The organism is Streptomyces sp. NPDC059454 (assembly GCF_042749965.1).
Classification (GTDB): Bacteria; Actinomycetota; Actinomycetes; order Streptomycetales; family Streptomycetaceae; genus Streptomyces.
The window spans coordinates 1-107,487 of record NZ_JBHYVC010000024.1; the positions used below are offsets into that span (position 1 = coordinate 1).

The 107,487-nt window shown below is 72.6% G+C and carries 94 protein-coding genes, 3 tRNA genes and 4 pseudogenes; 51 read left to right on the forward strand and 50 right to left on the reverse strand.

Annotation, left to right across the window (positions count from 1 at the left end; genetic code table 11):
* Nucleotides 1–150 precede the first annotated feature (150 nt).
* The 5 genes from ACFXAE_RS18295 to ACFXAE_RS18315 all read left to right on the forward strand — a co-directional run bounded on the left by ACFXAE_RS18295 (nt 151) and on the right by ACFXAE_RS18315 (nt 6,336).
* A complete protein-coding gene (locus tag ACFXAE_RS18295; RefSeq protein WP_384715366.1) occupies nt 151–672 on the forward strand; it encodes a hypothetical protein in 522 nt (173 codons plus the stop codon).
* A gap of 45 nt (nt 673–717) precedes the next feature.
* Nucleotides 718–3,933, forward strand: a complete 3,216-nt coding sequence (locus ACFXAE_RS18300; protein WP_384715369.1) for a S41 family peptidase — start codon at nt 718–720, stop codon at nt 3,931–3,933.
* A gap of 124 nt (nt 3,934–4,057) precedes the next feature.
* Complete coding sequence (locus tag ACFXAE_RS18305; RefSeq protein ID WP_384715372.1) at nt 4,058–4,411, forward strand: histidine triad nucleotide-binding protein; 354 nt, start codon at nt 4,058–4,060, stop codon at nt 4,409–4,411.
* A gap of 6 nt (nt 4,412–4,417) precedes the next feature.
* A complete protein-coding gene (locus ACFXAE_RS18310) occupies nt 4,418–5,323 on the forward strand; it encodes a ribonuclease Z (RefSeq protein ID WP_384715375.1) in 906 nt (301 codons plus the stop codon).
* Between the two features lie 20 nt (nt 5,324–5,343).
* On the forward strand, nt 5,344–6,336 hold the full coding sequence (locus tag ACFXAE_RS18315) for an adenosine deaminase (RefSeq protein ID WP_384715378.1): 993 nt from the start codon (nt 5,344–5,346) through the stop codon (nt 6,334–6,336).
* A 155-nt stretch (nt 6,337–6,491) separates the two neighbouring features.
* On the opposite strand, the gene ACFXAE_RS18320 is transcribed toward ACFXAE_RS18315, so the two are convergent.
* A complete protein-coding gene (locus tag ACFXAE_RS18320; RefSeq protein ID WP_384715381.1) occupies nt 6,492–7,823 on the reverse strand; it encodes an MFS transporter in 1,332 nt (443 codons plus the stop codon).
* 187 nt (nt 7,824–8,010) lie between these two features.
* The gene (locus tag ACFXAE_RS18325) at nt 8,011–8,793 is read right to left on the reverse strand and encodes an IclR family transcriptional regulator (protein ID WP_384715384.1); all 783 of its coding nucleotides are present in this window, start codon (nt 8,791–8,793) and stop codon (nt 8,011–8,013) included.
* Nucleotides 8,794–8,903: 110 nt separating this feature from the next.
* Here ACFXAE_RS18325 and ACFXAE_RS18330 point away from each other — a divergent pair, with 110 nt between their 5' ends.
* The 10 genes from ACFXAE_RS18330 to era all read left to right on the forward strand — a co-directional run bounded on the left by ACFXAE_RS18330 (nt 8,904) and on the right by era (nt 18,005).
* A complete protein-coding gene (locus ACFXAE_RS18330; protein WP_384715387.1) occupies nt 8,904–9,866 on the forward strand; it encodes a 5-dehydro-4-deoxyglucarate dehydratase in 963 nt (320 codons plus the stop codon).
* Nucleotides 9,863–11,170, forward strand: a complete 1,308-nt coding sequence (locus ACFXAE_RS18335; protein ID WP_384715390.1) for a glucarate dehydratase family protein — start codon at nt 9,863–9,865, stop codon at nt 11,168–11,170. The genes ACFXAE_RS18330 and ACFXAE_RS18335 overlap by 4 nt, the downstream gene beginning before the upstream one ends.
* 92 nt (nt 11,171–11,262) lie before the next feature.
* On the forward strand, nt 11,263–12,435 hold the full coding sequence (locus ACFXAE_RS18340) for a carbohydrate kinase family protein (RefSeq protein ID WP_384715393.1): 1,173 nt from the start codon (nt 11,263–11,265) through the stop codon (nt 12,433–12,435).
* Between the two features lie 212 nt (nt 12,436–12,647).
* Nucleotides 12,648–13,718 (forward strand): PhoH family protein, encoded by a 1,071-nt coding sequence (locus ACFXAE_RS18345; protein ID WP_384715396.1) that lies wholly within the window; start codon nt 12,648–12,650, stop codon nt 13,716–13,718.
* 12 nt (nt 13,719–13,730) lie between these two features.
* Nucleotides 13,731–14,228: an rRNA maturation RNase YbeY gene (gene ybeY / locus ACFXAE_RS18350; protein WP_384715399.1), complete on the forward strand. Its 498-nt coding sequence runs from the start codon at nt 13,731–13,733 to the stop codon at nt 14,226–14,228.
* Entirely contained in the window at nt 14,225–15,526 is a 1,302-nt protein-coding gene (locus ACFXAE_RS18355) for a hemolysin family protein (RefSeq protein ID WP_384715402.1), read from the forward strand. The genes ybeY and ACFXAE_RS18355 overlap by 4 nt, the downstream gene beginning before the upstream one ends.
* Nucleotides 15,523–15,882 carry an MmcQ/YjbR family DNA-binding protein gene (locus tag ACFXAE_RS18360; RefSeq protein WP_384715405.1) on the forward strand — a complete coding sequence of 120 codons (360 nt, stop codon included), beginning with the start codon at nt 15,523–15,525 and terminating at the stop codon, nt 15,880–15,882. The genes ACFXAE_RS18355 and ACFXAE_RS18360 overlap by 4 nt, the downstream gene beginning before the upstream one ends.
* Before the next feature lie 20 nt (nt 15,883–15,902).
* Nucleotides 15,903–16,256: a cytidine deaminase gene (locus tag ACFXAE_RS18365; protein ID WP_384715408.1), complete on the forward strand. Its 354-nt coding sequence runs from the start codon at nt 15,903–15,905 to the stop codon at nt 16,254–16,256.
* Nucleotides 16,257–16,454: 198 nt separating this feature from the next.
* A complete protein-coding gene (locus ACFXAE_RS18370) occupies nt 16,455–16,934 on the forward strand; it encodes a hypothetical protein (RefSeq protein WP_384715411.1) in 480 nt (159 codons plus the stop codon).
* 117 nt (nt 16,935–17,051) lie between these two features.
* On the forward strand, nt 17,052–18,005 hold the full coding sequence (era, locus tag ACFXAE_RS18375; protein WP_384715414.1) for a GTPase Era: 954 nt from the start codon (nt 17,052–17,054) through the stop codon (nt 18,003–18,005).
* 161 nt (nt 18,006–18,166) lie between these two features.
* On the opposite strand, the gene ACFXAE_RS18380 is transcribed toward era, so the two are convergent.
* Genes ACFXAE_RS18380 through ACFXAE_RS18390 form a run of 3 tightly spaced genes read right to left on the reverse strand, consistent with a single transcriptional unit; the run spans nt 18,167 to nt 20,894 of the window.
* The gene (locus tag ACFXAE_RS18380; RefSeq protein ID WP_384715417.1) at nt 18,167–19,477 is read right to left on the reverse strand and encodes a GH1 family beta-glucosidase; all 1,311 of its coding nucleotides are present in this window, start codon (nt 19,475–19,477) and stop codon (nt 18,167–18,169) included.
* A gap of 58 nt (nt 19,478–19,535) precedes the next feature.
* A complete protein-coding gene (locus tag ACFXAE_RS18385) occupies nt 19,536–19,802 on the reverse strand; it encodes a protealysin inhibitor emfourin (RefSeq protein ID WP_384715420.1) in 267 nt (88 codons plus the stop codon).
* Nucleotides 19,803–19,823: 21 nt separating this feature from the next.
* Nucleotides 19,824–20,894, reverse strand: a complete 1,071-nt coding sequence (locus ACFXAE_RS18390) for a M4 family metallopeptidase (RefSeq protein ID WP_384715423.1) — start codon at nt 20,892–20,894, stop codon at nt 19,824–19,826.
* Nucleotides 20,895–21,214: 320 nt separating this feature from the next.
* Here ACFXAE_RS18390 and leuA point away from each other — a divergent pair, with 320 nt between their 5' ends.
* Together leuA and ACFXAE_RS18400 are read left to right on the forward strand one after the other, a co-directional pair.
* A complete protein-coding gene (gene leuA, locus ACFXAE_RS18395) occupies nt 21,215–22,936 on the forward strand; it encodes a 2-isopropylmalate synthase (RefSeq protein ID WP_384715426.1) in 1,722 nt (573 codons plus the stop codon).
* 185 nt (nt 22,937–23,121) lie between these two features.
* Nucleotides 23,122–23,823 carry a TerB family tellurite resistance protein gene (locus ACFXAE_RS18400; RefSeq protein ID WP_384715429.1) on the forward strand — a complete coding sequence of 234 codons (702 nt, stop codon included), beginning with the start codon at nt 23,122–23,124 and terminating at the stop codon, nt 23,821–23,823.
* Between the two features lie 38 nt (nt 23,824–23,861).
* Here the strand turns inward: ACFXAE_RS18400 and ACFXAE_RS18405 are convergent, their stop codons facing one another.
* Nucleotides 23,862–24,407, reverse strand: a complete 546-nt coding sequence (locus ACFXAE_RS18405) for a GNAT family N-acetyltransferase (protein WP_384715432.1) — start codon at nt 24,405–24,407, stop codon at nt 23,862–23,864.
* Nucleotides 24,408–24,749: 342 nt separating this feature from the next.
* Between ACFXAE_RS18405 and ACFXAE_RS18410 the strand changes: the two genes are divergently transcribed.
* The 7 genes and pseudogenes from ACFXAE_RS18410 to ACFXAE_RS18440 form a co-directional block, all read left to right on the forward strand.
* Nucleotides 24,750–25,502: an SCO2525 family SAM-dependent methyltransferase gene (locus ACFXAE_RS18410; protein WP_384715435.1), complete on the forward strand. Its 753-nt coding sequence runs from the start codon at nt 24,750–24,752 to the stop codon at nt 25,500–25,502.
* Nucleotides 25,503–25,557: 55 nt separating this feature from the next.
* Nucleotides 25,558–27,399 carry an SCO2524 family protein gene (locus tag ACFXAE_RS18415; protein ID WP_384715438.1) on the forward strand — a complete coding sequence of 614 codons (1,842 nt, stop codon included), beginning with the start codon at nt 25,558–25,560 and terminating at the stop codon, nt 27,397–27,399.
* 3 nt (nt 27,400–27,402) lie between these two features.
* Nucleotides 27,403–28,320, forward strand: coding sequence for an SCO2523 family variant P-loop protein (locus tag ACFXAE_RS18420; protein WP_384715441.1), 918 nt, complete (start codon nt 27,403–27,405; stop codon nt 28,318–28,320).
* Nucleotides 28,317–29,282: an SCO2522 family protein gene (locus ACFXAE_RS18425; RefSeq protein WP_384715444.1), complete on the forward strand. Its 966-nt coding sequence runs from the start codon at nt 28,317–28,319 to the stop codon at nt 29,280–29,282. The genes ACFXAE_RS18420 and ACFXAE_RS18425 overlap by 4 nt, the downstream gene beginning before the upstream one ends.
* A 1-nt stretch (nt 29,283) precedes the next feature.
* Nucleotides 29,284–30,291: an SCO2521 family protein gene (locus ACFXAE_RS18430; RefSeq protein ID WP_384715447.1), complete on the forward strand. Its 1,008-nt coding sequence runs from the start codon at nt 29,284–29,286 to the stop codon at nt 30,289–30,291.
* A gap of 82 nt (nt 30,292–30,373) precedes the next feature.
* Nucleotides 30,374–31,567, forward strand: coding sequence for a hypothetical protein (locus ACFXAE_RS18435; protein ID WP_384715450.1), 1,194 nt, complete (start codon nt 30,374–30,376; stop codon nt 31,565–31,567).
* Nucleotides 31,568–31,718: 151 nt separating this feature from the next.
* Nucleotides 31,719–31,961: pseudogene (locus ACFXAE_RS18440) on the forward strand (response regulator transcription factor); the annotation flags it as partial.
* Here ACFXAE_RS18440 and ACFXAE_RS18445 read toward each other — a convergent pair.
* The 14 genes from ACFXAE_RS18445 to ACFXAE_RS18510 all read right to left on the reverse strand — a co-directional run bounded on the left by ACFXAE_RS18445 (nt 31,921) and on the right by ACFXAE_RS18510 (nt 50,424).
* Nucleotides 31,921–32,202, reverse strand: a complete 282-nt coding sequence (locus ACFXAE_RS18445; protein WP_384715453.1) for a hypothetical protein — start codon at nt 32,200–32,202, stop codon at nt 31,921–31,923. The pseudogene ACFXAE_RS18440 and the gene ACFXAE_RS18445 overlap by 41 nt on opposite strands.
* Before the next feature lie 197 nt (nt 32,203–32,399).
* The gene (locus ACFXAE_RS18450; RefSeq protein ID WP_384715456.1) at nt 32,400–33,623 is read right to left on the reverse strand and encodes an FxsB family cyclophane-forming radical SAM/SPASM peptide maturase; all 1,224 of its coding nucleotides are present in this window, start codon (nt 33,621–33,623) and stop codon (nt 32,400–32,402) included.
* A gap of 26 nt (nt 33,624–33,649) precedes the next feature.
* Complete coding sequence (locus tag ACFXAE_RS18455) at nt 33,650–33,832, reverse strand: YxD-tail cyclophane-containing RiPP peptide (RefSeq protein ID WP_384715459.1); 183 nt, start codon at nt 33,830–33,832, stop codon at nt 33,650–33,652.
* 18 nt (nt 33,833–33,850) lie between these two features.
* Nucleotides 33,851–36,835 carry an FxSxx-COOH system tetratricopeptide repeat protein gene (gene fxsT, locus ACFXAE_RS18460; RefSeq protein WP_384715462.1) on the reverse strand — a complete coding sequence of 995 codons (2,985 nt, stop codon included), beginning with the start codon at nt 36,833–36,835 and terminating at the stop codon, nt 33,851–33,853.
* An 86-nt stretch (nt 36,836–36,921) separates the two neighbouring features.
* A complete protein-coding gene (locus ACFXAE_RS18465; protein WP_384715634.1) occupies nt 36,922–38,043 on the reverse strand; it encodes an FxsB family cyclophane-forming radical SAM/SPASM peptide maturase in 1,122 nt (373 codons plus the stop codon).
* Nucleotides 38,044–38,292: 249 nt separating this feature from the next.
* A complete protein-coding gene (locus tag ACFXAE_RS18470) occupies nt 38,293–38,559 on the reverse strand; it encodes a hypothetical protein (protein WP_384715465.1) in 267 nt (88 codons plus the stop codon).
* A 71-nt stretch (nt 38,560–38,630) separates the two neighbouring features.
* On the reverse strand, nt 38,631–41,771 hold the full coding sequence (locus ACFXAE_RS18475; protein WP_384715468.1) for an SAV_2336 N-terminal domain-related protein: 3,141 nt from the start codon (nt 41,769–41,771) through the stop codon (nt 38,631–38,633).
* 77 nt (nt 41,772–41,848) lie between these two features.
* Nucleotides 41,849–42,883, reverse strand: coding sequence for an AAA family ATPase (locus tag ACFXAE_RS18480; protein ID WP_384715471.1), 1,035 nt, complete (start codon nt 42,881–42,883; stop codon nt 41,849–41,851).
* Between the two features lie 172 nt (nt 42,884–43,055).
* A complete protein-coding gene (locus tag ACFXAE_RS18485) occupies nt 43,056–45,152 on the reverse strand; it encodes a trypsin-like peptidase domain-containing protein (RefSeq protein WP_384715474.1) in 2,097 nt (698 codons plus the stop codon).
* Nucleotides 45,149–45,490 carry a CU044_2847 family protein gene (locus ACFXAE_RS18490; protein WP_384715477.1) on the reverse strand — a complete coding sequence of 114 codons (342 nt, stop codon included), beginning with the start codon at nt 45,488–45,490 and terminating at the stop codon, nt 45,149–45,151. The genes ACFXAE_RS18485 and ACFXAE_RS18490 overlap by 4 nt, the downstream gene beginning before the upstream one ends.
* Before the next feature lie 67 nt (nt 45,491–45,557).
* Nucleotides 45,558–47,084, reverse strand: a complete 1,527-nt coding sequence (locus ACFXAE_RS18495) for an alpha/beta hydrolase (RefSeq protein WP_384715480.1) — start codon at nt 47,082–47,084, stop codon at nt 45,558–45,560.
* Nucleotides 47,085–48,512: 1,428 nt separating this feature from the next.
* Nucleotides 48,513–49,184 (reverse strand): DUF4328 domain-containing protein, encoded by a 672-nt coding sequence (locus ACFXAE_RS18500; RefSeq protein ID WP_384715483.1) that lies wholly within the window; start codon nt 49,182–49,184, stop codon nt 48,513–48,515.
* Between the two features lie 155 nt (nt 49,185–49,339).
* Nucleotides 49,340–49,609, reverse strand: coding sequence for a DUF397 domain-containing protein (locus tag ACFXAE_RS18505; RefSeq protein WP_384715485.1), 270 nt, complete (start codon nt 49,607–49,609; stop codon nt 49,340–49,342).
* Complete coding sequence (locus ACFXAE_RS18510) at nt 49,591–50,424, reverse strand: helix-turn-helix domain-containing protein (protein ID WP_384715488.1); 834 nt, start codon at nt 50,422–50,424, stop codon at nt 49,591–49,593. The genes ACFXAE_RS18505 and ACFXAE_RS18510 overlap by 19 nt, the downstream gene beginning before the upstream one ends.
* Before the next feature lie 115 nt (nt 50,425–50,539).
* Here ACFXAE_RS18510 and ACFXAE_RS18515 point away from each other — a divergent pair, with 115 nt between their 5' ends.
* Genes ACFXAE_RS18515 through ACFXAE_RS18530 form a run of 4 tightly spaced genes read left to right on the forward strand, consistent with a single transcriptional unit; the run spans nt 50,540 to nt 52,593 of the window.
* Nucleotides 50,540–50,749, forward strand: coding sequence for a hypothetical protein (locus ACFXAE_RS18515; protein ID WP_384715491.1), 210 nt, complete (start codon nt 50,540–50,542; stop codon nt 50,747–50,749).
* Entirely contained in the window at nt 50,746–50,961 is a 216-nt protein-coding gene (locus ACFXAE_RS18520) for a hypothetical protein (protein WP_361749344.1), read from the forward strand. The genes ACFXAE_RS18515 and ACFXAE_RS18520 overlap by 4 nt, the downstream gene beginning before the upstream one ends.
* Before the next feature lie 21 nt (nt 50,962–50,982).
* On the forward strand, nt 50,983–51,729 hold the full coding sequence (gene recO / locus ACFXAE_RS18525; protein WP_053635203.1) for a DNA repair protein RecO: 747 nt from the start codon (nt 50,983–50,985) through the stop codon (nt 51,727–51,729).
* A 21-nt stretch (nt 51,730–51,750) separates the two neighbouring features.
* Nucleotides 51,751–52,593 carry an isoprenyl transferase gene (locus ACFXAE_RS18530; protein ID WP_384715496.1) on the forward strand — a complete coding sequence of 281 codons (843 nt, stop codon included), beginning with the start codon at nt 51,751–51,753 and terminating at the stop codon, nt 52,591–52,593.
* 228 nt (nt 52,594–52,821) lie between these two features.
* On the opposite strand, the gene ACFXAE_RS18535 is transcribed toward ACFXAE_RS18530, so the two are convergent.
* The 4 genes from ACFXAE_RS18535 to ACFXAE_RS18550 all read right to left on the reverse strand — a co-directional run bounded on the left by ACFXAE_RS18535 (nt 52,822) and on the right by ACFXAE_RS18550 (nt 56,031).
* Nucleotides 52,822–53,235, reverse strand: a complete 414-nt coding sequence (locus ACFXAE_RS18535) for a Fur family transcriptional regulator (protein WP_384715499.1) — start codon at nt 53,233–53,235, stop codon at nt 52,822–52,824.
* A gap of 62 nt (nt 53,236–53,297) precedes the next feature.
* Nucleotides 53,298–54,200 carry a metal ABC transporter permease gene (locus ACFXAE_RS18540; RefSeq protein WP_384715502.1) on the reverse strand — a complete coding sequence of 301 codons (903 nt, stop codon included), beginning with the start codon at nt 54,198–54,200 and terminating at the stop codon, nt 53,298–53,300.
* On the reverse strand, nt 54,200–54,970 hold the full coding sequence (locus ACFXAE_RS18545) for a metal ABC transporter ATP-binding protein (RefSeq protein ID WP_384715637.1): 771 nt from the start codon (nt 54,968–54,970) through the stop codon (nt 54,200–54,202). The genes ACFXAE_RS18540 and ACFXAE_RS18545 overlap by 1 nt, the downstream gene beginning before the upstream one ends.
* A gap of 23 nt (nt 54,971–54,993) precedes the next feature.
* A complete protein-coding gene (locus ACFXAE_RS18550) occupies nt 54,994–56,031 on the reverse strand; it encodes a metal ABC transporter substrate-binding protein (protein ID WP_384715505.1) in 1,038 nt (345 codons plus the stop codon).
* 161 nt (nt 56,032–56,192) lie between these two features.
* On the opposite strand from ACFXAE_RS18550, the gene ACFXAE_RS18555 reads away from it, so the two are divergent.
* Entirely contained in the window at nt 56,193–57,575 is a 1,383-nt protein-coding gene (locus ACFXAE_RS18555; RefSeq protein ID WP_384715508.1) for a glycine--tRNA ligase, read from the forward strand.
* Nucleotides 57,576–57,615: 40 nt separating this feature from the next.
* Here ACFXAE_RS18555 and ACFXAE_RS18560 read toward each other — a convergent pair whose 3' ends face one another.
* Nucleotides 57,616–57,858, reverse strand: a complete 243-nt coding sequence (locus tag ACFXAE_RS18560; protein WP_384715511.1) for a hypothetical protein — start codon at nt 57,856–57,858, stop codon at nt 57,616–57,618.
* Between the two features lie 374 nt (nt 57,859–58,232).
* Between ACFXAE_RS18560 and dusB the strand changes: the two genes are divergently transcribed.
* From dusB to ACFXAE_RS18575, 3 genes are all read left to right on the forward strand, one after another.
* On the forward strand, nt 58,233–59,399 hold the full coding sequence (gene dusB / locus ACFXAE_RS18565; protein ID WP_384715514.1) for a tRNA dihydrouridine synthase DusB: 1,167 nt from the start codon (nt 58,233–58,235) through the stop codon (nt 59,397–59,399).
* Between the two features lie 825 nt (nt 59,400–60,224).
* The gene (ppdK, locus tag ACFXAE_RS18570; protein WP_384715517.1) at nt 60,225–62,945 is read left to right on the forward strand and encodes a pyruvate, phosphate dikinase; all 2,721 of its coding nucleotides are present in this window, start codon (nt 60,225–60,227) and stop codon (nt 62,943–62,945) included.
* A gap of 227 nt (nt 62,946–63,172) precedes the next feature.
* The gene (locus ACFXAE_RS18575; protein WP_384715640.1) at nt 63,173–63,796 is read left to right on the forward strand and encodes a hypothetical protein; all 624 of its coding nucleotides are present in this window, start codon (nt 63,173–63,175) and stop codon (nt 63,794–63,796) included.
* A gap of 32 nt (nt 63,797–63,828) precedes the next feature.
* On the opposite strand, the gene ACFXAE_RS18580 is transcribed toward ACFXAE_RS18575, so the two are convergent.
* From ACFXAE_RS18580 to ACFXAE_RS18605, 6 genes are all read right to left on the reverse strand, one after another.
* A complete protein-coding gene (locus ACFXAE_RS18580; protein WP_384715519.1) occupies nt 63,829–64,266 on the reverse strand; it encodes an LAETG motif-containing sortase-dependent surface protein in 438 nt (145 codons plus the stop codon).
* Nucleotides 64,267–64,514: 248 nt separating this feature from the next.
* Complete coding sequence (locus tag ACFXAE_RS18585) at nt 64,515–65,672, reverse strand: alkaline phosphatase PhoX (protein WP_384715522.1); 1,158 nt, start codon at nt 65,670–65,672, stop codon at nt 64,515–64,517.
* A 129-nt stretch (nt 65,673–65,801) separates the two neighbouring features.
* Nucleotides 65,802–66,749: an SMP-30/gluconolactonase/LRE family protein gene (locus ACFXAE_RS18590; protein ID WP_384715525.1), complete on the reverse strand. Its 948-nt coding sequence runs from the start codon at nt 66,747–66,749 to the stop codon at nt 65,802–65,804.
* 124 nt (nt 66,750–66,873) lie between these two features.
* Entirely contained in the window at nt 66,874–67,224 is a 351-nt protein-coding gene (gene nirD / locus ACFXAE_RS18595) for a nitrite reductase small subunit NirD (protein WP_384715528.1), read from the reverse strand.
* Entirely contained in the window at nt 67,221–69,827 is a 2,607-nt protein-coding gene (gene nirB / locus ACFXAE_RS18600) for a nitrite reductase large subunit NirB (RefSeq protein WP_384715531.1), read from the reverse strand. Before nirB ends, nirD begins: the two co-directional genes overlap by 4 nt.
* Nucleotides 69,827–71,044, reverse strand: a complete 1,218-nt coding sequence (locus tag ACFXAE_RS18605; RefSeq protein ID WP_384715534.1) for an NAD(P)/FAD-dependent oxidoreductase — start codon at nt 71,042–71,044, stop codon at nt 69,827–69,829. The genes nirB and ACFXAE_RS18605 overlap by 1 nt, the downstream gene beginning before the upstream one ends.
* 174 nt (nt 71,045–71,218) lie before the next feature.
* Here ACFXAE_RS18605 and ACFXAE_RS18610 point away from each other — a divergent pair, with 174 nt between their 5' ends.
* Both ACFXAE_RS18610 and ACFXAE_RS18615 read left to right on the forward strand, forming a co-directional pair.
* Complete coding sequence (locus tag ACFXAE_RS18610) at nt 71,219–72,001, forward strand: sulfite exporter TauE/SafE family protein (RefSeq protein ID WP_384715537.1); 783 nt, start codon at nt 71,219–71,221, stop codon at nt 71,999–72,001.
* 569 nt (nt 72,002–72,570) lie between these two features.
* The gene (locus ACFXAE_RS18615) at nt 72,571–72,984 is read left to right on the forward strand and encodes a winged helix-turn-helix transcriptional regulator (RefSeq protein WP_384715540.1); all 414 of its coding nucleotides are present in this window, start codon (nt 72,571–72,573) and stop codon (nt 72,982–72,984) included.
* Here the strand turns inward: ACFXAE_RS18615 and ACFXAE_RS18620 are convergent.
* The 3 genes from ACFXAE_RS18620 to ACFXAE_RS18630 form a co-directional block, all read right to left on the reverse strand.
* On the reverse strand, nt 72,922–73,572 hold the full coding sequence (locus ACFXAE_RS18620) for a class F sortase (protein WP_384715543.1): 651 nt from the start codon (nt 73,570–73,572) through the stop codon (nt 72,922–72,924). The genes ACFXAE_RS18615 and ACFXAE_RS18620 overlap by 63 nt on opposite strands.
* A gap of 116 nt (nt 73,573–73,688) precedes the next feature.
* Nucleotides 73,689–74,234: a hypothetical protein gene (locus ACFXAE_RS18625; RefSeq protein ID WP_384715546.1), complete on the reverse strand. Its 546-nt coding sequence runs from the start codon at nt 74,232–74,234 to the stop codon at nt 73,689–73,691.
* A 333-nt stretch (nt 74,235–74,567) separates the two neighbouring features.
* Complete coding sequence (locus ACFXAE_RS18630; RefSeq protein ID WP_384715549.1) at nt 74,568–74,894, reverse strand: gamma-glutamylcyclotransferase; 327 nt, start codon at nt 74,892–74,894, stop codon at nt 74,568–74,570.
* A 198-nt stretch (nt 74,895–75,092) separates the two neighbouring features.
* On the opposite strand from ACFXAE_RS18630, the gene ACFXAE_RS18635 reads away from it, so the two are divergent.
* Nucleotides 75,093–76,736, forward strand: coding sequence for a M4 family metallopeptidase (locus ACFXAE_RS18635; protein ID WP_384715552.1), 1,644 nt, complete (start codon nt 75,093–75,095; stop codon nt 76,734–76,736).
* Here ACFXAE_RS18635 and ACFXAE_RS18640 read toward each other — a convergent pair.
* The 4 genes from ACFXAE_RS18640 to ACFXAE_RS18655 form a co-directional block, all read right to left on the reverse strand.
* On the reverse strand, nt 76,670–78,898 hold the full coding sequence (locus ACFXAE_RS18640) for a molybdopterin oxidoreductase family protein (protein WP_384715555.1): 2,229 nt from the start codon (nt 78,896–78,898) through the stop codon (nt 76,670–76,672). The genes ACFXAE_RS18635 and ACFXAE_RS18640 overlap by 67 nt on opposite strands.
* Before the next feature lie 113 nt (nt 78,899–79,011).
* A complete protein-coding gene (locus ACFXAE_RS18645; protein WP_384715558.1) occupies nt 79,012–79,413 on the reverse strand; it encodes a PIN domain-containing protein in 402 nt (133 codons plus the stop codon).
* On the reverse strand, nt 79,410–79,658 hold the full coding sequence (locus tag ACFXAE_RS18650; protein ID WP_384715561.1) for a hypothetical protein: 249 nt from the start codon (nt 79,656–79,658) through the stop codon (nt 79,410–79,412). Before ACFXAE_RS18650 ends, ACFXAE_RS18645 begins: the two co-directional genes overlap by 4 nt.
* 32 nt (nt 79,659–79,690) lie before the next feature.
* A complete protein-coding gene (locus ACFXAE_RS18655; RefSeq protein WP_384715564.1) occupies nt 79,691–80,395 on the reverse strand; it encodes a vancomycin high temperature exclusion protein in 705 nt (234 codons plus the stop codon).
* A 212-nt stretch (nt 80,396–80,607) separates the two neighbouring features.
* Here ACFXAE_RS18655 and ACFXAE_RS18660 point away from each other — a divergent pair, with 212 nt between their 5' ends.
* The 6 genes from ACFXAE_RS18660 (at nt 80,608) to ACFXAE_RS18685 (ending at nt 88,472) form a co-directional block, all read left to right on the forward strand.
* Entirely contained in the window at nt 80,608–81,375 is a 768-nt protein-coding gene (locus ACFXAE_RS18660; RefSeq protein WP_384715567.1) for a sirohydrochlorin chelatase, read from the forward strand.
* Nucleotides 81,376–81,526: 151 nt separating this feature from the next.
* Nucleotides 81,527–82,801 carry a deoxyguanosinetriphosphate triphosphohydrolase gene (locus ACFXAE_RS18665; protein ID WP_384715570.1) on the forward strand — a complete coding sequence of 425 codons (1,275 nt, stop codon included), beginning with the start codon at nt 81,527–81,529 and terminating at the stop codon, nt 82,799–82,801.
* A gap of 93 nt (nt 82,802–82,894) precedes the next feature.
* The gene (locus ACFXAE_RS18670; protein ID WP_384715573.1) at nt 82,895–84,160 is read left to right on the forward strand and encodes an NAD(P)/FAD-dependent oxidoreductase; all 1,266 of its coding nucleotides are present in this window, start codon (nt 82,895–82,897) and stop codon (nt 84,158–84,160) included.
* A gap of 146 nt (nt 84,161–84,306) precedes the next feature.
* Nucleotides 84,307–86,229, forward strand: a complete 1,923-nt coding sequence (gene dnaG, locus ACFXAE_RS18675; RefSeq protein ID WP_384715576.1) for a DNA primase — start codon at nt 84,307–84,309, stop codon at nt 86,227–86,229.
* 106 nt (nt 86,230–86,335) lie between these two features.
* The gene (locus ACFXAE_RS18680; protein ID WP_384715579.1) at nt 86,336–87,562 is read left to right on the forward strand and encodes an RNA polymerase sigma factor; all 1,227 of its coding nucleotides are present in this window, start codon (nt 86,336–86,338) and stop codon (nt 87,560–87,562) included.
* A gap of 172 nt (nt 87,563–87,734) precedes the next feature.
* Complete coding sequence (locus ACFXAE_RS18685) at nt 87,735–88,472, forward strand: hypothetical protein (RefSeq protein ID WP_384715582.1); 738 nt, start codon at nt 87,735–87,737, stop codon at nt 88,470–88,472.
* Nucleotides 88,473–88,511: 39 nt separating this feature from the next.
* On the opposite strand, the gene ACFXAE_RS18690 is transcribed toward ACFXAE_RS18685, so the two are convergent.
* The 4 genes from ACFXAE_RS18690 to ACFXAE_RS18705 form a co-directional block, all read right to left on the reverse strand.
* On the reverse strand, nt 88,512–90,440 hold the full coding sequence (locus ACFXAE_RS18690) for an ABC transporter ATP-binding protein (protein WP_384715585.1): 1,929 nt from the start codon (nt 90,438–90,440) through the stop codon (nt 88,512–88,514).
* Nucleotides 90,440–92,173, reverse strand: a complete 1,734-nt coding sequence (locus ACFXAE_RS18695; protein WP_384715588.1) for an ABC transporter ATP-binding protein — start codon at nt 92,171–92,173, stop codon at nt 90,440–90,442. Before ACFXAE_RS18695 ends, ACFXAE_RS18690 begins: the two co-directional genes overlap by 1 nt.
* Before the next feature lie 104 nt (nt 92,174–92,277).
* Nucleotides 92,278–93,732, reverse strand: a complete 1,455-nt coding sequence (locus ACFXAE_RS18700; protein WP_384715591.1) for an FGGY family carbohydrate kinase — start codon at nt 93,730–93,732, stop codon at nt 92,278–92,280.
* Nucleotides 93,733–93,797: 65 nt separating this feature from the next.
* Complete coding sequence (locus ACFXAE_RS18705; protein ID WP_384715594.1) at nt 93,798–94,103, reverse strand: YtxH domain-containing protein; 306 nt, start codon at nt 94,101–94,103, stop codon at nt 93,798–93,800.
* Nucleotides 94,104–94,272: 169 nt separating this feature from the next.
* Between ACFXAE_RS18705 and ACFXAE_RS18710 the strand changes: the two genes are divergently transcribed.
* The 3 genes from ACFXAE_RS18710 to ACFXAE_RS18720 all read left to right on the forward strand — a co-directional run bounded on the left by ACFXAE_RS18710 (nt 94,273) and on the right by ACFXAE_RS18720 (nt 94,674).
* Nucleotides 94,273–94,345, forward strand: a tRNA-Asn gene (locus ACFXAE_RS18710).
* Nucleotides 94,346–94,350: 5 nt separating this feature from the next.
* Nucleotides 94,351–94,423, forward strand: a tRNA-Asn gene (locus ACFXAE_RS18715).
* Between the two features lie 177 nt (nt 94,424–94,600).
* Nucleotides 94,601–94,674 (forward strand) — tRNA-Ile (locus ACFXAE_RS18720).
* Between the two features lie 44 nt (nt 94,675–94,718).
* Here the strand turns inward: ACFXAE_RS18720 and ACFXAE_RS18725 are convergent.
* Both ACFXAE_RS18725 and ACFXAE_RS18730 read right to left on the reverse strand, forming a co-directional pair.
* Nucleotides 94,719–94,877, reverse strand: coding sequence for a hypothetical protein (locus ACFXAE_RS18725; protein ID WP_384715597.1), 159 nt, complete (start codon nt 94,875–94,877; stop codon nt 94,719–94,721).
* Between the two features lie 64 nt (nt 94,878–94,941).
* The gene (locus ACFXAE_RS18730; protein WP_384715600.1) at nt 94,942–95,622 is read right to left on the reverse strand and encodes an ANTAR domain-containing response regulator; all 681 of its coding nucleotides are present in this window, start codon (nt 95,620–95,622) and stop codon (nt 94,942–94,944) included.
* A gap of 197 nt (nt 95,623–95,819) precedes the next feature.
* Between ACFXAE_RS18730 and ACFXAE_RS18735 the strand changes: the two genes are divergently transcribed.
* Nucleotides 95,820–96,173 (forward strand): STAS domain-containing protein, encoded by a 354-nt coding sequence (locus tag ACFXAE_RS18735; protein ID WP_384715603.1) that lies wholly within the window; start codon nt 95,820–95,822, stop codon nt 96,171–96,173.
* A complete protein-coding gene (locus ACFXAE_RS18740; RefSeq protein ID WP_384715606.1) occupies nt 96,170–97,123 on the forward strand; it encodes an anti-sigma factor RsbA family regulatory protein in 954 nt (317 codons plus the stop codon). Before ACFXAE_RS18735 ends, ACFXAE_RS18740 begins: the two co-directional genes overlap by 4 nt.
* An 89-nt stretch (nt 97,124–97,212) precedes the next feature.
* Here ACFXAE_RS18740 and ACFXAE_RS18745 read toward each other — a convergent pair whose 3' ends face one another.
* The 4 genes from ACFXAE_RS18745 to ACFXAE_RS18760 all read right to left on the reverse strand — a co-directional run bounded on the left by ACFXAE_RS18745 (nt 97,213) and on the right by ACFXAE_RS18760 (nt 102,599).
* Entirely contained in the window at nt 97,213–98,250 is a 1,038-nt protein-coding gene (locus tag ACFXAE_RS18745; protein WP_384715609.1) for a rod shape-determining protein, read from the reverse strand.
* 126 nt (nt 98,251–98,376) lie between these two features.
* Complete coding sequence (locus tag ACFXAE_RS18750) at nt 98,377–99,729, reverse strand: carboxyl transferase domain-containing protein (protein WP_384715612.1); 1,353 nt, start codon at nt 99,727–99,729, stop codon at nt 98,377–98,379.
* The gene (locus ACFXAE_RS18755; RefSeq protein WP_384715615.1) at nt 99,722–101,170 is read right to left on the reverse strand and encodes an acyl-CoA synthetase; all 1,449 of its coding nucleotides are present in this window, start codon (nt 101,168–101,170) and stop codon (nt 99,722–99,724) included. Before ACFXAE_RS18755 ends, ACFXAE_RS18750 begins: the two co-directional genes overlap by 8 nt.
* A 67-nt stretch (nt 101,171–101,237) precedes the next feature.
* A complete protein-coding gene (locus ACFXAE_RS18760; RefSeq protein ID WP_384715617.1) occupies nt 101,238–102,599 on the reverse strand; it encodes an SLC13 family permease in 1,362 nt (453 codons plus the stop codon).
* Between the two features lie 178 nt (nt 102,600–102,777).
* On the opposite strand from ACFXAE_RS18760, the gene ACFXAE_RS18765 reads away from it, so the two are divergent.
* Together ACFXAE_RS18765 and ACFXAE_RS18770 are read left to right on the forward strand one after the other, a co-directional pair.
* Complete coding sequence (locus ACFXAE_RS18765; protein ID WP_384715620.1) at nt 102,778–103,485, forward strand: FadR/GntR family transcriptional regulator; 708 nt, start codon at nt 102,778–102,780, stop codon at nt 103,483–103,485.
* 92 nt (nt 103,486–103,577) lie between these two features.
* Nucleotides 103,578–104,450: a RimK family alpha-L-glutamate ligase gene (locus tag ACFXAE_RS18770; RefSeq protein WP_384715623.1), complete on the forward strand. Its 873-nt coding sequence runs from the start codon at nt 103,578–103,580 to the stop codon at nt 104,448–104,450.
* On the opposite strand, the pseudogene ACFXAE_RS18775 reads toward ACFXAE_RS18770, so the two are convergent.
* Together ACFXAE_RS18775 and ACFXAE_RS18780 are read right to left on the reverse strand one after the other, a co-directional pair.
* Nucleotides 104,431–104,634: pseudogene (locus ACFXAE_RS18775) on the reverse strand (hypothetical protein); the annotation flags it as partial. The gene ACFXAE_RS18770 and the pseudogene ACFXAE_RS18775 overlap by 20 nt on opposite strands.
* Nucleotides 104,635–104,701: 67 nt before the next feature.
* Nucleotides 104,702–104,980: pseudogene (locus tag ACFXAE_RS18780) on the reverse strand (FkbM family methyltransferase); the annotation flags it as partial.
* Here ACFXAE_RS18780 and ACFXAE_RS18785 point away from each other — a divergent pair.
* The 3 genes and pseudogenes from ACFXAE_RS18785 to ACFXAE_RS18795 all read left to right on the forward strand — a co-directional run.
* A pseudogene (locus tag ACFXAE_RS18785) lies at nt 104,966–105,649 on the forward strand (PucR family transcriptional regulator); the annotation flags it as partial. The pseudogenes ACFXAE_RS18780 and ACFXAE_RS18785 overlap by 15 nt on opposite strands.
* A 122-nt stretch (nt 105,650–105,771) precedes the next feature.
* Nucleotides 105,772–106,545, forward strand: a complete 774-nt coding sequence (locus tag ACFXAE_RS18790; protein WP_384715626.1) for an IclR family transcriptional regulator — start codon at nt 105,772–105,774, stop codon at nt 106,543–106,545.
* Nucleotides 106,542–107,396, forward strand: coding sequence for an SMP-30/gluconolactonase/LRE family protein (locus ACFXAE_RS18795; RefSeq protein WP_384715629.1), 855 nt, complete (start codon nt 106,542–106,544; stop codon nt 107,394–107,396). The genes ACFXAE_RS18790 and ACFXAE_RS18795 overlap by 4 nt, the downstream gene beginning before the upstream one ends.
* Nucleotides 107,397–107,487: the final 91 nt, after the last annotated feature.

Consider the following 107,487-nt stretch of genomic DNA (forward strand, 5'->3'; position numbering starts at 1 on the left):
GGCTGGAAGTCAGCCTCTCCGGCGTTTGAGGAGCGAGGGTCCGGGGGCAGCGCCCCCGGGGACGGGAAGGGGAAGGGGCGGCGGGGGCGGACAACCAAGTGGCCATATGCGCCCTACCGCCCCGCCGGTGACGGTGGCAGGCTGCCGCTCATGGGGGCGATGAAACGGATCCCGCGACCGGTGCTCGCCGTCGGCTTCGCCGTGGCCGCCGTGGCCGGGGTCACCGCGTGCGAGGGCGGCGGACTGAGCTCCGCGGCCGTCGCGTTCACGACCGACGAGACCGTGACCGAGGAGCTCAACCGGCGGAAGGCCCAGGTGCGCTGGCTCAGTTGCACCGCGTCCTTCGGGGACAAGGACCGCTCACCGTCCGCGGACGAGGACACCGTCGCCTCCGTCGACTGCCAGGGCGAGACGCAGGACGGCAAGGAGATCACCGTCACCGGAAAGATCACCCACGCCGTCAACGGCGCCTGTGTGCGCGGGAACATCACCGCGAAGGTCGGTGGGAAGCAGGTGCTCCGGGTCGACGGCCTGGGCGACTGCGACTCCACCAGCCCGCCGCGCGTGGGCGAACCCACGCGACGCGGCCCGAACCCCACCGTCACCGTGACCGTCACGACGACCGTGTGGTGCGAGCAGTACCCGTCGTGTCGCCCCGTCGAGGGCAAGTGATCCAAACCTCTGTCCAGGCCGCTTCCCCGTGCATAGGGTGATCGGGTGACACAGCCCGCATCGGTTGCATCTGCCGCATCTGCCGCTTACCTCCGGTTTCCGCATCTGCACGGCGAGTTGGTCGCCTTCACCGCCGAGGACGACGTGTGGATCGCCCCGCTCGACGGCGGCCGGGCCTGGCGGGTCAGTGCCGACAACGTGCCCGTGACCCGACCCCGTATCTCGCCCGACGGCACCACCGTCGCCTGGACCTCCACCCGCGACGGCGCCCCCGAGGTGCACGTCGCACCCGTCGACGGCGGCCCCGCCAGACGCCTGACCCACTGGGGCAGCCCCACCACCCGGACGCGTGGCTGGACGGCGGACGGCCGGGTCCTGGTGATCAGTGCCCACGGCCAGGCCGGCGTGCGCCGGGCCTGGGCCCGTGCCGTGCCCCTGGACGGCGGCCCCGCCACCACGCTGCCCTACGGCCCCGTCGGCGACGTCGCCGAGGGCCCGCACACCGTGCTGCTGTCCGCGCCGATGGGTCTCGAGGCCGCCCGGTGGAAGCGCTACCGGGGCGGTACGGCGGGCAAGCTGTGGATCGACCGCGAGGGCGACGGCGAGTTCGTACGGCTGCACGAGGACCTCGACGGGAACATCGAGCATCCGCTGTGGGTGGGGGACAGGATCGCGTTCCTCTCCGACCACGAGGGCACCGGCGCCCTGTACTCCTCCCTCGCCGACGGCTCCGACCTGCGCCGGCACACTCCGCTCGACGGCTTCTACGCCCGCCACGCCGCCACCGACGGCAGCCGCGTCGTCTACTCCAGCGCCGGTGAACTGTGGCTGCTGGACGACCTCGACGGGGACGGGCCGCGCCGCCTCGACATCAGGCTCGGCGGGCAGCGCGTCGACCTCCAGCCGTTCCCGGTGAACGCCGCCCGCTGGTTCGGCTCCGCGTCGCCCGACCACACCGCGCGCGGCAGCGCCGTCTGCGTGCGCGGCACCGTCCACTGGGTCACCCACCGCGCCGGCCCCGCCCGTGCGCTCGCCGCGACCCCGGGCGTACGGGCCCGGCGGCCCCGTGTCTTCCGCGCGGACGGCGAGGAGTGGGTGGTGTGGGTGACCGACGCCGAGGGCGACGACGCCCTGGAGTTCGCCCCCGCCACCGGACTCGCCCCGGGCGCCACCCCGCGCCGGATCGCCGCCGGACAACTGGGCCGCGTCGTGGAACTCGCCATGGCCCCCGACGGCGGCCGTGCCGCGGTCGCCTCCCACGACGGCCGGGTCCTCCTCGTCGAGCGCGAGACCGGCGAGGTCCGCGAGGTCGACCGCAGCGAGGACGGCGACGTCTCCGGGCTGGCCTTCTCGCCCGACTCCTCCTGGCTCGCCTGGTCCCACCCCGGCCCGCGCCCGCTCAGCCAGCTCAAACTCGCCCACACCACCGACCTGTCGGTCACCGAGGCGACCCCGCTGCGCTTCCAGGACTACGCGCCCGTCTTCACCCTCGACGGCAAGCACCTCGCGTTCCTGTCGACCCGCTCCTTCGACCCCGTCTACGACGAGCACGTCTTCGACCTGGCCTTCGTCGAGGGCGTACGCCCGTACCTGATCACCCTCGCGGCGACGACCCCGTCCCCGTTCGGCCCGCAGCGGCACGGGCGCCCCTTCGAGACACCGGACCGGGAGGAGACCCCCGACAGCGAGGGCACCCCCACCACCCGGATCGACCTCGACGGCCTCGCCGACCGGATCGTGCCCTTCCCGGTGGAGGCCGCCCGCTACACCGGCCTGCGCGCCGCCAAGGACGGGGTGCTGTGGCTGCGGCACCCGGTGCGCGGCGTGCTCGGCGCGTCCAGGGCCACTCCGGACGACCCCGACCCCAAGACCGACCTGGAGCGCTACGACCTCGACCGGCAGCGCATCGAGCATCTGGCCGTGGACGCGGACCACTTCGAGGTCAGCGGCGACGGCAAGCGGGTGCTGCTGTGGACCGACGGGCGGCTGAAGGTGGTCCCCAGCGACCGGCGCGCCTCCGGCGACGACGACAGTGACACCAACATCACCGTCGACCTGGACCGGGTCCGCCAGTTCGTCGACCCGGCCGCCGAGTGGCGGCAGATGTTCGACGAGAACGGCCGCATCATGCGGGACAACTTCTGGCGTCCCGACATGAGCGGCGTGGACTGGGACGGGGTCCTGGACCGGTACCGGCCCGTGCTCGACCGGCTCGCCACCCACGACGACCTGGTGGACCTGCTGTGGGAGGTGCACGGCGAGCTCGGCACCTCGCACGCCTACGTCGTCCCGCGCGGCGGCCGCGGCGACGGTGCGCGCCAGGGGCTGCTCGGTGCGGACATCTCCCGGCACGAGGACGGCAGCTGGCGGGTCGACCGCATCCTGCCCGCGGAGACGTCCGACCCGGACGCCCGGTCGCCCCTCGCCGCGCCGGGGGTCGCCGTCCGGCCCGGTGACGCGATCGTCGCCGTCGCCGGGCAGCCGGTCGACACGGTGACCGGACCGGCGCCGCTGCTGGTCGGGACGGCGGGGAAGCCGGTGGAGCTGACGGTGTCGCCGGCGGGGGGCGGCGAGCCGCGGCACGCGGTGGTGGTGCCGCTCGCCGACGAGGAGCCGCTGCGGTATCACGCGTGGGTCGCGGACCGGCGGGCGCATGTGCTGGAGAAGTCCGGCGGGCGGCTGGGGTACATCCACGTTCCCGACATGCAGGCGCCCGGGTGGGCGCAGATCCATCGCGACCTGCGGGTGGAGGTGCTGCGGGAGGGGCTGATCGTGGACGTGCGGGAGAACCGGGGCGGGCACACGTCGCAGCTCGTGGTGGAGAAACTGGCCCGGCGGGTCGTGGGATGGGACCTGCCGCGGGGGATGCGGGCGGAGAGCTATCCGCGGGATGCGCCGCGGGGGCCGGTGGTGGCCGTCGCCAATGAGTTCTCCGGGTCCGACGGGGACATCGTGAACGCGGCGATCCGCGCGCTGGGGATCGGGCCGGTGGTGGGTACCCGTACGTGGGGTGGCGTGATCGGTATCGACAGCCGCTACCGGCTGGTGGACGGGACGCTGGTGACTCAGCCCAAGTACGCCTTCTGGCTGGAGGGGTACGGGTGGGACGTGGAGAACCGCGGTGTCGACCCGGACGTGGAGGTGGTGCAGCGGCCGCAGGATTACGCGGCGGGACGGGACGTGCAGTTGGACGAGGCGGTGAGGCTGGCGTTGGAGGCGCTGGAGTCGACTCCGGCGAAGGTGCCGCCGGTGTTGTCGTAGCCGGGGGCGGGGTGCGCGGCCCGGCGTTCGCGGGGTGCCTCCCAGGCCGTTCAGGAACCGGGGGAGGAACGACTGCCCGCGGGTACGATGCTTCGGACGTGATCAGCCGGCTTGAGGAGGGTTCATGGCTGGGGAGCCTCAGGAGGACTGTCTGTTCTGCAAGATCGTCGACGGGAGCATTCCGGCGACGATCGTGCGGGAGACCGAGACCACCATTGCCTTCCGTGACATAAACCCCCAGGCGCCCACCCACGTGCTGGTGATCCCGAAGGCGCACCACAGGGACGCCGCCGCCCTCGCCGCCGCCGCGCCCGAGCTCGCCGCGGACGTGCTGCGGGAGACGCGGGCCGTCGCCGACGAGGAAAAGCTGGAGAGCTACCGGATCGTCTTCAACACCGGCAGCGGCGCCGGCCAGACCGTCTGGCACGCGCACGCCCACGTCCTGGGCGGCCGCGGTCTCGAGTGGCCCCCCGGATAAGCCGCCTTGTCCGCACGCGAACTGGTGGTCCTCGGCACCGCCAGCCAGGTCCCCACCCGGCACCGCAATCACAACGGCTACCTGCTGCGCTGGGACGGCGAGGGCATCCTGTTCGATCCCGGCGAGGGCACCCAGCGCCAGATGCTGCGCGCCGGGGTGGCCGCCCACGACCTGAACCGGATCTGCGTCACCCACTTCCACGGCGACCACTCCCTCGGACTCGCCGGGGTGATCCAGCGGATCAACCTCGACAAGGTGCCGCACGAGGTCACCGCCCACTACCCGCGCTCCGGGCAGCGCTTCTTCGACCGCCTGCGCTACGCCACCGCCTACCGCGAGACCGTCGCCCTCACCGAGGCCCCGGTCGACACGGACGGCCCCCTCGCCCGTACCCCCGGCTACACGCTGGAGGCGCGGAGGCTGTCCCATCCCGTCGAGGCGTACGGCTACCGGCTCGTCGAACCCGACGGCCGGCGCATGCTGCCCGACCGGCTGGCCGCGCACGGCATCAAGGGCCCGGACGTCGGCCGCATCCAGCGCGAGGGCACGCTCGGCGGGGTCCCGCTGGAGGAGGTCAGCGAGGTGCGGCGCGGACAGCGGTTCGCGTTCGTCATGGACACCCGGCTGTGCGACGGGGTGTACGCGCTCGCCGAGGGCTGCGACATGCTGGTCATCGAGTCCACGTTCCTCGACGAGGACGAGGCCCTCGCCGTCGATTTCGGCCATCTGACCGCCGGACAGGCGGCCCGGGTGGCGCGGGACGCGGGCGTACGGCATCTCGTCCTCACCCACTTCAGCCAGCGCTACACCGACCCGGAGGAGTTCGAGCGGCAGGCGCGGGCGGCCGGGTACGAGGGCGAGCTGACCGTGGCACGGGACCTGCAACGGGTGGCACTTCCGAAGCGTCGGTGAAACAGCCGTACGATATTTCGATGCCCGTACCAAAAGCCGAACTGCACCTTCATATCGAAGGCACCCTTGAGCCCGAGCTGGCCTTCGCCCTTGCCGCACGCAACGGCGTCGAGCTGCCCTACGCCGACACCGACGCGCTCCGTGAGGCGTACCGCTTCGAGGACCTGCAGTCCTTCCTGAACCTGTACTACGAGCTCATGGCCGTCCTGCGCACCGAACGGGACTTCGAGGACCTCGCCGACGCCTATCTCGCCCGCGCCGCCGCGCAGGGGGTGCGGCACGCGGAGATCTTCTTCGACCCGCAGGCCCACCTGGCGCGCGGCGTCGGCATGGGCACGGTCGTCGAGGGGCTGTGGCGGGCACTGGGCAGGAGCGTGGAGACGCACGGTGTCTCCACCCGGCTGATCATGTGCTTCCTGCGGGACGAGTCCGCCGGGTCGGCCCTGGCCGCCCTGGACGCCGCGAAGCCGTATCTGGACCGGATCACCGGCGTCGGGCTCGACTCGGCCGAGGTCGGGCATCCGCCGGCGAAGTTCCGCGAGGTGTACGAGGCCGCCGCCGCGCTGGGGCTGCGGCGCGTGGCGCACGCCGGCGAGGAGGGGCCGCCGGAGTACATCACCGAGGCGCTGGACGTCCTCGGCGTGGAACGGGTCGACCACGGGCTGCGCTGCGTGGAGGACCCGGCGCTGGTGGAGCGGCTGGTGCGGGAACGCGTGCCGCTGACGCTGTGCCCGCTGTCCAATGTCCGGCTGCGCACGGTGGACACCCTCGCGGACCATCCGCTGCCGGCGATGCTCGACGCGGGCCTGCTGTGCACGGTCAACTCCGACGACCCGGCGTACTTCGGCGGTTACGCCGGGGACAACTTCGACGCGGTGCGCGAGGCTCTGGGGCTCGGCCCGGAGCGGCTGCGTGAGCTGGCCCGGAACTCCTTCCTCGCCTCCTTCCTGGAGGACGACGAGGAGCGGCGGGCGCGGTACCTCGCCGAGGTGGAGGCGTACGACTTCGGCTGACCGCCGCGAGCGACGGTGCCGGGACCTCGGCTGGGCGGGGGTGGGTTTCGCTTGCCGGCGCTTGCGGGTGCCGCCGCGCCCACCCGTGCCGCCACAGCGGCACGACTGCCCGCGGCTGCGGTGGCGCTGGGAGCGGGAGCCGAAGTCGGGACGCTTCAGTACGCGCCCGGGGCCCGGGCGGCCGCCGCCGTGTCGTAGGTGCGCTGGGCCGGGGCCGGGGTGCCGTCGAGGGGGATCTCGACGACCGGCTGTTCCGGGGCGCCGACCTCGGGGACCGCGCCCGTCGGGGTGCCGGTGGCCGCGGCGACCACGGCCGCCGGGTGGCCGCCGCGGCGGCGGACCGCGCCCGGCAGCAGCGGGCGTCCGCCGGTGTGCAGGGCGACGGCGGTCATCGGCAGCGCGACCAGCAGCAGACCGGTGCCGAGGACCGCGCCCATCACCGGGAACCCGGCCTGCGCGGACAGCACGCTGCCGGTCAGCGGCCCCGCGGCGGTCCCCAGGGACGACGCCGAGCCGACCAGCACGGCCCAGCGCCCCCGCGGATCCAGCGAGGCCGCCAGCCCGATCAGGTACGACAGCACGACCGGGTAGATCGTGTTCCAGGCGATCTCACCGGCGGCGAAGCTGCCCAGACCGGTCGCGGAGGCGCTGAGCGCGATGCAGCCGGCGATGAGGACCGTGCCGCCGCCGATGGGCAGTGCCCGCCCCAGCCGCGACCCCAGCGCGCCCGCGCCCAGGACGCCCAGCAGCCCGGCGCCCAGCGCCACCGCGAAGACGGCGCCCACGGTCGCCTCGGAGAGGTGCGCCTGGCCGACCCCGATGCGTCCGCTCACGCCCCACAGCGCGTTCTGGGCGAGCGACCACAGCAGCATGGCACCGGCGAGGACCATGCCCGAACGCCGGTGCGGCAGACGGGCGGTGGCGTCGCCGGGTGCGGTGCGGCGCGGACCGGGCGTGCCGGCCGGCAGCCGCGACGTCAGCGGCCACACGGCCAGCGCCGTGAGGGCGATGGCGGCCAGGGTGAGCCCGTGTCCCGGCAGGTGCGGCACCGTCAGGTACACCACCCCCGCGAGCGCGGAGACGCTGAGCAGCCCGAGGGCGGAGGCCCGGTGCGGGTCCCGTTCGGCGGCGATCCGGGTGGCGGCCACCGTGGTGGCCGTGCCCGAGCCGAACCCGCCGATCACCGCGCCGGCGACGACGGCCGGTACGGCGGTGGTGAGGGCGGCCCCGCCGTAGCCGACGGCGGCCAGCAGCAGGCCCAGCCGGGCCAGGGTCCGCGCCCCGGCCCGCTCCACGCGCGACGCCAGCAGGAACCCGGCGATCGCGGAACTCAGCAGCAGTGCGCTGCCGACGGCTCCCGCCTGGGTGGCGGAGAGGCCGAGGCCGCGTTCCAGCCGGCCGACGGTGGTCGGCAGCAGATACGGGGCGAGGTACCCGGCCGTGAAAAGGGCGACGAGGGGCCAGGGGGTGGTGCGAGGGGCGAACACGGGCGTTCCCGGGGCGTGCGGAAGGGACGGTGCTGAGACCGTGGGAAAGGGAGGGGGCTGCGTCCGTCGACGGACAGGAACGCGCGGCCAATTTGTATCAAGTGAGGGGAGGGCAACGGGAGGGCGCAAGGTGTGATCTGAATCACTCTTGCGTTTAGGGCCCCGGAAGGCCGGGAAACAGCTTCCGCTACCGCCAGTGAATGGCCCCGCCACCTGCGGGAATCGTCGTCTCCACCTTCGTCCGGATCTCCCGCATCACGGCGACGATCCGCTCCTCCCGCTCCGGCGTCAGCCGGGCCACCGGCACCGAGCAGCTGATGGCGTCCTGCGCGGGGGATCCGTACCGCAGGGCGAACCCGAAACCGATGATCCCGGGCACGCCCTCCTCGCGGTCCACGGAGTAACCGCGCTCCCGCACCCCGGCCAGATCGGCGGCCAGCGACTCCCGCGAGGTGTGCGTGTTCGGCGTGGCCGCCTCGTACGGCCCCTCGGGCAGCTCCTCGTCCGGCCGCTCCGCCAGCAGCGCCTTGCCGAGCGCGCCCACGTGCGCCGGCAGCCGCCGCCCCACCCTGCTGATCGTCCGCAGGTACTCGTGCGACTCGCGGGTCGCCAGGTACGCCACGTCACGGCCGTCCAGCCGCCCCATGTGGATCGTCTCGCCCAGGGCGTCGGACGCCTCGTCCAGATACGGGCGCACGGCCCGCACGCGCGGGTCCGAGTCGAGGTAGCTGGTGCCGGTGAGCAGGGCGCGGATGCCGATGCCGTACAGCGAACCGGTGACGTCGGTGCGGGCCCAGCCGCGCGCGATCAGGGTCTGCAGCAGCGCGTACATCGAGCTGCGCGGCACCTCCAGCGCGTCCGCCAGTTCCTGGAGGCGTGCCGGGCGGTCACCGCGTGCGGCGAGCAGTTCCAGTACCTCCATCGTGCGCGCGGCGGACTTCACCTCGCGCACGCCCCCTGTCTCCGGCATGCGCCGATCGTAGTCCGGCGGGAGGAGGTCCGGACCGGGCCATTGACGGTTCTCGTTCGCCTACTTAACCTTCATTCTCATACATGGATGACGTCTACATAGGGAGATGAATGAGGGTGAGTCCCGATACGGACCCGAGCGGTACGGCCGCCGTGGCGCGGCGCCTGAAGGACGGGATGGCGAACGGGGTGCTGTCCTTCCCGCTCACCGCCTTCCACGAGGACGGCTCCCTCGACCCGGACGGCTTCCGCGCCCACGTCGCCGAACGGATCGCCACCGCCCCCGGCGCCGTCTTCCCCGCCTGCGGCACCGGCGAGTTCTTCTCCCTCGACGAGGACGAGTACCGGCAGGTCGTCACCCTCACCGTCGAGGAGAGCGCGGGCCGGGTGCCGGTCGTCGCCGGCATCGGCTACGGCTGGGCACAGGCCACCCGGTTCGCGCGCATCGCCGAGGACGCCGGCGCCGACGCCCTCCTCGTCCTGCCGCACTACCTCGTCACCGCCCCGCAGGACGGCCTCGTCGCCCAGCTCGCGGCGGTCTCCGCCCGCACCCGGCTGCCGCTGATCACCTACCAGCGCGGCCAGGTCGCCTACACCCCCGGCTCGCTCAGGCGGATCGCCGCCCTGCCGAACGTCATCGGCCTCAAGGACGGCCACAGCGACCTCGACCGGCTGCAGCGCCTCACCCTCGCCGCCCCCGAGGGCTTCCTCTTCTTCAACGGCGCCGCCACCGCCGAGATCCAGGCCCGCGCCTACGCCACCGTCGGCGTCCCCGCCTACTCCTCCGCCGTCCACGCCTTCGCCCCCGAGATCGCGAACGCCTGCTTCACGGCGCTGCGCGACGGCGACCACGGCACCGTCGACAAGCTGCTGCGCGACTTCTACGTGCCGTTTGTCGAACTGCGCGACCGCGTCCCCGGGTACGCGGTGTCGCTGGTGAAGGCGGCGGCCCGGCTGCGCGGACGCCCCGTGGGCCCCGTGCGCGCCCCCCTCACCGACCCCTCGCCCGGCGACCTCGCCGACCTGCGCACCCTGCTCACCGCCGGACTCGACCTCGTAGGAGCCGCCCTGTGACCACGCCGACCTCCCGCGACCTGACCGTCACCGAGGTCCGCCTCACGCCGATCCTCGTCGCCGACCCGCCCCTGCTCAACACGCAGGGCGTCCACCAGCCGTACACCCCCCGCCTGATCGTCGAGGTGGTCACCGCCGACGGCACCACCGGCCTCGGCGAGACCTACGGCGACACCAGGTACCTGGACCTGGCGGGGCCCCTCGCGGACCGGCTCGTCGGCCGCCGGGTCGGCGACCTGAACCGGCTGTTCAGCGAGGCCGACGAGGTGGCCGTCGACGCCTCCCAGGTCTCCGGCCAGGTCGACGTCGGCGGACTGCGCGGCGTGCAGACCGCCGACAAGCTGCGCCTGTCCGTGCTCTCCGCCTTCGAGGTCGCCTGCCTCGACGCCCTCGGCAAGAGCCTCGGCCTGCCCGTGCACGCCCTGCTCGGCGGCAAGGTGCGCGACGCCGTCGAGTACAGCGCGTACCTCTTCTACAAGTGGGCCGGCCACCCCGAGGGCGTGCCGGCGGAGAAGGACGACTGGGGCGCCGCCCTCGATCCGGCCGGCGTCGTCGAACAGGCCCGGATCCTCACGGAGCGGTACGGCTTCACCTCCTTCAAGCTCAAGGGCGGCGTCTTCCCGCCCGACGAGGAGATCGCCGCCGTACGCGCCCTCGCCGCCGCGTTCCCCGGACACCCCCTGCGCCTCGACCCCAACGGCGCCTGGTCGGTGGAGACCTCGCTGAGGGTGGCCGCGGAACTCGGGGACGTCCTCGAGTACCTGGAGGACCCCGCGCTCGGCACCCCCGCCATGGCCGAGGTCGCCGCCCGCACCGGCGTGCCGCTCGCCACCAACATGTGCGTGACGACGTTCGCCGAGATCGAGGAGGCGTTCACCACCGGCGCCGTCCAGGTCGTCCTCTCCGACCACCACTACTGGGGCGGACTGCGCAACACCCAGCAGCTCGCCGCGATCTGCCGCACCTTCGGCGTCGGCGTCTCCATGCACTCCAACACCCACCTGGGCATCAGTCTCGCCGCGATGACCCACGTGGCGGCCACCGTGCCCCACCTGCACCACGCCTGCGACTCCCACTACCCCTGGCAGTCGGAGGACGTCCTCACCGAGCGCCTCACCTTCGAGGACGGCACCGTGCGGGTCTCCGACGCGCCCGGCCTCGGCGTCGAACTCGACCGCGACCGGCTGGCGGTCCTCCACCAGCGGTGGCTCGACGACGACGGTTCCCTGCGGGACCGCGACGACGCGGCCGCCATGCGCGTCGCCGACCCGGACTGGACCACACCGGCCGTGCCGCGCTGGTGACCTCCTCGGAGGCCGAACCGGAGTGACGGCCGTCACGTTGTCGGTGGCGTGGTGCACACTGGCTGGAACCGCACCACGTCAGGGAGCGCACTGTGACGGCGTCCACCGGGAAGGCACGCATCGAGGGACCGCACTGCTCGTCCCAGGTCGATCCCCTCGCCGCCCTGCGCGCACCGGACGACCCGCCCTGGGACGTCTACCTCACCGGCACCGTCTTCCTCGACATCGTCTTCACCGGGCTCGACTCCGCCCCGGTGCGCGGGACCGAGTCCTGGGCGCGCGGGATGGGGTCGAGCCCCGGCGGCGTCGCCAACATGGCCACCGCCCTGGCCCGCCTCGGCCTGCGCACCTGTCTCGCGGCGGCCTTCGGCGACGACCACTACGGCGAGTACTGCTGGGACGCGCTGGAGCAGGGCGAGGGCATCGACCTCTCCCCGTCGCGCGTCGTGCCCGGCTGGCACTCACCGGTCACCGTCTCCATGGCCTACGACGGCGAGCGCACGATGGTCTCCCACGGCCACGAGCCTCCCCCCGAGGAGCCGTCCCACCCGTCGCCCACCACCCTCAGACGACGCCCTCCGGGCGCGGACCTGCCTCCGTGCCCGCCCCGCGCGCGGGCCGCCGTCGCCTCCCTCACCCCGGGCCGCAGCGCCCCCTGGATCGCGCAGGCCGCGCGCAAGGGCGCCCGCATCTTCGGCGACGTCGGCTGGGACGACACCGGGGCGTGGGACCTGGCCGCGCTGCCCGACCTGCGGCACTGCGAGGCGTTCCTGCCGAACGCGGAGGAGGCGATGCGGTACACCGGCACGGACAGCCCCCGCGCGGCGGCGCACGCCCTCACCGAGCACGTGCCGGTCGCGGTGGTCACCCTCGGCGCGGAGGGCGCGTACGCGGTGGACCGGCGTACGGGGGAGACCGCGTCGGTGCCGGCGATCGACGTCGAGGCGCTCGATCCGACCGGGGCGGGGGACGTGTTCGTCGCCGGGTTCGTCACGGGGACGCTGGCGGGGTGGCCGCTGGCCGACCGGCTCGCCTTCGCGGGGCTCACGGCGGCGCTGTCCGTCCAGGAGTTCGGGGGGTCGCTGTCGGCGCCGGGGTGGACGGAGATCGGGGCGTGGTGGCGCAGGGTGCGGTCGGTCGAGGGACAGGACCCCTCGGCGCTGCGGCGGTACGAGTTCCTGGCGGGGCTGGCCCCGGGGGAACTGGTGCGGCCGTGGCCGCTGCGGCGGGCCGTGCCGACCATCGGCTTCCGCCGGCCGGCTTGAGACGAGGGCCCGCCGCAGGGGCCGCCCCCTTCCCCGCCCCGCCCCGCGCCGGAGGGCCGGGACGCGGACCACGGGCCCGGGACACGGTCCCGACTCGGCCGGTTAAAAGCCCTACGGGCTTGTCACCCCTCCGTCGTACCCTGGGAATCGCGAGGCCGCCCTCCGCTGTGCGGCCGTGACGAGGAGGATCCGCAGGCCTTCAGAGCCGGCCCATGACTCAGACACCCACAGCTCACACCCCCGCGCAGGGGCAGGCGAGAGTGCAGTTCACCGTCCCCGCCCAGCACCCCATGGTGACCGTGCTGGGTTCCGGGGACTCCCTCCTGCGCGTGATCGAGAAGGCCTTCCCGGGGGCCGACATCCACGTCCGGGGCAATGAGATCAGCGCGGTCGGCGACGCCACGGACGTCGCCCTCATTTCGCGCGTGTTCGACGAGATGATGCTGGTGCTCCGCACCGGGCAGCCGATGACGGAGGACGCAGTGGAACGCTCGATCGCCATGCTGAAGGCGAGCGAGAACGGGGAGAGCGACGGCCGGGAGACCCCGGCCGAGGTGCTCACGCAGAACATCCTGTCCTCGCGCGGCCGCACGATCCGCCCCAAGACCCTCAACCAGAAGCGCTACGTCGACGCGATAGACAAGCACACCATCGTCTTCGGCATCGGCCCGGCGGGCACCGGCAAGACCTACCTCGCCATGGCCAAGGCGGTGCAGGCCCTGCAGTCCAAGCAGGTCAACCGCATCATCCTGACCCGCCCCGCCGTCGAGGCCGGAGAGCGGCTCGGATTCCTCCCGGGCACGCTCTACGAGAAGATCGACCCGTACCTGCGCCCGCTCTACGACGCGCTGCACGACATGCTCGACCCCGACTCGATCCCCCGGCTGATGGCGGCCGGCACCATCGAGGTCGCGCCGCTCGCCTACATGCGGGGCCGGACCCTCAACGATGCTTTCATCATCCTGGACGAGGCCCAGAACACCAGCCCCGAGCAGATGAAGATGTTCCTCACCCGCCTCGGCTTCGACTCGAAGATCGTGATCACGGGTGACGTCACGCAGGTCGACCTGCCGAACGGCACCAAGTCGGGCCTGCGGCAGGTGCAGGACATCCTGGAGGGCCTGGACGACGTCCACTTCTCCCGGCTGACGTCCCACGATGTCGTCCGGCACAAGCTGGTGGGCCGTATCGTCGACGCGTACGAGCAGTACGACAGCCAGCACGGCACCCAGAACGGCACCCACAAGGGCGACCGGGGCAAGTCCGGGCACAAGGGGAAGTAGACCGAGCACCAGATGTCGATCGACGTCAACAACGAGTCCGGAACCGAGGTCGACGAGCAGGCGATCCTCGACATCGCCCGCTACGCGCTCGCACGGATGCGTATCCACCCGCTCTCCGAACTCTCGGTGATCGTCGTGGACGCCGGCGCCATGGAGCAGCTCCACATCCAGTGGATGGACCTGCCCGGGCCGACGGACGTCATGTCGTTCCCGATGGACGAGCTGCGGCCCCCGTCCAAGGACGACGACGAGCCCCCGCAGGGGCTGCTCGGCGACATCGTGCTCTGCCCCGAGGTCGCCGCCAAGCAGGGCGAGGAAGCGGAGACGGGGCACACCATGGACGAGGAGCTGCAGCTGCTCACCGTCCACGGTGTGCTGCACCTGCTCGGCTACGACCACGAGGAACCGGACGAGAAGGCCGAGATGTTCGGCCTGCAGGCCGCCATCGTGGACGGCTGGCGCGCGGAGAGGGGCCTCACCGGCCCGTCCCCGGCCCCGACCGTGTCATGAGTCCGGCACTCGTCCTCGGCGCGATCGCCCTGGTCGTCGTCGCCTGGCTGGCCGCCTGCGCGGAGGCCGGCCTCGCGCGCGTCTCCAGCTTCCGCGCCGAGGAGGCCGTACGCTCCGGCCGCCGGGGCAGCGCCAGACTCGCGCAGATCGCCGCCGACCCCACCCGCTACCTCAACGTCGCGCTGCTGGTCCGCGTCGCCTGCGAGATGGCCGCCGCCGCGCTGATCACCCACGGCTGTCTGCGCGAGTTCGACGGGACCGCCGAGGCGCTGCTGATCGCCATCGCGATCATGGTCCTCGTGTCGTACGTCGCCGTCGGGGTCTCCCCGCGCACCATCGGCCGCCAGCACCCGCTGAACACGGCCACGGCCGCCGCGTACCTCCTGGTCCCGCTCGCGCGCGTCATGGGACCGGTCCCGTCGCTCCTCATCCTCATCGGCAACGCGCTCACCCCCGGCAAGGGCTTCAGGCGCGGACCCTTCGCCTCCGAGGCGGAGCTGCGCGCGATGGTCGACCTCGCGGAGAAGGAGTCGCTGATCGAGGACGAGGAGCGCCGGATGGTGCACTCGGTCTTCGAACTGGGCGACACCCTCGTGCGCGAGGTCATGGTGCCGCGCACCGACCTCGTGGTGATCGAGCGGTACAAGACCATCCGCCAGGCCCTCACCCTCGCCCTGCGCTCCGGTTTCTCCCGCATCCCGGTGACCGGCGAGAGCGAGGACGACATCGTCGGGATCGTCTACCTCAAGGACCTGGCCCGCAAGACGCACATCAGCCGGGACGCCGGGAGCGACCTGGTGTCCACGACGATGCGCCCCGCCTTCTTCGTGCCCGACACCAAGAACGCCGGCGACCTGCTGCGCGAGATGCAGAAGCAGCGCAACCACGTCGCCGTCGCCGTCGACGAGTACGGCGGCACGGCAGGCATCGTCACCATCGAGGACATCCTCGAGGAGATCGTCGGCGAGATCACCGACGAGTACGACCGTGAACTCCCGCCGGTGGAGAAGCTGGGCGAGGACCGCTACCGGGTCACCGCCCGCCTCGACATCGGCGACCTGGGCGAGCTGTACGGCCTGGAGGAGTTCGACGACGAGGACGTCGAGACCGTCGGCGGGCTGCTCGCCAAGCACCTCGGCCGGGTGCCGATCGCGGGCGCCTCGTCCGTGGTCGCGCTCCCCGACACCCGCGAGCTGCGGCTGACCGCCGAGGCGTCGGCCGGACGCCGGAACAAGATCGTGACGGTGCTGGTGGAGCCGGCGGACCCGCCCGCCGACGAGGAGGAGAAGCCGGAGTGACCCCGCAGGAGCTGCGCGCCCTCTGTCTCTCCTTCAACGCGGCCGTGGAGGAGTTCCCCTTCAACCCGGAGACCTCGGTCTTCAAGGTCCAGGGCAGACTCTTCGCCCTGACGGACCTGGGCGCGCGCCCCCTCAAGGTCAACCTCAAGTGCGACCCGGAGGACGCCATCCGGCTCCGCGCCGGACACCCGGACCTGATCACCCCCGGCTACCACATGAACAAGCGCCACTGGAACACGGTGACGGTGGACGGCGCCCTCCCGGACCGCCTGGTCCGGGAGTTGGTCGAGGACTCGTACGACCTGGTCGTGGCCGGTCTGCCGCGAGCGGACCGCCTCCGCCTCGACCGGCCCTGAGCCCCCTTTATGCTCGGATCATGACCGACAGCAGCGCGCTCGACGCCGAGGACCGCAAGATCGTCACCCTGGCCCGCTCCGCGCGGGCCCGCAATGGTGTGCCCGAGGGGGCCGCCGTACGCGACGAGACCGGGCGGACGTATGTCGCCGGGACCGTGGCCCTGGAATCCCTGAAGCTCAGCGCCCTGCAGACGGCGGTGGCGATGGCCGTGGCGTCCGGCGCGACGTCGCTGGAGGCGGCGGCCGTGGTGACGGAGGCGGAGTCGGCGTCGCCCGAGGACCGGGCGGCCGTACGGGACCTCGGCGGCCCCGCGACCCCGGTCCTGGTGGCCGGTACGGACGGCACGGTCCGGGAGACGGTCACCGCGGGCTGAGGCCGCGCGGGACTCCCGTCTGTTACCTGCGGTAAGTAGGCCGGAATCCCACCTTGTCGCGCGCTGCCTCTCGCGCATCAATGAAACCAGCCGGTACTGACGGAACGTCAGCCGACGTGATCGCGGCGGGTCCGGACCCACGCTGCCGAGCAGTTCCCCCCACGGAACTCCCCCCACACGGAAAGGGACCGGAATCCTATGAGAGGCAAGCGAATCGGAACAGGCGCGTCGCTGGTGGCAGGGGCCCTCGCGGTCTGCGGGCTCGCCTTCGCCCCCACCGCCGCCGCCGTCGCCCCCGGGGCGGCGACCGTCAACGCCGACTGCGGAAGCTGGGGCGGCGGCGACGCCACGCTCACGGCCACCCAGAACGGCACGTCCGCCACCGTCACCCTCAACACCTCCGCGGTCACCGCGCCCCTCGCGATCGGCCAGGACTCGCTCGTCTCGGAGCTGACCCTGGTCAAGGCCGGCGGCGGCACCACCGTTTTCAAGGGCACCGAGAACCCGGCCATGGCGACCGGAGACGCCCTCGAGGTCGGCCCGCTCACCGGGACCGTGGCCTCCGGCGACAGCCTCGAGGCGTTCGGAGGCACGCTGAAGGTGACCGCGTTCGGCTTCATCACCATCACCTGCACGGCGACCGCGCCGCAGTCGCCGGGACCGTTCGTCTTCGACTGATCCCACTGGACGGCCGGACGGACGGACGGCCGGACCGGGTCCTCACGGACGCCCGGTCCGGCCCCCGTCCCGGACGGTGGTACGGCGCGGCTTTCGGGATCAGGGAGAATGGGCGGCATGAGTGTTCGTACCCAGTCATCCGAGCAGCCCGCCGAAGCTGTCCACCGGGCCGGCTTCGCCTGCTTCGTGGGCCGCCCCAACGCGGGCAAGTCCACCCTCACGAACGCTCTGGTCGGGCAGAAGGTGGCGATCACCTCGAACCGGCCGCAGACCACCCGGCACACCGTGCGTGGGATCGTGCACCGCGAGGACGCGCAGCTGATCCTGGTGGACACCCCCGGACTGCACAAGCCGCGCACCCTGCTCGGCGAGCGGCTGAACGACGTGGTCCGCACCACCTGGGCCGAGGTCGACGCGATCGGCCTCTGCATCCCCGCCGACCAGAAGATCGGTCCCGGTGACCGCTTCATCGCCAAGGAACTGGCCGGGATCAAGAAGACCCCGAAGATCGCGATCGTCACCAAGACCGACCTGGTGGACGGCAAGGCGCTGGCCGAGCAACTGATCGCCGTCGACCAGCTGGGCCGGGAGCTGGGCATCACCTGGGCCGAGATCATCCCGGTGTCGGCGACCGCGAACCAGCAGGTCGACCTGCTGGCCGACCTCCTGATCCCCCTGATGCCCGAGGGCCCGGCGCTCTACCCCGAGGGCGACCTCACCGACGAACCCGAGCAGGTCATGGTCGCGGAACTGATCCGCGAGGCCGCCCTGGAGGGCGTCCGCGACGAGCTCCCGCACTCCATCGCCGTGGTCGTCGAGGAGATGCTCCCGCGCGAGGACCGCCCCGCGGACAAGCCCCTCCTCGACATCCACGCCAACCTGTTCATCGAGCGCCCCAGCCAGAAGGGCATCGTCATCGGCCCCAAGGGCAAGCGCCTGAAGGACGTCGGCATCAAGTCCCGCAAGCAGATCGAGGCCCTCCTGGGCACCCCGGTCTTCCTCGACCTGCACGTGAAGGTCGCCAAGGACTGGCAGCGCGACCCGAAGCAGCTGCGGCGCCTGGGCTTCTGACGGGGGCGGGTGTCGGCGTCGGGTTCCGCGAGCAGGTCGAGGCGCTGCTGGGTGCCCGCCGCGCGGCGGTAGCCGCATATCGGTACGGCCTCGACCTGCACGTGAAGGTCGCCAAGGACTGGCAGCGCGACCCGAAGCAGCTGCGGCGCCTGGGCTTCTGATCACGCGCGCTGCTCGCGCAGCAGCTCCCTGAACCAGCCGTACGACGCCTTCGGGGTCCGCTCCAGCGTGCGGAAGTCGACGTGGACCAGCCCGAAGCGGCGGGCGTAGCCCTCCGCCCACTCGAAGTTGTCCATCAGCGACCACACGAAGTAGCCGCGCACGTCCACCCCCGCCTCCACCGCCCGGTGCAGTGCGCGGAGGTGGCCGTCGAGGTAGGCGATGCGGTCCCGGTCGTCCAGACCGTCGTACGCGCAGCCGTTCTCGGTGATGACCACCGGCGGGAGGCGGTCGCCGTACCGGGCGCGGAAGGTGGTGAGGAGCTCCGTCAGGGCCTCCGGGACCACCGGCCAGCCGAAGTCCGTCACCGGGTACCCCTCGGTCTCCCGCACCGAGAAGGGGAGGTCGGCCGGCATCCGGACACCGCCGAAGTCGATCTCCGTGCCCTGCGGCGCGCCCACGCTCGTCGGCGCGTAGTAGTTGATCCCGTACCAGTCCAGCGGCTCGGCGACGACCTTCAGGTCCGCCTCGACGTCGCCCGGCATCAGCTCGGCGATGCCCTCCGGGTAGCGGCCGAGGAACAGCGGGTCGGCGAAGAGGCGGTTCAGCAGGAGGTCGTAGAAGTCGGCCGCCGCCCCATCCGCCTCGCCCTCGGACGCGGGCCAGGTCGGACCGTGGGAGTTCGCGATCCCGATGTCGCCGGCGCCCGACGCCCGCAGCGCCCGTACCGCCAGGCCGTGCGCGAGGAGCTGGTGGTGGGCCACGGGAAGCGCGTCGAACAGCAGTTTCCGACCGGGGGCGTGCACGCCCAGCGCGTGCCCCAGCAGGGTGTGCTCGGCGGGCTCGTTGAGCGTGATCCACTTCGTGACCCGGTCGCCGAGCCGCCCGGCGACCTCCGAGACGTACGCGGCGAACCGCTCCGCCGTGTCCCGTTCCAGCCAGTCGAGACCGACCGGCAGGTCCCAGTGGAACAGCGTCGGCACCGGCCGTACGCCCGCCGCGCACAGCTCGTCGACCAGCCGGTCGTAGAAGTCCAGGCCACCCCGCGACCGCACCCTCGGCCAGGAGACCGAGAAGCGGTACGCGTCCACGCCCAGGTCGGCCAGCAGTGCCACGTCCTCGGCGTGGCGGTTCACGTGGTCGCAGGCCACCGCCGCCGTCGAGCCGTCCCGCACCCGCCCCGGCTCGGCCGAGAACACGTCCCACACGGACGCCTCACGCGCGTCCACCGCCCCCTCGATCTGGTGCGCCGAGGTCGACACGCCCCACAGGAAACCGGCCGGGAAACGGGGCATCGGGTTCGTCGTCACCATGGCCCGGATCATCCGTACCCGAGCCGGGCCAAGTCAACGCCCATGCGGGACAAGCGAGTTACGCGCCCTCCTTCAGTACCCTCCGGATCAACTCCCGCTGCTCCTGGGTCAGCCGGGGATCCGCGCAGTACACCGACCTCCCGTCCACCGTGATCCGGTAGCCGAAGCCGTCCGGCACCCCGGCCGGCGGTGTGCCCCGGCCGGCGGCCATCACCCGCTCGGCCAGGGCGTGCCACTCGTGGGCGTCGGCGCGGCCCGAGGTGTCCACCTCGGCCCGCCGCTCGATCCCCGCGAACCCGCCCGTGCGCCGCACCTGAATACGCATGGGTCCCTGTCTAGTACGGAACTACAGCGTCCGCACTCCCACCCGCTCCCAGGCCTTCGTCACCGCCTGGAGCTCCTCGCCCTCCCCGTACCGGGCACGCGCCGCCTTCACCGTCAGCGTCGCGAAGTCCGTGAACTGCGCGTGCTGCCCCAGCTCCCCGCCGGTCAGCACGTCGTACCAGACCTGCCCGGCCCGCTCCCAGGCGTGCCCGCCGAGGGTGGTGGCCGCCAGGTGGAAGGCGTGGTTCGGGATGCCCGAGTTGATGTGCACGCCGCCGTTGTCGCGGCCGGTGCGGACGTAGTCGTCCATCGTCGCGGGCTGCGGGTCCTTGCCGAGGACGTCGTCGTCGTACGCCGTGCCCGGCTCCTTCATGGAGCGCAGCGCCTTGCCCGTGACACGCGGGGCGAGCAGCCCGGCCCCGATCAGCCAGTCGGCCTCGTCGGCGGTCTGGCCGAGCGTGTACTGCTTGATGAGCGCGCCGAAGACGTCCGACACCGACTCGTTGAGCGCGCCGGACTGGCCGAAGTAGTCCAGGTTCGCCGTGTACTGCGTGACACCGTGGGCGAGTTCGTGGCCGATGACGTCGATGGGGAGGGTGAAGTCGAGGAAGATCTCCCCGTCACCGTCGCCGAAGACCATCTGCTCGCCGTTCCAGAAGGCGTTGTTGTAGTCCTCGTCGTAGTGCACGGTCGCGTCCATCGGCAGTCCGTTGCCGTCGATCGAGTCACGGGCGTACGCCTTGAGGAACAGCTCGAACGTGGCGCCGAGACCGGCGTGGGCGCGGTTGACGGTGGCGTCCTGGCCGGGCGCGTCGCCCTCGCCGCGCACCTTCGTCCCCGGCAGGCCGGTGCCGTGCCGGGCGTCGTACACGGTGCGCCGCGGCTTGCCGGGTTCGGCCTCGGCGAGCGTGGCGACGGCCGGCGCGCCGACGACCGTGGTCAGCCGGCGCTGGGTGCGCTCGTAGGCGTCGCGCCTCAGGGTCCGGCGCGCGGGACCGTGGAGCACGGGGTCCTCGGCCTGCGCGAGCCGGTCGAGGACGTGCGGCGGGACGATGGTGCAGAAGACGGGCTCGAAGCCCCCGTTCGTGGTCATGTCCGGAACCATCGCACCGTGTGACGCGACTGTCACCACCCGCAACCACGATGAGGGAAATCGGATCCCATCCGCCCTCTCGCGGTTCCTTGAAGTGGTATACGGCACTTTTTGTCCCGTTCATCCCTCCGGTCCCGCATACTGATACGGACCTTCGCACGGTGGGCGACTCGGTTAAGCTGCGGAGCATCATGCGTTTCGGGCTGCTTCTCCTTAGCTGCCGCGGTGAGGGTCTGCAGTAGAGGCCGACCCCCTCCCCGCGGAGTTCGGCGTTGCGCCGTCGGCCGTCCATCAGGACACCCCGAGGAGCCCGAAGCATCATGGCGAACCGCCAGCAGCCCAGTCCCATGCCGATCCACAAGTACGGCCGCTACGAGCAGGTCGACATCCCCGACCGCACCTGGCCGGACAAGCGGATCACCACCGCCCCCCGCTGGCTCTCCACCGACCTGCGCGACGGCAACCAGGCCCTGATCGACCCCATGTCGCCCGCCCGCAAGCGCGCCATGTTCGACCTGCTGGTCACGATGGGCTACAAGGAGATCGAGGTCGGCTTCCCCGCCTCCGGCCAGACCGACTTCGACTTCGTCCGCTCGATCATCGAGGACCCGGACGCCATCCCGGACGACGTCACCATCTCCGTACTGACCCAGGCCCGCGAGGACCTGATCGAGCGCACGGTGGAGTCCCTGAAGGGCGCCAGGCGCGCCACCGTCCACCTGTACAACGCCACCGCCCCCGTCTTCCGCCGCGTGGTCTTCCGCGGTTCCAAGGACGACATCAAGCAGATCGCCGTCGACGGCACCCGCCTGGTCATGGAGTACGCCGAGAAGCTGCTGGGCCCCGAGACGGAGTTCGGCTACCAGTACAGCCCGGAGATCTTCACCGACACCGAGCTGGACTTCGCGCTGGAGGTCTGCGAGGCGGTGATGGACGTCTACCAGCCGGGACCGGGCCGCGAGATCATCCTCAACCTGCCCGCCACCGTCGAGCGCTCCACCCCGTCCACGCACGCCGACCGCTTCGAGTGGATGCACCGCAACCTGTCCCGCCGCGAGCACGTCTGCCTGTCGGTCCACCCGCACAACGACCGCGGTACGGCTGTGGCGGCGGCCGAGCTGGCGCTGATGGCCGGCGCCGACCGCGTCGAGGGCTGCCTGTTCGGGCAGGGCGAGCGCACCGGCAACGTCGACCTGGTCACCCTGGGCATGAACCTGTTCTCCCAGGGCGTCGACCCGCAGATCGACTTCTCCGGCATCGACGAGATCCGCCGGACGTGGGAGTACTGCAACCAGATGGAGGTCCACCCGCGCCACCCCTACGTGGGCGACCTGGTCTACACGTCCTTCTCCGGCTCCCACCAGGACGCCATCAAGAAGGGCTTCGACGCCATGGAGGCCGACGCGGCGGCTCGCGGGGTCACCGTCGACGACATCGAGTGGGCGGTCCCGTACCTGCCGATCGACCCCAAGGACGTCGGCCGCTCCTACGAGGCCGTCATCCGCGTCAACTCGCAGTCCGGCAAGGGCGGCATCGCGTACGTCCTGAAGAACGACCACAAGCTGGACCTGCCGCGCCGGATGCAGATCGAGTTCTCGAAGCTGATCCAGGCCAAGACGGACGCCGAGGGCGGCGAGATCACCCCGGCCGACATCTGGGCGGTCTTCCAGGACGAGTACCTGCCCAACCCGGAGAACCCCTGGGGCCGCATCCAGGTCGCCAACGGCCAGTCCACCACCGACCGCGACGGCGTGGACACCCTCACCGTCGAGGCCACGGTCGACGGCGCTCGGACCACCCTGGTCGGCAGCGGCAACGGCCCGATCTCGGCGTTCTTCCACGCGCTGCAGGGCGTCGGCATCGACGTACGGCTGCTGGACTACCAGGAGCACACCATGAGCGAGGGCGCCTCCGCGCAGGCCGCCTCCTACATCGAGTGCGCGATCGGCGACAAGGTGCTGTGGGGCATCGGAATCGACGCGAACACCACGCGGGCCTCGCTGAAGGCGGTCGTCTCGGCCGTCAACCGCGCGGCGCGCTGACCAGCCGAATCGGCGGTTTGAGGTCCCGCTCGCCGGAAAACGGCGGGCGGGACCCCGTCATATACCGGCCATCTCCATGTGCGGGTCACGGAAAGGTCTCGTCCCGGGTACTGACTCGGCCTCGTGGATGTGGCTAACATCACGCAAGCGCGGCGACGACGCTGTGGCGGTTATGGAGGTGCGACGTGCTGCCAGGACGGGGACCCAACGGCCGTGCCGCTGCCGCCAGACTGTCGCGCCTGCTGGGCACCCGCACCGCGTGGACGGCCGTCGGCGACGGGGAGTTCTTCTGCCCCGGCTGCGGCGGCGACCGCAACTACCAGCGGCTGACCGGACACCGCCGCTTCGCCCTCCTCGGCGTGCCGGTGCTGCCGCGCGGCGCGACCGGGCCGGTCGTCGAATGCGCGGCTTGCCGCCGCCACTTCGGCACCGACGTCCTGGACCACCCCACCACCACCCGCTTCTCCGCGATGCTCCGCGACGCCGTCCACACCGTCGCCCTCGCGGTGCTGGCCGCCGGCGGCACCTGCTCGCGCGCCTCCCTGGAGACGGCCGCGGCCGGGGTGCGCGCCGCCGGTTTCGACGACTGCACCCAGGAGCAGCTGGCCGCGCTCGTCGAGGCGCTGGAGGCGGACACCGGCCGCTTCACCGGGGAGCCCTGCACGGCGGGTCTGGCGATCGAGCTGCACGAGGCACTGGACCCGCTGGCCCCGCACCTCGCCGCGCCGGGCCGCGAGTCGATCCTCCTCCAGGGCGCCCGTATCGCCCTCGCCGACGGCCCGTACACCCCCGCCGAACGCGACGCCCTGGCCACCGTGGGCGCGGCCCTGACCATCTGCTCGGACGACGTGACCCGCCTGCTCGCGGCGGCACGCACTCCGTCCTGATGCCGCGGGGCAGCCGCTGCGGGGCGGCCCGGGGCTCGTCACAGCACGAGGCGCATCACCTTGCGGTCCTCACCCGGACCGAAGTAGTCCCGGCGCATTCCTCCGTCGGGCGGCTCCGGGCGGAAACCCAGGGAACGATAGAGCAGGATCGCGGCGTCGTTGGCGGGCTCCACGGTCAGCCGGACCCGTTCGGTCCCGCAGCGGCGCAGCCGCCCCAGGATCTCCACCATCAGTTCCCGGCCCAGCCCGTGCCGGCGCCGGTCCTCGGCCACGCACAGGCCGAGGATCCAGCTGTCCCCGCTGATCGCCGTGGTGGCCGCCAGGACGTAGCCGCGCAGCCGGCCGTCACCGTCGTCGAGGACGAGCAGATGACCGGCGTGACCGGCGTACAGGTCGAAGAGCTGCCGCAGCAGGAACGCCGGGTAGGCGACCTCCTGGAAGACCTCCTCGTCGAGTCGCTGCAGTTCGGGCAGGTCGGACTCCCGTGCCGTCCGCAGCAGCGGGGGCCGTGGTTCCGGTAGAGGTGTCGGCCGGGTGAGGCGCTTCTCGTGGTCCAGGGCGCGCTCAAGCGGTTCGGCGGTCATGCCACCCCCAGTCGGGACGTGAGACGTCAACGCGGCAGCCGTGGCCGCCGTTCACACGAAGGAGGGAATGGGGACCCCGGTGGCGGCCGGTGACTGCTTCTGGCTAGAGTGAGCGTCCAACTCGCCGTGTGCAAGGGCGAGTTCAGGTGTGACAGGACTGTGCTGGCGTGCGCCTGACGTGCGCCCGGTCACGGAGGACTGGCGTGTTCCTGGCTGTCTCCGCGTGCCGACCGGGCTTACCGTGCGAACACCGGAGTCGCTTCTTCGTCCGCCGACGTCCACTGGGGACTCGTGCGCTGGGCACACGGTCTTGTCCGACACTGAATGGAACTTGGCAGGGTGATGATGGATCGCAACGCCGACGCGCCATGGTCGAAGTTCGATCCGGAGGTGTACGTCGACCTCAATTACCGCACCCCGCTCGAGGTCGATCTGCTGATCGTGCGGCTCATGCGCGACTATTTCAGCCGCTGCTACGAGCAGGGCGTTCCGGCCTCGGTCCGCGGAGTCGACGTGGGCGCCGGCGCGAATCTCTATCCGGCCCTGTCCATGCTTCCCTGGTGCGAGAAGATCCTCCTTCTGGAATATGCGACTCCGAATGTCGAATACCTGGAGAAACAGGCGTCCGGCGGGGGGTACGACACGGCGTGGGACGCGTTCTGGGACGTACTGGGGGAGGCTCCCGCCTACCGGGACGTCGAGCCGCGGAGCCGGTTCGGCGAGATCGTCCGGGTGGAGCGCGCCAACCTGCTGGACCTCCACGGGCAGCGGCGCTGGGACATCGGCACGATGTTCTTCGTCGCCGACTCGATGTCCGAGTGCCCCGAGGAGTTCCAGCGGGGAGTGGAGTGCTTCATGGACGCGCTGAACGAGGGAGCCCCCTTCGCCGCGGCGTTCATGAAGGAATCCCTCGGATATCAGGTCGGCGGACACAAGTACCCCGCCTACCGGGTGAACGCGGACCGGGTCCGAAAGAGCCTGGAACCGTTCACCGCCGAGCTGGAAATCCACGACATGGACCACATGGTGCGGCCGGGGCACGAGGGAATGATTCTCGCGCTGGGACGGCGGAATTCGGCGATTGCCACCCCGTAGGAACGGGGACCATCTCTGAACACAGGGCAACGAGATCTGTACGAGGGGTGCGGGGATGCAGATCAAGCCGCGGCAGCATCTGCTGGACATCTGGCGGGCCATGGCCCGCCATTCGTTCGACGACGGAAAGCTCGTCTGGGAGGACACCGACGGGCTGAGCAGCGTCGCCGACGCCGAGCGGCTGCTCTGCCTGCTGTATCCCGCCACCGAGGTACCCGCGTTCCGCCTCGACCAGCCGGACACCACCGAACGGGACGTGCTGCGCGCGCTGGAGGGGGTCGGCAGCCGGCTGGAGATCCCGCCCAACCTGATCACCGCGCTCTCCCAGTTCATGCGCAGCCACACCGGGCCCGACGACAGCCCCACCTTCGCCGGCGGACACTACTTCAGGCCGGCCGAACCCCAGCAGAAACTCACCCACCAGCAGTACCAGCTGGGCGTGGTCGACTCCTACTCCATGTCCGTCACGCTCTGCCTCGCCACGCTCGGATTCCTCAAGGTCTACGAGCCCAGCACCACCCGCCCCGACGTGCGCAAGGCCCTCGCCGAGCTGCGGGAGGCCACGAACACCCGGCTGACCGCCGCGATGATCAGCCTCCTGCGCTCCTTCACCGTCAACGTCTTCGACGCCGAGTCCGAACAGGGACAGCGGCTCATCCAGGTCATCGGCCAGGACAGACAGTCCGACCGGGCCGTCCTCCAGCAGTTCTCCCGGCGGTTCCGCCCGCTGCGCGCCACGATCATCGAGAGCCTCAGCCGCGGCATCCAGGTCGACGAGAGCATCCGGGACGAGAGCCAGCTCTTCGAGTGCGGCTGGGCCTGGGGCGTGGTCAAGGACGCGCCGACCATCACCGACCTGGACGTCCAGGTCCCCGGCCAGCCCGACGGCATCGCCGACCGGCTGCCGTACGTGTACTTCACCGTCATCGCCCTGGACGGCATCCAGGACCTGTTCTCCGACCGCACCCTCACCCTGGGACTGCTCGACGCCGACCAGCAGAAACTCGCCGAGGCGTTACGCCTGCGCTGGGAGCTCAGCCAGCAGTACTGGTCGGCCATCGCCCGGTTCGGCAGCGAGCGCTGGCCCCTGGAGGACCTGCCCTGGCAGACCACCGGACTGCGCCTGGAGTCGGAGTACTTCTCCCTGACCGTCGCGGCCATCCTCGTCCACGACCTGGTCCGCCGGAAGGCCACCGACGACGACCTCACCCGCACCGTCGCCATCATGGAGCGCCTCGCCGACCGCGGTCGCGTCACCAGCCGCATGACCAGGAACGATCCGGTCATCGAGCTGCACAACCCGGGCGTCACCATGCCGCTCGCCGGCTCCGAGCGGTCCGGCGGACTGCTGCAGTGGCGGATGACCGACTTCTCGGCCCAGCTGCTCAAGCGGATCATCCAGCTCGCGGAACTCTCCCGGAACATCGACGCGCAGGACCGGCTGCTCCGCCTGGGCGAGCAATCGTTCGAGCACCTGTGGAGCCGGCGCATCGAGGACGGCGAGGGAGCAGGCCTCTGGGACCACGCACGCGCCGTCTACCCGGACGCGCGCGTCAGCAAGCGCCTCTCCTGGAGCATCACCGAACGCGTCACCGAGTGCCTGGTCGCCGCCCGCAACCTCTACGAACAGCAGCCCATCCGCAGCCCCGAACTCGCGGAGCTGGCCCGGGACCTGCTCAGCGAGGCCACCCACCTCTTCGGCAGGGAACAGATGGAGGCATCCGCCAGCCCCGACGGAAGCCGGGGCCGGGCCATGCGGAGCATAGAAAGCCGCCTGGACCACGCCCGGAGCCTGGTCGACGACCGGCCCGCGACCGCGTTCGCCCTGGCCCTGCCCGTGCTCCAGGAACTCGACACCCTGGCCCAGGCACGGGGCGCCGCCGCCCAGGAGGTGTGAGCCGTGCTCGTCTTCGCCGCCTCCGACAAAGGAGGCACCGGCCGATCGGTGACCAGTGCCAACCTGGCCTACCAGCGCGCCCTCACCGGCGACCACGTGGCCTACGTGGACTTCGACTTCGGCTCGCCCACGGCCGCCGCCGTCTTCGACGTGCCCGGCGCGATGCGCGGCACCGAGGAACGCGGCCTGCACTCCTACCTGGAGGGCGCGGTCACCGAACCGGCCAGGATCGACGTCTGGCGGCAGACCGAGCACCCCCAGCTGCGTGCCCGGCCCAACCAGGCCGGCCGCCTGGTGCTGCTCCCCGGCGACGCCGGCGGCGGCGAGTTCGCCACCGGCGAGGACGCCCTGGAACGCTGCGTCGACCTCCTGCTGCGGCTGCACGGCGAGTTCGACCTGATCGTCGTCGACCTCAGCGCCGGCCGCAGCTACGCCGTCGACATGGTCCTCGCCGCCACCGCCCACCCCCGAATGCGCTACGTCCCCTTCCGCTGGCTGGTCTTCCACCGCTGGACCCGGCAGCACGTGATCGCCGCCGCCGGACTCGTCCACAAGGACCACGGCATCATCAGGGGCGGCGTCGAACGCGGACACGACGAGGAGGCGCTGCAGGGCGCCGTCCGCTTCGTCCGGGCCGCCGTACCCGATCCGGACTCGCCGCTGTGGTCCCAGGGCACGCCCGCCCAGGCCGCCTGGATGCAGTCCTGCGACGAGGCACTGCGCCGACTCGCCGCCGAACACCGCATCGGTGACAGCGTGGTGCTCGGCGTCGTCCCCCTGGAACCCATCCTGCAGTGGCGCGAACAGCTCATCACCGAAGAGGACGTCCTCTCCACACAGATCGCCAACAAGGAGACACTGGAGGCGTTGGAGGAGATCGCGCGACGTCTCACCGACGACGACTGCTGGGGGCGGCCATGACGGAAGCGGTGTTCCGCGAGACGGCCGCCGAACCACGCACCCAGGCGGTGCCCCTGTCCCACCTCTCCCTGGAGCTCGGCCACCTCTACATGGAGGACTTCGAGGCCGGCCCGGAACACCTGCGGCGGCACTTCGAGCGGGTCCGCCCCTGGGCGGAGGCGGCACGCGCCGGCGCGGCCGCGGCCACCGGCGGCAAACGCCCCCGGATCAGCACCTGCTTCCTGATCGACGACTACTTCACCCGCTTCTCCGCCCCGGCCGACGTCGTCCCCATGCTGCTGGAGGAAGCCGACCGGGCCGGTCTCGTCATCGACTACCTGGCCCGCGAGTCCGGCTGCGCCGTCGCCGGCAAGGTGCCCGTCGCCGAGGCCGTGGCCGGACGGATCGTCGAGGAACCGCCGCCCGGCAGCTACGGCCTGCGCCCGCCGGCCGCGCAGACCGGCTGGCTGGCCAACGGCGAGCGCAGCCCCGTCGCGCGCGCCCCGCAGGCCATGAAGAGGGCCACCGCCTGGCAGCCGCCGAAGGAGACCGCCGCCCGCCGCCACTCCGTCTTCCTGGACGTCGAACTCTGGGACGAGGGCCCCGACGGACAGCGCACCTGGTCCTGCCCCTTCCTCGCCGCGGTGTGGCAGCTCGCCCGCCTCGGGCTGCTGCGCAACGAGGGCGAGGCCGTCCTCGTACCCCAGCCGCACACCGCCGACTCCTTCCCCGACGACTGGGACGAACTGCCTCCGCTGCTCCGGCTCAACCCCCGGGCGGACCCGTTCGCCGCCTACCGGACCTGCTCGGTGATCCCCAGCCGGTTCTTACCCGTCGAGCACGCCGTCCGCGTGATCCTCGACCAGATCGAGGTCGACCCCGGAGCACTCGCCCAGGCCGCCGAGCGCTCCGCCCGCGAGCACGCGGCCGTCCCCGGCTCGGTGGCCGACCGCGTCTCCTACGTCTTCTACGCGGGGCAGTGACATGACGCCGGAGGAGACACCGCCGCCCGTCGCGCTCGCCTGCGGCGAGGTCCGCACCTGTCTGCTGCCCGCCCTGCAGGCCCTCGACAGCCGCGCCGCCGCCCAGCTCCTCGGACTGCGCGCCGACGAACGCGTCCTGCTCTCCGAGCGCCCCAACCTCTACGGCCGCTCCCCGGACACCCTCACCGGCGTCGACTGCCCCCTGCCCAGCGCCAACGGCGCCAGGATCCGCGCCGTCGGCACCGTCGCCGCCCGGGCCTCGCTCACCGAGGGGCGCGTCCTGCAGAGCTCCGCCCACTTCCAGGTCCTCGCCGCAGGCCCCGACCACCGACGCCCCTGGGGCCACTACCTCGTACGGCCCGCAACGGTCGAGCCGTTCGGGAAACTGCCGTACGAGGCGGTCGCCCAGGGACTGCTGAACGGCGGCCGGCCCGGCGAACTCGACATCGGGCTGATCGCCGACAACCTGCTCACCCGCCTGCTGCGCCACCCCCTGCTCGACCAGCGCCCGCCCCTGAAGTCCCGCCCCACCCGGCTGCGCTGGGTGGCCCTGCCCGCCGAGCGCGACGAGGGGCCGTCGATCGAGCGGTTCACCCTCGCCGAGGACGAACTGCGTACCGTACGGCTCCGCGTCCCCCGGGGCACGCCCGCCGGCGAGATCGCCGGGCTCTGCGACGACCTCGCCCTGCACGACTGGCTGCTCACCACCGTCGTCCGCATCCTGGACGGCATCCGGCTGGGCGCCGCGGAACCGCCCGCCCGGCTGCGGGCCCGGGCCGGCGAGGACCGCCCCGCCGTCGTCACGGCGCTGCGGCCCGCCGTCGACCACCTGCTGCACCTGTGGATGCCACGGGCCCGCGTCGCGCACGGACTCGCCCCCCTCTGGGAGGCGCTGGAGGACCGCCCCGGCTTCACCCGGCAGTGGCGGACGCTGGTGCAGCGCATCCGGGACCAGCTCGCCCTGCACGCGATTCCCCCGCCCCACCGGGAGGCCGAGTTGGCTCCCTGACCGCGGGCCCCCGGCCCGCACCACCCCGACGCACGTCCCCGCACCCCGATCCGACGCGCATCCCAACGGGGGGAGAAGCGAGATGAGCACGGCACAGTCACCCCAGCCCGAGGACACGGCACCCCTGACCGGCGCGGGGGGCGCGCCCGGGCACGAGGGCGGTCCGGCGATCCCCGGCCCGGCCCGGCCCCGGCCGTCCGGCGTCCCGGACAGCCCACCCGCACGCCCCTGGACACGCTCACCCGACCGGACCGGGTGGACGCGCAGACTCCTGACCGGCCTCACCGTCGGCCTCGTCGTCTGGGGCGTCGCCGCACTGCTGAGTCCGGAGGACGGAGCGCTCCGGCAGCTCGCCGCCGCCGCACTCTGCGCCGCCGCCACGGTGGCCGTCCCCTTCCTCCTCGCCCGCGACCGGGGACCCGACGAACAGGCCCTGCGGACCCAGAGCGTCCTCGCCGAGACCGCCGCCACCGTGCGGGACGGGCTGGAGCGGCACGACGACAACCTGCGCACCGGCCTGGCCCGGCACACCGAGGACATCAGGCAACTCGTCGAGACCCGCCTCGCCCCGCCCACCCCCGACCCGGAGTCCTACCCGCCGCTCGACCGCGTCCGCACCGACGGCGTACCGGAACTGGCCAAGCGCTTCGCCGAGGCCCTCGCGCCCGGACCGTCGATCCTCTACACGTTCGTCCGCCTGGAGATGCAGCGGGTGGTCGGGCACATGGCGGCGCTCACCAGCATGAGCGTGGAGTGCCACGGCGAGAACCACGACTGGATGCTCAGCCTCACCCACGCCGCGGAGCAGTCCATCAGCGCCATCAGCACCTCCGTCGACCGCGAGTTCTGGAACAGCGAGCCCGCCAGCCGCTACCTCGACGCCCAGCGGGAGGCGATCGAGGAGCACGGGGTGCCGGTGCGGCGGCTGTTCCTGCTGGCGAGCGCGCGCGAACTCGACGACCGGCTGCTGCGGCTGTGCGACGAGCAGAAGGCGCTGCACATCGAGGTCCGGGTGGCGGTGCTGCCCGAACTGCCGCCGCACCTCCAGCGCGGCACCACCGACGACTTCATCGTCTACGACGAGGAGGTCTCCTTCGAGATCGAGCAGGACCTGCGCGACGTCAACGTCAGGACGCGGCTCATCGCGCGCAGGGACCACGTCCAGGACCGGATGAAGCGCTTCCGGGAACTGTGGGAGGCGGGCATGAGCATCCGCGAGCTGGAGGTACGGGTCGACGACGAGGAGGACGGCACCTGGATGGTCGACCGGGCCTGACACCCGCCGGCGCACGGCCGGTCACTCCCCGGGGAGCAGTCCCGCCCGCTCCACCCAGGTGGCCCGCATCCGGGACGAGCCGCCCGGCGGCGAGTCCACCGGCCTCGTGCCGGTCCACCACCGGGACGGCGGACTGCTCGCCGCCGCCGGCCCCGAGCGCGAGGTCCTCACGCTCGTCGCCCGCGGCCCGGACGGCGCCGAGATCGCCGACTCGTTCGGGCCGAGCCCGCTCACCGCGAAGACCCACGTCAGCCGGACCATGGGCGAGCTCGGGGCGCGGGAGCGGGTCCAGCTGGTGATCGTGGCGTACGAGTCGGGGCCGGTGGCACCGGGAACGCTGTGCGCCCGCCGCCTCAGAGCGTGTGGTGCAGCCACCGCTGGATGGTGCTGTTGATGCTGCCGGACAGGGCGCTCAGGCTCTCGATGGCCTCACGGTCCTCGGGCCGGGGCGGGATGCCGGCGGCGGTCAGGGCGGCGTGCAGCTCCAGTCGGCGGCGGTCACGCGGGTCGATGGCGATGTCGAGGCGGTCGGCCGGGCGCGGGGGCGGCAGCAGGTAGTCGCCGCCCAGGCCCTCGACGGCGCGGGGGTCGACGAAGGCATGGTTCGGGCCGTACTCGAAAGCGGTCGCGGTCATGTCGGTCTCCTCACCCAGGGGTGTCGGTTCTGCAGGACAGGAGGCCGGTTGCGGGAGGCCCGGTTGCGGCCGGGGCGAAACGTCACGCCAACGGCGTCATCGGCAGTTCATCGTCCGGTCGGACGAATGCCCGGCCTACGGAGGTCGCAGGCCCCGCACACCCCGGCTGCCGCCCCGAGGGCCCTGGAGCCCGCCCCCTAGCCGGCGGAGGCCGTCTCCTCGAGCCGTGCGGCCACGTGCCGGATGAGCTCGTACAGGTCGGCGCAGTACACCGACCGGTTGCGGAAGCCGGTGTCCGGGCGGTACCGGTGCGCGTAGTTGCCACCACCGCACACCTTGCCCACCGGGCAGGCGCGGCAGTCGCTCGGAAGCGCGTCCGGGCCGAGCTGGCGGGCCGCGATCCCGGGGTGGTCCAGCGCCTCGTCGAAGGAGTGGCGGAAGACGTCCAGGCCGGTGGCCGGTGCCCCCGCGTAGGCCGTCTTCAGCGAGTCCACCTGCTCGATGGCGCCGTCGGTGTCGACGACGACGGCGACCAGGGGAGACCCGCCGACCGCCTCGGCCTGGCCCGGCAGCCCGAGGAGCAGGCCGATGATCTCCCGGAAGATCCGCACCGGCGGCCCGGCCGGCCGGCGGGCCAGCCAGTGGTCGAACGCGGTGATCAGCCAGTCGGCGTACGGAGCCGCCTCCCGGGCCGGGCCCGTGCCGGGCGGCGGGGAGGACCAGGTGGCGTGCGGCAGCAGCAGGTCCAGCGCCGGGGGCCGCAGCGCGGCCAGGGACTCGTACACCTCCACCGGGTCGGACTCCAGGTCGATCGTGCACAGCACCCCGGCCCAGGTGTCCGGACGGGCGCTCAGCCGGCGCAGCCCGCGGACCGCCGCCGGCCACGCGGGCCGTCCGGCGTGCGTGATCCGGCGCCCGTTCAGGGCGGCGCTGCCGCCGTCCAGGCTGACCCCGATCCGGATGTCCGCGGCGGCCAGCACGGCGAGCGACCGCTCGGTCAGCAGCGTCGCGTTGGTCTGCAGACTCGCGTGCACCACACAGCCGGGAGCCCGTGCGCGCACCGCCGCACGCACGGTCGCCGCGCACTCGGCGAGGAAGGCCGCCCCGGCGAGCAGCGGCTCGCCGCCGTGGAAATTGAGGTGCACGGCGTCGAGGCCGTGCACCGCCGCGTGGTCGGCGATCCGCCGGGCGGTACGGCTCACCACCCGGTCCGGGACCCGCGGCGGACGCTCCCGCCAGCTCTGGTCGGCGCCCCGGTAGACGTAGCAGTAGGTGCAGGCCAGGTTGCAGCGGCTGTGCACCTTCAGCACGAACTGCCGGAACGGCAGCGGCCGCACCCCGCTCCGGCGCAGGCCGGCCACGTCCAGGGCGCGGTGCGGCCACATCGGGTGCGGGGACGGCGCGGGAAACGGCAGGGGCACGGCCGTACGGCCCGGGGCGGTACGGCTCAGAGGATGCCGTCCTCGTAGAAGGCGACGGGAGTCGTCTCGGCGCCGCACCGGGCGAGGAGGGCGGCCGCGACCGGGCCGAGCACCGGGTGCCCGCCGGACGTGGCCAGGGCGTGTACGTCGAGGTGGGACAGGTCGGGCAGGTCGGCCGGCGAGGAGCCGACGGTGTGGCGGTCGTGCATCGGGTGTGCCAGGGCCTTTCAGATGGGCTGGGGCTCGAAGTCCCAGTAGGGACGCTCGCGGCGGCGGACCGAGAGGGTGTGCGGATGCTGGGGACCGTAGGAGTCGGTGAGTCCCTGCAGGGCTTCCTTCTCGTGCTTGGCCGCCTCCTCCGTGCGGCGCAGCGCCCGCAGGTCGTCGGCCAGGGCCGCACGGCAGGACAGGGTGAGCGGATGCAGGGCGCCCAGGACGTGGACGGCCCGCTCCAGCGTGCTGCGGCTGAGGTCCAGGGCGCCCTCGTCGTCACCGAGCAGGTGCCGGCCGCCGGCCGCGTTCAGGGCCGTGCCCAGCGTCCAGGGGTGGTCCTCGCCGACGGCCGCGCGCATGCCGGCGTACGCCCGCTCGGCGAGCGTCACCGCCTCCTCGCGCTCCCCGTACTCCCACAGCACCAGGCCGATGTTGCCCTGGGCGCCGATGGTGTACGGGTGTGCGTCGCCGACCAGCGTCCGGTAGTCCTGCGCGACCCTGTCCGCCAGCGTCCGGGCCTCCGCGAGGTCGCCGTGCTCCCGGACGAAGGTGGCGAAGTCGGCCTGCACCGCCAGGGTGTCGGGGTGGCGGGGACCCTGCACGCGGATGCTGCGGGCCACCACGTCCCGCATCAGGCTCTCGGCCCCCGCCAGCTCGCCCTGCCGTCTGCGGCACAGGGCGAGGTTGTGCTCGGCCCGCATCGTCTCCGGGTTGTTGGAACCCAGCCGGTCCCGGTGCAGCCGGAGGTTGAGCTCCTGGCGCGAGGTGGCCTCCACGTACTGGCCGAGCATGCGCAGCGTCCGCGCGGCGTTGAGGTTCGACCGCAGCGTGTCGAGGTTCTCGGCCCGGAACAGGCGGGTGCGGATGGCGGCGTTCTCCTCGAACACCTGCCGGGCCTCGTCGTACCGGCCGAGCAGGCCCAGTGTGCTGCCGAGGTTCTCGCGCGCCTGGAGGGTGCGCGGGTTCTCCGGACCCACCGTGCCCAGGTACTGCCGGTACATGTCCTCGTACAGTTCGTACGCCTCGTCCAGCCGCGCCAGCGCCATCAGCGCGCCGCCCAGGGCGTTGCGGGCGCTGAGCAGGTCCGGATCGTCCGGCGGGCGGCCGTCGAACGCGCGGACGCCTTCCCGGCCCACCGCCTCGGCCTCCTGGTAGCGGCCGGAGCGGCGCAGCAGATTCGAGTGCTGGAGCATCGCGAGCCGCATGACCCGGGAGGTCGGCGGCATGAAGGTGCGCCAGCGGGCCAGCGCCTGTTCGCACAGGGACAGACCGGTGCGGTACTCGCCCCGGGCCCGGGCGTAGTTGATGCAGTTCAGCACCAGGTCCTGGACGTCCTCGTCCCTGCTGTCCAGCGCCCCGGAGTGCTTCAGGTGCGGGAAGAGGTTGGCGTAGCGGTGCCAGTGGTTGGGCTCGTTGGGCTGACGGGGATCGGCGTCGACGAGGATGCGGCAGGCCGTCGCCGACAGCGAGTCGCGTTCCGTCTCGCTGAGGTCGTTGCGCAGGAAGCCGTGGTACAGCTTGTGCATCTGGACGCTGTCGACGACCGTCTCCTGGCCCGGTGAGGCCTCGTAGTCCAGTCGGACCGCCGTGGCCTCGGAGAGCCGGCGCAGCGCCGTGTGCCAGCCGATGGGGTCCGCGGCGAGGGCGGCCAGGTGCTGGGGCAGGTCCCGGGCCCGCGCGGATTGGATCAGCCGTACGGGGATGTTCTCCGGGGAGAAGAACACCAGCAGCTTCAGCAGCTCGGCGGCGTCCTCGGCCCGCTCCCGCAGCGTGTTCAGCGTTATCGACCAACTGGTCTGGAAACTCATCGAGTACTGCTCGCTCAGCCCGATGCCGACCTTGCTGGGTTCGCCGCGCCGGATCAGCGCGATGTAGTCCCGCGCGGGCATGGGGTTGGTGTCCAGCCAGGCGGTGGTCTGGGCGAGGATCAGCGGCAGGTCCTCGACCGCGTCCGCCAGGTCGTGCGCCTCCTGCCGGGTCAGCAGCGGGGCCCGGCGCAGCGCGTAGGCGATGCTCTCCTCGCGCAGGAACGGCTGGACCTGGATCTCCCGGGCGCGCCGGGCGGCCGACCAGTCGCGGGTGAGCGTGGTCAGCAGGACGTGTCCGCGGCCCTCGGGGATCAGGTCGTCGACCTGGTCCATGTAGTCGGCACCATCGAAGATCATCAGCCAGCGGCCGTACGGCCGTCCGGTGCGCAGTGCCTCGAGCACGGCCCGGATGCGGTCGCCGATCTCCTGGCCCACGGACAGCTCCAGCCGTGAGGCCAGCGAGGCGAGCTGTTCACGGGCGGTGCCCCGGTAGTTGGCGTTGATCCAGAAAACGACGTCGTACGCGTTGCCGAAACGGTGTGCGTACTCCTGGGCGATCTGGCTCTTGCCCACCCCGGAGATGCCGTACAGCGAACAGCGCGCGCCCTCGTCGCCGGCGCTGCTCAGCGCCTCGTGCAACTGCTCGAGCACCGGGTCGCGGCCGGTGAAACTGTCGTTGCGGCGGGGCACCTTGCGGATCGCCGGCGGGTCGTGGGGGAAGCGCGGTCCGGTCTCGTCCGTGCTCGCCGGCCCCGGCAGGGAGGGGTCGATGCCGAGCAGGCGCAGGATGCGCCGGCGTGCCTCCGTGGCGGCCAGGTCCCGCAGGTCGACGGGGCGCAGCGCGGCGATCGTCGGCGGAAGGGGATCGGTCGCCACGCTCACCGCGGCGAGCCGGCCGTCGTGGGAGGGCACCACCTCGCGCAGCGCGGCGGTCCACTCCTCCTTGGTGCGCGGGCCGAGCCGGAAGTACCAGTTGTCCAGCAGCAGGAGCACCCGTCCGGGCGCACGCAGCAGATCGAGCAACGCGTCGGTCAGCGAGCCCGACGAGCCCGGGTCCCAGCGCAGCGTGGTGGTCCGGTACCCCAGCCGCTCCAGCTGGTGTGAGATCCAGGCGGCCCACGGGCGGTTGAATCCGGCGTAGCTGATGGTGAAGTGCTCGCCCGGGGCGCTGGACCAGGCTTGCTCAGCCATTCAACCGTCTCCCTTGACGACCTCGCGTAAACGTGACATTCGACACGCACCCTAAAGCATCTGTCGCGGCTTCAGAAACATGCTGGTCATGGCGCGTTGCTCAGCCGGGCCGTGCCGGAAGCGCCGGTCGGCAGGACGTCGAGCAGCCGGTCCGCGATGTGCCGGATCAGCAGCTCGAGATCGGCGCAGTACACGGACGGGTGTCTGAATCCGCTGCCCGCCGCATAACGGTGGGCGTAGTTGCCGCCCCCGCACACGGCCATCACCGGGCAGTCGCGGCACCGCGGTGCGAGCGCGGCCGGACCGAGCTGGCGGGCGGCCACACCCGGGTGGTCCAGGGCGGCGTCGAAACTGTCCGTGAACACGTCCAGACCGGTCGCACTCGCCCCGTGATAGGCCGATTTCACCGAGTCCACCTGTTCGATGGTGCCGTCGGTGTCCACGATGACGGCCACCATCGGAGAGAGCCCCACCGCTTCGCTGCCGCTCGGCCGGCCCAGCAGCAGCCCGATGATCTCCTGGAAGATCCGCACCGGCGGGCCCGGCGGATCGGCGTCCCACCAGTGGTCGAAGACGGTGCGAAGCCACCGGCCGTACGGTGCGGGCCCGGCCGGACCGGCCGGGGGCGGACTGGACCAGTTGGCGTGCGGCAGCAGCAGGTCCAGGAACGGCGGGCGCAGGTCGCGCAGCGAGGTGAAGACCTCCACCGGGTCGCTGTACGGGTCGATGGTGCACAGGATCCCGGAGTAGCTGTCCGGCCGTTCCCGCAGCAGCTCCGCCGCCCGGGCGAGCGCGGGCCACGACGAGCGTCCGGCATGGTCGACGCGCCGGCGGTTCAGGGCGGCGCTGCCACCGTCCGCACTCAGACCCACCCGGATTCCGGCACCGGCGAGCCGCTCCAGCACCGGTCCGGTCAGCAGCACTCCGTTGGTCTGCACGGAGAGGTCCAGGTCCGTCCCGGCCGGGAGCGCGGCGCGCAGTGCCTCGGCGGCGCGCAGCAGCGGACCGGGTCCGGTCAGCAGGGGCTCCCCGCCGAAGAAGTCCGCTCGTATCCGCCGCAGTCGGTGCCGCCCGACGTGTTCCGCGATGCGCTCGGCGGTCCGGAGCACGGTGGCGTCCGCCATGTGCGCGGGCCGGTCCCGCCAGGTGGAGTCGGGACCCGCGTAGATGTAGCAGTAGGTGCAGGCCAGATTGCAGCGGCTGTGCATCTTCAGTACGAACTGCCGCAGCGGGACGGGGCGGGTTCCGGCCCGCCGCAGCGCGGGGACGTCCAGCAGGTCCACGGGCCAGGGAGCGGGTCGGCCCGGCGCGGGTCCGGCCTGCGCGACGGGGGACGGCACAGTGCTGCGGTCACGGGTCACGCTGCCACCCTTCCTACGGTCCGGGCCGGCCGCGGCGACCCGTCGGCCGGTGGCCGCGGCGTGGGTCTCACGGCGGACGTGCCGTTCCAGCATCGGTCAGCGTGCCGCTTGCCACCAGGTCAAATCCGGCTCATCACCGTTTCTGTCGTGGGGCGGGTCCGGGCGGCGAAGTGTCCTCGTGGTGTCGTCGTAGTGGGCCGCCGCCTCCCCGGGCGCCGGCCAGTGGTCGAGCAGATCGGCCACGACGGCGCGCAGCACCGGATGACCGGCCGTGGTCCGCAGCTGCCCGGGGTCGTACGCGGACAGGTCGGGCAGCGGTCGGTCCTGCGGTCGTGTCTCCGGCCCCGGCGGAGGACTCTGCACTCTGCACTCCTCAAGGGATGGTGTTCTGCTCGGAGTTGCCCACGTCGGGCGGTGCGGAAACGCCCGCACCGTCACGGCCGTGCCTCGAGCCATGTGATCCGGTCCATGGTGCGCCGGGCCTCCACGGTGTCCGTCGCGCCCAGCTCCTCCCACAGCGCGCGGGCCAGACGGTACGACTCCAGCGCCCGGACGGGTCCCGCCGTGCGCTCCAGGACCTCGCCGCGGCGGTGCCGGGCCCGGGCCGCCGTCAAGGTCTCCCCGGTGCCGGTGGCGGCCCGCAGATAGGCGGCGGAGGCCTGGGCGTAGTGGTGGAAGACACCGGTGCGCCGTGCCAGCAGGGCCTGGACGTCGCCCAGTTCGAGCCAGGCCTGTGCGGCGGTCTCGTCGTCGTCACGCGCGGCGAGGGTGAGGGTCCAGGCGGCCTCGTGCAGGTCGGCGAGCCCGCCCTGCCGTTCGTGCCGCAGACGCAGGGCGCGGCCGAACAGCAGGCGGCGGTGGCCCGCGCGCGGATCGTCGGAGCCGGTCTGCGCGATGGCCTCCCGCAGCAACTGCACAGCTCGCGCCGCCAGTTGAGCCGACCCGGGTTCCGACTCCGCACGTCTCAAAACCAGTTCGGCGGACTCGGTGAGCAGGCCCACGTGCCGGTGTGTGTCGGGCGGCACCAGCCGACGGGCCCGGGTGAAGGCCTCGTCGGCCACCCGGAGCGCGTCGGTGTCCCCGGTCCGGTCGTGGTGGTCGCGCCGGTTGCGGGCGACCAGGGTCAGACAGGCCGCCTCGGCCAGCGGGTCGGCGGCCTCCCGGGAGAGCGCGGCGGCCTCGGCCAGCAGCTCGTGCGCCTCGTCGCCGCCCTGCCCGTCGGGTGACACGGACAGCGCCTCCGCGAGGCCGGTCAGGGCGGCGGTCAGGCTGTCGTGGCGCGGGCCCGGATCGTTGCGCAGCCCCTCGACGGCGGTGGCGAGGTCGGCAGCGGCGCGCAGCGCGAAGGCGCGCTCGCCGCTCAGCCGGGCCAGGTCGAGCAGCACCCGGCCGCGGCTGAGCAGCAGGGCCGGCGGAACCCGGCCGGCGGGCCACAACCGGGCCTGCGCGGTCAGTGCCTCCTGCGCCTCCTCCAGCAGCGCCGGCTGAGGGCGGCGAGGAACGGCGGTGGACAGGGTGCGCAGTGCCTCGGCGAGCAGCAGGACACACGCCAGGCGGGGCTCGTCGCCGCCGTCCCGCGCCTCCTCCAGCGCGGTGAGGCAGCGCGCCGCGGTCTCCCGCAGCCCCTCCACGGCCTGCTCGGCACGCCCCGCGGCCAGCGCGGCCCGGGCGCGGGTGTCCAGGACCCGGGCGAGCGCGAGTGAGGTGCTCAGGCCGGGCTCCGCGGCGAGCGCGCCGCGCGCCGCCCGTTCGGCCTCGTCCAGCACGTCCTCACCGCCCCATTCCCGCCAGGTCTGCCGCAACGCGTCGGCGAGCCGGGCGAGGAGCGTCCCGGAGGCGCCGGAGTCGGCCGCCACCCGCAGCAGACGTACGGCGGCCAGCAGATCGCGGGGGGAATGTTCGCGCTCCCAGCGGTCGAGCAGGGTGTGGCCCAGCTCCCCGGCACCGGGCGCGGCGACCGTGTGACGCAGCAGCGCGGGCTCGGGTTCGAAGCGGCGCAGCACCTGTTCCGACACCCGGGCGAAGGGCTCGGGCACGGCGTCCGGACCGATCTCGGGGTCGGTGGCGACGTCCATGAGGTAGGCCACCGCGACGGCCGGGAAGTTGCGGGCGCTGCGGCCGAAGGCCTTCTCGACGTACAGCGAGCAGTGCTTGAGGACGAGGGCGGCCTCACCGGCGCTGAGCCGGCCGATGAGCAGGTCGCGGACGCCGGGCAGGAACTCGTACCACGGCTCGTCGTGGTACGCCCCCGGAGCCCCGGCGCCCTCCGGGCCGGGAGCCTGGACGACGAGGCCGCTGAGCAGCACCTCGGACAGCTCGGCGGGGCCGGTCTGCGGGAGCATGGCGCGCTGGACGAGCTGCATCACGGGCAGCGACAGCGGGGCCGCGGACAGATACACGGCGAGCTGGCGGCCGAGCGGCGAGGCGGACGCCTCGAACACGGCGAGCAGCTCGGCGGCGTCCCGCGCCGGGGCACCGGCCGGGCGGACCGGCCCGGTGCCCGGAGCTTTGCTGCCGGGGCCACCGGCGCCGGGGCCGCCGACCCAGGCGGCGGCCCCGCGCAGCCGGATCCCGGTGCTCCCGGTGACCAGCCGCGCCCACGTCGACAGGGCTCCGGGACTGGCGGCCAGCACCGGCACGGGCAGCGCGGCCGGGGCGCCGGCGTCCCGGGCCGTGCGGCGCGAGGGGGTGAACTCCAGAGGGCCGTACCCGCCGGGGCGGCGGCGCAGGGTGCCGGGCTCGGCCGGCAGCCGGGTGCGGGCCCACAACCGCTGCGACAGCGGCTGCAGGACGGCGAGCGGACCGCCGCGCACTCCCCGGTGCAGCAGCTCCCGCATCGCGGATCCCTGCCACAGCGGGCCCGCGCAGTCGCTGACGACCAGGGTCACCCGCCGTCCGCCGGGCTCCAGCAACTGCTCGGCGGGCACCCGGGGCGCACCGGGGCGCGGCAGCGTGCTCGCGGTCACGCCCGCACCGTCCGGGCGCAGATGGCGCACCGTCACACTGCGGAAGGCGCCCACCCATTCGCACACCTCCCGCAGCTCGTGCACCATCTGTTCCCACACGGTCATGGAGGGCGAGGAGTCCACGAGGAGCTGCAGGTCCGCCTCCCGGCCGTGGACCGGGCGCAGCACCGGCCACACCAGACCGCAGTCCGCCGCGCGGTCGGCGGTCGCCGTCTCGTCGACCTCACCGGGGCCGGGCACGGCCGACGGCCGGTAGCGCTGGAAGGGGCGCAGCGCGCGCTGCAGGGGAAGCAGCGAGGGGAAGGCGGACGGGGAGGGGACGATGACGTCCCGGCGCGGCGCGGTGCGCGCGGCGGCGCCGTCCCGTACGGGCAGCAGATCGGCCTCGGCGCGCCCGCGCCCGCCGTCCGCCACCGGATCCGGGGCCGGCGGCAGGACGGACCCGGTCCCCTCGGAGGGCCGCACGGCGACGCCGGTGATACGGCCGGCCCCGGCGGTGTCACCGGCCCCGGCCGTGTCACCGGCGTCACCGGGCGGCGGACCCGGCCGCGGGGTGAGGCGGCCGGCCAGCCACAGGGCGTCGGCCAGGCCCCGGGCGTCCAGGGACACACCGGCCGACCGTAAGCGGGCCACCAGGTCGGACAGTGGCCGGTGATCGTCTCCTGCGGTGCTGCCGGGCACGGGCGTTACCGGGTCCGGTCGAGGGGGCGCAGCAGTTCCGCCGTGAGCCGCTCGCGCGTATCCTCCTCGTCCGCCCAGCCCGCCTCGTCGATCAGGTGGATGGCGTTCAGCAACTGGTCGACCGCGCGCACGTCACCGGAGGAGCGGGACAGGAACGCGTCGATCAGCGACTCGTAACGCCCGGGGGCCTCCTCGCCGAAGTGCGCCCGCACCATACCGGCCAGTTGCTCCTTGTCGGGGCGGTCGAGCCGGAAGTGAATGCAGCGGCGCAGCAGGGGCGCGGGGAAGTCGCGCTCCCCGTTGCTGGTGAGGACCACGAACGGGAACGCCCGGCAGCGCACCTTGCCGCCGCGCACCGTCACCTTCGTGCCGTCGTCGCAGCGCACGTCCACCTCGGGCGCCCGTTCCGCGATCCGCTCCAGCTCCGGGATGACGAACTCGCCGTCCTCCAGCACGTTCAGCAGGTCGTTCGGCAGGTCGATGTCGCTCTTGTCCAGCTCGTCGATCAGCAGCACCCGCGGCCGTGCGGAGGGCAACAGGGCGGTGCCGAGCGGCCCCAGGCGGATGTAGGTGCCGATGTCCTGCGCACGCGGCGCGGTCGTCCCGTCCTGCTCCGGCGGGGCGGCGGGGCCGCGTTCGATCTGCAGGTCCTGCAGCCGGCCCAGCGCGTCGTACTGGTAGAGACCGTCGCGCAGGGTGGTGCGGCTGACGATGGGCCAGGTGAGGACCCGGCCGAGTCCGAGTTCGTGGGCGACGGAGTGGGCGAGCGTGCTCTTGCCGCTGCCGGGTTCGCCGGTCACCAGCAGCGGGCGGCGCAGATAGAGAGCCGCGTTGACCAGTTCCTGTTCCCGGGTGGTGGGACGGTGCAGGGCTCCCTGACGGCCGCGTACTCCGAGCCGGCGGGTGGAGGCGGCGTCCAGGGCCGGCGGGGGCGGCACGAGCGGGGCACCGTCGAAGTCCCGCCAGGGCGGCGGCGGAGGAAGCTCAGCGATCCCGTCGTGCGGGACCCCGGCCCCACGGTAGATCAGCCACTCGCTCACGTCGCTCTCCTCGTTTCCGGCAGTCCGGCGGTTGTCGTCGCAGGTCGGAACGGTGGGGCGGTCCCGTCCCGCCCCCAGCAGCCCCCGGGCAGGACACGACACCAAGACGGTACCCATTCGGGGCCGTGCTGACGACTCCCCCATCCGGCCACCACCGGAGTCATGAACGGGGTCATGAAGGCGGGAATTCTACTCGTGGCGGAGCGGGCGACGGCAGCGGATTCCCGGCATCGTCATAGAGCAGCACCACCCGCCCTGCCCAGGCCGCCTCGGCGTCCCCGTCCTGCGCGTTGCGTCTCAACTCGACAATTTTGTCAGGCAGTTCACGTATCGTCACGGCTTCCGGAGGCTGTCCCGCAGGGCGGCCGAGCAGATCGGACACCCGGGTGTGGAAGGTGTCGCACTCCTTTCCGCACGGCCCCGGCGGGTGTCCGTCCACCGACCAGACCGCCACCGCGTAGCCGCTCTCCAGCACGGTCGAGGCGGCCACGGAGCCGGGGCCCGAGTCGATCGCCAGGCACAGCACGGGGACCGCGCCGGCCGGCTGCTCACGCAGCGCGTCCAGACCGAGCCCCGACCCCTCACCGGACAGGCGTACGGTGTGCAGCCCGTGGGCGCGCGTGACCCCGTGCCAGCGCTTGTGCCAGCGGTGGCGGGCGTCCGCGCCGCGGTCGGCCGCCCAGGGGTCCGCGCCGCCGTCCCGGCGCGCGGCGTCCCGCACCACCACGGCACGGCCGAGACCGACCGGCGCACCGCGGGTGGCGAGCCAGTCGTGCACCGCGGTGCCCAGGTGCTCGGCCGGCAGGGCCACTTCGAGCCGGGCGGAGGAGCCGCCGGGGCCGTCGGCGTCCTCCAGCGCGTCGAGCAGATGCCGTTCGACCTTCCACACGGCCCGCTCGAAGGACAGCCCCCAGGGATCGTCCCCGGCCACGGCCGGTGTCCAGGACCCGCCCCCGTACCCCAGGCTGATGGTCCAGTCGAACACCGGGCCGCCGTCGTCGTACGGCACCGGCAGGAATTCGACCAGGACCGTCGAGGGCAGCGCCCGGGCGGCGGTGCCGAGCGCCTCCCTGTCCTCCGGGCCGAGTTCTCCCGAGCGCCACAACGCCCAGTCGCGCAGCGCCTCGACGTGCCGGGCGCTCTCGGTGTCACCGGTGTTCTGCAGCGTCCGGTCCTGCTCGGCCGCGATCAGCAGGGCGAAGTGCAGGAAGGCCCTCAACTCCCTTGTCGGATCCGGCGTGTAGAGCATGCCCTGGCCGTCCCGCCAGGTCGGCAGCCGAGGGCTGAACGCCCGGCCGGGCGTGCCGAGGGCCTCCGCCGTGATCCGGCCGACGACGGCCGGGCGGGGCGACGGCAGCGCCGCCAGCAGGTCCAGGACCCGCAGCCGGTCGAGCACGGTGCGCTTGCGGCCCGCGGCGGCCGGGAGTTTCAGCTGGACGTCGGCCCAGGTGCGCGTGGTGCCCTGGCCCGCCCGCTGCCGGTCGGCATGCCAGCGGTCGTGCAGCCGCATCAGCGCGTCGTAGGGCCGCGGGCCCAGATCCGGTGTGCCGGGGAGATGATGGGCGGAGGTGAGGGCGCGCAGCGCGGAGACCGGCACGGCGAGCACGGTGGTACCGGTGTCGCTGCGGGCCTTGACCACTCCCGACACCTCGCCCAGCTCCAGGTCGACCAGCGGGCCGCCGGAGATCCCCCGGGGCACCCGGGCGTCCGCGTCGAGCAGCAGTTGCTCGCGTTCCTGCCCGACGAGCCGGCAGCTGGCGTTCCAGTGCTCCGCCGCGGGCTGTCCGCCGTCCTGCCGGCCGAAGAGATGGGCCGCTCCGACCGGCACACCGGAACGGTCGGTCAGCCACACGCACGGCTGTGCCGGGATCTCCTCCAGCAGTCTCACCAGCGCGAGGTCGGGCTGGATGGCCAGCGCGGACGGCACGGAGGGTTCCTCCATGCCGTCCGTCCAGCGGGCCTGCGCCGCTGCCGTGGGCCCGGCCAGGTGGTAGGCGAGCCGGCCGCGGTAGGTCCGGCCGCCGTGGACGATCCCCAGTTCCTCGTCGGGCCCGGTGCCCCGGTGCCGGCCGTCCGCGTGCACCAGGACATGGGCGCAGGTGAGCACCCAGCCGGGCGCGACGAGGAAGCCGCTGCCCCAGCCGCGCGTCCGGGCGGCCCCGGGGCTGTCCGGACCGCGTACGCCCACGGTGGCCTCCCGCGCCAGGCGCCGGAGTTCGTCGAACTGCTCTCTGCCGACCGGCTCCCCGCTTCCGGCAGCGGCGGTCACCGGCCGGAGTCCCGCCAGGTGAGCGTGATCGACAGATTGCCCTTGGTCTCTCCGTCGGCGAGGAGCGCGACCGCCCTGCCGGGTTTGGCGGAGATCTCGACGCCGAAGGTGACGCTCCACTCGTCGGGCCGGGCCGCCGAGGCCGCCTCGCGTACGGAGGCGGCGACTCCGCCGACCAGATCCTTCAAGTCCTCGACCCGGGTGGTGACCTCGTCCCAGAGGCCGACGTCCTCCCACCGGGTGTCGTGGTCGTCGGTGCCGGGCTCGACCAGCGGTGACACCCTGGCCCGTATGCTGGTGCCGTCCGGCAGTGTGAGCGGCACGACGTTGTCCCCCATGACACACCCTCCCCCGATGTGACTGACGGCTTTTCAGGTTACCCGTCGGGGGCGTGCCCTGTCCGGTTCAGCGACAGTACTTGTCCCGGTGGGGGCGCTCGCCGGTGGCGAGGAAGCGGGAGACGGTGCGGTCGCCGCACGCGTTGCCGTCGGCCAGGTAGGAGTCGTGGCCCGTGGCGTTCACGATGACCATGACCGCCCGCCGGCCGAACGCCGCACGGAGTTTCAGCGCGCCACTGAGCGGGGTGGCGACGTCCCGTTCGTTCTGCACGAGGAGGATGCCGGACGGCCCCCGGTCGGTGATCCGCACCGGCGCCTCGCGGGGCTCGTACGGCCAGGCGGCGCACGGCAGCGCGTTGCGGGGCATACCGGCGGTGAGCGGGAACTTCGTCCGGCTCTCGGCGACGCCCTTCTCGTACACGGCGGCGGACCTGGGCCAGGCCACGTCGTTGCAGATGGTCCCGACGCCGACGGCGGTCACGTTCTGCAGCACCGGCTCGGGCGGGGCGGGCGGCGCGGGCGGTACGGTGCCCCGCCGGGCGGCCAGCATCAGCTGGGCGAGGGCCGGGTAACGGCTGGGCCGGTAGAGGCTGTCGAGCATGGTCTGGCGCAGGACGTTGCCGTTCAGCTCCCCGGGGTTGAAGCCGGGCCAGGGGATCGGTGCGCGGTCGAGGCGGGCGGCGAGCCGGAGGAACAGCGGACGGACCTCGGCGGCCGTCTCCGCCACCCGGTCCGGGTTGCCGGGCGCCGACGCCCACGCCGCGAAGTGCCAGAACGTGTCCTCGACTCCCTGCTCGTGCCCGGCGAGCCAGGCGCGGGCCACCCGGGCGGGGTCGGGGTCGTCGTTGCTGTCCAGCACGATCCGGTCCGTCCGGTGCGGGAACATCTGGCTGTAGACGGCTCCGACGTACGTCCCGTACGAGACACCCCACGCGGAGATCTTCCGCTCGCCCAGCGCGGCCCGGAGGCGGTCGAGGTCGCGGGCGTTGGCGCGCGTGCTGATGTGGCGGATCAGCTCACCGCCGTTGCGGACGCAGGTGGCCGCGATGCGCTCGGCGGTGGCCATGTTCCTGTCGATCGAGCCGTCCGGGGCGGGCCAGGGGCGCAGCTCGGAGGTGGCGAGGTCGGCGTATTCCAGCCCGCAGTCGACGGAGGTGGAGGGAGAGACGCCGCGGGGTGCGAAGCCGATCAGGTCGTACTGGTCCCGTACCTCCTGCGGCAGCTTCTGTCCCTTGCCGGAAGGGTCGCCGAGGCTGGAGCCGCCCGGTCCGCCGGGGATGAGGAAGAGGGCGCCGCGGCGGGACGCGGGGCTCTCCGCGGGGATGCGGGAGACGGCGAGGGAGATCCGCGGGCCGTCGGGATCGGCGTGGTCCATGGGGACCCGGAGGGTGGCGCATTCCTGGCGGGGGTTGGTGTTGGTGCCGGTGCCGGTGCCGGTGCCGGTCGTGCTCGCGCAGGGGCCCCAGGCGAGGGACGGCGGCCGGGGTGCGGGGTGGCCGGGTACGGCGCCGGCGGTCAGGGGCGGGAGCAGGGCGACGAGGAGGGCCGCGGGTACGGCGGTGAGGGCGAGGTTGCGTGATGGGGTCAGCGACATGCCCACGAGCCTCGCGGTGACTCGCCCTCGCCCCCATCCGGGCAACGGCCGTGTTTCTGCGGGGGTTTACCCCAGGGCGCGCTGACAGGTGGCCGTCGGGCCGCTCGCTTCTTTGTCAGTGTCGTGCTTCCGCGGGCCGCGTCAAGGGCGCTGCGTTCCGCTGCGCTGCACTCCGCGTCGCCTTCGGCGATGGGCCTGCGGCCCACCCTTGACCCGGCCCGCTCCAGCACGGGGGAGAAGCGAGCGAGCGGCCGGAGGAAAGCGAGGGCCAGGCACGCTTGCGGTGTGAGGTGGGTTGCGTGGTGGGCGGGGTGCGCGGTGCGCGTTCGCGTCTCGCCTGCACGCCGGGTCGGCTAAGCGGTGAACGGTGAGTGGGTGGTACGGCACACGCGCCGGGAAGACGGGGGCACGCCGGGTCGGCTCAGCGGCCGACGGTGGGCGGGGGCAGGGACGCGCTCGCGCCCAGCAAGCACGCCGGGCCGGCTCAGCGGCGAACGCCTGGTGGGGAGCGAGGGCAGGGGCGCACCCGCGTCTCGCCTGCACGCCGGGCCGGCACAGCGGCTTGCGGCGGGTGAGGGCCGGGAGCGCGGCCATGCCTCGCCTGCACGCCGGGTTGGCTTGGCGGCGAATGGCCGGTGGCCGGTGGACGGTGAAGCGGGGTGGGGTGGGGTGGGGTGGGCACGGAAGGTAGAGGGGACCAGGGGGGCTTCTGAAAACCGTGAACACTTTGGCTCCAAGTGTTCACGGTTTTCGAAGGGGGGTCCGACCCCTACCCCCTTCTTGGGTCTCGGATGGGGTGGGTGACGGGATGATTGGAGCCTTTCTCCATCGGACGGGAGGAAAGCAGGAGGTGGAGGCGACGAGCGGGGCGAAGGGATGGAGAAAGGCTCCAATCACATCCCTCGGCCATCTTCTGGCCCGCTTCGGCCTTCCTCGGCCGCGCTCCTCGGCCATCTCCTGGCCCCCTTCGGTCCTCCTCCTGCCCCTTTCGGTCCTCCTCCTGCCCTCCTCGGCCGCACCCCTTTGCCATGCTCCTCGGCTACGACCCCGCGGGTACGCCCTGCACCTTGGTGCCGCTCGGTGAGCCTTTCTCGGCTTGGCCGCCCCACTCGGCGTTCGCCGCTGAGCCGGCCCGGCGTGCAGGCGAGGCGCGAGCGCGTCCGTGAACGCCGCCGGCCTGGAAGCAGACGGTAGGCCGCAGGCGTGCCCGGGCCCCCGCTTTCCTCCGGCCGCTCGCTCGCTTCTCTCCCGTGCTGGAGCGGGCCGGGTCAAGGGTGGGCCGCAGGCCCATCGCCGAAGGCGACGCGGAGTGGAGCGCAGCGGAACGCAGCGCCCTTGACGCGGCCCGCGGAAGCACGACACTGACAAAGAAGCGAGTGGCCCAACGGCGCGTGCGAACCCCGTCCGGGGAAGCGCCCCGGCCTACGGTCACGCCCCGGCCGGCGTCCAGTACGGCCCCTCGGTCGCCTTCAGCCGCTGCAGGGCTGTCAGTCGTACCGTGAACACCACGGCGGCCCCGGTGGCGGCCACGTACAGGAGGTCGACGGCGAGGTACAGCGTCACGGCGTCGCTGATCCCGGCGAGCGAGTCGGCCTTGTCGAAGCGCGCGGCGGCGTACCGGCCGAGCAGGGTCGTCCCGGCGAACAGGCCCCACCACAGGTTCACCGGCCACATCGGCACGCGGCGCGTCTCCCCCTCGGTCGGCAGCGGTGAGCAGGCCCCCCACATGTCGACCGCGACGCGGTACGGCAGCCACAGGTTGGCCACGGGGATGAACCACGCACCGATCGCCCACCCCTGCCCCATGCGGAACCGGTCCGGTGCCATGAGCCCGGTGCGGCGGCGCATCAGGAAGAACCAGGTGATGAAGAGCACCGCGCAGAGCAGGGTCGTGGACACCTGGACCTGACCCGCCCTCTCGTACAGCGAGTACGCGGAGTCCAGGTTCGCGGCGGTCGCGGCGGTCACGTCACCGTCGACCACCGTGTGGAGCCGGACACCGGCGTACACGGCGAACAGGTCGCCGAGCGCTGCGGCCGCGAACGCCGCCACCACGGCGGCGAGGAGGCCGCGCGAGGCGAGCGGCACGCTGCTGGGCAACGGGGAAGAGGAAGGGGGAGGTAGGCGAAGCCCACCAGTGGATGCGAACATGACGACGGCCCCCCACGGGCGGTAGGACAACAATCACCCGCGGAAGATCGCGCGCGGACGCACGATATGCCGGACGGCGGAAGCCCGTCCAGAACAATTCGCCGTCAGACGCCGCCTACGAACTCCGTCCAGGCGGCCGACCCGACGACGACCACCGGTCCGTCGGCCACCTTGCTGTCCCGGACGGGGACGACGCCGGTGAGCCCGGCGGCGACTTCGACGCAGGCCTCGCCGCCGTCGCCGCCGCTGTGGGTGCTCTTGCGCCAGTGGGCGGCGCCGGGGAAGTCGTAGGCGACTTCGAGGCAGCTGCCTCCGTTGCCGTCGCTGTAGGTGGCCTTGCGCCAGTGAGCGTTGCTCAGGTCGTACTCGCGCATCGTCTGTGGTCCTTCGCGGCCGATTCGATCAGGGCCAGGGACGCCTCAGGGGACAGCGCGGCGGCCCTGAGCAGATCGTATGCCGAGTGTGTTCGCTTCACCACGGCCGGATCGTCGAGCAGGTTCCCCGAATACACGGCTTCTGTATAGGCCGTTGGCGGTGCGTCCTCGAACTCCATGAGCACCGTCATCCCGTTCATGAGCGCGTACGCTCCCGCCGCGTACGGCAGCACCTGCATGATCACCGTCCGTAGCCGCGCGAGGGTGACCACGTGCTCCAACTGCTCGGCCATGACGGTGGGCCCGCCGACGGGAACGCGGAGCACATTTTCGTGCAGGATCACCCAGTACACGGGGCGCGTGGCGTCCTTGAGGATCCGGGTCCGTTCGACCCGACCGGACACCTTCTCCTCGATGAACTCGTCCGGCGCGAGCGGATTCATCGCCAGCGTTACAGCGCGCGCGTACGCCGGAGTTTGGAGGAGTCCCGGCACCAGCGTGGGCGCGAACTCGGAGATGTTCGTCGCCAGCGCTTCCAGCTCCGCCGCCTTCGCGAAGTAATCCGCATACCGCCGATCGTCAATCAGCTTCCTGCACAGTCGCTCGAAAATACCGTCGGTTTGCAGCGCGTCGTCGATCCGCTGCACCACATCCAATTGTGGTTTCCGAATCGCCTGTTCGAACTGGCCGATGTAGCCGCCGGAAACAAACACCCGCGTACCCAGCTTCACCTGCGTGAACCCCGCGTCCTCGCGCCGTCGCTTCAGTTCCGCGCCGAAGAACTCCCACGCCGCCTGGCGCGAACCGTTGGCCATAACCAACCCCCTTGTGCTGACCCGCGCTTGTAGCGCACAGCCTCCTGACGAGTGTAGGCGTGACACGGCATTCTTGAGGCGCGAAGAATGAAACCGGAAAGGCGAGGGGATCACCGTGGAGGCACGACACTCGGCGCTCTGCGCCGAAGAAGCGGAGGAAGTGGTGAAGGAATTGCGGGCGGCACTCGCGAAGGCCGGAATTTCCCTGCCGTCACTGGGGCTGGACCCGGTGAGTCTTGCGCGGGAGGCGCCCTGTCCGCTCGTCGAATTGGGGCGGTGCTCCGTGGAGACCGCGCGGCGGATCGCGGCGGCGGTGGTGAGGTGAAACCGCCCGTCGGCGCGTATGTCGTGGACACCCGGACCGAGCGGATCGGCGTCGTCATGGGGCATGAGGGGCCCTACGTCCAGCTGAGACCGTACGGCGGTGGCCGGGAGTGGGACGCCGACCCCGGTGCGGTACGCCACGCCACGCCCGCCGAGCGGCTGCGCGCGGCGACGGCGTACGCCAATGCCCGGAGCCGGGGGGAGGTGCCGTGAACGTGGGCGACAATGGATGCCATGAGTCTGTTCCGCGACGACGGCATCGTGCTGCGCACCCAGAAGCTGGGTGAAGCGGACCGGATCATCACACTGCTCACGCGCGGTCACGGGCGGGTACGCGCGGTGGCGAGGGGCGTGCGCCGGACGAAGTCGAAGTTCGGTGCGCGTCTCGAACCGTTCTCGCACGTGGACGTGCAGTTCTTCTCTAAGGGGAGCGAGCTGATCGGGCGCGGGCTGCCGCTGTGTACGCAGAGCGAGACGATCGCGCCTTACGGTGGCGGGATCGTCACCGACTACGCGCGCTACACCGCGGGGACGGCCATGCTGGAGACCGCCGAGCGGTTCACCGACCACGAGGGCGAGCCGGCGGTGCAGCAGTACCTGCTGCTGGTCGGGGCCCTGCGGACGCTCGCCCGGGGCGAGCACGCGCCGCATCTCGTGCTCGACGCGTTCCTGCTGCGCTCCCTCGCGGTCAACGGGTACGCGCCCAGCTTCACCGACTGCGCGAAGTGCGGCATGCCCGGGCCGAACCGGTTCTTCTCGGTCGCGTCCGGCGGTTCCGTCTGCGTCGACTGCCGGGTGCCCGGCAGCGTCGTACCCTCACCGCAGGCCCTGGGACTCCTCGGAGCGCTGCTTACGGGAGACTGGGAGACCGCGGACGCGTGCGAGGCGCGGTACGTCCGGGAGGGGAGCGGGCTGGTGTCCGCCTACCTGCACTGGCATCTGGAGCGCGGGCTGCGCTCGCTGAGGTACGTCGAGAAGTAGGCACGAGGAGACGAGAGACACATGGCCGTACGCGGGTTCCTGGGGCGTCAGCACCGGGAGTACAGGACGCCGGAACCGCACCCGTCCGGCGCGCGGCCTCCGAAGATCCCCGGGGAGCTGGTCCCGAAGCATGTGGCGATCGTCATGGACGGCAACGGGCGGTGGGCGAAGGAGCGGGGTCTGCCGCGTACCGAGGGGCACAAGGTCGGCGCCGAGCGGGTGCTGGACGTGCTCCAGGGCGGGGTCGAGATGGGCGTGGGCGCGATCTCGCTGTACGCCTTCTCCACCGAGAACTGGAAGCGGTCGCCGGACGAGGTGCGCTTCCTGATGAACTTCAACCGGGACTTCATCCGCAAGACGCGTGACACCCTCGACGAACTCGGCATCCGGGTGCGCTGGGTCGGGCGGATGCCCAAGCTGTGGAAGTCGGTGGCCAAGGAGCTCCAGGTCGCCCAGGAGCAGACGAAGGACAACGACCGGCTGACGCTGTACTTCTGCATGAACTACGGCGGGCGGGCGGAGATCGCCGATGCCGCGCAGGCGCTCGCGGAGGACGTGAAGGCCGGGCGGCTCGACCCGTCGAAGGTCAACGAGAAGACGCTGCAGAGGTACATGTACTACCCGGACATGCCGGACGTGGACCTGTTCCTGCGGCCGAGCGGTGAGCAGCGCACGTCCAACTACCTGCTGTGGCAGAGCGCGTACGCCGAGATGGTCTTCCAGGACGTGCTGTGGCCGGACTTCGACCGCCGTGACCTGTGGCGGGCGTGTCTGGAGTTCGCCTCCCGGGACCGGCGGTTCGGCGGGGCGATCCCGAACGAGGAGCTGCTGGCCATGGAGGGGCGGTCGGAGGCTGCCGAGTAGGCGCTCGGTGCAAGGGCCGGGCGGGGCGGGTTGGACTGCCCGGCCCTTGCGGGGTGCTTCTCCCCGCTCTCGGCTTCTCCCCGCTCTCGGCTTCTCCCCGCTCTCGGCTTCTCCCCGCTCTCGGCTTCGCTCGAGCAGGAGGGACCCCATGAGCAGGAGGGACCCCATGAGCAGGAGGGACCCCCACCGCCCACCCGTGCCGCTGGGGGGAGGCACGATTGCCCGCAGTTACGAGGCGGCGGCGCAGTCCGCGCACGTGCCGAAGATCTCCACCGTGTGGGCCACGTTGACGTAGCCGTGTTCGGCGGCGATGGCCTCGGCCCACTTCTCCACGGCCGGGCCCTCCACCTCCACCGCCTTGCCGCAGCTGCGGCAGACCAGGTGGTGGTGGTGGTCGCCGGTGGAGCAGCGGCGGTAGACGGACTCGCCGTCGGCGGTGCGCAGGACGTCGACCTCGCCCGCGTCGGCGAGGGACTGAAGGGTGCGGTAGACCGTGGTCAGACCGACGGAGTCGCCCTTGTGCTTGAGCATGTCGTGGAGGTCCTGCGCACTGCGGAACTCGTCGACCTCCTGAAGGCAGGCCGCCACAGCGGCACGCTGCCGGGTGGAGCGGCCCTTCACGGGCGGTCCTGCGGTCGTCACGGGGATGCCTCCTCAGATCTGGCCTCTGCCCGGGCCATTGTGCCAGTCCGGGCGGAGGGCAGTCAGGCGCCGACCGTGTCGCCGGCCTTGCGGCCGGCCGGAATGGCGCACTCGGCGGGGTCGCCGCCGGGTTGTGCGGCGGCCAGTGCCCGGGCGCGGCGGCGGGCCAGCGGGGTGGCCAGCGCGGTCAGCGCGATGAACGCGGCGATGGTCAGCAGCACGATCGTCGCGCCGGGCGGCACGTCCTGGTAGTACGAGGTGACCGTGCCGCCGATGGTCACGCTCACGCCGATCGCGACGGCGATGGCGAAGGTCGCGGCGAAGCTGCGGGTGAGTTGCTGCGCCGCCGCGACGGGCACCACCATGAGCGCGCTCACCAGCAGCAGGCCGACCACGCGCATCGCGACGGAGACGGTCACCGCCGCCGTGATCGCCGTGAGCAGGTTGAGGAACCGCACCGGCAGGCCCGTCACCCGGGCGAACTCCTCGTCCTGGCTGACCGCGAACAGCTGCCGGCGCAGACCGACGGTGATCAGGACCACGAACGCGGCCAGCAGGCAGATCGCGGTCACGTCGGACTCGGAGACCGTGGACAGGGAGCCGAAGAGGAACGAGGAGAGGTTCGTGGTGGAGCCGCCGGGGGCGAGGTTGATGAACATCACGCCGCCGGCCATACCGCCGTAGAAGAGCATCGCGAGGGCGATGTCGCCGCGGGTCCTGGCGTACCAGCGGACCAGTTCCATGAAGACGGCGCCGAGGACGGAGACGAGGGTCGCCATCCACACCGGGGACCAGGAGAGCAGGAAGCCGAGGCCGACACCCGTCATCGCCACGTGGCCGATGCCGTCGCCCATCAGGGCCTGGCGGCGCTGGACCAGGTAGATGCCGACCGCGGGGGCGGTGATGCCGACCAGGACGGCGGCGAGCAGCGCCCGCTGCATGAAGGCGTAGTCGAGGATCTCCATCAGCTCAGCAGTCCCGTGCGAATCGGTTCGGCGCCCGCCGGTGCGTGCGGGTGTACGTGGTCGTGGCCGGGCAGCGCGTGCTGGCCGACCGCCTTGGGGGGCGGGCCGTCGTGCAGGACGCAGCCGTCGCGCAGGACGACCGCTCGGTCGATCAAGGGCTCCAGGGGGCCCAGTTCGTGCAGGACGAGGAGGACCGTGGCGCCCTCGGAGACCTGGTGCCTCAAGGTCTCCGCGAGGACCTCCTGGCTGGCCAGGTCGACGCCCGCCATCGGCTCGTCCATGATCAGGAGTTCGGGGGCGGCGGCGAGCGCGCGGGCGATCAGGACCCGCTGGTGCTGGCCGCCGGAGAGGGCGTCGACGGAGTCCTTCGCCCGGTCCGCCATGCCGACCAGGTCCAGGGCGTGGCGTACGGCCTCGCGGTCGGCCCTGCGGAAGAGGCCGAAGCGGGTGCGGGCCAGGCGGCCCGAGGAGACGACCTCGGTGACCGTGGCGGGCACGCCGCCGGCGGCGGTGGTGCGCTGCGGGACGTAGCCCACGCGCGCCCAGTCGCGGAACCGGCGTTGCGGGGTGCCGAACAGCTCGATCTCGCCGGCGCCGACCGGTACCTGGCCGATGACGCTGCGCACGGCCGTCGACTTGCCGGAGCCGTTGGCGCCGAGCAGGGCGACGACCTCACCGCGGCGCACGGTGAGGTCGATGCCGCGCAGGACGGGGCGCGAGCCCAGCTCGGCGCGGACGCCGCGCAGGGAAATGACGGGCTCGGTCGTCATGCCGTCCTCCGGTGGTTCGTCGGTCACTTGGCTCCCAGAGCCGTCCGCAGGGCCTTGAGGTTGGCCTCCATGACCTGGAAGTAGTCGTCGCCGCGGGACTTGTCGGTGATGCCCTCGAGCGGGTCGAGGACGTCCGTTTTCAGTCCGGCGTCGCCGGCGAGGGTCTTGGCGGTCTTGTCGCTGACGAGCGTCTCGTAGAACACGGTGGTGACGCCGTCGGCCTTCGCCATCTTCTCAAGTTCCTTCACGCGCGCCCCGCTGGGCTCGGACTCGGGGTCCAGGCCGCTGATGGCCTCCTCGGTCAGGCCGTAGCGTTCGGCGAGGTAGCCGAAGGCGGAGTGCGTGGTGATGAAGACGTCGGTCTTCTTGTCCGCGAGGCCGGTCTCGAACTTCTTGTCGAGGTCGTTCAGCTTGCCGACCAGGGCCTCGGTGTTCTTCTTGTAGTCGGCGGCGTGGTCGGGATCGGCCTTCTCGAAGGCCTTGCCGACACCCTCGGCGACCTCGGCGTACTTGACCGGGTCGAGCCAGATGTGGGGGTCCTTGCCGCCCTCGTGCTCGTGGCCGTGCTCCTCCTCCGCGGCGTGCTCCTCCTCCGCGGCGTGCTCGCCCTCGGCGTGCTCGTCGGCGTGCTCCTCCGCGTGCTCCTCCGCGTGCTCCTCCGCGTGGTCGCCGGCCTCGGTGCCGTGCTCCTCCAGGGAGGTCAGGGTCGCCGCGTCGATCTTCGTCCTGACCTCGGACTGGCCGATGGCCTCGTCGACGGTGGGCTGGAGGCCCCCGAGGTAGAGGGCCGCGTCGGACTCCTGGAGCTGCGCGGTCTGCTTGGCGCTGATCTCCAGGTCGTGCGGCTCCTGGCCGGGCTCGGTGAGACTGGTGACGGCGACGTGCTCGCCGCCGATCTGCTCGGCGAGGAAGGCCATCGGGTAGAACGACGCGACGACGTCGAACTTGTCGGTGTTGCCCGCGGCGGCACTGTCGGAGGAGCAGGCGGAGAGGGTGCCGATACCGAGGGCGGTGACCGCGGCCAGCGCGGCCGCGGATATGTGGTGTCGTCGTACGTTCATGACACTCATTTTCAACAAATATGGAAACCGTTGTCAACAAAGCACGTGAGCGGGCTGCAGGGGGCACCGAATTGGTCGCGGGGCAGGCGGCGCCGGTAGCCTGAGGGCTTCGCTGGAAGCAATCTCGCTTCGTCGCCCGTCGTCGTAATGAAGAGAGCACCGTGGCCGCCGACAAGATCGACACCATCGTCAGCCTGAGCAAGCGCCGTGGCTTCGTATTCCCCAGTAGTGAGATCTACGGCGGCACGAAGGCCGCCTGGGACTACGGACCGCTGGGTGTCGAGCTCAAGGAGAACCTGAAGCGCCAGTGGTGGCGCTACATGGTCACCTCGCGCGAGGACGTGGTCGGTATCGACTCGTCCGTGATCCTGGCCCCGGACGTGTGGGTCGCCTCCGGCCACGTCGCCACCTTCACGGACCCGCTGACCGAGTGCACCTCCTGCCACAAGCGGTTCCGCGCGGACCACCTGGAGGAGGCGTACGAGGAGAAGAAGGGCCACGCTCCCACGAGCGGCCTCGCCGACCTCAACTGCCCCAACTGCGGCAACAAGGGCACCTTCACCGAGCCCAAGCAGTTCTCGGGCCTGCTCTCCACCCACCTCGGCCCGACGCAGGACTCCGGCTCCATCGCCTATCTGCGCCCCGAGACCGCCCAGGGCATCTTCACCAACTTCGCCCAGGTGCAGGTCGCTTCGCGCAAGAAGCCGCCGTTCGGCATCGCCCAGATGGGCAAGTCCTTCCGCAACGAGATCACGCCCGGCAACTTCATCTTCCGCACCCGCGAGTTCGAGCAGATGGAGATGGAGTTCTTCGTCAAGCCGGGCGAGGACGAGAAGTGGCAGGAGTACTGGATGGAGCAGCGCTGGAACTGGTACACCGGTCTCGGCCTGCGCGAGGAGAACATGCGGTGGTACGACCACCCGCAGGAGAAGCTCTCCCACTACTCCAAGCGCACCGCCGACATCGAGTACCGCTTCCAGTTCGGCGGCAGTGAGTGGGGCGAGCTGGAGGGCGTCGCCAACCGCACCGACTACGATCTCGGCGCCCACTCCAAGGCCTCCGGCCAGGACCTCGCCTACTACGACCAGGAGGCCGGCGAGCGCTGGACGCCGTACGTCATCGAGCCGGCGGCCGGTGTCGGCCGGGCGATGCTCGCCTTCCTGCTCGACGCCTACGTCGAGGACGAGGCGCCCAACGCCAAGGGCAAGATGGAGAAGCGGACCGTGCTGCGGCTCGACCACCGCCTCGCGCCGGTGAAGGTCGCGGTGCTCCCGCTGTCCCGGAACGCGGAGCTGTCGCCGAAGGCCAAGGGCCTGGCGCAGGCGCTGCGGCAGAACTGGAACATCGAGTTCGACGACGCCGGCGCGATCGGCCGCCGCTACCGCCGCCAGGACGAGATCGGTACGCCGTTCTGCGTGACCGTCGACTTCGACACGCTGGACGACAACGCGGTGACCGTGCGCGAGCGCGACACCATGAAGCAGGAACGTGTGTCGCTGGACCAGATCGAGGGGTACCTGGCGGCCCGCCTGATCGGCGCCTAGTCGCTTCGCGGACTGTACCGAGGCCCCCGGTCCGGATCACTCAGTGGTCGGGCACCGGGGGCCTCGTCGTAGTCGCCTGCCGGTTCGACGGGTCCACCGTCGCCTGGTGCGCCTCCGTCAGATGCTCCTGTGCCTTGAGCCACGGCAGGAACTGGGCGCCTCTGCGCCAGCCGCACGTCTCACATCGGATCGTCCGCTGGATGCCCGTGCGTTGGACGCGCACGACGTGTTCGCGGCCGTGCAGGTCCCAGCGGCTGACCTTGCTCGTGTCGATCTGCGGCATGATGCCTCCGGCAGTCCGCGTCGGGTGTCGCCGTTCTTGTGCCCCCGTTCGGGGACGACAAGGAGTGTGCGGCAAAAGCAACATCGACAGGGGGGGCCGGTGGGGTCTGTGCCGGGGCGTTCGCGCGGCCCGGCGCCTGCGGCGGTCGACGCGGGGGGAGACGGGCGGGGCGACGTCGGGGGCCGTGTCGTCCCGGCTCACGATCAGCGGGCTCGTGCGGCGGATCGCGAGCACCGGCACGCGTCGGCCGTGGCCGGGCCCGGGCATGGGGGCCGTCGTCCGCGCATGCCGATGGTGCGGTGGGCCGACGACCGTTGCGCGATCTCCGTACGGCGGCGTACCGGGTGCCCCGTGGAGTGCGGGACAATGGGGGAATGTCCACGCCCACGCCCACCCTGAACACGGCCTCGCACACGACCCTGCGCATCGGCCCGTACGCGGCTGTGCCGCCCGTCGTGCTCGCCCCCATGGCCGGGATCACCAACGCGCCCTTCCGCACCCTGTGCAGGGAGTTCAGCGGCGGCAAGGGCCTGTTCGTCAGCGAGATGATCACCACCCGGGCGCTGGTCGAACGCAACGACAAGACCATGCAGCTGATCAGGTTCGACGAGAGCGAGAAGCCGCGCTCCATCCAGCTGTACGGCGTCGACCCGGCGACCGTGGGCAAGGCCGTCCGCATGATCGCGGAGGAGGGCCTCGCCGACCACATCGACCTCAACTTCGGCTGCCCGGTCCCCAAGGTGACCCGCAAAGGCGGCGGTTCGGCCCTCCCGTACAAGCGGAACCTGCTGCGCTCCATCCTGCGCGAGGCGGTCGGCGGGGCCGGGGACCTGCCGGTGACGATGAAGATGCGCAAGGGCATCGACGACGACCACCTGACCTACCTGGACGCCGGCCGGATCGCCGTCGAGGAGGGCGTGACCGCCATCGCGCTGCACGGCCGCACCGCCGCCCAGCACTACGGCGGCACCGCCGACTGGGACGCCATCGCCCGGCTGAAGGAGCACGTCCCGGAGATCCCGGTGCTCGGCAACGGCGACATCTGGTCGGCCCAGGACGCGCTCAGGATGGTGCGCGAGACCGGCTGCGACGGGGTGGTCGTGGGCCGCGGCTGTCTGGGGCGGCCGTGGCTGTTCGCGGATCTGGTGGCCGCCTTCGAGGGGCGCACCCAGGACCTCGCGCGACCCACCCTGCGCGAGGTCGCCGACGTCATGGTCCGGCACGCCACGCTGCTGGGGGAGTGGATCGGCGACGAGTCGCGCGGGGTGATCGACTTCCGCAAGCACGTCGCCTGGTACCTGAAGGGCTTCGCGGTCGGCTCGGAGATGCGCAAGCGGCTCGCGATCACCTCCTCGCTGGAGGAGTTGCGGGCCGGCCTCGACGAGCTGGACCTCGGCCAGCCCTGGCCGGCCGGCGCCGACGGGCCCCGCGGCCGTACGTCCGGCAACAACCGGGTGGTGCTGCCGGACGGCTGGCTGAAGGACCCGTACGACTGCGCCGGCGTCGGCGAGGACGCGGAACTGGACACCTCCGGCGGCTGATCGGCCCTCGGTGGGGCGCGGGACGGAGCCGCGGGCCGTCAGGAAGCGGTCGCGGGCCGAGCTCGTCCGCCACACGGGCGCGTCCTTCGTGAACGCCGCCTCGCGGCCGGGTGACCCACGCCGTCCCCGCGCCCCGGTGATCGCCTCCGCCGGGGTCCGGGTGAACCCGGCCGGGCCGGAGAGCCGGGGGCGGCGTTCGGCATCAGGAGGGCGCCGACGAGGGCGGCGGCGAGGGCGTGCAGCGTCCGGCGGAGGGTGCGGGCGGCGACGGGGTGCGCGTCGCGCGCGTCGCGCAGGCGTGCGAGGACAGGCCACCCGGAGGCCCCTTCCGTACCGGCTCCGGTGGGAGGCGGACCCGGCGTGGGGGTCCGGGTCCGCCGTCGTTCCGTACGGGCGGGATGAACGGCGCGTTCATCCGACCGGCGGGTTTCGGGTGCCGGGACCGGTCCGCATGGTGGAATCCGGCTCGCTGTGGCAGCGTGATTCTCGCCACCCTTGATAAGGGTTGCGCTCAGATGAGCGGATCTTGAGCGGCTGCACTTCTCAAAGGGTGGCACTGAGTGCCACCCTTTGATCGTTCAGCGAGCGAAATCAAACGTGGAGATTGTCGCTCATGTGAGCGCACGAGGGGTCGCCGGGAAGGTTGGTGTGTTCAAGAAATGAAAACACTCGGCCGTCATGGCTTGCCAGGCTTTGACTTTCGATCCGCTGGCGGACGAGTGGTTACAGGCGCATGACGCACAAGTGGACGTACCCAAATGCCTTTGATCTGGGTACATTCCTCGCCGTCAGGGCAGCCACCGCGTCCTCGAGGAGTCGAGACCCGTGTCGGAAAACAAAGATCCCCACGTAGCGAAGTTCGTTTACGACTTCACCGAGGGCAACAAGGACCTGAAGGACCTGCTCGGCGGCAAGGGCGCCAACCTCGCCGAGATGACCAACCTGGGCCTTCCCGTCCCGCCCGGCTTCACCATCACCACCGAGGCCTGCAAGACCTACCTCGACAGTGGCGAGGAGCCGGCGGCACTGCGTGACGAGGTGAGTGCGCACCTCGACGCCCTCGAAGCGACCATGGGCAAGAAGCTCGGCCAGGCCGACAACCCCCTCCTCGTGTCGGTCCGCTCCGGGGCGAAGTTCTCCATGCCGGGCATGATGGACACCGTCCTCAACATCGGTCTGTCCGACAAGTCCGTGCAGGGCCTCGCCCGGCAGGCCGGCGACGACCGGTTCGCCTGGGACTCCTACCGGCGCCTCATCCAGATGTTCGGCAAGACCGTCCTCGGCGTCGACGGCGAGCTGTTCGAGGACGCGCTGGAGGCGGCGAAGGCGGCCAAGAAGGTCACCGTCGACACCGAGCTGGAGGCCGCCGACCTCAAGAAGCTCGTCACCAAGTTCAAGAAGATCGTCAAGACCGAGGCCGGCCGGGACTTCCCGCAGGACCCGCGCGAGCAGATGGACCTCGCCATCAAGGCGGTCTTCGACTCCTGGAACGGCGACCGCGCCAAGCTCTACCGCCGCCAGGAGCGCATCCCGCACGACCTGGGCACCGCCGTCAACGTCTGCTCCATGGTCTTCGGCAACCTCGGTCCGGACTCCGGCACGGGTGTCGCGTTCACGAGGGACCCCGCCAGTGGCCACCAGGGCGTCTACGGCGACTACCTGCAGAACGCGCAGGGCGAGGACGTGGTCGCGGGCATCCGCAACACCGTGCCGCTCGCGGAGCTGGAGTCGATCGACAAGAAGTCGTACGACCAGCTCATGCAGATCATGGAGACCCTGGAGAACCACTACAAGGACCTCTGCGACATCGAGTTCACCATCGAGCGCGGCCAGCTGTGGATGCTCCAGACCCGCGTCGGCAAGCGCACGGCGGGCGCGGCCTTCCGCATCGCCACCCAGCTGGTGGACCAGGGCCTGATCGACGAGGCCGAGGCGCTCGCCCGCGTCAACGGCGCCCAGCTCGCCCAGCTGATGTTCCCGCGCTTCGACGAGGACGCGAAGGTGGAACAGGTCGGACGCGGCATCGCGGCCTCCCCGGGCGCCGCGGTCGGCAAGGCGGTCTTCGACTCCTACACCGCCGTGAAGTGGTCGCGTTCCGGCGAGAAGGTCATCCTGATCCGCCGCGAGACCAACCCCGACGACCTGGACGGCATGATCGCCGCCGAGGGCATCCTCACCTCGCGCGGCGGCAAGACCTCCCACGCGGCCGTCGTCGCACGCGGCATGGGCAAGACCTGTGTGTGCGGCGCGGAGGAGCTGGAGGTCGACACCAAGCGCCGCCGGATGACGGTCCCCGGCGGGCACGTGGTCGAGGAGGGCGACGTCGTCTCCATCGACGGCTCGTCCGGCAAGGTCTACCTGGGCGAGGTCCCGGTCGTCCCCTCCCCGGTCGTGGAGTACTTCGAGGGCCGGATGCACCCGGGCGCCGACGACGCCGACGAGCTGGTCGAGGCCGTGCACCGGATGATGGCCTTCGCCGACCGCAAGCGCCGGCTGCGGGTGCGCGCCAACGCCGACAACGCCGAGGACGCGCTGCGGGCCCGTCGCTTCGGCGCCCAGGGCATCGGCCTGTGCCGCACCGAACACATGTTCCTCGGCGACCGGCGCGAGCTGGTGGAGCGGCTGATCCTGGCCGACACCGAGACCGAGCGCGAGGAGTCCCTGAAGGCCCTGCTGCCCCTCCAGAAGCGGGACTTCGTGGAACTCTTCGAGGCGATGGACGGCCTCCCGGTCACCGTCCGCCTGCTCGATCCGCCGCTGCACGAGTTCCTGCCCGACATCACCGAGCTGTCGGTCCGCGTCGCGCTCGCCGAGTCCCGCCAGGAACCGCACGAGAACGAGCTGCGCCTGCTCCAGGCCGTGCACCGGCTGCACGAGCAGAACCCGATGCTGGGTCTGCGCGGTGTCCGTCTCGGCCTCGTCATCCCGGGCCTGTTCACCATGCAGGTGCGGGCCATCGCGGAGGCGGCGGCCGAGCGCCGGGCGGCCAAGTGCGACCCGCGCGCGGAGATCATGATCCCGCTCGTCGGCACGGTCCAGGAGCTGGAGATCGTCCGCGAGGAGGCCGACCAGGTCATCGCCGAGGTCGAGCAGGCCACCGGCACCTCGCTCAAGCTCGCCATCGGCACGATGATCGAGCTGCCGCGCGCCGCGCTGACCGCCGGTCAGATCGCCGAGGCGGCGGAGTTCTTCTCCTTCGGCACCAACGACCTCACCCAGACGGTGTGGGGCTTCTCCCGGGACGACGTGGAGGCCTCGTTCTTCACGGCGTACCTGGAGAAGGGCATCTTCGGGGTGTCGCCGTTCGAGACGATCGACAAGGACGGCGTGGGCTCGCTGGTCGCCGCCGCCGCGAAGGCCGGCCGCGCGACCCGCCCCGACCTGAAGCTCGGCGTCTGCGGCGAGCACGGCGGCGACCCGGAGTCGGTGCACTTCTTCCACGAGGTCGGCCTGGACTACGTCTCCTGCTCCCCGTTCCGCATCCCGGTCGCCCGCCTGGAGGCCGGCCGCGCGGCGGTCACGTCGACGGGCAGCGACCACCGCTGAGCCCTCCGGGGCCCGTTGAACCCCGGAGCCGTTGCCTGTCACCCGACCACCCTCACCGATCGGCAGCGGCTCCGGACCACGAAAGAGAGGGCGGCACCCGTGCGGGGGTGCCGCCCTTTCGTGTGTGTAGTGTCCGGTCCCGGAACGTACGGACCGCTACGGCGGGGAACGCGGGGGACCCAGTGCCACTCGGCATGCGCAGGAGCAGCATCAGGCCGTTGAGCAGTATGGGCGGGTACGCCGTCGACCCCTGGCGGTCGGTGCGGCGCACGGCCGGGGTGGTGGTGTTCGGGTGGGCCGCCGCGGCCGTCACCGCGGGGGCGTCGTACCTGGCGCTGCGCTGGGTGTGGGTGCCCATTGCCGTGGGGGTTCCGCTGTGTCTGGGGTTCGCCGTAGCCCTGATGCTGCTCCATCGCGCGGGGTGGATCGCCCTGCTGTCCTTCGTGCCGGGGCTGTTCGTCCTCGTCGGGGCCGTCCAGTACGCGCCCGAGGCGGCGTTGGAGGTGCGCGGGGTGCGGGAGGGCGTGGTGATCGTGGCGGACAGTGTGGACGGGACGGGCGGCGACAATCACCGGTTCACGCTGCGTACGGCGGACGGGGAGGAACTGGAGGAGCGGCTCACCTACAACGGTGACGGCTCGGGTCTGGAGGTGGGGGACCGGCTCGATGTCCTCCGCGACCCGGAGGGTGTGGCGCCCATGGAGCAGGCGGACGAGGTGGACGCCGCGGGGCGGCTGGGCGGTCTGATCGGCGGCCTCGTGGCGTGGACGCTCCTGGCACTCCTCGCCGGGCGGCGCGGGCATGTGCGCCGGCGGCGGGGGAAGACCGACTCCCTGCTGCTGTCCCTGTAGGGGCGGGGAGCCGGTCTTCACGCGGTACGGCGTCAGCGGGCGTCGTCGCGGCGCCTGCGGGCCGCGATCATCACGCCGCCGCCCAGGAGGACGACGGCCGCGCCGCCGGCCGCGATGTACGGCGTGGCGTCGCTGCCGCCGGTCTCGGCGAGGTCGGTGCCGCCGCCCTGTTCCTCGCTGTCGGAGCCGGTGGCCTCGGTGTTCCCGGTGTCGTCGCCGGTGTCGCTCCCGGTCTCCTCGTGGGGCGTGAAGTCCGCGGGCGGCTTGTCGCAGCCGATGCCGTCGCCGTCGCGGTCCAGGTGCTCGCCGTAGTGGGGGCTGCTCGCGGGGATGTTGGCGTGCCCGTTCTCGTACGCCTCGGAACAGTTCTCGAACGGGGTGTTGCCGCCGTGCGCCTCGGCGGTGGCCGGTACGGCGGCCAGGGCGAGCGCGGCGAGGACCGCGGCGGTGGAGGTACGGAACGGGTGCATGGTGAGGAGTCCCCCCGGATCGGGTGATTGCGTGTGCTTGGTACGAGGGTGACGAAGTTACTGGGAGGCTCGCGCCGGGTGGGGCATATGAAAGGCTTGTGATGCGAACGTGACGTGACCGGAGGGTAGCTCTCCGCCACCGGGACCGCGACGGGACAGGGAAGGAAGGGCGGCACCCGCGCGGGGCGCCGCCCTTCCTCCTCACGTCCGCGGGCCGCCGGTCGCGGCCGGTGCCGTCGTCGTCCCCGTTACGACCGGAAGGGGCCCCGCACCTCGTACGTGATCCCGCCCGACGAACTCCCGCTCGTGCCGCGCTGGCTGGAGAAGTACAGGCGGGTGCCGTCCGGGGAGAAGGCCGGGCCGGTGATCTCGGAGCCCGACTGGCCGGCGACGCGCAGGAACGGGGCCACCACGTCGTCGGGCGTGATGACGCAGATCTCCATGGTGCCGCCGTCCTCGGCCACGAAGAGGTCACCGGAGGCGGCGCCGGTGACGTTGTCGACGCCCGTCAGGGGAGCGCCGCCGCCCGTCACCAGCGAGTCGTCGTAGGCGAGTTCGACGGTCTGGGCGGACGCGTCGTACTGCCAGACGCGGTTGTCGCCCTTCGTGGTGAACCAGCAGGTGTCGTTCGCGTAGTAGCAGCCCTCACCGCCGTTGAAGCGCTTGGCGCCGGAGACCTGGTTGCGGGTGGCGGTGGCGCCGGACGGGTCCGGGACCCGCGCCCAGCTCACCGGGCCGCTGGTGCCGCTGCCGCCGACCAGCACCTCCAGCGTGCCCGACGACAGGTCGCCCCAGGTGGTGGGCCGGAAGCGGTAGAAGCAGCCGTCCGAGACGTCCTCCGTCAGGTACACGACCCTGCGCACCGGGTCGGCCGCCGCCGCCTCGTGCTTGAAGCGGCCCATCGCGTCACGGCGGACGGCCGCCTTCACGCCCCACGGGTCGGTCTCGTAGACATACCCGCGGTCCACCTCCTCGCAGGACAGCCAGGTGTTCCACGGGGTCTTCCCGCCCGCGCAGTTCTGCCGGGTGCCGGACAGGACGCGGTACGCGCCCGTGATGGCGCCGGTGGCCGAGAACTTCAGCGCGCTCGCCCCGCCCGACGGGTTGATCTCCGAGTTGGAGACGTAGATCCAGCCCGACCCGTCCGCGTAACAGGCGCCGCCGTCGGGGGCGTTGTGCCAGGTGTACGAGGTGCCGGTGACCGTTCGCCCGGAGCGGGCGACCACCCGGCCGGTGAAACCGGCCGGCAGGCTGATGCCGTTGGCGTCCGCCGCCCCGAGCGGACCGTACGGGCCGCTGCCGGGCTGGGCGGGCGCGGCGTACGCCGCGCCGCGCCACAGGGTCCCGCCGAGCACGGAGGAGGTGCCGCCTACGGCGGCCGCACGAAGGAAGGTACGACGTTCCACTGTCGCTCCAAGGGTGCCGTGACCGTCCCGCCACCGGTCGGCGGCGGGAGCGTGCGGTCAGGGAACCTAGGGGCGCGGAATGGACGCTTCATGACCGGGGGCGTACCGGCGGATGACCATCCCAGGGGCCTACAGGGGCACGGCCACCGCCGTGAACGTCGTCTGTGGGGTCTGCGGGCTGGTGAAACGGGCGTTGACCAGGTAGAGGCGGTCGCGGAAGCGGGCCGCGGTGGCGGGGACGTCGAAGCGCGGGTCGGTGATCGAGCGGCGCAGGGTCGCCGTGGTGGCCCGGGCGTCCAGGTCGAAGACGGTCACCACGTTCAGCCGGTTCTGCACCACGTACAGGGTGCGGCCGACGCGGACCAGGCCGTCGCCGCCCACCACGTTCTCCGCGCCGGACAGGGCGATGCGGGTGGCGCGCCCGGTGCGCAGGCTCACGCGGTACAGCTCGCCCGGGGTGCTCTTGACCACGATCACGTCGCGCCCGTCGGGTGCGCTGACGATGCCGTTGGCGTTGTTGACGTCCGGCAGCTGCTCCCAGTCGCCGGTGAGCGGCAGGGTGCGAACGCTGCCGCCCCGGCCGCGCGGGACGCCGTACAGGACCGCGTCGCGGGAGTCGGTGAACCAGGCGCGGTCCCGGAAGAGGACGACGTCGTTGACGAAGTGACCGGTGGGAGCGGTGAGTTCGTACGTACTCCGCAGCTCGCCGGTGCGGGCGTCGACGACGCGCGCGGTGCCGCCGCCACCGCCGGCGACGTACAGCAGGCCGTCGTCGCCCAGCTTGAGGCCGATGGCCACGAGGCCGGGGGCGCCCTCGTGGAGGACCGCGCCCTCTCCGGTGCGCAGGTCGGTGCGGTAGACCGAGCCGTCGGCGCGGGAGCCCAGGTAGGCGTACGGCGCGCCGCCGATGGTGATGCCCTCGGGCAGCCAGCCGTCCGGCAGCGGGAACTCGGTCGGCCAGGCGGGCCGGTGGCCGGCGGCCTGCGCCGTACCGGTGCCGGCCGCCACCGCCAACGCGGTGACGGCGGCACCGCCGAGCAGGGTGCGCCGAGAAGGGCGGGTGTGCTTCCGGATCATGGTTCGGTCCTCCGTCACGGATGGGGTGGAACCTGGAACGCGGGCGCAACCGATGTAACCCGATGAACCAGGCCCCAGGGACGGAACGACCCGGACCCGACAGGAACTCGACAGGCCCGGCCGGTTACGCCGCCTTCACCTCGTACGCCGTCACCCGTACCGTCTCGTCGTCCAGGCACTGGCCCGACTCCAGGTCGAAGCGCTGCTTCAGGAGCGGGGAGGCGACGAAGGGGCGGCCCTGGTGGGTGCCGGTCAGGCCGCGGGAGAGGACCGCGGCGCCGGTGAAGGGGTCACGGTTGTCGATGGCGAAGAGCCGGCCCGTGCGGTCGGTGAACACGGCGATCTGGCGGCCGTCGGGCAGCAGGGCCGCCACCCCGCGGCCCGGGAGCAGCGCGCTCAGGTCGCAGACCGTGAACCAGCCGTCCGCAAGACGGAGCCGGACCTTCAGGTCGGTGGTCTCCAGTGCCAGGGTCATCGCGAGGCGCTTCCTTCCAGGATGTCGTCGGCGGGTCGCAGGCCGATGTTCAGCAGCGGCAGGTCGGGCTTCATCTGGTCGCGCTCGGGGACGAAGGCGACCACCGGGTCGGGGGTGTCGGGGGCGTTCACGAAGGACACGAAGCGGGCCAGCTTCTCGGGGTCGTTGATGGTCTCGGCCCACTCGTCGCGGTAGTGCGAGACATGGGCGGCCATCAGGGTCTCCAGTTCGTCGCAGATGCCGAGCGAGTCGTGGACGACGACGTCCCGCACGTGGTCCAGGCCACCGGGGATGCGGTCCAGCCAGACGCTGGTGCGCTCCAGGCGGTCCGCGGTGCGGATGTAGAACATCAGGAACCGGTCGATCAGACGGATCAGTTCGGCGTCGGAGAGGTCCTGCCCGAGCAGGTCGGCGTGGCGCGGGGTGGCGCCGCCGTTGCCGCCGACGTAGAGGTTCCAGCCGCCCGCGGTGGCGATGACGCCGAAGTCCTTCGACTGGGCCTCCGCGCACTCGCGCTGGCAGCCGGAGACCGCCGACTTGAGCTTGTGCGGGGAGCGCAGCCCCCGGTAGCGCAGCTCCAGGTCGATCGCCATGCGCACGGAGTCCTGGACGCCGTACCGGCACCAGGTCTGCCCGACACAGGACTTCACCGTGCGCAGGGACTTGCCGTAGGCGTGGCCGGACTCGAAGCCGGCGTCGACCAGGCGGGCCCAGATGACGGGCAGTTGCTCCACCCGCGCGCCGAACATGTCGATGCGCTGGCCGCCGGTGATCTTCGTGTAGAGGCCGAAGTCGCGGGCGATCTCGCCGATCACGATCAGCTTCTCCGGGGCGATCTCACCGCCGGGGATGCGGGGCACGACCGAGTACGAGCCGTTCTTCTGCAGGTTGGCCAGGAAGTGGTCGTTGGTGTCCTGCAGCGCCGCCTGCTCGCCGTCCAGGACGTGCGTGCTCGCGCCGATCGCCGGGGCGAGGGAGGCGATGATCGAGCCGACCGTCGGCTTGCAGACCTCGCAGCCGTCGCCGCCCCGGGCGCCCTGGCGGCCGTGCCGGTCGAGCAGGTCCCGGAAGGAGGTGACGCGCAGGGCGAGGACGATCTCGTACAGCTCCTCGCGGGTCTGGGAGAAGCAGCCGCACAGGCCCTTGTCGACCTCGACGCCGCTCGCCTCCAGCTCGGCGTTGATCAGCTGGCCGAGGACCTTGACGCAACTGCCGCACGTCGTACCGGCCTTGGTGCACTTCTTCACCTCGGGCACGGTGGTGCACCGGTGCTCGGTGACCGCCTCGCGGATCGTGCCCTTGCGGACGTTGTTGCAGGAGCAGATGATCGCGTCGTCCGGCAGCGCGGACGGGCCGAGCTGCACGGGCGCCCCGGCGCCGGCCGGCAGCACCAGCGACTCGGGCGAGACCGGCGGGACGGAGCCGGTGAAGGCCTTCAGCGTGCCGTACGTCTCCGCGTCGCCGACCAGGATGCCGCCGAGCAGTGTGCCGTCCCGGCCGATGACCAGCTTCTTGTACAGGCCGGAGCGGGAGTCGGAGTAGACGACGTCCAGGCAGTCCTCGGTGGTGCCGTGGGCGTCGCCGAAGGACGCCACGTCCACGCCGAGCAGCTTCAGCTTGGTGGACAGGTCGGCGCCGGTGAACGCGGACTCGTCCTCGGCGATCGTCGCCGCGACCGTCTCGGCCTGCTCGTAACCGGGCGCGACCAGGCCGTACACCCGGCCGTCGGCGGCCAGCGCGCACTCGCCGATCGCGAACACGTGCGGGTCGGTGACCGTACGGCACTGCTCGTCGACCGCGATGCCGCCGCGCTCGCCGACCGTCAGACCGCAGGCGCGGGCCAGTTGGTCGCGGGGGCGGACACCGGCGGAGAACACCACCAGGTCGGTGGCGAGTTCGGAACCGTCCGACAGCCTCATCCCGGTGACCGCGCCGTCCTCGCCGACCACGATCTCCTGGGTGCCGACGCCGGTGTGGACGGACAGGCCCATCTCCTCGATGGTGCGCAGCAGTGCCGCGCCGCCGCCCTCGTCGACCTGGACGGGCATCAGCCGGGGCGCGAACTCCACGATGTGGGAGGTGAGTCCGAGGCCCTTGAGCGCGCCCGCCGCCTCCAGGCCGAGCAGACCGCCGCCGACCACGGCACCGGTCGTCGACTTCCTCGCGTACTCCTCGATCGCGAGCAGGTCCTCGATCGTGCGGTAGACGAAACAGCCCTCGGCGTCCTTGTTCGGCACCGGCGGAACGAACGGGTAGGAGCCGGTGGCCAGGACCAGGACGTCGTAGTCGACGGTCAGCCCGGAGCGGGCCGTCACCCGGCGCGCCGCGCGGTCGACCGTCTCCGCCGGGTCGCCGACGTGCAGTTCGATGCCGTGCGTCTCGAGGAACGCCGGGTCCGTCATGGACAGGTCCTCGGGCGTCTTCCCCGAGAAGTACGAGGTGAGCTGGACCCGGTCGTACGCCGGGCGCGGTTCCTCGCACAGCACGACCACGCGGTGCGTGGCGGTCAGGCCGCGCTCGGCGAGGGCCTCCAGGAAACGCTGGCCGACCATGCCGTGGCCGACGAGCACGATCGTGGGGGATGCCCCGGGAGTGGCGGTCATCAGGAGCCTCCATCATGGGTGAGCAGGTGGAGCAGGGGCCCGCCGTCGGAGGGGAGCGGCTCTGCTCCCTCCCAGGCGCGCGCGAGGGCGCCGACGGTGCCGAGTTCGCCGACGAGGACCCCGCCGACCAGGCGGTCGTCGCGGACGACGACCTTGCGGTAGGTGCCCCGGGTGTGGTCGGTGAGCTGGACGACGTCGTCGCCCGGCAGTGCCTCGGTCTCGCCGAAGGCGGCCAGGTCGAAGGGGTCGTCCGGTCCGGTGAGGGTGAGCCGGGTCAGGGAGCGGGTGCCGGTGTAGCGGGAGCCCGTGTCCCCGGCGAGCAGCGCGGCGAGCGCGTCGGCCTGTTCGAGGGCCGGGGCGGCCAGCCCGTACACCGTGCCGGCGTGCTGGGCGCAGTCGCCGACGGCGTGGATGTACGGGTCGGAGGTGCGCAGCTCGTCGTCGACGACGACGCCCTTGCGGACGTCGAGCCCCGCCGCCTGCGCGAGGCCGGTGCGCGGGTGCACCCCGCAGGCCAGCACCACGAGGTCGGCGTCGAGGGCGTAGCCGTCGGCCATCTCCACCGAGCGGACCGCGCCGCCGACGCAGCGCACGTCCCGCACCCGGCACTCGGTGTGCGTCTCCACGCCGAGGCCGGTCAGGTGCCGCTCGACGAGTTTGGACGCGGCCGGGTCCAGCTGACGTTCCATGAGCCGCTCGGACTGCTGGGCGAGGACGACCTGCGCGCCGCGCACGGCGAGCGCGCGGGCCGCGGAGACCCCGAGCAGCCCGCCGCCGATCACCACCGCCCGCACCCCGGGCCGTACCGCCTTGGCCAGGCCCAGGCAGTCGTCCAGGGTGCGGAACGCGTGCACGCCCTCGGGCAGCTCGTGGTCCTCGGTGAACAGGCCCCGCAGCGGCGGCAGTACGGGGTTGGAGCCGGTGGCCAGGACCAGCCTGTCGTATGCGATCACCGACCCGTCCGCGCAGGCGACGGACCGCCCGGCGCGGTCGATGCGGGTGACCCGGGCGCGGGTCAGCTCCGCGGGCGCCGGCAGGGCGATCACCTCGGGGCTGTACCGCCCGGCCAGCACCTCGGCGAGCAGCACCCGGTTGTACGGGCGGTGCTCCTCCTCGCCGACCAGCGTCACGGGCGTGCCGAGCTCGCCGAGCCGCCGGGCGAGTCGTACGCCCGCGAGGCCGGAGCCGATCACCACCACACGATCGTTCGAGGTCATGTTCCTGAGCGTGCGGTGCGGGTGTTACCCGGTGGCATCCCCTCTGTTTCCCGCGCGGAACGCTGCCCTCAGCGAGGGGACGCGGTGGATGTGAGGAGACCGGCCCCGGCGGCAACCTCAAGTAACGCTCATCTTGATGGACGCAGCATCTATCCCGTCCCTAGGCTCACGGCCATGCCCGACATCTCCCTGACCACGGTCGTCCTGCTCTGTCTGGCCGCCCTTGCCGCCGGCTGGATCGACGCCGTGGTCGGCGGCGGCGGGCTGCTGCTCCTGCCCGCCCTGCTGCTCGGCCTGCCCGCCGGCACCCCCGCCGCGCACGCGCTCGGCACCAACAAGGCGGTCGCGATCGTGGGCACCACGGGCGCGGCGGTGACGTACGCCCGCAAGGCGCCGGTCGACGTGAAGACCGCCGTGCGCATCGGCCTGGCGGCCCTCGCCGGATCGTCGGGCGGGGCGTTCTTCGCGGCCGGGATGAGCACCGAGGTCCTCAAACCGGTGATCATGGTGGTGCTGCTCGCCGTCGCCGCCTTCGTGATCCTGCGCCCCGCCTTCGGCACGGCCCCCGCCACCGGCCCGGCGACCCGCCGCCGGATCCTCGCCGCGATCGGCCTGGCCGGCCTCGGCATCGGCTTCTACGACGGCCTCATCGGCCCCGGCACCGGTACGTTCCTCGTCCTGGCGCTCACCGCCCTGCTCCACCTCGACCTGGTCACCGCCTCCGCCACCGCCAAGATCGTCAACTGCTGCACCAACGCGGGCGCGCTCGCGATGTTCGCCTGGCAGGGCGCGGTGCTGTGGCAGCTGTCGGCGCTGATGGCGGTGTTCAACCTGGCGGGCGGCACGCTCGGCGCGCACACGGCCCTGAAGAAGGGCAGCGGCTTCGTCCGCGTCGTCCTGCTGACGGTCGTCTTCGCCCTGGTGGCGAACCTGGCGTACGAGCAGTGGCTGGCCTGAGTGACACGCCGGGTGATCAAGGTGACTGACGTACGCCCGTACGGGTCAGGCTCCAGCGCCGTCCCGTGACGCGGGCGGCCGGTGCCGGGGAGCGCCGGAGAACAGAACACGAGTGGGGGAGACGACGGCCGAGGACGTCGGACCGTCCGGGACGTGGCCGTTGGGGAAGGCCGCACCGCTGGTCGGAGCGGGCGCGCCGGTCGGCTCGCCGTGGAGTTCCACCGACTGGGGTGGTCGTCCGCTCCCGGCGGCAGTTGTGGCGGCAGCTGCGGTCCCTGCCCGAAGGGCACGACGCCGGCCCTCGTCCCGACGTCCGTGCTCACCGTCGTGGGCTTCATCGGGCTCGCCCCTGCCCGGCGGCGAGCCAGGCCCCGGCCGGCGCGGTGCCCGTGGCACCGGTGCCGAGGAGGGTCGGGGGAGCGCGGGAAGCGGGAGCGGTGGCAGGGTGTTGTCGGTCAGGGCGACTAGGCTCGCCGCGGGGGGAAGGACCTGCTGCAAGTACGTACTTCGAAATGGGTGCTTGCTCCCGGGAAAGGGTGCGGGCAGCGCGAGCGGACGGGGTGGCGGAGATGGCGACGGTACGGCGGCCGGGCGGGTACGTGTGCGGGATCGACGCGGCGATGGACGTGATCGGCGGCAAGTGGAAGGTGCTCATCCTCTGGGAGCTGGGCGAACGGCCGCACCGCTTCGGCGAGCTGCGCCGGGAACTGCCCGGGATCACCGAGAAGGTGCTCGCCTCGCACCTGCGGGAGATGGAGGCCGACGGCATCGTGCACCGCGAGGAGTACGACGAGGTGCCGCCCCGCGTCGAGTACTCGCTGACGCCGCGAGGGATGTCCCTCAACGCGGCGCTGGAGCCGCTCGGGGCCTGGGGACGGGAGAACGTGCTGGGGGACGCGTACCGCGGGGTGCCGGGCGGTTCAGCGGCTGCCGGTCAGGTGCGCGTAGACGACGACGTTGCCCTGGTAGCCGGTCGTCCGTGACCAGCTCCCGCCGCAGGTGATGACCCGCAGCTCGGGGCGGGGCGCCGCGCCGTACACCTTCCCGTCGGGGAAGCCCCGCGCGTCGTACACCTCGACGGCGTCCACCGTGAACACCGCGACGCCGCCGTCGCGGCGGTCCACCTCGATGGTGCTGCCCTTGCGCAGGGCGCCGAGGGAGTAGAAGACGGCGGGGCCGTCGGCGTTGTCGACGTGGCCCGCGACGATCGCGGTGCCCGTCTCGCCGGGGGTGGTGCCGGCCTCGTACCAGCCGGCCAGGTTCTCGCGGCCGGCCGGGGGGACGTCGAGGCTGCCGGTGCTCGTCAGGCCGAGGCCGGTCAGGGGCGCGTCCACGCCGATCGCGGGGATGCGGATGCGGTCGGGAGGGGAGGGCGGCAGGGCAGGGGGCGAGCTCCGGCCCGCGCTGCGGTCGTCGTTCCCCGTGTGCGCCTGGGCGGCGGACGGCTGCGGCGGCGCCTGTGTCCCGGTCCCGTCGCGCAGCAGCCACATCCCCGCGCACAGGGCGAGCACCGTGACGGCGGTTATCGCTGCGTTGCCCGGACCCCCGGTCCGGCGGAACCTGCGGCGCATGGTGGACTGACCTCGTCTCGAGTCGGCCCCGTGCCCCCTCCGGGCCGCGAGGGGCGTCGGACCCGGAGGGGGAGGGGACATGCGGTACCGGCGGGACGGGCGGCGGAGGGTGCCCGTCAGATCCCGTCGCCTCTCGCCCGGCGATGCAGGAGCCAGGTACCGCCCGCGGCGGCGACGGCGAGAGCCGTCACACCGGCCGCGGTCTGCACGGGGTCGGGGCCCAGCGCGCCTCCGACCCCCGTCTTCACACTCCCCCGGGGAACCATCTGCCGCGCGTCGGGCGTCAGCGTGACCACCAGGTCACCGGCCACCCGCCGGCCGCTCCCGTCACACGTCGCGACGATCTCGTACGTCCCCGGCTGCGCGCTCGGCGGCACCCTGAACTGTCCGATCGCGTCCTGTTCGTGCGCGCTCGGCGCCAGCGTGAACCGGCCGGCGCCCACGGCGGTGGCGTCGCCCGCCGCCGTCCCGCCGTCGCCGCACGCCCCGGTGTTCACCGTGACGTGCGATCCCGGCGCGGCCGAGGACGGGTACACCTCCAGGCTCCCGGCCGGCGTGCCGTGGGACTCCCCGGCGTACGCGGGCGCGGCGAGCAGCCCCGCGGTGGCCACGGCGAGCGCGGTGCCGGTCATGCCGGTCAGCGGCCGGGGGGTACGTCGCATCGGTGCTCCCTCGAGCGGGCCACGGCCCGCGGCACCCCCATGTGCCGCCGTCGGACGTGTCCCTGCCCCTTCGAGGTAAGTGCCACCGGGGCCGTACCGCTTCCTGAGCAGACGTCAGGACGCGGGCTGAACGGGTGTCGGACCGCACCCGGACGGCCGTCCCCTTCGCCGCGTTTCAGCAGGTCACCGGTGTCGCGTCGATCCGGACGCGGTGAAGCACCCGAAGGGTGCGGCGCACGGGGGTGAACGGGTGACCGGCGGGTCCGCGAGGACCGCGTGCGGGGAGGCGGATGCGGGGGGAGCGCGCACCGGGGTGCTGCCGGCGACATACCGTCACGCCCGGACCGCCGTGCCGTCGTCGGCCCGGACGGCGTTCCGCGCCGCCCGCTCGTGGAGACCGCGTGGATCGTCCGGCACGTACTCCTCCGGCCGGTCCGGTTCGGCGGGCAGCCCCGCGTACGCCTCCGGGAGCGCGGTCACCGGCTCCCCGCTCACCACGCCCTCCGACTCCTCGACGGCGTACGGATGTCCGGGTCCCCCGTACAGCACCGCGCCCCGGAGCCGGCCGGGTTCCTCGCTCGGGGTGCGGCCGCGCGGGAAGGGGCCGTGGTGGCGCTCGCCGGGGCGGAGGGCGCCGTGGACGAAGAAGAGGAGGAGCACTCGTTCACCTGCGCGGACGGTCGGCTGAGTCCGCCTGCACGGAAGTGCCACCGGAGCCTTGCAGGAACGATTCCCACCCCTCACACACCCCCACATTCGCGCTATGGACATGACAGACCGGGCACCACTTGAATCGCGGTCAACATCAGCGCCGCCCCACCCCCCACCTGCGTCGGGGCGCCCGTTCCAGGAGACCGCTTGAGCCCGATACGGCATGCCCGAGGAGCCCGTCTCATCACCGCCGGCGCCACCGTCACCAGCGCCGCACTGCTGGCCGCCGCACTCTCCCCCACCGCCGGTGCGGCCGACCGCCCGACCCGCGCCGCCGCCGTCGACAACGCCGCGGCCGTCCTCGCGGACCACGCCACCGCCCTGGGGATCACCGCGGCCCAGCAGACGAAGGTCGAGGACGTCGTCGTCGACGAGGACGGCACCCAGCACGTCCGCTACGACCGCACCTACCGCCGACTGCCGGTCCTCGGTGGCGACTTCGTGCTCCACCTGGCCCCGGACGGCAGCTACCGGAGCGTCTCGCGCGCGACCCGCGCCGCCGTCGACCTCCCCACCGTCACCCCGGAGCTCGCCGCACCCGAGGCCGCCGACCTCGCGGCGAACGCCCTGCGCGCCGTCCACCTCGGCGAGACCCTGGACAACCTCACCGCGAAGCCGCAGTTGGTGGTCGACGCCCTGCACGGCGCCCCGAGGCTGGCCTGGCGTACCGACGCGATCGCCCAGGACCCCCTCGGCAACCCGGTCGCGCGCACCGTGCTGACCGACGCGCACACCGGAACCCGCATCGACGCCTGGGACAGCCTCGAGAACGCCTCCGGCGACGGCGAGTCCCTGTACGGCGGCACGGTCCCGCTGGAGACGACACCCACGGCGTCCGGGTACGAACTGAAGGACCCCACCCGCGGCGGTACTTACACCGGCGACGCGGGCAACAGGACCGACCTGTGCGTACTCGTCGTCTGTCTCGGCCGCGCCGCCGCCCCCGTCCTCACCGACGCCGACAACCACTGGGGCAGCGGTGACACCTCCGACCGCGCCACGGTCGCGGTGGACGCGCAGTACGGCACCGACGTCACCTGGGACTACTACGAGGACGTCCACGGCCGCCGGGGCATCGCGGGCGACGGCAAGGGCTCGTACAACCGGGTGCACTACGGCAACGACTACAACAACGCCTTCTGGGACGACCGTTGCTTCTGCATGACGTACGGCGACGGTGACGGCGAGCTGATGGGCCCGCTGGTGTCGCTGGACGTGGCCGGGCACGAGATGACCCACGGGGTGACCTCGAAGACGGCCGGCCTGACGTACTCGGGCGAGTCCGGCGGCCTGAACGAGGCGACCTCCGACATCTTCGGCACGCTGGTGGAGTTCCACGCGGCCAATCCCGAGGACACCGGTGACTGGCTGATCGGCGAGGAGATCGTCCGGGACGGCTTCGGCCGGGACGCCCTGCGGTACATGGACGAGCCGTCCAAGGACGGCAAGTCGGCGGACTGCTGGGACACCTCGGTGAAGGACCTGGACGTCCACTACTCGTCCGGCGTCGCCAACCACTTCGCGTACCTGCTCGCCGAGGGCAGCGGCGCCAAGACCGTGGGCGGTGTCGCCCACTCCGCGCCCACCTGCGACGGCTCCACGGTCACCGGTATCGGCCGCGCCGCGCTCGGCAGGATCTGGTACCGCGCCCTCACGGTGTACATGACCTCCTCGACCGACTACGCGGCCGCCCGCACGGCGACCCTGGACGCGGCCGAGGACCTCTACGGCGAGGGCGGCGCGGAGTACGCGGCGGTCGCGGCGGCGTGGAGCGCGGTCGGCGTGGACTGACCGGACCGCGCGGGCCGTACGGCCTCCAGGCGGACCGCGCACGCCTTGAACTCCGGCATGCGGGAGACCGGGTCGAGGGCGGGGTTGGTGAGGGTGTTGGCGCGGCCCTCACCGGCCCAGTGGAACGGCATGAAGACCGTGTCCGGCCGGATCGCGGTCGTGATCCTGGCCGGCGCCACCGCCCGCCCCCGCCGGGACACCACGGCCACCGGGTCGCCCTCGGCCGTGCCGATCCGCTCCGCGAGCCGGGGATGCAGCTCCACGAACGGGCCGGGCGCGGCGGCGTTCAGCTCGTCGACGCGCCGGGTCTGGGCACCGGACTGGTACTGCGCGACGACCCGCCCGGTGGTCAGCAGCACGGGGTACTCGTCGTCGGGCTCCTCGGCGGCCGCCCGGTGCGACACCGGCGCGAACCGTGCCCGCCCGTCCTCGGTGGCGAACCGGTCGAGGAAGAGGCGGGGGGTGCCGGGGTGGACGCCGGCCGTCGGGCTTCCGGTCGTCGGGTCCCCGGCCGTCGGGCTCCCGGTCGCGGGGTCCCCGTCCGCCGGGCACGGCCAGAACACACCGTTCTCCTCCGCCAGCCTGCGGTAGGTGATCCCGGAGTAGTCCGCGGGCCCGCCCGCACTCGCCCGGCGCAGCTCCTCGAAGACCTCCTCGGGATCGGTCGGGAACCTCTTCTCCGGGCTCCCTTCCCCACCCAGCCGCGCCGCCAGCTCGTGCATGACCTCCAGGTCGCTGCGGACGCCCTCCGGCGGCGTGATCGCGCGCCGCCGCAGCAGCACCCGCCCCTCCAGGTTCGTCGTCGTCCCCGTCTCCTCCGCCCACTGCGTCACCGGCAGGACGACATCGGCGAGCGCGGCCGTCTCCGACAGCACGACGTCGCACACCGCCAGGAAGTCCAGCGAGCGGATTCGCTCCTCGACGTGCGCGGCGCGCGGCGCCGACACCACCGGGTTGGAGCCCATCAGCAGCAGCGAGCGGACGTCCGTGCCGAGCGCGTCGAGCAGCTCGTACGCGCTGCGCCCCGGCCCGGGAAGGCTGTCGGGGTCGACGCCCCACACCCCGGCGACGTGCGCCCGCGCCGCCGGGTCGGTGAGCTTGCGGTAACCGGGCAACTGGTCGGCCTTCTGGCCGTGTTCGCGCCCGCCCTGCCCGTTGCCCTGCCCGGTCAGACACCCGTACCCGGACAGCGGGCGGCCCGCCCGCCCCGTCGCCAGGCACAGGTTGATCCACGCGCCCACCGTGTCCGTGCCCTTGGACTGCTGCTCGGGCCCGCGCGCGGTGAGCACCATCGCGGCCTCCGGCTCGCAGAACAGCCTTACCCCTTCCCGCAGTTGCGGTACGGACACGCCCGTGATCCGCTCCACGTACTCCGGCCAGTGCGCCATCGCGGCGGCCCGGGTCTCCTCCCAGCCGCGGGTGCGCTCCTGGATGTACGTCTCGTCGGTGTGCCCCTCGGCGACGATCAGGTGCAGCAGTCCCAGCGCCAGCGCGAGATCGGTGCCGGGCCGCGGCGCCAGGTGCAGATCGGCCTGCTCGGCGGTCTTCGTGCGGCGCGGGTCGACGACGATCAGCGTGCCGCCGTTCTCCCTCAGCTCGGTGAAGTACCGCAGCGACGGAGGCATGGTCTCCGCCGGGTTCGACCCGACGAGGATGACGCACCCGGTCCGCGGGATGTCCTCCAGCGGAAACGGCAGCCCGCGGTCCAGTCCGAACGCCCTGCCGCCCGCCGCCGCGGCCGACGACATGCAGAACCGCCCGTTGTAGTCGATCTGGGAGGTCCCCAGCACCACCCGGGCGAACTTCCCCAGGCTGTACGCCTTCTCGTTGGTCAGCCCGCCGCCGCCGAACACCCCGACCGCGTCCGCCCCGTACTCCGCCCGCGTCCGCCCGAGCCCCTCGGCGACCCGCCCCAGCGCCTCCTCCCAGGAGGCCGGCACCAGCGTGCCCCCCTCGGACCGCACCAGCGGCGAGGTCAGCCGCACGCTCGACGACAGCACGGCCGGAGCCGTACGCCCCTTCCCGCACAGCGCCCCCCGGTTCACCGGGAAGTCCGCGCGCTCACTCACCTCGACGGCTCTCCCGTCCGGGGTCGGCGTCAGGTTCATCCCGCACTGCAGGGCGCAGTAGGGGCAGTGCGTGGGCGTCACGGTGTCTCGCATACGACCCAGGCTGCGCCGTCGGTGTTACGCACCGCACCGGCCGTTGTTACACGCCCGGTACGGCGACCTCCCCGCTGACGGCGGCCCGCGGTGAGGCGTCGGCGGGGAGCCGCTCAGACGCCGACGAGCCGGATGCGGTCACCGCACAGCCGGGACATGTCGTCGATGTCGGACGTCAGTAGGACCACCGGACCCGGCTGGCGCAGTGCCGTCTCGGCCACCGTCGCGTCGATCGCGTACTTGTGCCCGTGCAGGCCAGCGGCCTTGAGCAGTTCCGCCGCCGCTTTCGCCGTCTGCTCGGTCACCGGCTCGACCCTGACGCGGGACAGCGCCCATCGCAGCCGGGCCGTGTTCACCCGCGCGTGACTCACTTCCACGATGGTGTTGGCCCCGACGACGAAATCGGCCCCCGCCGCATGGAACACCTGGAACATCGCGGCGGTCTTGCGATCCTGGGCGATCCAGGCGGAGAGGCCCTCGGAGTCCAGGACGACGGTCTCGACGTGCCCGCTCACGCAGCGCTCGCCGACCCCTCGGCACCGGTGTTCCCGAAGATCCGGGAGCGGGCCTCCGCCAGCTCCTCATCGGTGAAGGCTCCGTACTCCTCCTGATGGCGCAGCAGATCGGCCCCGAGCAACTGGTGCCGCAACTGACGCGCCACCGCTTCGGCGACGTAGCCGGAGACGTTGTCGGTGAGCTTCTTCAGTTCGGTGACCTGCTCCGTCGGGAGCGTCACCGTGATCCGCGTCGTGTCCGCCATGGGTAGGAGCATACTGAAGTATGCGCGTCTCGTCAGTCCGGTGTCCCCGAATCGTGGACGTCGGCCAGCGCCCGCTCCACCCCCGGCTCCTTCGGGCCCAGGAAGTGCGGATCCGGGCGGAAGGCGGCGTCCAGTGCCGCCTTCCCCGCCGCGAAGACCTCCCGGACGCCCCCGTAGTACCAGGTCACGTCGTGCCGGTCGTCGACGCCGACGCCGTACGAGGCGACCCCGGCCGCCTCGCACAGGGCCACCGCGCGGCGGATGTGGAAGCCCTGGCTGATCAGCACCGCACGGTCCACGCCGAAGATCCTCTTCGCGCGGACGCAGGAGTCCCAGGTGTCGAAGCCCGCGTAGTCGCTGACGATCCTCGTGCCGGGAACGCCGTGCCGGGTCAGGTACGCGCGCATCGCGTCCGGCTCGTCGTACTCCTCGCGGCTGTTGTCGCCGGTGACCAGCACCACCTCGATCCGCCCCGCCCGGTACAGCTCCGCCGCCGCGTCCAGCCGGTGCGCGAGGTACGGCGACGGCTCCCCGTCCCACAGGCCCGCGCCGAAGACCACGGCGACGTCGGTGCGCGGCACGTCGGCGACGGTGCGCAGCCGGTCGTCCGTCGTCACGCGCAGCCAGGTCGCCGGAAGCAGCGCCAGTACGCACACCGCCGCCGCCCCCTGCACCAGCCGTCGCCATCCCGTACGGGTACGCGGCAGACGCGGGCGGCGGACTCTGAAACGGCGCATCGGACGGGCCCTCCCCGGTCGGTCCTCGACCGGGGAAGACGCCCCGCAGAGCCTTCCGGTTCACGTCACGGGCTGTGACCAGCTTCACGGCTTGGGATGAACCCACAGGTCAAACCGCCTCACACCCGCCGCCGTCCACATGGTGAACGACCGGAAAACACCCGTCACGCCCGCGCAACGGGAAGGCAACGTGCCGCATCCACGATCGGTGCATGACGGCGCACACCATGAACCGCCCCTCCCTCGTCGTCGTGGCCCACGGCAGCCGCGACCCGCGCGCGCTGGGCACCGTACGGCAGCTCCTGGACCGCGTCCGCGCACTGCGGCCGGGCCTGCCCGTGCACCTGGGCCACATCGAGCTGAACGCACCCCTGCTCCCCGACACCCTCGCCGAACTGGACGCGCACGGCACCGGGGCCGCCGTCCTCGTACCGCTGCTGCTCAGCCGGGGCCACCACGTCAAGCGGGACATCCCCGACATGGCCGCCGGGGCGCGGCTGCACACGCGCGTGGCCGCACCGCTCGGCCCGCACCCCCTGCTCGTGGACGCCCTGCACGCCCGCCTCACCGAGGCCGGCTGGCGCACCCCGGCGGACGCGGCGACCCGCCGCGCGAGCGGGATCGTGCTCGCCGCCGCCGGCTCCCGCGATCCCGAGTCGAGGGTCGACACGGGCCGCACCGCGCGGCTGCTCGCCGAACGCCTCGGCGTCCCCGTCGTCCCCGCCTACGCCTCCGCCGCCGCCCCCACGGTCCCCGACGCCGTCCGCGCCCTGGCCGCCCGGGGCCGTCACCGCGTGGCCGTCGCCTCCTACTTCACCGCCCCCGGCCGCTTCGCCACGGAGTGCGCGGCGGCGGCACCCGGTATCGCCTCCGCCCCCCTGGCCACCCACCCCGCGATGGCCCACCTCCTCCTCCACCGCTACGACCAGGCCCTGCGGACCCCGTCCGCGCCTCTCCTGGAACTGGCGTCGGCTTCCTGAAGGGGCCGGCCCTCGAAGGGGCGCGGGGAACCGCGCGAAGGGGGTCCGGGGGCGCACCCCCCGGGGACGGGACGGGAAGGGGCGGCGGGGGCGAGGAAAACCGAACGTGTAGGGCACCCCCGCTGTCACACCTCCCCCGTACTGTCATGGCATGGAAGGCACCGCACCCCCCGCCGCATACGACCCGACGTCAGTCGCCCGCTGGGCCGCCGAGCCCGACAAACGCCCCGGCCGCACCGCCTTCCAACGTGACCGCGCCCGCGTCCTGCACTCCGCGGCCCTCCGCCGCCTCGCCGGAAAGACGCAGGTCGTCACCCCGGGTGAGCGCAGCCAGGTCTGGGACGCCAGCCCCCGCACCCGCCTCACCCACTCCCTCGAATGCGCCCAGGTCGGCCGCGAGCTCGGCGCCGCGCTCGGCTGCGACCCCGACCTCGTCGAGGCCGCCTGCCTCTCCCACGACCTCGGGCACCCGCCCTTCGGGCACAACGGCGAACAGGCGCTGAACGAGTTCGCGCAGGACTGCGGCGGCTTCGAGGGCAACGCACAGTCGCTCCGTCTCCTCACCCGCATCGAACCCAAACGGTTCACCCCCGAGGGCTCCGTCGGCCTCAACCTCACCCGCGCCGCCCTCGACGCCGCCACCAAGTACCCCTGGCCGCGCGGCGCCCACCCCACCGACCCGGCCTCCCCGAAGTTCGGGGTCTACGAGGACGACCGCCCCGTCTTCGACTGGGTCCGCAAGGAGGCCCCGGACACCCGCGTCTGCTTCGAGGCCCAGGTCATGGACTGGGCCGACGACGTCGCCTACTCGGTGCACGACGTGGAGGACGGCCTGCACGCCGGCCACATCGATCCCGGCTGTCTGCACGCCGAACCCGAACGCCAGGCGGTCTTCGCCGTCGCCGTGGGGCGGTACGTCCCCGCCGGCACCGACACGGAAGAACTCGCGGAGGCCCTCGACCGCCTCCTCGGCCAGGAGTGGTGGCCGCACGGCTACGACGGCACCGCCGTCGCCCAGGCCCGCCTCAAGGACGCCACCAGCCAGCTCATCGGCCGCTTCTGCCTCGCCGCCGAGGGCGCCACCCGGCAGGCCTTCGGCAACGGTCGCCTCACCCGGTACGACGCCGAGCTGGTCGTACCGCGCAGCACCCGCATGGAGTGCGCGGTCCTCAAGGCGGTCGCCGACCGGTACGTCATGCAGCGCGCCGAACAGGAACTGCTCCGCGCCGACCAGCGGATCGTCGTCCTCGAACTGGCCCAGGCGCTCACCTCCCGCGCCCCCGACGGCCTGGACCCCCAGTTCCGCACCCTGTTCGACCGGGCCCCGGACGACCGCGCCCGCAAGCGGGTGATCGTCGACCAGATCGCGTCGCTCACCGACGCCTCGGCCCGCTCGCTTCACGCCCGTCTCACGGGGCAGGCATGAGCTGTATGGCCTGATCGGGGCACTCCCCCTTCCGGCAACACCCTGCGTGCGGGACGCTCGCAGGTGGCGACACCCTTACGAGGAGGCATCGACGTGGTCGACGCGGATCAGACATTCGTCATCGTCGGAGGCGGCCTGGCCGGCGCGAAGGCGGCCGAGACGCTGAGAGCGGAGGGCTTCACCGGCCGCGTGATACTGATCTGCGACGAACGCGACCACCCGTACGAGCGTCCGCCCCTCTCCAAGGGCTACCTCCTCGGCAAGGACGAACGCGACAGCGTCTTCGTCCACGAGCCCGCCTGGTACGCGCGCCACGACATCGAACTGCACCTCGGCCAGACCGTCGACGCCGTCGACCGCACCGCGAAGACCGTCCGCTTCGGCGAGGACGGCACCGTCGTCCGCTACGACAAACTGCTGCTCGCCACCGGTGCCGAGCCCCGCCGCCTCGACATCCCGGGCACGGACCTGGTGGGCGTCCACCACCTGCGCCGCCTCGCCCACGCCGAACGCCTCAAGGGCGCCCTGGCCTCCCTCGGCCGGGACAACGGTCATCTGGTGATCGCCGGCGCCGGCTGGATCGGCCTGGAGATCGCGGCGGCGGCCCGCCAGTACGGCGCGGAGGTCACCGTCGTCCACCGCGGCGAGACCCCGCTCCACTCGGTCCTGGGGCCCGAGCTCGGCCAGCTCTTCGCCGAGCTGCACCGCGAGCACGGCGTCCGCTTCCACTTCGGTGCCACGCTCACCGAGATCACCGGCCAGGACGGCATGGTCCTCGCCGCCCGCACCGACGACGGCGAGGAGCACCCCGCGCACGCCGTCCTCGCGGCGATCGGCGCGGCCCCGCGGGTCTCCCTCGCGGAGGCGGCGGGACTGGAGCTCGCCGACCGCGCGGCCGGCGGCGGCGTTCTCGTCGACGAGCGGTTGCGGACGTCGGATCCCGACATCTACGCGGCCGGCGACGTCGCGTCCTTCCCGCACGGCCTCTTCGACACGCGGCTGCGGGTGGAGCACTGGGCCAACGCGCTGAACGGCGGGCCGGCCGCCGCCCGCTCGATGCTGGGCCGGGACGAGACCTACGATCGCGTCCCTTACTTCTTCACCGACCAGTACGACCTGGGGATGGAGTACTCGGGGTGGGCGCCGCCCGGCTCGTACGACCAGGTGGTCATCCGGGGCGATGCGGGCAAGCGCGAGTTCATCGCGTTCTGGGTGAAGGAGGGGCGCGTGCTCGCGGGGATGAATGTGAATGTGTGGGATGTCACGGACCCGATCCAGGGGCTGGTCCGTTCCGGCGTGCGGGTGGACACGGAGGCGTTGGCGGATCCGCGTGTGCCGTTGGAGAGCGTGGGCGCCTAGTACCCGGCACGATCCCGTGATCTCCCCGGCGTCGTCGTGGCCGGTCGCGCCCACGCGGCGGAGGAGCCGCGGATGTCACAGCCCCGCGCCCCTTCCGGGGCGCTCCACGGCCCGGGGATGTCACAGCGCACCCGTAGAATCTACGCGTGGCTGGACGGATCAATGACGAGGATGTGAAGGCGGTTCGGGACGCGGTCCCGATCGACGCCGTCGTGTCCGAGTACCTCCAGCTGCGGAACGCGGGCGGCGGCAACCTCAAGGGCCTCTGCCCCTTCCACGACGAGAAGTCGCCGTCCTTCCAGGTCAGCCCGAGCAAGGGACTCTTCCACTGCTTCGGCTGCCAGGAGGGCGGCGACACCATCACGTTCGTGATGAAGATCGACCACCTCTCCTTCTCGGAGGCGGTCGAGCGCCTCGCCGGACAGGCCGGCATCACCCTGCGCTACGAGGAGGGCGGGTACAACCCCACCCACCAGCGCGGCGAGCGCATCCGCCTGGTCGAGGCCCACAAGATCGCCGCCGAGTGGTACGCGGAACAGCTCGCGACCTCCCCCGAGGCGGACACCGGCCGGGCCTTCCTCGCCGACCGGGGCTTCGACCAGGCCGCCGCCGTCCACTTCGGCGTCGGCTACAGCCCGCAGGGCTGGGACCACCTCACCCGCTTCCTGCGCGGCAAGGGCTTCAGCGACAAGGAACTGATCCTCTCCGGCCTCTCCCAGGAGGGCCGCCGCGGTCCCATCGACCGCTTCCGCGGCCGGCTGATGTGGCCCATCCGCGACATCGGCGGGGAGGTCGTCGGCTTCGGTGCCCGCAAGCTCTACGAGGCGGACACCGGCCCGAAGTACCTCAACACCCCCGACACCGCCATCTACAAGAAGTCCCAGGTCCTCTACGGCATCGACCTGGCGAAGAAGGACATCGCGAAGGCCTCCCGCGCGGTCGTCGTCGAGGGCTACACCGACGTCATGGCCTGCCACCTGGCCGGTGTGACGACCGCCATCGCCACCTGTGGCACCGCCTTCGGCGGCGACCACATCAAGATCCTGCGCCGGCTGCTCATGGACAACGGCAGCGCGCGCGTGATCTTCACCTTCGACGGCGACGCGGCCGGCCAGAAGGCGGCCCTGCGCGCCTTCGAGGACGACCAGAAGTTCGCCGCCGAGACCTACATCGCCATCGCCCCCGACGGCATGGACCCCTGCGACCTGCGCCTCGCCAAGGGCGACGAGGCCGTCGCCGACCTGGCCGAACCCCGCACCCCACTCTTCGAGTTCGCCCTCCGCCAGATCGTGGTCCGCTACGACCTGGACACCCCGGCCGGCCGCGCCGCCGCCCTCGACGAGGCCGCCCCGATCGTCGCCCGCATCAAGAACAGCGGCGCCCAGCACGAGGTCGCCGTCCAGCTCGCCGGGATGCTCGGCATCCTCGACACCCAGTTCGTCGTCAAGCGGGTGGCGCAGCTGGCCCGCTGGGCCCGCGAGCGCGGCGGCAAGGGCCCCGCCCCCGACCGGCGGCAGCGCGGCGGCGGTCCCCAGCAGTACGCCCCCGCCCAGGCCGCCCCGCGCGGTCCCGCCCTCAACCTCCGCAACCCGGTCTTCGCCACCGAACGCGAGCTGCTCAAGCTCGCCCTCCAGCGCCCGGAGCTGGTCTCCCCGGCCTTCGACGCGTACGGCGTCGACGAGTTCACCGCCCCGCCCTACGCGGCCGTACGCCAGGCGATCCTGGACGCGGGCGGCGCGGAGTACGGCACCCAGGACCCGCAGGAGTACCTGATCCGGGTCCGCGAGGCCGCCCCCGACGACACCGTCCGCGCCATGGTCACCGAACTCGCCGTCGAGGCGATCATGCTGCACCGCGGGGTCAAGGGGGCCGACGAGACCTACGCCGGCGCCCAGCTGGTCACCGTCCGCCGCCGCGCGGTCGAGCGCCGCATCCGTGACGTCGCCAGCCGCTTCGCCCGCCTCAGCACCCACGGCGACCCGGGCGAACTGGCCGCCGTGCAGAACGAGTTGTGGGTGCTTCAGCAGTACGACCAGGCCCTGCGGGAGCGCGGCCCGGCCGCACTGTGAGGGCGGCCGGGGGCGGGCCCGGGTAATCGGCCGGTCACCGACCGGACGCAAAAAGTCGCCGCACGCCCCTCGTGGGGACGATGTGTCGTACCCCACACTGGTCCCGGTGCCTGAGTCCTCGGAGCGCGGCCGACCCGTCACCGACGGGTCCCGGACATCCGCGGTTGTGCTCATCGCGTACGGGACGGACAGCGGCGAGGCCGCCGACTCCGTCCCCGAAGTACCGCTGCCCCACCCCCCGGCAGCGATCATCCTGGAGGTCGCCCCCGTGCAGACCCAGACCCAGACCCTCACCCAGCCCGACGCCGGCGTTCTCGTCGCCGTGCCCGCGCAGAGCCGCGTCGCGCACCACCCCGAGACACCGCCCGAGCCGGCCGAACCCGCCGAGCCGGCCGCGCCGCCCGTCCGCCCCGAGACCGGCGGCCCCTCCTCGGATCTGTTCCGGCAGTATCTGCGCGAGATCGGGCGCATCCCGTTGCTGACCGCCGCCGAGGAGGTCGAACTCGCCCGCCGTGTCGAGGCGGGGCTGTTCGCCGAGGAGAAACTGCGGCTGACCCCCGACCTGGACAGCCGGCTCGCCGTCGATCTGGACCGGCTCGTCGTCATGGGCCGGATGGCCAAGCGGCGGCTGATCGAGGCGAACCTGCGGCTCGTCGTGTCCGTCGCCAAGCGGTACGTGGGCCGGGGGCTGACCATGCTGGACCTGGTCCAGGAGGGGAACCTCGGGCTGATCCGGGCGGTGGAGAAGTTCGACTACGCGCGGGGCTACAAGTTCTCCACGTACGCCACGTGGTGGATCCGCCAGGCCATGTCGCGTGCGCTGGCGGACCAGGCCCGGACCATTCGCGTGCCCGTGCACGTGGTGGAGCTCATCAACCGGGTGGTGCGGGTGCAGCGGCGGATGCTGCAGGAGCGGGGGCACGAGCCGACGTCGGCGGAGGTCGCCGCGCACCTGGACCTGCCGCCCGAGCGGGTCGGCGAGGTGCTGCGGCTCGCGCAGGAACCCGTCTCCCTGCACGCGCCCGTGGGGGAGGAGGACGACGTGGCGCTCGGCGATCTCATCGAGGACAGTGACGCGGCGAGTCCCGTGGAGTCGGCGGCGTTCCTGCTGCTGCGGGAGCACCTGGAAGCGGTGCTGTCGACGCTGGGGGAGCGGGAGCGCAAGGTCGTCCAGCTCCGCTACGGCCTGGTCGACGGCCGTCCCCGCACGCTGGAGGAGATCGGCCGCCTCTTCGGCGTCACGCGCGAACGCATCCGCCAGATCGAGTCCAAGACGCTGAGCAAGCTCCGCGACCACGCCTTCGCGGATCAGCTGCGCGGGTATCTGGACTGACGGCGCGCCGCGCCGCGCGGCTGCCGTGGTGGAACGGCCCCGCCCTCGACTGGCCGCATGCGTAAGGGCCCTACGTATTTTCACTGATGCCGCACCCGCTGTGTTCTGTCACTGTCTTCCCAGATGTGACCTCGGTACCGACGTACCGGGCACCGGTGTCTGAGGAGTGAGCATGAGAGTGGACGGGCTGCGACGGGTTCCGGCGGCCGCGGTGATGCTGGCGGCCGCGGCCCTGCTGGCCGGCTGCGGGGGCGGCGAGCAGGGGTCCGCGGACGGGGGCAGCGGTGCCGCGGCCGAGAGCTCGCAGAAGGGGACCGCAGGGGGGAAGGCGGGCGGCGGCCCGCTGGACGCGGCCGGGCTGGAGAGCGCGGCGGTCGCCGAGGCGGACCTGCCCGACTACACCTTCACCGTCTTCAAGCAGGGCACCGTCCTCGGCACCAAGGGCGAACCGGCCGACCCGGCGGTCTGCCGGCCCATCGAGGACATCCGCCTGCGCTCCCCCGAACCGGCACCGGCCGCGGCGGCGGCCCGCTCCGTCCACCCGAAGACGGACACACAGGCCACCGAGATCACGCTGTACTCCTACGACCAGGCGACCGACGCCGAGGAACTCCTCACCCGCGTCCGCGAAGCGGCGAAGAACTGCCCCGCCGGCTACCAGGACGACACCGGCCTGAACCCGACCGTCACCGCCCTCGCCGACCCCGACCCCGGCCCGGGCGACGAGGCGGTCGCCTACCAGCGGGAGCTGTCCGGCACGGCGCACTGGTACCGGGTGGTGCGCAGCGGCCCCCACGTCGCCGTCTTCGGCTGGAAGAGCCAGGTCGCGAACAAGAACGCGGGCGAGGCCCCGGACGAGGTGATCACCGCCCAGCTGAAGAAGCTGACGGAGACGGCGGGCACGGGCTGATCCGGGGACGCGCGTCCCCGGATCGGCCCGGGACGCGCGTCAGTCGACCTCCGCCACCGCCTGGGCGAACTGGGCCTTGTACAGGCGGGCGTACGCCCCGTCCGCCGCCAGCAGCTTCTCGTGCGCGCCCTGTTCGACGATCGAGCCGTTCTCCATGACCAGGATCGTGTCCGCGTCCCGGATCGTCGACAGCCGGTGAGCGATCACGAACGACGTGCGCCCGTGGGCCAGTTGCGCCATCGCCTTCTGGATCAGCACCTCCGTACGCGTGTCCACGGAACTCGTCGCCTCGTCCAGGACGAGGATCACCGGGTCCGACAGGAACGCCCGAGCGATGGTGATGAGCTGCTTCTCGCCCGCGCTCACCCCGCTGCCCTCGTCGTCGATCACCGTGTCGTACCCGTCGGGCAGCGTCCGGACGAACCGGTCGGCGTGCGCCGCCCGTGCCGCCTCCTCGATCTCCTCCCGGGTGACCTCGCGCGCCGCGCCGTAGGCGATGTTCTCCGCGATGGTGCCGCCGAACAGCCAGGTGTCCTGCAGCACCATGCCGATCCCGGCCCGCAGTTCGTCCCGGGACATCCGGGAGACGTCCACCCCGTCGAGCGTGATCCGCCCGCCGGACACCTCGTAGAACCGCATCAGCAGGTTCACCAGAGTCGTCTTGCCGGCGCCCGTCGGGCCGACGATGGCCACCGTGTGGCCCGGTTCGACCGTCAGCGACAGGTCCTCGATCAGCGGCTTCTCGGGGGCGTACCGGAACGACACGTGCTCCAGCGCCACCCGCCCGCGCAACCGCCCGGGCTTCTCGGCCGGCGAGGCGTCGGCCTCCTGCTCCTCGGCGTCCAGCAGTTCGAAGACCCGCTCCGCCGAGGCGACACCCGACTGCACCAGGTTCGCCATCGAGGCGACCTGCGTCAGCGGCATGGAGAACTGCCGCGAGTACTGGATGAACGCCTGCACGTCACCGATGGACAGCGTGCCCGACGCGACCCGCAGGCCGCCGACGACCGCCACCAGCACATAGTTGATGTTCGAGACGAAGAACATCAGCGGCTGCATGATGCCGCTGTTGAACTGCGCCCTGAACCCGGCCTCGTACAGCGCCTCGTTCTCCTCGGCGAACTTCTTCGCCGACTCCTCCTGCCGCCCGAACACCTTCACCAGGGTGTGCCCGGTGTACATCTCCTCGATGTGCGCGTTGAGGGTGCCGGTGCTGCGCCACTGCTGCACGAAGTGCGGCTGCGACCACTTGCCGACACGCGTGGCGACGACGAACGACAGCGGCACCGTCACCAGCGCGACCAGCGCCAGGATCCAGGAGACGTAGAACATCATCGCGAGTACGCCGATGACGGTGAGCAGCGAGTTGATGAGCTGGCCCATCGACTGCTGGAGCGTCTGCCCGATGTTGTCGATGTCGTTGGTGGCGCGGCTCAGCACCTCACCGCGCTGCCGCTTGTCGAAGTACGACAGCGGCAGCCGCGACAGCTTCGTCTGCACGTCCTCGCGCATCCGGAACATGGTGCGGTTGACCGCCCGGTTCACCAGCCGGGTCGCGACCGCCATCAGCAGACCGGCGACCAGGAACACCGCCAGCGCGAACAGCAGGACGTCGCCGACCGCCGTGAAGTCGATGCCCTCGCCAGGGGTGAAGTCGGTGGAGCGGAGCATGTCGGCGACATCGCCCTCGCCGCGCTCCCGCATCGAGTCGAGCACCTCTTCCTTGGTGGCGCCCTGAGGCATCTCGCGTCCCACGATGCCCGCGAAGACCAGGTCGGTCGCCTCGCCGAGGATCTTCGGTCCGATCACGCTGAGGCCCACGCTGAGCACGACACAGGCCAGCAGCCCGTAGATCGTGAGGCGTTCGGGTCCGAACCGGGCGATCAGCCGTTTGCCCGACCCCTTGAAGTCGATCGACCGCTGGTCGGGGCCGCCCCCGGCCATCATCCGTCCTCCGGGCCCCGCCATCAGGCAGCCTCCGCTTCCGTCAGCTGGGAGAGCACGATCTCCCGGTAGGTCTCGTTGTCCGCCATCAGTTCGTGGTGCCGGCCGGTGCCGACGACCCGGCCCCCGTCCAGGACCACGATCCGGTCGGCGTCCCGGATGGTCGCCACCCGCTGGGCGACGATCACCACGGTCGCCTCGGCCGTCTCCCGTGCGAGAGCCGCCCGCAGGGCCGCGTCGGTGGCGTAGTCGAGCGCGGAGAAGGAGTCGTCGAAGAGGTAGATCTCCGGGCGCTGCACCAGCGTCCGGGCGATCGCGAGCCGCTGGCGCTGACCGCCGGAGACGTTCGTCCCGCCCTGGGCGACCGGCGCGTCGAGGCCGCCCTCGAGCCGCTCCACGAAGTCCTTGCCCTGCGCCACTTCCAGCGCGTGCCACAGCTCCTCGTCCGTGGCGTCCGGATTGCCGTAGCGCAGGTTCGTCGCCACCGTCCCGGCGAACAGGTACGGCCTCTGCGGCACCAGTCCGACCGTCTTCGCGAGCAGCCGCGGCTCGACATCCGCCACGGGCACGCCGTCCACCAGCACCTCCCCGTCGGTCGCGTCGAACAGCCGGGGGACGAGACCGAGCAGCGTGGACTTGCCGCTGCCGGTGGAGCCGATCACGGCCGTGACCTCACCGGGCCGTGCCACCAGGTCGACGGCCTTCAGCACCGGCTCCTCGGCACCCGGGTAGCGGAAGCCCGCGCCCCGGAGCTCCAGATGCCCGTGCCGGCGCAGCTCGGTGACGGGCGCGAGGGGCGGCACCACGCTGGAGGAGGTGTCCAGCACCTCGTGGACGCGCTCGGCGCACACCTCGGCGCGCGGCACCATCATGAACATGAACGTGGCCATCATCACGGACATGACGATCTGCATCAGATAGGCGAGGAACGCGGTCAGGTCACCGATCTGCATCCCGCCGCTGTCGATGCGGTGCGCGCCGAACCACACCACCGCGACCGACGACAGGTTCACCACCGTCATGACCACCGGGAACATCAGCGCGAGCAGATTGCCCGTGCGCAGCGAGACATCGGTCAGCTCGGTGTTCGACCCACGGAACCGCCCCTGCTCGTACGCGTCCCGCACGAAGGCGCGGATCACCCGGTTGCCGGTGATCTGCTCGCGCAGCACCCGGTTCACCGTGTCGAGCCGCTCCTGCATGGTCCGGAACAGCGGACGCAGCCGCCGTACGATCAGCGTCACGCAGACGCCCAGCACCGGCACCACGGCGACCAGTACCCCGGACAGCGGGACGTCCAGGCCGAGCGCCATCACGATGCCGCCCACACACATGATGGGCGCCGACACCATCAGGGTGAACGTCATCAGGACCAGCATCTGCACCTGCTGGACGTCGTTCGTCGTACGGGTGATCAGCGAGGGCGCGCCGAAGTGACCCACCTCACGCGCGGAGAACGACTGCACCCGGTCGAACACGGCGGCGCGCACGTCCCGTCCCAGTGCGGCGGCGGTGCGGGCGCCGTAGTACACGGCACCGATGTTGCACACGACCTGGGCCAGCGAGATGCCGATCATCAGGACGCCGTAGTTCAGGATGTAACCGGTGTCACCCTCGACGACACCTCTGTCGATGATGTCCGCGTTGAGCGTGGGCAGGTAGAGCGAGGCGCAGGTCTGCAGGAACTGCAGCAGCACCAGCAGGGCGATGGGTCTCTTGTAGGGCTCGAGGTGGGTCCGCAGGAGTCGTATGAGCACGCTGAATCTCTCGGAGTGGTCGGCGAGGGCGTCGGTTGCCCGTGGCCCCTATCGTCGAACACTCCACCCGCGTTACCCCAACCGAATTAACCCACCGGCCCGTGCTACAGGTGGAACGCCCCCGGATGTGTCTGCTCGCGCACCGATACGTACTGCTGGCGCACCGCCTGCCCCACCGCCAGGTCCTCCCCGGGATCCAGCACCTGCGCCACCGCGCCCTGCCACACCGGCGGAGTGCGCGGATCGAGGGTGCCCTGCGACACGCCGAGCGCCCACGCCGCCTGCCGGGCCGCGCCGATCGCCGCGTAGTCCGCGGGCTGCGGTACGACCACCTGCGCCCCGAACAGCGCGGGCGCCGCCGACTGCACGGCCGGCAGCTCCGCGGCCTGGCCCAGCAGGAAGACCCGCCGCACCTCCACGCCCCGGCCGCGCAGCACGTCCAGCGCGTCCCCGAGCCCGCACAGCATCCCCTCGAACGCGGCCCGCGCCAGGTGCTCCGGCTTCATCGACTCCCGCCGCAGCCCCGCCAGCGTCCCGGCGGTGTGCGGCAGGTTCGGGGTGCGCTCACCCTCCAGATACGGCAGCAGCACCAGCCCGTGCGACCCCGGCGTCGACTTCATCGCCAGGTCGGACAGGCTCTCCAGATCGGGCAGCCCGAGCAGCTCGGCGGTCCCGCGCAGGGCGCGCACGGCGTTCAGGGTGGTGACGACGGGCAGGTGCATGCCGGTCGCGTCCGCCAGAGAGGTGATCATCCCGTGCCGGTCGACGAGCGCCTCGGGGTGCACGGCCATCACGGACCCGGACGCGCCCAGCGACACCACCGCGTCGCCCAGCCCGATGCCCAGCCCGAACGCCGCCGCCATCGTCTCGCCCGTACCGGCGGAGATCAGCAGCCCCTCCGGTGTCGTACCGGCCGCGTCCGACGGGCCGATCACCTCGGGCAGCATCACCTGGTGCCCGAGCGCCAGCTCCACCAGATCGGGCCGGTAGCCGCCGGTGGCCGCCGCCCAGTACCCGGTGCCGGACGCCCCGCCCCGGTCGGTGGTGCGCCGCACCGGCCGGCCGAGCAGCTGCCACACCAGCCAGTCGTGTGCCTGCAGCAGTACGGCGGTGCGCGCCGCGTTCTCCGGTTCGCTGCGGGCCATCCAGCGCAGCTTGGTCACCGGTTGCGCGGCCCCCGGCACACAGCCCACGGCCTGCGCCCACGCCTCGCGCCCGCCGACCGCGTCGATCAGATCCGCCGCCGCGACCTGCGCCCGCTTGTCACCGCCGGTCATCGCCGGCCGCACGGTGTTGCCCTGCGCGTCCAGCGGCACCAGCGCGTTCGCCTGCGCGGAGACGCCGATGGCCTGCACGCCCTCCAGCAGACCACCGCCCGCCGCCTCGCCGAGGGACAGCAGCCAGGCCTGCGGGTCGACGTCGGAGGGACGGCCGCCGCCGTCGGTGCTCTGTACCGGATGCTGGGCATATCCCTGCCTGAGCACGGCTCCGGTGTCCGTGTCACAGACGACGATGCGAGTGAAGTCTGGCGCGCTGTCCAGTCCGGCGACTATCCCCATGCGGCCGATTTTGCCGCATGGGGAGGGGTGAGTGGGGCATGGGAGCCCTCGGGGCGGGACAGCCGTCAGGTGTTGCTCGTGCCCCAGCCGTCCTCCGACGGGCCGTGGGCCGTGCGTTCGCGCAGCGTGCGGACCCGCTGGGCGACCGAGTCGGGCATGCGGTCGCCGACCTTGTCGCTGACCGCGTGGTACGCCTTGTCCGCGAACTCGCGGCCCTGCTGCGCCGCGCTCTCCGCGGTGTTGCGGACGGCGGGGTTCTTCGTGAACTGCCGCGCGGACCTCTTTATCTGTTCGTAGCGCTCGCGTCCGGCTTTCGTGCCCAGCACGTAACCCAGGACGACTCCGGCGACGAATGTGAGCCGGTAACGCATGTCGGCCACCCTTCCCGTGGTTCCAGTCTGTGTAGATCTCCGGTGCGGCGACAGCGCCGGGGAGTACCGATTGGCGGAGCACCCCCCTGCTTGCGCTAATGTATGTGTCGCAGCGAGCGCGCGCCCTCTGGCGGATACCCAGGCGGATGCGTTCGATGCAACGAGGCATTCCTCCGTAGCTCAATTGGCAGAGCAGCCGGCTGTTAACCGGCAGGTTACTGGTTCGAGTCCAGTCGGGGGAGCTCGGTCCTCCGTAGCTCAATTGGCAGAGCAGCCGGCTGTTAACCGGCAGGTTACTGGTTCGAGTCCAGTCGGGGGAGCATGCTGAACGAGGACCCCGCAGGGGTCCTTTTTCATGTCCGGGGGAACCGTGCGGGGCTCGGTGAAGTCTCCATGGTCACGAGGGCCGTACGCAGCCGACCATCCGAAGCAGGAGATCGTATGAGCGGCTATGCTGCGGCAGACGGCGCGCACACATGTACGCGACACGCCGCTATGGGGCGGTAGCTCAGCCGGTTAGAGCAGCGGACTCATAATCCGTCGGCCGTGGGTTCGAGTCCCACCCGCCCCACCGTGCGCCCCTCGTGGCACCCTCGGACCGCAACGGCGAAGCCGCTACTCGGCGGTCCCCTCGCCGGAGGCGGGGGCGTCCGACGGGTCGCGTTCGCCCTCCGCCTGGGACGGGGTGGAGTGCGGGATCTCGGGGGTGGTCCACTCGTCGTCGTCCCTGTCGCCCTCGGCCTGGGACGGAGTGTGTTCGCTCAGCTCGCTCATGGTGCTGCCTCCCGATCACGGGGCCGGTGGTCGTCCGTCGCCGGGTACCCCGCGCCGGCCGGTGTCACCGTGCCGAGCGGCGGGCCAGTGCCCGGGACAGGGCGCAGCGGACCCCCTCGGGCGGAGGAGCGCCCTTCGCCTCCGCGCCGGCGGTGAGCGCCTCCGCGACCGCGCGGAGCTTGGTGTTGGACAGCTGGGACACCTCCCGCAGGATGTGCCAGGCCTCGTCCGAGGTGCAGCCGTACGTGGCCATCAGGATGCCGCGGGCCTGGTCGATCACCGGGCGGGAGGCGATCGCCTGCCGCAACTGCTCGACCTCCTCCTGGAGCAGGCGCAGCCGCTCCTCCCGCTCCAGCGCCACCGCCGAGACGGCCGGCTGCGGCGCGCCCTCCGGGGGCGGGGAGCGCAGCGGGTCCGTGCTGTCGAGGCCGGCGAGTTCCAGGATGCGGCGCGGCTGGCCGTTCCAGCGGGTGGCCGTGACCGGTACCGACCGCCGCCGGCCGTGGTCGCGCAGCACCTCCAGGAACTCCAGCCCCGCCGTGTCCATGAAGTACACGCCGCTCATGTCCACGTCGACGCGGGCCGTGCCGGCGGGCAGCCGCGCCAGCTTCTCCGTCAGGGCCCGGGCGCACCCGCGGACCAGCTCGCCGCGCGGGGTGAGCAGCGCCCGGTCCGCGTCCATGCGACCGCCTATGACCAAGGTGTCCGGCCTTCCGGGGGGAGGGAGGGATGCCGCGGAGGTCATCTCACCGCCTTGTCGGTCCTCGTGGGGGGTCGGGGCGTTCGGGTGAGGCCCGGCCGGCACCGGAGCGGTAGGCTGCGCACGGTCCCGGCTGCGCTGGGGGTGCGCCTGCCCACCCCGCGGCGTACTACACACCGTGCCGGGGAGCGGCCGGGAACCGACGGGGTACGTGCAGTCCTGGGAGTGTGGGGAGACGGGTGTTGGGCAATCGTCACCGGACGCCGTACGGGCCCGGGACTCCGGCGCCGTGCCTGACGGTGCGCCCGCTGGAGGACGGTCGCGGTGTCCGCGCGGCCGGGGAGATCGGCCTGGCCACGCATATGATCTGGGAGCGCGTGCTGGAGCAGGCGGTGCGTGAGGGTGAGGCCGTGTACTACCTGGAACTGTCCGAGGTGACGTTCGTCGACGTCGCGGGCGCCGACGCGCTCGCGGCGGCGGCCGAGCGCCTCGGGGACGGCCGCCGGTTCGTGGTGCGCCGTCCGCCGCCCGCCCTCAGCCGGGTGCTGGACATGTTCTGGCCCGACCTGCCGACGATCGAGGTGTCGATGTCATGAGCGCCGCGGCCGAACCCCTGGAAGTCCTCACCGGTCCCTTCGTCCACCCCGCCCTCTTCTACCGGGACGACCAGGAGTACCTGGAGGGCACCGTCCCCTTCGTGCGCGAGGGGCTCGCGGCCGGCGAGCCCGTGGCGGTCGCCGTGCCCGGTGACCGGCTGCGGCTGGTCCGGGACGCGCTCGGCGACGACGCGGACACCGTCCGCCTCCTCGACATGCGCGAGGCCGGACGCAACCCCGGCCGGATCATCCCCGGCGTGCTGCGCGCCTTCGCCGACACCCACCCGGCCGGGCAGCGGGTGCGGATCATCGGCGAACCCATCTGGGCGGGCCGTTCCGCGGCCGAGTACCCCGCCTGCGTCCAGCACGAGGCACTGATCAACGCCGCCTTCCGGGACCGCACGGTGACGATCCTGTGCCCCTACGACGCCGTACGCCTGCCCGCGCACGTCCTCGCCGACGCCCACGCCACCCACCCCACCGTCATCCCCGCCGGGGCCCGCCCGGTGCGGGACAGCGAGGCGTACGCCCCCGACGCGGTCGTCGCCCGCTACAACGAGCCGCTGCCGCTCGTGACGGACGCGATGACCTTCCCGTTCGTCGCCGAGTCGCTGGCCTCGGCCCGGCACGCCGCGTCCGACGAGGGACGGCGGCTCGGCCTCACCGGCGTCACCCTGGACGACCTGGCCATCGCCGCGGCCGAGCTGACCACCAACAGCGTGGTGCACGGCGGCGGTTCGGGAATGCTGCGGATCTGGGCCGAGGACGGCCACGTGCTGTGCGAGGTGCGCGACGGGGGCCGGATGACCGACCCTCTCGCGGGGCGCCGCCCCGCGTCCCGCGACCAGCGCGGCGGGCGCGGCCTGCTGATGGTCCATCTGATCGCCGACCTGGTGCGCGTGCACACCGGGGACGAGGGCACGACGATCAGATGCTGGTTCCCCCGCTGACGCCCGGCCGGCCGCTCGGCCGGCCGCCTGCGCACCGGGACGAGGGCGCGACGGTCGGACGCCGGTTCCCCGGCTGACGCCCGCCCGGCTCAGGCGCGCAGCGGGTCCAGCACGATCGGTGCGATCCTGCCCTCCAGCATCTCGCCCAGTCCCTGTACGGCGCAGAGTTCCGGCCGCTCGGCGATGTGCACCGGCATGCCCGTCGCCTGACGCAGCATCTGGTCCAGGCCCGGCAGCAGGGCGCTCCCGCCGACCATCATGATCCCCCGGTCGACCAGGTCGGCGACCAGATCCGGCGGGCACTCCCGCAGCACCTTGCCGATGCCGTCGAGGACGGCGGTGAGCGGAGTCTGGATGGCCTGCCGCACGGCGGCCGTGTCGACCCGTACGGAGCGGGCCAGACCGGTGGCCACGTCCCGCCCGTGGATCTCCGTCGACTCCGGGCCCTGCGGAGTGAGCCCGTTGCCGTGCAGGGCGAGCTGCAGGGGCCGTACGGACTGGCTCGGCAGCATCAGCTCGTGCTGGTGGCGCAGGTGCTGCACGATCGCGTTGTCCACGGCCTCACCGCCGACGGGGACGCGTTCCGCCGTCACGATCGCCCCGAGGGAGAGCACGGCCACCTGCGTGGCCGCCGCACCGCACACCATGATCATGGCGGCCTCGGGCCGCTCCACCGGCAGACCGCAGCCGACGGCGGCGGCGATGAGCGTGTCGACCAGCTCCACCCGGCGGGCGCCGAGACCGACCAGGGTCTCGATCGCGGCACGCTGGGCGAGCGGATCGGCGTCGTGCGGGACACAGGCGGCGGCCCGCAGCCGGGGCCTGCGGCGCAGGGCGCGGCGCATCTTGTCGCCGATCAGTTGCCGCAGCATGCGCTGGGCCATCTCGATGTCGACGACCGTGCCGCCGGAGACGGGACGCACGACGCGGATGTAGTCCGGCGTACGGCCCGTCATCTTCTCCGCGAACTCACCGACCGCCATCAGCGCTCCGGTACGGGTGTTCACGGCGGCGGTGGACGGCTGGTCGACGACGAGTCCGGCGCCCTTGACGTAGACCCGGGTGCGGGCCGCCCCCAGGTCGACGGCGAAGTGGCAGCGGCGCAGCTGCTCCAGACTGGCGGTCACGGCGGTTCCTCCCGAGTGCGCGCCCAGTGGCCCGCCGGGCGACGGACCTCTCAGGCATCGTGTGCGGCAGGCGGGGAGGGGCGCCTTTCCTGGGGGGCCGGGTGGGGGGCCGCCGAACGGGGCCCCTCAGACGCGGGGGGTGCGGTCCGCCGGTCCCACGATCCCCCGGACCACACCCAGCTCCACCAGGTCCTGCGGGCGGATGCGGAGTTGGTCCGCCGTCGTCTCCGCCTGCTCCGGGGGCCGTTTGAGGATGGCCGCCGCGAGCTCCGGGGCGATCACCGAGAAGTAGCTGTCGGGGGTGGCCCAGGTGTTGCCGGGGGCCGCGAGCGCCAGCGCGCCGCCGGAGCCGCCCTCGCCGACGACCAGCGTGGTGACCGGCGTACGGGCGGCGGCCACGGCGCCGAACAGGTCGGCGATGGCGGCCCCGGCGCCCTGCCGCTCCGCCTCCGCGTCGTTCGCCGCGCCCGGTGTGTCCACCAGCGTCAGCACCGGGATGCCGAGCCGGTCCGCGAGCCGGACCAGCCGGGCGGCCGTGCGGTACCCGGCGGGACGGGTCGCCGCCCCGGTCTGCGCCGCGTAGGCGACCGTACGGCCCCCGTGCTCACCGAAGCCGCACAGCACGCCCTCCGGGTCCGTGCCGCCGCAGCGGTCGCCGCCGAGGGCGACACGGGAGGTGAAGTAGGCGTCCAGGTAGGCGGTGGCGCGGGGGCGCCGGGGAGAGCGGGCGCGGCGGACCGCGTCCCAGCCGGTGGCCGGGAGGTCCGGGGCACCGAGGGCGAGGGGCGGCGGGGCCGGCGCGGTGGAGGGGCGGGTCAGCAGGCGCAGCCAGTGCCCCAGGGTGTCCCGCAGCTCCCCGCTCCGGACCAGCGCGTCCGCCGCGCCCGCCGCCACCTGCGCCTCGGCCGTGTACGCCGCCGGGTCCGCGTCCGCGGGCCGCACCCGTGAGCCGGCGAAACCGACCTGTGCGCCGGGCAGGGCGAGGACGACGTCGGCGCCCGCGCCCAGGGTGGCCCACCCGCCGCCGGTCGTCGGGTCCCGCAGGACCGCGATCTGCGGCAGCCCGGCCTCCCGGGTGAGCGCCGATGCCCGGGCCACCCGCTGGAGCTGGGTGAGCGCGAGCATGCCCTCCTGCATCCTGCTCCCGCCGGTGGAGACGAGCGGCACCACGGGCAGCCGGTGCGCGCGGGCATGCGCGTACGCGGCCTCCAGACGGTCGCCGGTGCGTTCGCCCAGGGAGCCGCCGAGGAAGCCGAACTCGAACGCGATGACGACCGCTCGGGTGCCCTCGATCCGTGCCGTGCCGCAGATCACGGACTCCCGCTCACCGGTGCGTTCGGCGGCGCGGGCGCGGGCGGCGCCGTAGCCGGGCCAGCCGAGCGGGCCGTCCGGGGGCGACTGCCGGTCCGGGTACGGCAGTTCGGTGAAGTCGTCGGTGAGGGCGGTGACGGCCTCACGGGCGGAGAAGCGGTCAGCCACGGGACAGCGCCCGCTTCATGATCTTCCCCATGTCGTTGCGGGGGAGGGCGTCGAGATGGTGGACCACGCGAGGGCGCTTGTGCGGGGCGAGGCGCCCGGCGACATGATCGGCCAGCTCGTCGAGCGCGGGCGGGGACTGCGGATCCGCCGGCACCACCCACGCCACGATCCGCTCGCCCAGATCGGCGTCCGGCTCCCCGGTCACCGCCGCCTCCCGCACCCCCGGATGCTCCAGCAGCGCGTTCTCGATCTCCCCCGCGCCGATCTTGTACCCCCCGCTCTTGATCAGGTCGGTGGCCTTGCGGCCGACGATCCGGACGTAGCCGTCGGCATCGCGCACCGCCATGTCGCCGGTGCGGAACCAGCCGTCGGCCGTGAACGCGGCGGCCGTCGCGTCCGGCCGGTTCAGGTACTCCGTGAACAGGTTCGGCCCGCGCACCTGGATCTCACCGACCGTCTCCCCGTCGTACGACGTCACGGGCGAGCCGTCCTCCTCCACCAGCCGCAGCTCCACGCCCGGCAACGGCACGCCCACCGTGCCGGGGCGGGCCTCGCCGTCCACGCGGACGGCGGTGTTCATCAGCGTCTCCGTCATGCCGTACCGCTCGACGACCCGGCGCCCGGTCGCCGCCGCGATCCGCTCGTGGTCGTGCACGGGCAGCGCGGCGGAACCCGACACCAGCAGCCGCGCCCCGGCCAGCGCCTCGACCAGTTCCGGGTCGGCGGGCAGCGACTCCGCGATCCGGTGGTACATCGTCGGCACGCCGAACAGCATGGTCGCGCCGCCGTTCAGCTCGCGCGCCACGCCCTCGGTGGTGAACCTGCCCAGGTGGCGCACGGAGCCGCCGCGGCGCAGCGGGCCGAGGGTGCCGAGGACCAGGCCGTGCACGTGGAACAGGGGCAGTCCGTGCACCAGCACGTCGTCGCCGGTCCACCGCCAGGCGTCGGCGAGGGCGTCCAGGGTCGTGGCGATCGCGCGGCGGGGGATGACGGCGCCCTTGGGCGGGCCGGTGGTGCCGGAGGTGTAGACGATGAGGGCGGGGTCGTCCTCGCCGCGCGCACGGTCGTCGGGGAGGGTGCCCCGCGCCGCCGGGTCCACGTCGATGCGGGGCAGCTCGCCCAGCGGGGCGGGGAGCTCCTCGCCGGGCGCGGTGAGCACCAGGCCGGGGGCGCTGTCGGTCAGGATGTGACCGAGTTCCTTCCCTCCCGACTTCGGGTTGAGCGGTACGACGGTCACCCCGGCGAGCAGTGCCGCGGTGACCGCGACCGCGGTCTCCAGCGCCGGCGTGGCCCATACGGCGACCCGGCGCGCCTTTGCCAGGTCCCCGGCCACCGCTCCGGCCGCCGAGGCGAGTTCCCCGTACGTCAGTGAGCGCTCGCCGAAGCGCAGGGCGGGCCGGTCGGCCGGGCCGTCGGTCAGGGCCGGGAAGAGAGAGGACACGCGTCGTACTCCTTCTGTGGAACTGGCTGTCGTGCGAAGGCTGTCAGGTGCTCGTGCCGTCCACGGCCTACCCCCAGCCGGGCACGACCATCACCAGCCACACCACCGCGGGGACCGCCGCGACCACGATCCCGCCGTACGCCATCAGCTGCCGGAAGAAACGCTCGCGGTCGACGTCCGGGGCGGCGGCCAGGACCAGCGCGCCGTTCGTGGAGAACGGGCTGACGTCCACGACCGTCGCCGACACCGCGAGCGCCGCCACCATGCCAACGGCCCCGATCTCCCCCTGGGCGAGGAACGGCACGGCCAGCGGGATCAGCGCGCCCATGATGCCGACGGAGGAGGCGAACGCCGACACGATCGCGCCGATGTAGCAGAGCAGCACCGCGGCGAGCAGCGGGACGCCGATGCCGCCGACGCCCTCACCGGCCCAGGTGATGGTGCCCATCTCGTCCAGCACACCGACGTAGGTGAGCACACCGCAGATCAGCAGGACCGTGGGCCAGGCGATCTCGGAGACCGCCTTGCGGCTGTCGTCCGGCCAGGCGGTGCTCAGCACGACGGCGAGGGTGATCGCGGTCAGTCCGGCGTCCAGGTCGAAGCCGAGGACGGCGACGACGAGGGCGACCAGGGAGACGAGGGTGGCGATGACGGGGGCGGTGAGCGGGACGACCGCGGGGGCGTCGGGGCGGGTGGCGACGGCGGTGGGGGCCGGGGCGGTACGGGTCCCGATGCCGTTCCCCGGTCCCGTGGCGCCGGAGCCGTCGCCCTTCGCTTCCGGCGCCCGGGGCGCTCCCGTGCCGGTGCCGGTCACGGCCCCCTGGTTCCACAGCTTCAGCCCGCCGCAGACGACGAACACCACCCCGGCGATGACGAGGTTCGCCAGCAGCGAGGCGAGGAACAGGGTGATCTCGCTGCCGGGGAGCTTCTCGCGCTCGACGATGCCGTTGACGATCGAGCCGTAGATGCTGATCGGGGAGAAGCCGCCGGCCTGGGCGCCGTGCACCACCATCGCGCCCATCAGCAGCGGACTGATCCGGTACCGGGCGGCGAAGCTCAGCGCGATCGGCGCGACGATCGCGACCGCGGCCGGGCTGACCGCGCCGATCGCGGTGAGCGCGCCGGTGAGGGCGAACATCACCCAGGGGATCAGCGCGACCCGTCCCCGCACCAGCCGGACGGCCGCGTGCACCAGCCAGTCGGTGGTGCCGTTGGCGCGGGCGATGGCGAACAGGTACGTGACGCCGACCAGGACGACGAACAGATCGCCGGGGAAACCGGCGAAGACGCCGTCCGCGTCGAGGTCGGCGACGAGCGTGCCGACCCCGAAGGCGGCGGCGAAGGCCAGCGCGCCCATGTTGACGGAGCGGGTGGTGGCGATGACGAACACCACCGCCAGGACGAGGATCGAGACGAGTTCGGGGGACATGCGGGCTCCCGAGTGGCTGAGTGGCTGAACCACTTGTGTCGCTGGAATGGTGTGGTCCGTTCGGCTGGACAGCGTGGGCCCCGAGGGAAGAGCCGTCAAGGGGTCGCGCAGGAATTGGCTCAGCCACTCGTCCACTGCGCGGGCCCCGGTGCTAATCTCCCGACGAGAGGGGGACCCCGTGACCGACGCCCTGCGCCCCATGACGAGACAGCGCCTGTACGAACAGGTCCTGGACCGGTTGCGCCAGTACGTCACCGAGGGCGGCCTGCGGGCCGGCGACCGCCTCCCGCCCGAGCGGGACCTGGCCCAGCGGCTCGGTGTCAGCCGGGCCTCGGTGAAGCAGGCGATCGTGGTCCTGGAGGTCCAGGGCCTGGTCGAGGCCCGGCACGGCGGCGGTACCTATCTGGTACGGGACAGCCTCGACGTCGAGCCGGTCGACCGGATGGTGGAACGCCGCCGGCGCCTGCCCGACGTACTGGAGGCCCGGGAGGCGCTGGAGACGAAGCTCGCCGAACTGGCCGCCGAGCGCCGCACGGACGACGACCTCGCCGCGATGCGGTCCGCGCTCGCGCACATGGCCGGGGAGATCGAGGCGGGCGGCGGCGGGGTGGAGGGCGACCGGCTGTTCCACGCGGCGGTGACGGCGGCCGCCCACAGCAGTCTGCTCGCGGAGTTCATGCGCTCCATCGCCGACCAGATCGCCGAGAGCCGCACGGAGTCCCTCCGCCAGCCCGGCCGCCCCCACCGCTCCCTGGCCCAGCACCGGGCCATCCTCGACGCGATCGCCGAAGGCCGGCCGCGGCAGGCGGCCACCGCCATGCGCCGCCACGTCCGTACGGTCGCCAAGGTGCGCCTCCTGGACTGGGATCCGGAGGAGGACCGCTGACCGCCTCCTGACCGGTGAACGGTCTGTCGCGGTTCCCGGGGTGGTTGCTAGCCTGCTCGTCGATCAGTTGTTCGTGCGAGGAGTGAGTCGTCGTGCCCCGTATCGCGCTCGTGACCTGCCGGCCCGGCCCCGACGTCTCCGAGGACCGGGATCTGCCGGGACTGGTGCGGGCGCTGGAGGAGGCCGGGGCCGAGGCGTCCGCCGAGGTGTGGGACGACGCCGCCGTCGACTGGGCCCGCTTCGACCTCGTCGTGATCCGCTCCACCTGGGACTACAGCTGGCGGTCGGCGGAGTTCACCGCGTGGGCCGAGCGGTGCGGCACGCTCACCCGGCTGGCCAATCCGGCGGACGTGGTGCGCTGGAACACCGACAAGCGGTACCTCGGGGAGCTCGCCGCCGCCGGGGTGCCGGTGGTGGACACCCGGTACCTGGCGCCCGGGGACGCCCTCGACCTCCCCGACGGCCACGAGTACGTCGTCAAGCCCACCTCCGGCGCCGGCGCCCGGTTCGCCGCCCGCTACACCCCCGACGAGCACGCCACGGCCGTACGGCACCTGCGGCGCATGCACGCCGAGGGGTTCACCGCGATGGTGCAGCCCTATGCGCGCGGCATCGACACCACCGGCGAGCGGGCGCTGCAGTACTTCGGGGGGAGCCTGCTGCACGTCAGCCGCAAAGGACCCGTCCTCGCCCCCGGCACGCCCTACGACCAGCGCAAGGTGGCCCACCCCGGGCTGACCGACTGGACCCCGACCCTCGAGGAAGCCGCCGTCGCCAGAAAGGCGTTGGCCTCCGTGCCGGGCCGGCCCGAGCTGCTGTACGCACGGGTCGACCTCGTGGACGGCGAGGACGGCCGGCCCCGCGTGATGGAGCTGGAACTGGTCGAACCGAACCTGTTCCTGTGGCTGCACCCGGAGTCGGTCCCGCGCGTGGCGGAGGAGATCCTCAAGGCCGCGACCCGCTGACCGCCGTACGCCGCGACAGCCCCCGGGTGAACTCGGCGGCCACCGCGCGCCGTACGCCGGCCGTGTCCGGGGCCGTGAGGGCAGGACCCCGGCGCGTCGGGGCCGTGCCCTCCAGGGGGCGGGCGGGGGCGAAGGCGCGGGCGGCCTCGTCCACCGTGCGGGACCGGGGGGTGAGGTCCTCCACCGGGCCGGGATCGTGGTCGGCCGTGCGGCGCAGCGGCACGAGCCGGAAGTCGCGCGGGGCGAACGGGCTAGTGGGGCGTTGTCCGATGGGCACGGGAACCGTCGTCGCCCACCGAGGGCTCTCCGGGGCGGCGGCCGTCCGGCAGGAACAGCACCGAGTTGACGTAGCGCGGGCCCCTGAGCGGGCCGTACGGCAGCACCCGGCGCAGCAGTCCGTGCGTGACGACGTACGAGGTGCGGGCCTGGTGCGCCTCCAGCGGGAAGCGGGACAGCGGGATCCAGGTGCCGGCGGGCAGCACCCAGCCGTCGTAACCCAGCAGCGACAGGTACGCCACCACCGGGGCGAGCCGGCCGAGCTCGCCGAACGGGCCGCCCGGATCGGCTGGCCGCTGCCCGGGAAGGTCGCGGTGGGGGTGCTGCTGCGCCCGGCGCGGGAGGCGGTGGCGCCCGCCGTGGGGCGGGAGGTGCTGCTCGACATGGAGTACGAGCGGCCCCGCATGGTCGTGCCCGAACCGGACGCGGCCGGCCGCCGCGAACTGCTGGACCGCGCACTCACCGGCTGGTCCGGGGCGATCGGACCGCCCGTACCGGTCGCCGACGCGGCGAAGTCGCTGCGCTGGGCGGAGGCGGCCGTACGGCTGATGGAGCGCGGGCTGCTGCCCACCGGTGAGGTGCTGCACTGCACCGAGCACACCCAGGCGCTGGTGCTGCTCCAGCCGGAGGAGCTGATCGAGGACCTCGCGCTGAGACGCCTGGCCCCGCTGGAGCACTGCGGTCCGGCACACGGGCGGCGGCTCGCGGAGACGTTACTGGCGTGGCTGGAGACCCGGGGCGGCGCGCCGGAGGTGGCGGCCCGCCTGGGCGTCCACCCGCAGACCGTCCGCTACCGCCTGCGCCAGATCCGCGAACTGTGGGGGGACGCGATCGACGACCCGGACCGCCGCTTCGAACTGGAACTGGTCCTGCGGTCCCAGCGGCTCCGGGGCGAGCTGGGAAATCCCCGCGTACGACGGTGATCGCGACCGTCCCATTGCCCGGGGTCGGCTCGTATGGCTAGCCTGTGTGTTCGCCATTCCGATCGCCTGTTGAAATCTCGAACGACCGCAGGCGCCTGAGACACATAGGGAGGGGGCCGGTCGTGGGACGTCTCGTACCAGCCGTGACCCGGGCTCTCGACATTCTCGAGCTCTTCCTCGACGGGGACGGGACGCTCTCCGCCCCCGACATCGTGCGCAGGCTGCAACTGCCGCGCACCACCGTGCACGAGCTGGTGACCACGCTCGCCGCCCGGAAGTACATCGTCCCGGTGGCCGGCCAGCCCGGACGCTACCGGCTCGGCGTACGCCCGTACCAGCTCGGCGCCCGCTACGCCGAGTACCTCGACCTCGCCGCCGAGGGCCAGCAGGTCGCCCGCTCGGTCGCCGAGACCTGCGACGAGACGGTGCACGTGGCGATCCTGGAGGACACCGACGTCATCTACATCGCCAAGGTGGACTCCACCCACGCGGTGCGGATGGTGTCGGCGGCCGGCCGCAGACTGCCCGCCCACTGCACCTCCGTCGGCAAGATGCTGCTGGCCTCCCTTCCCGAGCACGAACTCACCGCGCGCGTCCCCGACGACGCCGAGCTGTCCGCGATGACCCCCAACAGCATCACCGATGTGGCCGCCCTGCGCGAGACCCTCGCGGAGATCCGCGCCCGGGGCGTCGCCGTGGAGAGCCGCGAGTCCAACCCGGACGTCTCCTGCGTCGCCGCCCCGGTGCGCGACCGCACGGGGCAGGTGGTCGCCGCGCTGTCCATCTCCGTACCGATGATCCGCTGGAGCGACGAGCGGCTCGGCGAGCTGAAGCGGCTCGCCGTCAAGGGCGCCGCCGAACTGTCCGAACGCCTGGGCCACAGGAGCGTGGCATGACGAGCACATTCGACGTCGCCGTCCGCGCGGAGGCGGCCCTGGGCGAGGGTCCCACCTGGGATCCGGCCAGCGGCCGACTGCTGTGGATCGACATCCTCGGCTCCCGCGTCCACACCTACGACCCGGCCACCGGCCGGCGCACCGTGCGCCGCACCGACCAGCACGTGGGCGCCGTCAAGCCGCGCGCGGGCGGCGGCCTCGTCCTCAACCTGCGGGACGGCATCGGCCTGCTCGACCCCGACGGCGCCTTCCGCTGGCTGCACCGGGATACCGTCCCGGGCCGCCGCGCCAACGACGCCGCCGTCGCCCCCGACGGCAGCCTCTTCGCGGGCACCATGCGCTACGACGAGGCGCCCTGCGGCGGCACCCTGTCCCGCGTCACCGGCGACGGCACGGTCAAGGTCCTCCTCGACGACGTGGCGGTGAGCAACGGCACCGGCTGGAGCCCCGACGGCCGGCTGATGTACTACATCGACTCGCCGACCCGCCGCATCGACGTCTTCGACGTCGGCGAGGCGGACGGCAGGATCACGAACCGCCGCTCCCTGGCCGCGATCGAGGACGGCGCCGGCTTCCCCGACGGCCTCACCGTCGACGCCGACGGCTGTGTGTGGGTCGCCCTGTGGGGCGGCGGCGCGGTACGCCGCTACACCCCCTCCGGCGACCTGGACCGGGTGATCCCGCTCCCCGTCCCCCTCGTCACGGCCTGCGCCTTCGGCGGTCCCGACCTGACCGACCTCTACGTCACCACGGCCCGCGTGGGCCTCACGTCCCCGCACCCCCTCGCGGGCTCCCTGCTGGTGGTGCCGGGCGTGGGCAAGGGGGTGCCCCAGCCGCCGTTCGCGGGCTGATTTTGATTCGCCCCCGCCGCCCCCGCCGCCCCCGCCGCCCCCGCCGCCCCCGGACTCTTGGATCCTCGAACGCCGGAGGGGCCGAAGTTCG

Coding starts and splice junctions, on each gene's coding strand:
- ACFXAE_RS18295 (WP_384715366.1), top strand. CDS start 151: ATGGGGGCGATGAAACGGATCCCGCGACCGGTGCTCGCCGTCGGCTTC.
- ACFXAE_RS18305 (WP_384715372.1), top strand. CDS start 4,058: ATGGCTGGGGAGCCTCAGGAGGACTGTCTGTTCTGCAAGATCGTCGAC.
- ACFXAE_RS18315 (WP_384715378.1), top strand. CDS start 5,344: ATGCCCGTACCAAAAGCCGAACTGCACCTTCATATCGAAGGCACCCTT.
- ACFXAE_RS18325 (WP_384715384.1), bottom strand. CDS start 8,793: ATGCCGGAGACAGGGGGCGTGCGCGAGGTGAAGTCCGCCGCGCGCACG.
- ACFXAE_RS18330 (WP_384715387.1), top strand. CDS start 8,904: ATGAGGGTGAGTCCCGATACGGACCCGAGCGGTACGGCCGCCGTGGCG.
- ACFXAE_RS18345 (WP_384715396.1), top strand. CDS start 12,648: ATGACTCAGACACCCACAGCTCACACCCCCGCGCAGGGGCAGGCGAGA.
- ybeY (WP_384715399.1), top strand. CDS start 13,731: ATGTCGATCGACGTCAACAACGAGTCCGGAACCGAGGTCGACGAGCAG.
- ACFXAE_RS18355 (WP_384715402.1), top strand. CDS start 14,225: ATGAGTCCGGCACTCGTCCTCGGCGCGATCGCCCTGGTCGTCGTCGCC.
- ACFXAE_RS18365 (WP_384715408.1), top strand. CDS start 15,903: ATGACCGACAGCAGCGCGCTCGACGCCGAGGACCGCAAGATCGTCACC.
- ACFXAE_RS18370 (WP_384715411.1), top strand. CDS start 16,455: ATGAGAGGCAAGCGAATCGGAACAGGCGCGTCGCTGGTGGCAGGGGCC.
- era (WP_384715414.1), top strand. CDS start 17,052: ATGAGTGTTCGTACCCAGTCATCCGAGCAGCCCGCCGAAGCTGTCCAC.
- ACFXAE_RS18380 (WP_384715417.1), bottom strand. CDS start 19,477: ATGGTGACGACGAACCCGATGCCCCGTTTCCCGGCCGGTTTCCTGTGG.
- ACFXAE_RS18385 (WP_384715420.1), bottom strand. CDS start 19,802: ATGCGTATTCAGGTGCGGCGCACGGGCGGGTTCGCGGGGATCGAGCGG.
- ACFXAE_RS18390 (WP_384715423.1), bottom strand. CDS start 20,894: ATGACCACGAACGGGGGCTTCGAGCCCGTCTTCTGCACCATCGTCCCG.
- leuA (WP_384715426.1), top strand. CDS start 21,215: ATGGCGAACCGCCAGCAGCCCAGTCCCATGCCGATCCACAAGTACGGC.
- ACFXAE_RS18405 (WP_384715432.1), bottom strand. CDS start 24,407: ATGACCGCCGAACCGCTTGAGCGCGCCCTGGACCACGAGAAGCGCCTC.
- ACFXAE_RS18410 (WP_384715435.1), top strand. CDS start 24,750: ATGATGGATCGCAACGCCGACGCGCCATGGTCGAAGTTCGATCCGGAG.
- ACFXAE_RS18415 (WP_384715438.1), top strand. CDS start 25,558: ATGCAGATCAAGCCGCGGCAGCATCTGCTGGACATCTGGCGGGCCATG.
- ACFXAE_RS18425 (WP_384715444.1), top strand. CDS start 28,317: ATGACGGAAGCGGTGTTCCGCGAGACGGCCGCCGAACCACGCACCCAG.
- ACFXAE_RS18430 (WP_384715447.1), top strand. CDS start 29,284: ATGACGCCGGAGGAGACACCGCCGCCCGTCGCGCTCGCCTGCGGCGAG.
- ACFXAE_RS18435 (WP_384715450.1), top strand. CDS start 30,374: ATGAGCACGGCACAGTCACCCCAGCCCGAGGACACGGCACCCCTGACC.
- ACFXAE_RS18445 (WP_384715453.1), bottom strand. CDS start 32,202: ATGACCGCGACCGCTTTCGAGTACGGCCCGAACCATGCCTTCGTCGAC.
- ACFXAE_RS18455 (WP_384715459.1), bottom strand. CDS start 33,832: ATGCACGACCGCCACACCGTCGGCTCCTCGCCGGCCGACCTGCCCGAC.
- fxsT (WP_384715462.1), bottom strand. CDS start 36,835: ATGGCTGAGCAAGCCTGGTCCAGCGCCCCGGGCGAGCACTTCACCATC.
- ACFXAE_RS18465 (WP_384715634.1), bottom strand. CDS start 38,043: ATGCACAGCCGCTGCAATCTGGCCTGCACCTACTGCTACATCTACGCG.
- ACFXAE_RS18490 (WP_384715477.1), bottom strand. CDS start 45,490: ATGGGGGACAACGTCGTGCCGCTCACACTGCCGGACGGCACCAGCATA.
- ACFXAE_RS18495 (WP_384715480.1), bottom strand. CDS start 47,084: ATGTCGCTGACCCCATCACGCAACCTCGCCCTCACCGCCGTACCCGCG.
- ACFXAE_RS18505 (WP_384715485.1), bottom strand. CDS start 49,609: ATGCGCGAGTACGACCTGAGCAACGCTCACTGGCGCAAGGCCACCTAC.
- ACFXAE_RS18510 (WP_384715488.1), bottom strand. CDS start 50,424: ATGGCCAACGGTTCGCGCCAGGCGGCGTGGGAGTTCTTCGGCGCGGAA.
- recO (WP_053635203.1), top strand. CDS start 50,983: ATGAGTCTGTTCCGCGACGACGGCATCGTGCTGCGCACCCAGAAGCTG.
- ACFXAE_RS18530 (WP_384715496.1), top strand. CDS start 51,751: ATGGCCGTACGCGGGTTCCTGGGGCGTCAGCACCGGGAGTACAGGACG.
- ACFXAE_RS18540 (WP_384715502.1), bottom strand. CDS start 54,200: ATGGAGATCCTCGACTACGCCTTCATGCAGCGGGCGCTGCTCGCCGCC.
- ACFXAE_RS18545 (WP_384715637.1), bottom strand. CDS start 54,970: ATGACGACCGAGCCCGTCATTTCCCTGCGCGGCGTCCGCGCCGAGCTG.
- ACFXAE_RS18550 (WP_384715505.1), bottom strand. CDS start 56,031: ATGAACGTACGACGACACCACATATCCGCGGCCGCGCTGGCCGCGGTC.
- ACFXAE_RS18560 (WP_384715511.1), bottom strand. CDS start 57,858: ATGCCGCAGATCGACACGAGCAAGGTCAGCCGCTGGGACCTGCACGGC.
- dusB (WP_384715514.1), top strand. CDS start 58,233: ATGTCCACGCCCACGCCCACCCTGAACACGGCCTCGCACACGACCCTG.
- ACFXAE_RS18575 (WP_384715640.1), top strand. CDS start 63,173: ATGGGCGGGTACGCCGTCGACCCCTGGCGGTCGGTGCGGCGCACGGCC.
- ACFXAE_RS18580 (WP_384715519.1), bottom strand. CDS start 64,266: ATGCACCCGTTCCGTACCTCCACCGCCGCGGTCCTCGCCGCGCTCGCC.
- ACFXAE_RS18590 (WP_384715525.1), bottom strand. CDS start 66,749: ATGATCCGGAAGCACACCCGCCCTTCTCGGCGCACCCTGCTCGGCGGT.
- nirD (WP_384715528.1), bottom strand. CDS start 67,224: ATGACCCTGGCACTGGAGACCACCGACCTGAAGGTCCGGCTCCGTCTT.
- nirB (WP_384715531.1), bottom strand. CDS start 69,827: ATGACCGCCACTCCCGGGGCATCCCCCACGATCGTGCTCGTCGGCCAC.
- ACFXAE_RS18605 (WP_384715534.1), bottom strand. CDS start 71,044: ATGACCTCGAACGATCGTGTGGTGGTGATCGGCTCCGGCCTCGCGGGC.
- ACFXAE_RS18610 (WP_384715537.1), top strand. CDS start 71,219: ATGCCCGACATCTCCCTGACCACGGTCGTCCTGCTCTGTCTGGCCGCC.
- ACFXAE_RS18615 (WP_384715540.1), top strand. CDS start 72,571: ATGGCGACGGTACGGCGGCCGGGCGGGTACGTGTGCGGGATCGACGCG.
- ACFXAE_RS18620 (WP_384715543.1), bottom strand. CDS start 73,572: ATGCGCCGCAGGTTCCGCCGGACCGGGGGTCCGGGCAACGCAGCGATA.
- ACFXAE_RS18625 (WP_384715546.1), bottom strand. CDS start 74,234: ATGCGACGTACCCCCCGGCCGCTGACCGGCATGACCGGCACCGCGCTC.
- ACFXAE_RS18640 (WP_384715555.1), bottom strand. CDS start 78,898: ATGCGAGACACCGTGACGCCCACGCACTGCCCCTACTGCGCCCTGCAG.
- ACFXAE_RS18650 (WP_384715561.1), bottom strand. CDS start 79,658: ATGGCGGACACGACGCGGATCACGGTGACGCTCCCGACGGAGCAGGTC.
- ACFXAE_RS18655 (WP_384715564.1), bottom strand. CDS start 80,395: ATGCGCCGTTTCAGAGTCCGCCGCCCGCGTCTGCCGCGTACCCGTACG.
- ACFXAE_RS18660 (WP_384715567.1), top strand. CDS start 80,608: ATGACGGCGCACACCATGAACCGCCCCTCCCTCGTCGTCGTGGCCCAC.
- ACFXAE_RS18665 (WP_384715570.1), top strand. CDS start 81,527: ATGGAAGGCACCGCACCCCCCGCCGCATACGACCCGACGTCAGTCGCC.
- ACFXAE_RS18685 (WP_384715582.1), top strand. CDS start 87,735: ATGAGAGTGGACGGGCTGCGACGGGTTCCGGCGGCCGCGGTGATGCTG.
- ACFXAE_RS18690 (WP_384715585.1), bottom strand. CDS start 90,440: ATGGCGGGGCCCGGAGGACGGATGATGGCCGGGGGCGGCCCCGACCAG.
- ACFXAE_RS18700 (WP_384715591.1), bottom strand. CDS start 93,732: ATGGGGATAGTCGCCGGACTGGACAGCGCGCCAGACTTCACTCGCATC.
- ACFXAE_RS18705 (WP_384715594.1), bottom strand. CDS start 94,103: ATGCGTTACCGGCTCACATTCGTCGCCGGAGTCGTCCTGGGTTACGTG.
- ACFXAE_RS18725 (WP_384715597.1), bottom strand. CDS start 94,877: ATGAGCGAGCTGAGCGAACACACTCCGTCCCAGGCCGAGGGCGACAGG.
- ACFXAE_RS18730 (WP_384715600.1), bottom strand. CDS start 95,622: ATGACCTCCGCGGCATCCCTCCCTCCCCCCGGAAGGCCGGACACCTTG.
- ACFXAE_RS18740 (WP_384715606.1), top strand. CDS start 96,170: ATGAGCGCCGCGGCCGAACCCCTGGAAGTCCTCACCGGTCCCTTCGTC.
- ACFXAE_RS18760 (WP_384715617.1), bottom strand. CDS start 102,599: ATGTCCCCCGAACTCGTCTCGATCCTCGTCCTGGCGGTGGTGTTCGTC.
- ACFXAE_RS18795 (WP_384715629.1), top strand. CDS start 106,542: ATGACGAGCACATTCGACGTCGCCGTCCGCGCGGAGGCGGCCCTGGGC.